Origin of the sequence: Enterobacter cloacae complex sp. 2015409 (assembly GCF_041365315.1) — a bacterium.
In the GTDB taxonomy this organism is placed as follows: Bacteria; Pseudomonadota; Gammaproteobacteria; order Enterobacterales; family Enterobacteriaceae; genus Enterobacter; species Enterobacter pseudoroggenkampii.
This window is the reverse complement of the sequence record NZ_JBFTVM010000004.1, coordinates 225,707-312,776: the sequence shown is the minus strand read 5'-3', so window position 1 is coordinate 312,776 and position 87,070 is coordinate 225,707. Positions and strand designations below refer to the sequence as shown.

Below are 87,070 nucleotides of genomic sequence, written 5' to 3'. Positions count from 1 at the left end.
CGTCAACGCGAATCAGATCAACGACGCATTCAGCTCCAGCCGGGCGAAAACCAGCCGTTCGTCCGTCACGTATCAGGGCAGTAACGTCACCGCGGGCGGCAACCTGCTGGTAAATGCCGGGCACAACCTTGACGTGACCGCCAGCGACCTGAAGGCGGGCGGCAGCGCGGGGCTGAGCGCGGGCAACGATCTCAATCTGAACGCGGAGCAAACCAGCGAAAGCAGCCGTAAAGGGAAAAGCGAGTCCCACAGCACCGGGCTCGACCGCACCACGATTTCCGCAGGCGATAACCTGGTGCTGAAGGCCGGGCAGGATATCAACGCTCAGGCCGCCGCGCTGGCGGCGGAGAAAAGCGTCGGGCTGCAGGCGGGTCGCGACGTGAATCTGGCGGCGGAAGAGACCACGCAGGGCGACAGCTATAAGTCAGGCAAGAAAACCGTCATCAACGAATCGGTTCGACAGTCGGGAACCGACATCACTGCGGGTGGGACTGTGACTGTTGTTGCCGGACGGGATGTGACGGCGCAGGCAGCAGATGTTTATGCCGCAGGCGATACAGCCGTGGCCGCCGGGCGGGATATCACCCTTTCCACTGCGACGGAAAGTGACTATGCATACCGGGAGGAGAAAAAGACGTCCGGTGGGTTCCTCAGCAAGAAAACCACTCACACCATCCACGAAGAAACGCATACGCGTGAGAAAGGTACGCAGCTTTCCGGCGACAACGTTGCTCTCCGGGCTGGTAACAACCTGACGGTGCAGGGCTCATCGGTTGCCGCTGAGCGCGATGTGGCACTGAAGGCTGGAAATGATCTGACCGTGGAGGCAGCAACCAACACCGACACGTTCTACGACATGAAGAAAACGAAGAAATCTGGCGTTTTCTCCAGCGGGTCGGGATTGGGTATCACCATCGGGTCGCAGTCTTCAAAAACCACACGACAGGGGGCAAACACGACGCAGAGCGATGCCCGCAGCACGGTGGGCACTACTGGTGGTAATGTCATTATCAGCGCCGGAAATGACGTCCAGTTGAGCGCGGCAGACGTGGTTGCCGGAAGAGCGAAGGATGATTCCTCCCGTAAAACCGGCCATATCGATATCACTGGCGACAGCATCGCCATCCTTCCTGGACGGGATACGACCACTGAGTCCATGAAGCAGGAGTCCAAATCGTCTGGCGTCACCGTCAGTGTGAAAGCGCCATTTGAAGACACTGTGCGTAACGTGCGCGATATCGTTCGTGGTAAGGGCAACAGTGGCAACAGCACCGTCGATAAAGTGAAGGGGCTGGGGGCGGAAGGCGGTGCGCTCGCGCTTGACGGACCAGGGCAGATGATGGCCATTGCCGCAGGACGCACCCGGGCTTCCTCTGAGTCGCACTACGAGGGCGAGTTTAACAGCGGCAGCCATCTTGCCGCCGCAGGCAATATCCAGATGACTGCCACCGGTAAACAGGGAGGCAGCAACAGCGGCAATATCCTGATTGCCGGGAGCCAGGCTAAGGCCGGTGAAACGGTGATCCTCGATGCGAAACGCGACGTTGATATCACTACGTCCACAGACAGCGAGAAATACGGCAGCAGCACGAAAAATAGCGGCTGGAATCTTTCGAGCGCCTTGAGCGCCGGAAGTGCTGTTCGCGCCATCGCGGGTGGGGGTTCCCACGGCAATCAGCTCCTGCCGGGCGGGATGAGCAAGGCAGAGAGCAACAGTAGTGGCAACCGGACTACACAAAACGCGTCGGTCATTCAGGGCTCAGATATTTACGTTAACAGTCGTGACGGCAGCGTGAATATCAGCGGCAGCCGGATGACCGCCACGGACGATCTTCTGCTGTCAGCCACAAATGGGGATATCTCCGTTTCTGCCGGACGCGACACATCACTCAGTGAGAGCAGCGGCAGCAGCAAATTGCTGGGAACGCTGGGCGGCGATGGTTACAGCGCCACGGCAGGCTACCGTCATGAAAAAAACAGCAGTCGGGAAGATAGCAGCCTCGAAAACGGATTGCGCAGCCAGCTAAGCAGTAAAAACGGTAACCTTGTCGCGCAGGCCGGCAACGATCTCTCCCTGTCAGGTACGGATATCCGTGCCGGTAAATCGGTGTCACTCAGTGGCGAAAATGTCCTCATGGGGGTGAGCCGGGATACCCGTGACGGTGAAAACCACAGCAGCAGCGCCCAGTATGGTGTGACTGCATCTGCTGGCGGCTGGGCTGTTGAGGCTGCAAAAGCCGCTGAGACGGCTGCCCGCAGCGCAGAAAACGGCGATGACCCGAGGCTGACCGCCATCAGAACAGGTCAGTCGGCGGCAACCGCGGCGCAGGGCGCTATGTCGGACTCGTCGCTCATCAAGGCTAAAGTGTCTTTAACGGCGGGGACGTCCTCTCAGGACAGTCGTTACAACATTACGGACACGCAGGGCACCACCATTACTGCCGGTGAGAATGTCTCTGTCCATGCCGGAAATGACATTGCCGGCACGGGGGTACAGATCGCGGGTAAACACGTGGCGCTGGATGCGGGACGGGATATTCTGCTGTCTGCCTCCCAGAACACAACCCGCTCTGAGAGTAAAAACAGCGGCAGCCAGTTCAGCGTCGGTGTCGGTGTGAGCCTGATTGGTGCGCAAAACGGCATCTCGGTGGAGCTGGGAGCGTCACAGCATAAGGGTAAGGAAAACAGCCAGTCACAGCGCAATACGAACAGCGTTGTCCATGCTGATGAACAGCTTACGGTGAACAGCGGACGCGACACCATCCTGAAAGGTGCGGAGCTGGAAGGTAACCGTGTGGTGGTGAATACCGGACGCGATCTCACCATCAGCAGCGTGCAGGATACAGCCAGTTATGACAGCAAGCAGTCTTCGTCAGGCGCGTCCCTCAGTCTGTGCATACCGCCACTGTGTTATGGTGCCTCTTCCGGTAGCGTCAGTGCATCGGGTGAGAATATCACCCAGAATGGTAAGAGCGTTGCTGAACAGAGTGGGATATTCGCAGGCCAGGGCGGTTTTGCTGTCACCACCGGAAATCATACCCAGCTTGACGGCGCGGTGATTGCATCCACGGCGTCTGCAGATAAAAATAGTCTCGACACCGGTACGCTGGGTTTCAGTAATCTCCACAACGAGAGCCAGACCAGCGGCAACGGCTACACGGTGGCGCTTTCCGGCAGCGCGGGCGGCAGCGGAAACGGTGAAAACCGCAACCTGGCACCGGCCATCGGTACAGGCCAGTCAGAAGAGAGCCATACCGGGACGACCTCATCAGCGGTGAGTGGCGGTAGCATTGTCATTCGCAACCCGGCGGGACAAAAACAGGATATTGCTGACCTGAGCCGTGATACGGCTGGCGCCCACCACGGCGTGGACGTGAACGGTGATGTGCAAAAGGTCAGGGATAACCTGGCTGTTCAGAGCGAAGGCGCGGCGCTGGCCACCTCTGCGCTGGATGCTTACGGCAAGTATGCGGAGCAGAAAGCGCGGGAATCCAATGCGGCGCTGGGCGCGAAACTGGCATCTGAAGGAAAACTGCAGGGCGATACGCCGCAGGAGCAGGAAGCGTTCCTGAAGACGCAGCCCGGATATCAGAATACCGAGTACGGTCCGGGGAGTGCCTTCTGGACTAAGGGCAGTGCCGCGGCGGGATTACTGGCAGGTGCGCTTGGCGGTAACCTGAAGGCAGGCGCGGCAGCAGGGGCGGCCCCTCTGCTGGCGACCCTGGTCAAGGAGCAGAAAGACCCGACAGCCCGTGCCGCGCTGCACGGTATTGTGGCGGCGGCGCTGACGCAGCTGAGTGGCGGGAGCAGTGCGGATGGCCTGAAGGCCGGAGCTATAGGGGCCATTACGGCCTCGGCGATGACCGACCATCTGGTCAGCGCGCTGTATGGAGATAAAAAATCCAGTGACCTGACGGCAGAGGAGAAACGGCTGGTCAGTAGCCTCGTGAGTATCGCGGGTGGTCTGGCGGGCGCTGCGGTGACGGATGGCAGCGTCTCCATGGCGGCGACGGCGTTGGAAACGGCGAAGGTGGAGGTTGAGAATAACTCGCTGGGTGTCGTTATACAGGGCGGTAAACTGGCTGCACAGGGATGTCTGAAAATTTCTGCTTGCCGTGATCGCCTGGTTGCCAGTGGTCTGGGTGCTTTACTGGGCATTGGTGCATCCACATCAGCAATGGATACATTGTCACAAGATGAGCAGTTGCATCTGATCTATGTGGCCTCGCTCAATGATCCTTCCCAGCTCAGTCAGTTAAATGATGCTCAGAAAGCGGCCTATGAGTCCCTGACAGGTAAGACGATCACCAGTACTGGTGGTACGCAGGTCATCAACCCGGGACCATCAAACACTGGTGGAGACCAGACTGTAACTGGAAATGTGCCTTCAAATACAGGGAATAATCAGTCCTCGGGTCAGGGGGCAACCAATACAGGTAACAATGATGGAAATCCGGATACTGGCGGCAATACTACGGTTACACCGATTCCAGAAGGGCCGAATAAGGATGATTTAGCTTATCTGGCCCTTAAGGGTAAAGAGGCTGAAGAAGCAGCTAAAAAATTAGGATTCGATACCAGAATCCCACCACAGAAAGCACCATTTAATTCTCATGGGCAGCCAGTTTATTCTGATGGTAAAAAATACATTACTCCCGATATTGATAGTCATAATGTTACAAATGGTTGGAAAATGTTTGATCGTAAAGGCAACAGAATTGGAACTTATGACAGTAACTTGAACAGGATTAAGGACTAACATATGTTTGGCATTTTCCCTGAGGATAAACCAGTGAATAATGAAGGTGAATGTTTCTTGCCATCATCGGTAATTATTGGTGATTTTTCAGAGGTAATAAGTATTCCACTATCTTACTGGAATATAGATAATTACAAAGTTAGCTGGCTAAACTCTCTTAAAGAGGGATTGATAAATAAAAAGCATGCTGCTTTGGTTGTTTCAATGTATGAGCCTGATAATGCGAACTTTATATTTACTTGGGTTTTATATTTCTCGGGTAATGATGTTTTTGTTCAAAATAAAATTTTATTTTTGGATGAGTGTCCGGGATTCAATCCTGAAATGATAAATAAATTTACTGATTCGCGCAAAACACATAATGAAGATGGAGTTAAAATTTCAGAGTGGAACACTGATTTAGATAGCGTTATTAATTTTTATAAAACTCTAAAAAAATGGCATGAATCAAATCGTTGATACATGAATTTGAGGTATAGCGATATTATTCGATAATATATGAATTTATTCTGGCAGAATATTAAATGATATCAGTAGGTTACACCGTGTTATGTTCGTTGGGAGCTCTTCTGCGTACTATTTATATGATAAATGCGTGGCAGACCTGAGCGTCACTGAGCGGCGGTAGCGTCTGTGGCTCAAAAATGCTTAACAGCGAAAAAGGCTTGGGCATAAAATACAATAGGGTCAATAAGCCACTAAAAGAAAAGGGATAAGACATTATCAGAGCAATGAGCGTCGGATCGAGTTGTTGTGGAGAATAACTCTCTGAGTGATGGGTTCGATTTGCCAAAAGGGATGATGTATAACTGCTAGTTGGTACAGTCCTATGCACAGTATGCAGAGGACAGCAATCTTTCGCCGGAGCAGGTTTAGTCTGGATTACAGGATATTGTGTGCGGTGATTTACCGGAGAGCGAAAACATTATAAAAGCGATCTGGGAAAACAGTCCGGGAACAGATAGTTTATTAATAAACTCAGAGTCAGTGAAGGTATGGAAGTTGTTTACGAGTATATTGAAAACCATTATCCTGATTTTGGCCCAATCGCCTATGAAGATCTTGTTGGACTGACGGAGCATGTTCAATTAGTTTTCAAAAATGCTGGATATGACGCATAAATTTTCTTTATATGCTCTGTAATAACATTTTGATATGGAGTCTTAACCCGTTATACGTACGGACGGTAAGAAGTGTCAGTTGGCTATTTTAGTCAGAATGCCTTAACAATAATGGCTAGCGCCATCTAACCTGGCATCTGCGCATTTCTTTATTTTGTAGACCCGGTAAGCGAATCGCTACCGGGCCATGGCAGATTAGTTATTGACTCATCACCCTTTCGGGAACACCCACACATGCTTCTCAGGCAGCGAAAGATGGCAGTGCTGCGGATCCCGAACCTCATGCCCATACGCGCGAATGACAAAATCATCCCCCACCGTGCGGAACAGGTACTCCCAGCGGTCGCCGAGGTACATGCTGGTGAGCAGCGGTAGCTCAAGCTGATTTTCCCCTGGCCCCTCGACCACCGCCACGCGCTCGACGCGGATCACCGCCGTGGCGTCATTACCGCTCTGTACCCCTTCACCGGCCTGGCCCCACAGCACCCAGCCTTTGCCTTCGATACGCGCTCTGCCGTCGCGCACTTCGGTGACCTTGCCGTGCAGGCGGTTGTTGCTGCCCATAAACTCGGCGGTAAACAGCGTTTTTGGCGAGCCGTACATCTCCTGCGGCGTACCCTGTTGCTCAATTTTGCCGTTGTTCAGCAGCAGGATACGGTCGGAAATGGACATCGCTTCGTTCTGGTCGTGGGTCACCATCAGCGCCGATAGCCCGAGCTTGATAATCAGCTCGCGCAGGAACACGCGGGCCTCTTCGCGCAGCTTGGCGTCGAGGTTGGAAAGCGGCTCGTCCAGCAAAATCACCGGCGGGTTGTAGACCAGCGCGCGGCCAATCGCCACGCGCTGCTGCTGCCCACCGGAGAGCTGATGCGGGTGACGTTTGCCAAGATGGCCCAGACCAAGCTGGTCCAGCACGTCCTGCACGCGCTGCTGGATCTCTTTGGCCGGAACTTTGCGCAGCTTGAGCGGATAGGCCACGTTCTCAAACACGGTTTTGTGTGGCCACAGGGCATAGGACTGGAATACCAGCCCCAGGTTACGCTCTTCCGCCGGGACCTCACTGCGCGGCGTGCCGTCGTAAACTTTATTATTGCCAATGATAATCGACCCCTGGGTCGGTTTTTCCAGACCCGCGACGGCGCGGAGCAGGGTGGTTTTGCCGCTGCCGGAGGGGCCTAACAGGGAGACCACTTCGCCGCGCTTCAGGTTCATGGAGACACCTTTTAAAACAGGATTGTCGCCGTAGGTTAAGTGCAGATCGTCAACCGCTAATTCAATCATGTATTTTCACTCCGAAACGAAGGGCAATGCCCAGACCTACCACGACAAGCAGGATGTTAATGAAAGAGAGCGCCGCCACGATATCGATGGCACCCGCGGCCCAGAGGGAAACCAGCATCGAGCCGATGGTCTCCGTGCCGGGTGAAAGCAGGTACACACCCGTTGAGTATTCGCGCTCAAAGATCAGGAACATCAGCAGCCACGAACCGATAAGACCGTAGCGGGAGAGCGGGATGGTGACGTGGCGGGTGATCTGCCCGCGCGTCGCCCCGGTGCTGCGCGCCGCTTCTTCAAGCTCAGGCCCCACCTGCAGCAGCGTGGAAGAGATAAGCCTCAGCCCGTAAGCCATCCACACCACGGTATAGGCCAGCCAGACGCTGAAAATAGTGCTTCGCAGCGAACGCAGCCAGACGATGACGTTTTCACGCATCCAGTCGGTCCAGGCGAATCCGGAAAGCCAGCCGGATTTCAGCGAGTTATCCAGCCACATCGGCAGGAACAGGAACACCCACAGGAAGGCCAGACCCGCCAGCAGGCCAGGCACGGCGCGCGGCACCAGCACGCTATAGTCCAGGAAACGCGTGGTGTTATCCGGCTTACGGTGCATGGCGATCCCGACAAACAGGTAGCACACCACGGCCAGCGCGCCGCCAATCACACCAATCGCCATGGAGTTGACGATGGCGCGCAGCAGGTTGGGCTGCGCCCAGATGGTGCGGAAGGTGTTCAGAGAAAGCTCGTCCCACAGCGAAACGCCCACGCCCCAGTTGGAGATAAACGCGCGCAGCACCACTCCGAGCAGCGGAACGCCAATGGTGACGGTGAGCCAGAAGGCAATCACCGCGCCAGCTACCCAGCGCCATTTACCCAGCGGTAGCGCGCGGGCCTGCGAGGCCTTGCCCTTCATGGTAACGAAGCGGTTGGCGGTGCGCATCAGGCGACGCTGGAGCATCACCAGCGGGATGGTGATGCAGATCAGCACCACGGCAACCGCCGCCATCAGGTTATAGGATGGGGTGCCCATCTTGTTCGTCAGCTTATAGAGATAGGTCGCCAGCACCATGTTGCCTTCCGGGTCGCCGAGGACCAGCATCAGGCCGAACACCTCCAGCCCCAGGAAGAACAGCAGCACGGTGGCGTACAGAATAGACGGGCGCACCATCGGCAGGCTGACGGAGGTCATCACCTGCCAGGGCGAGGCGCCCGCGGTGCGCGCGGCTTCTTCCACATCGGACCCCACGCTGCGCAGCGCTGACGAGATATACAGATAGGCGTGCGGGACGTGCGTCAGTCCAGCGATGACCACAATGCTCGACATGTCGTAGATGTTCCACGGCACAAAGCCAATCAGCGCCTCTGCCCACTGGGAGAGAAAGCCCACCGGACCGGCGGCCACAACGTAGCCGAAGCCCAGCACCATCGGTGAAACGAAAATCGGGACCAGGATCAGCGGCTCAATCAACCGGCGGCCGGGCAGGTCGGTACGCACCATCAGAAACGCCAGTACGCCGCCCAGCGGGATAGAAATAAAGACCAGCCCGAAAGCCAGAATAAAGCCGCTTTTCAGGGCCTTATAAAAATCAGGGTCGGTGAAAATAAAATCAAATGATTCAAAGCTCCACTCTTTTGACGGCGAAAAGAACGGCGCGGACAGGAAGCTCTGTATCACAATAAACGACAGCGGCGTGTAGATAACCAGGGCGGTTATCAGCACGACGATGCCTCGCGGCAGGCTTTGCCACTTTCTGCGTAATGTATTCATGGGGTATCCCTGGTATTGCAGCCCAGAAAAACGAACTCAGTCGATAAGGAAGCGCGGCGACCAGCGCCGCGCTCAGATGCTTATTTACCGGCGGCGGTACGCCACTCTTTGATGTACTCGAGGCGTTTTTTCGGCTGCAGGTATTCCAGCAGGGTTTCATCAACCGGGATCGGCTTCAGCGCGTTGCCGAGGATTTTGGTCAGGCCGTCGATATCGTTCTTGCCTTCGATATCGTTACGAATGGAGGGGATGTCCGCCTGATTGGCCAGAATGTTTTGCCCTTGTTCAGACAGCACGTAGTCCAGCCACAGTTTTGCGGCATTGCCGTTTTGCGCCTGCTGGCTGATGAACGACACGCGCGACAGCACCAGGGTGTAATCCTTCGGATAGGAGATGCCGAGCGACGGATCGTTCTTCGCACGCGCTTCCGCATAAGAACCGAGGATGTTGAAGCCGATCAGGTTTTCACCGGAGGAGACGCGCTCCATCATGGTGCCGGTAGACGACTGCACCGACAGGCCACCTTTGGCGACGTCGGCCAGGGTCTTAAAGTAGTTCGGATCGGCGTTGTGATCCTGCACCGAGAGCATAAAGCCCAGACCCGATTTTTCGATATCGTAGGTGGTGACTTTGTTCTTGAATTTGTCCGTCTGGCTGGCAATCAGCTTCGCCAGCGCGGCGTGAGAATCCGGCACGTCACCGGCCGGGATCAGACGCTTGTTGTAGATAAAGACCACCGGCTCATAGGTGGTGCCGTAGGCCTTATCTTTCCAGACCGCCCATTTCGGCAGCTGGCTTTGCTCCGGAGATTTGTACTCCATGGCGTAGTCGGTGGCGAGCTTCAGGCCGGTGTCCATCGAGGAGCTCCAGACCACGTCACCGCTCACGCCGCCGGAAGCCTGTTCGCTGATGAAACGGTTGTACAGCTCGGTGCTGTTCATGTCGTTGTATTCGACTTTAATGCCCGGGTAGGTTTTTTCGAAGCCCTGGATCAGCGGTCCGGCGGCTTTGATGTCGGTGGTGGAATAGATGACAACCTTGCCTTCTTTCGTGGCGGCATCAACAACTTTTTGATACTCAGCAGGATACCCCTGCGGCAGGGTAGAGAGTGCAGAAGCAGAGAACAGTACAGTAGCGGTAAGCAGAGAAATTCGGAACGTGTTCGACATTATAGTTAACCTTTTAGTTACATTTGAGGAACTAATTGTCAACATAGCGTATCGGGCTCCACCCACAATAGGGGGGAGCGGGGAATGATTCCGAAGTGTGATTGTCGCCGTCGTTTCAGCAATTAACACCATAAAATCCGCGAACGTTAGCTTACGAACGGTTCTGGATTACGGTTTATCAGGGGCTTTGCGGTATAACCGGCGTGGATGACCAATATTGCCATACAGCATTTCGACGCTGATAAACCCGCTCTCCACGCAGTATTCAAGATAGCGGCGCCCCGTGGTTTTGCTGATCCCCACGTTTTCCACCACCTCCTCAACCGACATCGCATTGTCGGGATGTTCGGCGAACAGGCGTTTAATGCGTTCCAGCGTCTGGGGCTCAATACCCTTCGTGGACGGCGTAGCTGAGGACTCCGCGGCAGGCAGATTAAACAGGCGATCCAGCGCATGCTGGTCGACCACCTTCACCTGCTGCACGGTGTGGATGAAGCGCATAAACCGCTCCAGCGAGGCGTGCAGGCGCTGGAAAAAGACGGGCTTGATGAGGTAGTCAAACGCGCCGCTGCGCATGGCGTGGCTGCAGGTTTGCATATCGCTGGCGGCGGTGATGAAGATCACCGAGCATTCGTAGCTTTTCAGCAGCGGGTTATCGATGAGCTCCACGCCTTTACCGTCCGGAAGATAGTTGTCCAGCAGGATAAGCCGCGGCTGATGCTGACGAATCAGGCGGCATGCCTGCTCAATCGACGCGGCGATGCCCACCACGCGCAAATGAAAATTCTGCTCGATATACTCGCGATGTAGCTCCGCCAGGTGCGGCTCATCTTCAACGATCACAACATCAAGTGCTCGGGTCATGCTTTTGCCCATTCGGAATAAACACAGAAAAAATAGTCCCTTGTGGCGTGTTGTCGGCAATCTCAATACTGCCGCCGGCCTTGTCGATATATCCTGCCACCAGAAACAGGCCAATACCGTGCTCGGTACCCACAATGTCGTTTTCGCTGTCCGGTTTGCTGCTGAATCCCTGGCGGAATATATGCGGCTTCATCGCATCCTCCACCCCGCAGCCCCGGTCAGCCACCTCGATCAGCAGCTCCTGGTTACGGTCAGAAATGTAGAGCTCCACCGGCGCGGGTACCGGTGCCTTAAGGGTCGCGTCCACCGCGTTATCCAGCAGATTACCAATAACCGACATCAGCTCCGTTTCGTTGAGCGTGGCAGGCATGCGGGTGAGCTGGCAGGCGGGGTCAAACAACAGCTCGATCCCTTTCTCGCGCGCGCTGACGTATTTTCCTAACAGCAGACCACACAGCGCGGGAGAGGAAAAGCGGGCGGAGACAAAATCCAGCACGCGCTGCGCGCCTTCGGACTGTACCTGGATGTAACGGATCGCCTCGTCATAGTGTTTCATCTGCAGTAATCCCACCAGTGTGGCGGTCCAGTTCAGCTGCTCGTGGCGCATAATGCGCAGGTTATCCGCATAGCGCTTGATCTGACTGAGCTGGCTGCTGAGCGTGTTAATGTCATTTTTGTCGCGAAAGCTGTACACCCAGCCGCTTTCAACGCCCGGTTCGACCTCAATCGCGACGCGGTTGACGATCACCTCCCGCTGGTTCAGCACGGCAATCTGGTCGTGGCTACCACTGCTCACCGAGGCGTAGCGCTGGGATAAAAAGCCCGGCGACGTCTGCAGAACGTCTTCCAGCGGTTTGCCGATAAGTTCTTTCTCACTTTGCCGAATATCCAGCATTTCTCGTGCGGCGCGGTTAATTAAAATCAGCTGCTTCTCTTCATTGACGGCAAATACCCCCTCATACATGGCTTCTAATAGCGCGCGCTGCTGCAAAACCAGCTGAGCGATATCTTTCGGCTCCAGTCGGAACATCTGTTTTTTGAGATTGCGAGTAAACAGCCAGGAGAACATAAACAGCAGCAGAAGAAGACCCGCGCCGTACAGCCCGGACTGCCAGAGAATGCGGGCATTAATATTGGCTATATAGGAGGTCAGATAGCCGACCGAGACAATACCGATCACCTGGTGCTGCGCGTTGAAGATGGGGGCTTTGCTGCGTAGCGACACGCCAATCCCACCCTGACGCACGGAAATAATGGTTTTACCCTTTAACACCTCCGCATTGTCCCCGCCGATCATCGGTAAATTAATACGCTCCGGGGATTCCGAATGATAGAGGTGCTGTTCCTCGGTATCGCCAATCACAATGTAGCTGGCATCGCTTTCGGCGCGCAGCGGCTGAATTAACCGGGCGATACCGGGGATATCTCTGGCCGCAACCATTGCCGCCAGACCCGGCATCAGCGCGATCTGGCTGGCCTGAACCCGGGCACGCTGACCGAGATCGTGATGGAGCTGCCGGTCAATAAAATGAAACAGGATCGTTCCCAGCAGAACTAACAGCAGGCAAGAGAAGCACACCAGCGCTAAAAACAGCTTTACCTGAAAAGAGAGTCTGCGTTTCATTCAACCTGCGGATGTTATGTAAAAGTGACATTTGCCGAGCCTGACATGGGCAAATAGCGGACGCAATCTGGCAAGAAAAGAGTTGTGACCTGGCTTTTCGTTTTCGGCGTTATAGCCATCAGGATCCCGTCAGGCTATTCTTCATTCAGCACGATAATAATTACAGAGGCAATGTCATGGATAAAGAGCTACTGGATGCGGGTTACCGGGCCTATACCGGCGAGAAAATTGACGTTTACTTCAACACCGGGATCTGCAAACACTCCGGTAACTGCGTGCGTGGCAGCGCAAAGCTGTTTAATCTGAAACGTAAGCCGTGGATTATTCCCGATGAAGTGGACGTTGAAACGGTTGTCCGCGTGATTGATACCTGCCCGAGCGGTGCGCTGAAGTATCGCCAAAAATAAGCGAGGAACCATGGAAATTCTGGAAGGCCATAACAAGTTTTACGTGAATGATGCGAACGGTAACCAGGTCGCGGAGATTGTCTTCGTGCCGACCGGCGAGCACCTGAGCATCATTGAGCATACCGATGTGGATGAGAGCCTGAAAGGGCAGGGGGTCGGTAAACAGCTGGTGGCGAAAGTGGTGGAGAAGATGCGCGGTGAGAACCGCAAAATTATTCCGCTGTGCCCGTTCGCGAAACATGAGTTTGATAAAACGCGGGAATATGACGATATTCGGGCGTAAATAACACCGGCGATGGCCGGTGTTTTTTTATCTCACCTGCTCAAAAAGCAATACCATCGCGATCAGCACCATGATCCCTCCTGATGCCATGCTTACCAGACGCGCCGCCTGTGGTCGGGTCGCCAGTACCGCTTTCGAACCATACCCCACCAGCAGATAGACCAGCGTACAGGTGATAAGGTGCATCATCCCAAGCGCGGACATCTGCATCGCTATCGACCAGCTTCCGGTCGGGTCCGTAAACTGAGGAAGCAGCGCCAGGAACAGTAAAAACACTTTTGGGTTTAGGCCGCTAATGCAGAGTCCTTTCACCGCCCACTGTTTCCAGCTTCCCGCGTGGTGGGTGGCCTTTTCCGGTGCGGCAGGGTGACGCAGCAACATTATGCCAAGCCACATGAGATACAGAGCGCCAGCCACGGTCAGCCCGGTCAACGCCAGCGGATGTTGAGCAATCACGACCCCCACGCCAGCCACCACAATCAGCGTGGCTAACAGATGCCCGGACATCAGCCCCATCACCGCCGGTACCACGCGTCGCCCGTTAATCCCGGCGCTAATGGCGTAGGCCCAGTCGGCGCCTGGCGTCATGATGAGCAGAAACGAAACCACCCAAAAGCCGGCCACAATACTCATTTCCATCGTTCTGAAAACTCCCGCAGTGCGTTAAACGTTGCGAAAAAGAATATCGTTAACCCTGCGAAATAGGCTTTCAATGTTATGCTGATAACACGGTGAAATTGAGAAAATCTTCCAAATGGACAGCATCGATCGAAAAATTCTTGCGGCGCTCCAGTCTGATGGACGCCTGTCGCTTACCGAGCTGGCTGAGCGGGTTAATCTGAGCCTCTCACCCTGCCATCGTCGCGTGCGGGCGCTGGAGCAAAGCGGGGCCATAACGGGATATCGTGCCAGCCTGGATCCGGCTAAAATGGGGTTTAACTTCCTGGCGATCGTCTTTGCGACGCTGAAAGAGGGGGACCGAAAGGCGGTTAGCGCGTTTGAAGCGGCGGTGGAGGAAATTCCGCAGATCGTGCTGGCGCAGCGTCTGTTTGGCGATCCCGATTATCTGATGCACGTCGTGACCCGCGACCTCTCCGCTTTCCAGAAGCTCTATGACGAGAAGCTTTCCGCCATGCCTGGCGTGCAGCATCTTCGCTCTACGCTGGTGATGAAAACGGTGGTGCAGGACAGACCTTTTCCGCTGGACGTCACGGGACGAGACTGAATGACATGCCCGGCAGAGCGCCGGGCATCAAAGGAGATTAGCCGACAAACATCACCGACACGCACAGCACCCCGACGATCAGCGTCAGCAGGTTGCCAATGGAACGGTACTGTTTCAGGGAGGGGATCAGATACGTCGACAGCGTCGGCATGATAAACAGGATCATGGCGATAAGCGGGCCGCTGATGGCGTAAATCATCGAAATGGCGTTCGGGTTAATGCAGCAGACGGCAAAGGTGATTAACGACACCCCCATAATGGATATCGCGCGGTTAAAGGCGCGGCTCTTTTTCACGCCCACCTGATTGAGCGACGACTTCACGATTTCCGTTGCCCCTTCAATCACCCCAAAATAGGTGCCGAGGAACGATTTCGACATCGCAATAATCGCCACGATAATCCCGGAAATCCCCAACCACGCCGGTGAAGAAGGCATCATCGACAGCGCGGACAGGATCGTCACCCCTTGCTCTTTGGCGGTCACAATGTACGACGGTGGAATAGAGAGCAGGCAGCTGAAGACAAAGAACAGCACGCTCAGGCAGATAATCAGGTACGCCACCTTCATGATTTTCTTGCATTTATCCATTGCGCCGTCGGCAAATTTCTCGCGACGATCAACGGCAAATGTGGAGATAATCGGGGTATGGCTGAACGCAAACACCATCACCGGAATCGAAATCCAGACCTGGTGCAGCGTATGGCGATCGACGGCCATCTGGCTGGTCAGCAGCGAAGGTTGCCAGCTGCCGATCAGATAGAGCGAGACAAAAAGGAAGTAGGCAATCAGCGGAAACACCAGGAAGCCCATCACTTTTATCGTGATATGCCGTCCCATCAGGAAGATCAGATTCAGGACCAGCACCACCCCCAGGCTGACCAGCACGCGAACGGCGGTATCCACCGTCAGGTGTTTCGCCAGCTGTTCCGTGAGTGAGTTGGTGATGGCCACCGCATAAATCTGCACCACCACAAAGAAGGCGATGAAATAGAGCGTGGTGATCAGATTGCCAATCTTCCTGCCGTAGTAGTGCGACACGGCGCCGGTGATCCCTTCGTTGCCTTTTGTTTTGGACGACAGGATAAATTGCGCCAGCGCCCGGTGCGGCCAGTAGGTTAAGGGGTAGGCCACGAGGGCAGTAATAAACAGGACGATAGCGCCTGCTGAGCCCAGTTGAATGGGCAAAAACAGCGTTCCTGCGCCCACGGCCGTGCCGTAGAGAGCGAAACTCCAGAGAGTCTCATCTTTTGACCAAATTTTCGACATTAGAGCAACGTATCAACTATCAAACCATCGGAATGGAGTGCAATTTACCATAGTTATGCACGGAGAGCGCAGTTGCTTCGAAGGAGTTTGGCCGGAACGGGCGTCCGGCCAGAGGTGGTTTAGCCTGCCAGGGCGCGCCGTTGCTGGCGACGCTTAAGAAATTTATCGCGAAGGCAATCGTATGCCCAGTTGTAGAACATGGTGTACGGCAGGAAGAACAGGAAGAAACCTATTTCCAGCGTGAATGCCTGAAGCAGGGTGACGCCCAGCACGGCGGCGACAATCGACACGCCAATCACAATAAACCCGCATTCAAACCCCAGCGCATGCAGCGCACGCACTTTTGCCGTACGTTTGACGCGCTGAACCGGCCAGAAACGGTCGAAGCCGAAGTTATAAATAATGTTCCACAGCATGGCGGTGGTGGCCAGAATAATGGTCAACCCACCCATCTCCACCACGGAACGCTGCATGAGCCACGCCGCCGTAGGGGCGAGGATCGCCGTCGCAATCCCTTCAAAACAGACAGCATGAAAGATCCGCTCCGGCAGTTTACGTTGGAGTGCATCCTGATGTTGCATAATCACAGACCTCATTAATTCGCCGGTATAGGCGTTGATGTGGCCTATTTTCATCGCAAAAGCTGATATATTAAAGATAGTATCCATCGTTAAAGTAGATAGGTTATGCGCTATTCACCCGAAGCCCTTAACGCATTTGTCGAGACCGTTGCGGAGGGCTCTTTTTCTGCGGCCGCCCGCCGGCTGCGTAAAAGCCAGTCGACGATCAGCACGTCCATTGCCAATCTTGAAGCCGATCTCGGTTTCGAGCTGTTTGACCGCTCGGCGCGCCAGCCGGTGTTAACGGCCCAGGGGGAACAGGTGCTGGGCTACGTGCAGGCCATCCTGGCCGCCAGCACGCGGCTGGACGAGCTGGCGGTGTCGTTAACGGCGCAAACGGAGGCGCGTCTGACGTTTGTCCTTTCCGATACCCTTAACCCGGACGTGCTGGAAGAGATGATGAAACAGTTTGACGCGCGCTTTCCCCATACGGAATTCGAATGTCTGATTGGCGAGGAGGAGGACGTGATCGATCTGCTGCAAAAGGAGCGCGCGCAGGTTGGCCTCACCGAAGCGCGAGACGGTTATCCTACGGATATCGGCGCTATACGGCTGCCGATGCAGACCCGCATGGCGATCTATGTCGCAACCACGCATCCGCTGGCCGGACAACATGACGTTCAGCGTGACGAGCTCCACGGCTGGCGAGAGCTGCGGCTGAGCACCTATCTGGAGCGCGAGGCTGAGATCGCGCGCGGGCCCGTCTGGTCAGCCCCGAATTACCTGTTACTCTTGAGTATGGCGGTTCAGGGATTTGGCTGGTGCGTCTTGCCGTGCGCGCTGGTAGATGAGTTTGCCGCCGCGAAATCCCTGGTACAGCTCAATGTTCCCGGCTGGCCGCGGGCGATCGGCATCGATCTGCTGTGGAATAAGCGATCCCCTCCCGGCGTTGCCGGAAGCTGGCTGCGGCAGTATCTGCAGGATGCACGCTGATCCTTGTGATTAAACTCACTATTTTTAAACAATTAAGATAATTGCCAGTAACAATCCTCTACTATCGTCATGTCATTTAACACAGAGGTCGTGATGAAAGATGTCGTAATAGTGGGTGCGTTGCGTACAGCTATCGGCTGTTTTCAGGGAGCGCTTGCGCGTCACTCGGCGGTTGACCTGGGGAGCGTGGTGGTGAAAGCGCTGGTGGAACGTAGCGGGATCGCAGCACATGAAGTTGATGAGGTGATCCTGGGACAGGTCCTCACGGCCGGTGCCGGGCAAAACCCTGCGCGTCAGGCGGCGCTGAAGGGCGGGCTGCCCAATACCGTCTCCGCCATCACCATTAACGACGTCTGTGGCTCAGGATTAAAAGCGCTGCATCTCGCGACGCAGGCCATTCAGTGTGGTGAAGCGGACGTGATCATTGCGGGCGGGCAGGAGAATATGAGCCGCGCGCCGCACGTGTTGACCGACAGCCGTACCGGCGCACAGCTGGGCAACAGTCAGCTGCTCGACAGCCTGGTGCATGACGGGCTGTGGGATGCGTTCAATGACTATCATATGGGCGTGACGGCGGAAAACCTGGCGCGCGAGTACGGCATCAGCCGTGAAGTGCAGGATGCCTACGCGCTGAGCTCGCAGCAAAAAGCGCGTGCGGCGATTGATTCCGGTCGTTTTCGCGACGAAATTGTCCCTGTCAGCACGCAGCGTCAGAGCGGTGAGTTTATTGTCGTGGATACCGATGAACAGCCGCGCACCGACGCCAGTGCTGAAGGGCTGGCGAGGCTGAATCCTGCGTTTGAAATGCAGGGCTCGGTGACGGCGGGAAATGCCTCTTCCATTAACGACGGCGCTGCCGCCGTGATGATGATGAGCGAAAGCAAAGCCCTTAAACTCGATCTCCCCGTGCTGGCCCGGATTAAGGCGTTCGCCAGCGTGGGGGTTGATCCTGCGTTAATGGGGATCGCACCGGTCTACGCGACCCGCCGCTGTCTGGAGCGTGCCGGGTGGCAGCTTTCGGATGTGGATCTGATCGAAGTGAACGAAGCCTACGCCGCGCAGGCGATCTCCGTCGGAAAAATGCTGGAGTGGGATCCGCTGCGGGTTAACGTGAACGGTGGGGCGATCGCGCTGGGGCACCCGATTGGGGCGTCAGGCTGCCGGATCCTGGTTTCGCTGGTCCACGAAATGAAAAAGCGCAATGCCCGCAAAGGGATTGCCACGCTCTGTATCGGCGGCGGGCAAGGGGTGGCGTTGGCCATCGAACGCTAACCTTTCCTCATTGAAAAGACCTCCTCCGGGAGGTTTTTTTGTGCCCTTTTTCTCCCGTCGGTTTAATTGTGATCCGAACATCATTTCCGTTATAAACAAAAATAAAAAATGAAACGTTGTTTTAAATGTAATTGAAAAGCTCACTTTATGCCGATAGTATGTGCTTATTATGAAAAACGGAACGCTGTTTCGTTTTACTTCCCGCCTTCGGGCATGACCACATCTGGAGGTTACCGTGGACGTCAGAGAAAGCATCCACAGCGCGCACGCCAAAACGCTGGATACTCAGGGGCTGCGCAAGGCATTTTTAGTCGAGCAGATATTCGAGGCCGACAGGTACACCATGGTTTACAGCCATATCGACCGCATTATTGTGGGCGGCATTATGCCCGTCACGAAAACCGTCTACGTGGGCGGCGAGGTCGGTAAACAGCTGGGCGTGAATTATTTCCTCGAGCGTCGCGAGCTGGGGGTGATTAACATTGGCGGACCGGGCACCATCACCGTAGACGGACAGTGCTATGAGATTGGCCATCGCGAGGCACTGTACGTAGGTAAAGGGGCGAAAGACGTGGTCTTTGCCAGCATCGACGCCAGCAAGCCTGCGAAGTTTTACTACAACTGCGCGCCGGCTCACACCACCTGTCCAACCAAAAAAGTGACCACGGCAGACGTCGCGCCCGTGACGCTGGGCGACAACCTCACCAGCAACCGCCGCACCATCAATAAATACTTCGTGCCGGACGTGCTGGAGACCTGTCAGCTCAGCATGGGGTTGACCGAGCTTGCGCCAGGGAATCTGTGGAACACCATGCCGTGCCATACCCACGAGCGCCGCATGGAAGTCTACTTCTACTTCAACATGGATGAGGACGCCTGTGTGTTCCACATGATGGGACAGCCGCAGGAAACGCGCCATATCGTGATGCACAACGAGCAGGCGGTGATTTCGCCGAGCTGGTCTATTCACTCCGGCGTTGGGACAAAAGCCTACACCTTTATCTGGGGAATGGTGGGCGAAAACCAGGTCTTTGATGATATGGACCATGTTGCGGTCAGCGATCTGCGCTAGTCGCGGGCAGTGAAGCATAAACCTGCCTGTGAGTGACAGGCTCTGAAAGAGTAAGGAATAAACATGATTCTGGATGCATTCTCTCTGCAGGGGAAAGTGGCGGTGGTTTCCGGATGTGATACCGGGCTGGGTCAGGGGATGGCGTTAGGCCTGGCGGAAGCGGGCTGCGATATCGTCGGGATTAATATCGTTGAACCGACGGAAACCATCGAACGCGTGACGGCGCTGGGTCGCCGTTTCCTGAGCCTGACCGCCGACCTGCGTAAAATCGATGCCATTCCTGAACTGCTGGATCGCGCGGTGGCGGAATTCGGTCATATCGACATTCTGGTCAACAATGCCGGGCTGATTCGCCGCGAAGATGCGATCAGCTTCAGCGAGCGCGACTGGGACGACGTGATGGATTTGAACATCAAGAGCGTATTTTTTATGTCCCAGGCGGCGGCAAAGCACTTTATCGCGCAGGGGAACGGCGGCAAGATCGTGAATATTGCCTCCATGCTCTCGTTCCAGGGCGGTATCCGCGTGCCGTCTTACACCGCGTCCAAAAGCGCCGTGATGGGCGTGACCCGCCTTCTGGCAAACGAGTGGGCGAAGCACAACATCAATGTGAATGCCATTGCGCCGGGCTACATGGCGACCAACAACACCCAGCAGCTGCGTGCAGACGAGCAGCGTAGCGCGGAAATTCTCGACCGCATTCCGGCGGGGCGCTGGGGGCTTCCGCGCGATCTGATGGGGCCGGTGGTCTTTCTGGCCTCGTCGGCATCGGATTACATCAACGGTTACACCGTGGCGGTCGATGGCGGCTGGCTGGCGCGTTAATTCCACCTGCATGACGAACCTCTGCCCTCGGGTGGAGGTTTTTTTTGGCTAAAAATTACCATTATCCATATGACATAAGATGAAAAATCCATACTGAGAATTCACGAATGACGCGTATCACATTTTTATTGCTTAAATATTAGGTAATTAATAAAAAACGTGGCTATTTCAGTATTAGTTGAAATTGTAATGTCCATCACAGATCGCGATGCCATAGCGAAATAATCCATATCTTCACGAATTCCCGCCTGACACTTTTCCTCGCTTTCTCGTAATTTCAGTTAACGAATTTTGCTGTTGAGGCAGGAAAAATATGACATCTATCAATGACTCTACCCTAATGCCCGCTGGGCTGCGTGATACCCGGCGCATGAACCAGTTTGTCTCCATTGCCGCCGCCGTGGCAGGCCTGTTATTTGGACTGGATATCGGCGTCATTGCCGGAGCGCTGCCGTTTATTACCGATCACTTTACCCTCAGTAACCGTCTGCAGGAGTGGGTGGTGAGCAGCATGATGCTCGGCGCAGCCATCGGGGCGCTGTTTAACGGCTGGCTATCGTTCCGCCTGGGGCGCAAATACAGCCTGATGGTCGGGGCGATTCTGTTCGTCGCGGGGTCGATCGGCTCCGCGTTTGCGACAAACGTAGAAGTGCTGCTGCTTTCCCGCGTGCTGCTGGGCGTGGCGGTGGGGATTGCCTCCTACACAGCGCCGCTTTATCTCTCCGAAATGGCGAGTGAAAACGTGCGCGGCAAGATGATCAGCATGTATCAACTGATGGTCACGCTGGGTATTGTGCTGGCGTTCCTGTCTGACACGTACTTCAGCTACAGCGGCAACTGGCGCGCAATGCTCGGCGTGCTGGCGCTGCCAGCGGTGGTGCTGATTGTCTTAGTGATTTTCCTGCCGAACAGTCCGCGCTGGCTGGCGCAAAAAGGGCGCCACGTGGAGGCAGAAGAGGTCCTGCGCATGCTGCGCGATACCTCGGAGAAAGCGCGCGAAGAGCTGAACGAGATCCGCGAAAGCCTGAAGCTGAAGCAGGGTGGCTGGGCGCTATTTAAGATCAACCGCAACGTGCGCCGGGCGGTCTTTCTCGGCATGTTGCTGCAGGCGATGCAGCAGTTCACCGGCATGAACATCATCATGTACTACGCGCCGCGCATTTTCAAAATGGCCGGGTTCACCACCACGGAACAGCAGATGATCGCCACCCTGGTGGTCGGGCTGACCTTCATGTTCGCCACCTTTATTGCCGTATTCACCGTGGACAAAGCCGGCCGTAAACCTGCGCTGAAGATTGGCTTTAGCGTGATGGCGCTCGGCACGCTGATCCTCGGTTACTGCCTGATGCAATTTGATAACGGCACGGCGTCAAGCGGACTTTCCTGGCTTTCTGTCGGGATGACCATGATGTGCATCGCAGGCTACGCGATGAGCGCCGCGCCCGTGGTGTGGATCCTGTGCTCCGAAATTCAGCCGCTCAAATGCCGTGACTTTGGCATCACCTGTTCCACGACAACCAACTGGGTATCTAACATGATCATCGGTGCGACGTTCCTGACGCTGCTGGACGCGATTGGCGCAGCGGGAACGTTCTGGCTCTATACGGTACTGAATGTGGCATTTATTGGCGTCACGTTCTGGCTGATCCCGGAAACCAAAGGCGTGACGCTGGAACACATCGAGCGCAAGCTGATGGCTGGAGAGAAACTGCGGAACATCGGCGGGTGATTTTTTGCCCGTCAGAAGGTTTTAATACGTGTCGTAACTGGAAAGGGAAAGGTGGCTTAATCACAATAAAAATGTGACTAAGATCACCACTAACTCTGGTAGGGAGTAGACACAGAGAGGGAACAGGCATTAGGATTTTTCTTATGTTGATGTATTATCGGACCACCGCCATCAATGTTAAGAGATGCGTTGCATCCGGAAAAAGAAGAATCACTATGTCAGAAATGGATTTCAAAAAAAGCACGGACCTCGACTTTCCCCGTTATGCCGGCCCGGCTGTAAGCGCAAAAGAGATCGATCTTCTGGGACTTTTTGAGGTCCTTCTGGCGGCGAAAAAACGTATCGTCGCCATCGTCTTTGCTTTCGCGCTGGTGGGGCTGGTCGTTTCATTTTTACTGCCGCAGAAATGGACCAGTAAAGCGGTGATCACCCCGGCAGAACAGTCGCAGTGGAATCCGCTGCGCCAGATGCTGGTTGCGCTGCAGGTGCTTGACGTGGACGTGAAAATTACCCGTCCAGAAATTTTTGATCTCTTTATTAAAAAGTTTCAGTCGCAGTCATTGCTCGAAGAGTACATGAAATCCTCTCCTTATGTGATATCGCAGCTTAAAGGTGTTGAGGTGGATCCGCTCGATCTGCATCGCGCGATAGTCAACATCTCAGACAGAATGAAAGCGGTGAATGACGATCAGGGAAAAGGCGCGGATAAAGTGCCTTTTGTCTCCTGGACATTGAGCTTCACTGCGCCAACAGCAGGCGATGCGCAAACCGTTTTGGAAGGGTATATCAATTATATCGTGGCTATCGTCGAAAAAGAGACGGTGCAGAATATCCGCAACCAGATCGCCCTGAAAACGAACGTTGTTGAGCAGCAGCTGGAACTGGATCGTGTTCGTCTGACCAATGTTCACAATACCAACCTGCAGCGACTGAATTATTCCCTGGAAGTGGCGAATGCCGCCGGTATCAAGAAGCCGGTCTACAGCAACGGGCAGGCCGTAAAGGATGACCCGGATTATTCCGTTGCGCTCGGTGCTGACGGTATCGCGCAAAAACTGAAGATTGAAAAAAATCTGAAGGACGTGACTGAACTGAATGCGGACTTTCAGAACCGGGAATACTACCTGGCACAGCTGAAAAATCTCTCCTTTGCCGATGTTAAACTTGAGCCATTCAGGTACCAGCTTTCACCCTCCATGCCGGTGAAAAAGGATGGCCCGGGCAAGGCTCTGATTGTCGTTCTGGCGGCGCTTCTTGGGGGCCTGTTTGCCTGCGGTAGCGTGTTACTGCGCGAGGCGATGCACACCCGTACTTCGCCGCCAGAGCCGGTGGCGAAATAAAATCTGCAGTTTAAAAAGGCGCTCAATAGAGCGCCTTTTTTTATGTGCATCGATTGTGTTAAAAAAGAGACCAAAGATAAGGAGGGATGATGAAAACGATCGGCCTGTTAGGTGGTATGAGCTGGGAATCGACAATCCCTTATTACCGCCTGATTAATGAAGGGGTAAAGCAGCGTCTGGGTGGTCTGCATTCCGCAAGTCTGCTGCTGCACAGCGTTGATTTCCATGAAATCGAAGCCTGCCAGTCGAGCGGTGAGTGGGATAAAGCCGGAGAGATCCTGGCTCAGGCGGCGCTGGGACTGGAGCGTGCCGGTGCCAGGGGGATAGTGCTGTGTACCAATACCATGCACAAAGTGGCATCGCATATTGAGGACCGCTGCTCGCTGCCGTTTCTGCATATCGCGGACGCGACCGGGCGTGCGATTGCGGCATCCAGAATGCGCCGCGTAGCGCTTTTGGGTACACGCTACACCATGGAGCAGGATTTTTATCGTGGACGTTTGCACAGTGAATTTGGGATAGAAAGCCTGATCCCGGATGAAGAAGATCGGGCGCGCATCAATCAGATTATCTTTGACGAGCTCTGCCTCGGTACCTTCAGCGAAGCTTCCCGCGCGTATTACGTCAGCGTTATCGATAAACTTAGGCAGCAGGGGGCCGAAGGGGTGATCTTCGGCTGCACTGAGATTGGTTTGCTGGTACCCGTCGAGCGAAGCCCTCTCCCGGTATTTGATACCACTGCAATTCATGCCGCCGATGCCGTGGCGTTTATGTTGTCCTGAGCACCCGGTTTAGGTTTACGTGTTGGCGGCGTCATAAGCGGATTGCGCCGCCACAATGGCATCAATATTATTTTCCACCCAGTGCGCAAGTACAGTCACCGTTTCGGTTAACGTCTGGCCAAGCGGCGTCAGGCTGTACTCGACGGTTACAGGTACCGTGGCGAATATCTTTCGCGACACCAGCCCATCACGTTCCAGTTTGCGTAAAGACTGGGTCAGCACCTTTTTGGTGATTCGCTGAATATCACGTTGAAGATGACTAAAGCGCATCGGCCCATTCTCAAGGCGCGCAAGAATTAACAGTGCCCACTTATCGGCGATACGCGCCAGCACGCCGCGGGTCGGGCAGCGTTCATCGAACACGTTGTAAGGAGGCATCTCCTTTTTCAGAACTGCTGTTTGGGTCATGGTGGTTCCCTCGAGGTAACCAGGTGAGATAAAGGTGCCTTCTTACGCCCGTGAATGTTTGCGTGTATAAAACGACGTAAGGTTTCTATTTGATACCAGGGAACCGAAAATGGCAACGGGCTCGCAGAGCAATTTTAAAGTCGTCTTAATCGTTTGACTCACAAGGCAATATTGCATCAGGAGATCTATCATGAGCGTTGTAGTTATCTATTATTCTGGCTACGGCCACACCAAACGCGTTGCTGAAACAGTCGCCGAGGGCGCGCAGGCTGAGCTGATCGCCATTGACAGCAATGGCGATATTCAGGAAAGCGACTGGCAAAAACTTAACGATGCCAGAGCGATTATTTTTGGCGCGCCAACCTACATGGGAAGCGTACCGTGGCAGTTTAAGAAATTCGCTGATGCGACCTCAAAAGCCTGGTTCGTGCGTAGCTGGCAGGACAAAGTTTTCGCGGGCTTCAGCAACAGCGCCAGCCTGAACGGTGATAAGCAGGTGTCGTTGCAATACCTGCAAACGCTGGCCTCTCAGCACGGTGGGATATGGGTGAGCCTGGGGCTGCCGCCGTCAAATACTCTCGCGGCAACCCGTCAGGACATTAATAATCTGGGCGGTTCAGTCGGTTTGCTGGTGCAGTCTCCATCAGATGCTGATGCTGGCGCCATTGCCAGTGGCGATCTGCAAACCGCTGTGAAATTCGGCGAGCGTGTTGCGGCCATCGCGAAACGTTTTAACTGAGTTTTCAGACGCCCGCTGTTCAGTGGGGCGTCTGATTCAACATCTTATTTAGCTGGTCAGCCAACAGACTTAACCCTCCTTGCAGATGCTCACTGAACGCCTCCACCAGCGCCGATGCCGGACGATGCAGTGGGCGGATTAGGCTAACGGTGAAAGGAACTGAGACACTAAACCGACGTACAACAATCCCACTTTCCGCATAATCCAGCGCCGTGAGCGGATTCACCACCGCGACGCCGACGCCTGCGCGTACCATCGCACAAATCGAGGCCGCGCTGTGCGTTTCTACCACCATTCGGCGTTTGACCTGATGCTCGGAAAACAGCGTATCCAGCAGCTGTCGATAACTGTCGGTCTGCGACAGGCTGATGTAGTTTTCCCCGTGGAAATCCTCCGGTGTAAGCACCGCCTTACCGGCAAGCCGATGCCCGGCGGGCAGAACGCACACTTCATCTAACGAGAGCAACTCCGTGCGCGCCGTTCCCGCAGGCGTGGAGAGGGTTTCGGTCAGGCCTAAATCATGGCGCTGAGCCGAAAGCCACTCTTCAAGCAGAGGTGATTCCTGAGGCACGATGGTGAGGCTGACCTCCGGGTATCGGGCCAGAAAGGGTTGCAGCAGCATCGGCAAAAAGGATTGCGAAAAGACGGGCAGGCAGACGATCGACAGCTCGCCCTGACGAAACTCGCGCAGGCTTTCCGCGGCACTCACTATTCTATCCAGCCCGTACCAGGAGCGCTGAACTTCCTCGAACAGGCGTAACCCTTGTACCGTCGGGTGAAGCCTGCCCCGGGTGCGTTCGAACAGCTTCAACCCCAGCACTTTCTCGAAGCGTGCCAGCTCGCGGCTCACCGTCGGCTGCGAGGTATGCAGCATCTGTGCGGCTTCGGTGAGATTACCGGTGGTCATCACGGCGTGAAAAATCTCGATATGGCGTAAATTGACGGCGGGCATAGGGCACCTGAAAGCAGAGAACTGACCATATCATTTTTGCATAGACTCGCGATAAAACGATATTTTTTATTCTCTTTGTGCTGTGGCGTAATCATGAAAACGCATTTACCCGGAGAAGACCATGCCACGCCCGCTGAACCAGACTGATACCGATTTGAACGCCGACAACCTGCTGCGCCTGCCCGCCGAATTTGGCTGCCCGGTGTGGGTCTACGACGCGCAGATCGTTCGCGAGAAGATCGCCGCCCTGCATCAGTTTGACGTGGTGCGTTTTGCCCAGAAGGCCTGCTCCAATATCCACATTCTGCGCCTGATGCGTGAGCAGGGCGTGAAGGTGGACTCCGTTTCACTCGGCGAAATCGAGCGCGCGCTGGCGGCCGGATACGATCCGAAAGCCGACGGTGACGCGATCGTCTTTACCGCCGATGTGATCGACGATGCGACGCTGGCGCGCGTCCACGAGCTGCAGATCCCGGTGAATGCCGGCTCTGTGGATATGCTGGAGCAGCTGGGCGAGGTTTCACCCGGCCATCGCGTCTGGCTGCGCGTGAACCCGGGCTTTGGTCATGGCCACAGCCAAAAAACCAATACCGGTGGCGAAAACAGCAAGCATGGGATCTGGTATGCCGATATGCCTGCCGCGCTGGCGGTATTACAGCGCTACGGCCTGAAGCTGGTGGGGATTCATATGCACATTGGCTCTGGCGTCGATTACGGCCACCTGGAGCAGGTGTGCGGCGCGATGGTGCGCCAGGTTGTCGACTTCGGTCAGGATCTGGAGGCGATCTCTGCCGGTGGCGGTCTCTCCATTCCTTATCGCGAAGGGGAAGAGGCGATTGATACCGATCACTATTACGGTCTGTGGAGCGCCGCGCGCGATCAAATCGCCGCGCATTTGGGCCACGCGGTAAAACTGGAAATTGAGCCGGGCCGTTTCCTGGTGGCGGAAGCCGGCGTGCTGGTTTCGCAGGTGCGCAGCGTGAAAGAGATGGGGTCTCGCCACTTTGTATTGATTGACGCAGGCTTTAACGATCTGATGCGTCCGTCCATGTACGGCAGCTATCACCACATTACCGCCCTGGCTGCCGACGGCCGCGATTTATCGCAGGCACCACGCGTTGAGACGGTCGTTGCGGGGCCGCTGTGCGAATCGGGTGACGTGTTTACCCAGCAGGAGGGCGGCAAAGTGGAGACCCGCGCGCTGCCAGAGGTCAAACCGGGTGATTATCTTGTGCTGCACGACACCGGTGCTTACGGGGCGTCTATGTCCTCTAACTACAATAGCCGCCCGCTGCTGCCGGAAGTGCTGTTTGATAACGGCAAGGCGCGGCTGATCCGCCGCCGCCAGACCATTCAGGAACTGCTGGCGTTAGAGCTCATCTGATGAAAGTACGGCCCCGTCGTGACCGAATCGCGTAAGACCAGCGTGCCGGTAAACGGCGGGATGGCATCGACCGGCTGGTTTTTTGCCAGCCGGATCGCCTGATCGATGGCCGTGACAATCATATTGTCGATGGGCAGATAAACCGATGAGAGCGCAGGCTCCAGCCATTTTGCGCTTGGGGCGTCGTCAAAGCCGAACAGTGAAATATCCTGCGGGATTTTACGCCCCGCCTGGTGTAACGCTTTGGACGCGCCCAGCGCCATATCGTCGTTACAGGCAAACAGGGCGCTAAACGATACACCGTCGGCAATCAATTCCTTGCACAGCTCGTATCCCCCGGTCATCCCCGCATCGCCGTACTTTATCCGACGCTCGTCCAGACGGATGCCGTGCTTTTCCAGCGCCTTGCGATAGCCCATCAGCCTCGCTTTTCCGGTTGGGGTATGGATCGGGACGGTGATACAGGCGATCTCCCGATGGCCCTGTTCAATCAGATAATCCACGGCTTTAAACGCGGCATCCTGCTGTTCGAAGAACACGCAGCGATCCGGCGCCTGGCTCACTTCACGGTTAATGACCACCAGCGGTGTTTTTACGGTGTTCATCAGTTTGATGATCGCTTTTTCGCTCATATAGCGCGTATAAAGCACGATGGCATCGCACTGGCGATCGGCCAGCATCTGCACCGCCTGTTCTTCCTGTTCCGGCGCGTCGTGACCGTCGGTGACGATCAGCTGTTTACCGTGGGTTTCAGTCTGCCGCGACGCCTGCTGGAGAAGGCGGCCAAAGTAAAAGCCGTCGAAGGTGGAGACGACCAGACCAATGCTGTTGCTGGTCTGGTTAGCCAGCGAGCGCGCGAGAAAGTTCGGCCGATAGCCCAGCTCTTCCATCGCCGCAAACACCTGCTGACGCGTACTCTCTTTAACCTGACCCGTGCCGTTCAGCACGCGCGATACCGTGGCCTTCGACACGCCCGCGCGCAGTGAGACATCCAGCATTGTTACCATTCTACATTCCTGCTTTCACGTAATGATCTGCAGTTTAACACAGAGCTTACGCCGTATAAGCGATGCGGGAAGCGCAAAAATTCCGCCACGATCACGCTTTTCGGTAACGATTTGTCTGGCCTGCCTGAAGTAAAACTAAATAGTCTGACTCTGGTAAAATAATCGCCAAAACGAGCTGGAGGCGTCAGGCCAGCCCATTAATGAGAATACGCAGGTGAAACGTGAAAAAGACTGTTATCCTCCCGCTTTACGATGCACCGCAGTATGCTGAGCAGGTTACTGACTGGATCTGGCAGGCCTTTGGCGAGGGGCTTCCCCGGGAATTTTTCCACAGCATCGTTGAGCGCAGCCAGACGCCGGGAAAATTACCGCTGACGTTTATTGCCGTTGAGGACGAAAAGCTTCTTGGTACGGTGGGGATCTGGCGCTGCGATTTGATCACCCGACAGGATCTCTGTCCGTGGCTGGCGGCGCTGTACGTTGACGACGCGGCGCGAGGCAAGGGGCTGGCGGGAGAACTTCAGCGGCATGTTATCGCTTACGCCGCGCAGTCCGGGTATGAGGAACTCCATCTCTGGTCTGCCTGCCGTGACTTCTACGAACGTTACGGCTGGCAGTATATCGGTGATGGGCTGGAATACCCCAACACGCGGGTCCACCTCTACCGTTATTCGCTCTGCGCTTCCGCAGGCGACGCAACGGAGTGACGACGAACCAGCGTCGGGCTAAACAGATGCGTAATATCCGGCGGCTGGCGCTGTTCCGCCAGCGCTAACGCCAGCTCGGCGGCCTGTGTGGCCATGGTGATAATCGGGTAGCGCACGGTGGTCAGGCGCGGGCGCACGTAGCGGGAGACCAGCACGTCGTCGAAGCCAATCAGCGAAATTTCTGCCGGTACCTCAATCCCGTTGTCGTTCAACACCCCCATTGCCCCTGCGGCCATGGAGTCGTTATAGCTGGCAACCGCCGTGAAATTCCGTCCGCGACCCAGCAGCTCGGTCATGGCCTGTTCACCGCCGCTCTCATCCGGTTCACCGTAGGCCACCAGGCGGTCATTGCACGGCAGTCCGTTTTCGCGCAGGGCATCGTAGTAGCCCTGCAGACGGTCTTCTGCATCAGAAATCGGGTGGTTTGAACAGAGATAGCCAATCCGGGTGTGGCCCTGCTGAATCAGATGACGGGTCGCAAGCCACGCGCCGTAGCGGTCGTCGAGCGCCACGCAGCGTTTCTCAAAGCCGGGAATAATGCGGTTGATGATGACCATCCCGGGGATCTGCTTCATCAGATGAATTAGTTCGGCATCCGGGATCATTTTTGCGTGTACTACCAGCGCCGCGCAGCGGTGGCGGATCAGCTGCTCGATGGCCTGGCGTTCTTTTTGTTCATTATGATAGCCATTGCCGATCAGCAAAAAATTGCCTGTCTGATAAGAAACCTGCTCAACGGCTTTCACCATCGCGCCGAAAAAGGGATCGGAGACATCTCCTACCACCAGACCAATGGTTTCTGTGGACTGCTGGGCGAGCGCGCGGGCATTGGCATTGGGATGATAGTTCAGGGATTCCATGGCGCTTTGTACCGCCTGGCGTGATGCGTCACTGGCTTTTGGGGAGTCGTTAATCACACGGGAGACGGTTGCCACCGACACACCTGCCAGACGGGCCACATCCTTTATTGTCGCCATTCATTACCTTCTTATTGGGGGTAAGCGTTTACACACCAAATAGTGTTGCGGAAAAGCGGCGCGCATTCAAGGGGAGCGGATTTCCGCTCTCCACAAACGTGACGCAGAACAACCCTGGCGGTGTAATCGTTACACGCGCAGTCATGTCTGAAGAATGTCAATCTGAACCTTTGGTTACACTTTGCCTCAGGCTGTTGCGATTGTCCGATGGCGAGGATGTTAATGAGATTGATACAGTTGAGATCCCAGAGGTATTGATTGGTGAGAATTCTTAGTACGGTTTCGTACTCATCTCTTGCACCAACCTGCGCGGATGCGCAGGTTTTTTTTCGCCTCCACTTTTGCTGTCGCTCCCGTATCACTTCTCGTGTAATCTGCCACCATTTACTATCAACCCTCCACACTGGCTGGCAAAGGGAGTTGAGATGCTATTTGGGTTCTTCCGTACACTGTTCCGTATTCTCTTTCGCATCCGCGTCACTGGTGATGCCCAGGCGCTTCGCGGCGAACGCGTTCTTATCACACCAAATCATGTTTCCTTTATAGACGGTATCCTGCTGGCGCTGTTTCTGCCCGTGCGCCCGGTATTTGCGGTCTATACCTCCATCAGCCAGCAGTGGTACATGCGCTGGCTCACGCCGCTGATTGATTTTGTGCCGCTCGACCCGACAAAGCCGATGATGATTAAGCATCTGGTGCGTCTGGTCGAGCAGGGTCGTCCGGTGGTCATTTTCCCGGAAGGGCGTATCTCCGTGACCGGTTCGCTGATGAAAATCTACGACGGTGCGGGGTTTGTCGCGGCGAAGTCAAAAGCGACCGTGGTGCCGCTGCGAATTGAAGGCGCAGAGCTGACCCATTTCAGCCGTCTGAAGGGACTGGTGAAGCAGCGTCTGTTCCCCAAAATCATGCTGCATATTCTGCCGCCAACGTCGTTACCGATGCCCGACGCGCCGCGTGCCCGCGATCGCCGTAAAATCGCCGGAGAAATGCTGCACCAGATTATGATGGAAGCGCGCATGGCCGTGCGTCCGCGCGAAACGCTGTACGAATCTCTGCTTTCCGCGCAGCACCGCTATGGCGCGAAGAAAAACTGCATCGAAGACATCAACTTTACCCCGGATACCTATCGCAAACTGCTGACCAAGACCCTGTTTGTGGGCCGCATTCTGGAGAAGTACAGCAAAAAGGGCGAAAAGATTGGCCTGATGCTGCCTAACGCGGGCATCAGCGCGGCGGTGATTTTCGGCGCGGTTTCCCGGGGCCGGATCCCGGCGATGATGAACTACACGGCGGGTGTGAAAGGGCTGACCAGCGCCATCACCGCTGCCCAGATTAATACCGTCTTTACCTCTCGTCAGTTCCTGGACAAAGGCAAGCTCTGGCATCTTCCCGAGCAGCTCACCCAGGTACGCTGGGTTTTCCTGGAGGATCTGAAAGCCGACGTGACCACCGGCGACAAGCTGTGGATTTTTGCTCACCTGCTGGTGCCGCGTCTGGCGCAGGTCAAACAGCAGCCGGAAGATGACGCCATTATCCTCTTCACGTCAGGCTCGGAGGGCAACCCGAAAGGCGTCGTCCACAGCCACAAGAGCATTCTGGCGAACGTTGAGCAGATTAAAAGCATCGCCGACTTTACCGCGAACGACCGCTTTATGTCGGCGCTGCCGCTGTTCCACTCCTTTGGCCTGACGGTGGGGCTGTTCACGCCGCTCCTGACCGGCGCAGAAGTGTTCCTCTACCCGAGCCCGCTGCATTACCGCATTGTGCCGGAGCTGGTGTATGACCGTAACTGTACCGTTCTGTTCGGGACCTCAACCTTCCTGGGGAACTATGCGCGCTTTGCCAATCCGTATGATTTTTATCGTGTGCGGTATGTGGTGGCTGGCGCGGAAAAACTGCAGGAGAGCACGCGCCAGATCTGGCAGGACAAGTTTGGCCTGCGCATTCTCGAAGGCTATGGCGTTACCGAGTGTGCGCCCGTGGTCTCGATTAACGTGCCGATGGCGGCGAAACCGGGCACGGTTGGCCGAATTCTGCCGGGGATGGACGCGCGTCTGCTGGCGGTGCCGGGCATTGAGGACGGTGGCCGCCTGCAGCTGAAAGGGCCAAACGTGATGAACGGGTATCTGCGCGTGGAAAATCCGGGCGTGCTGGAAGCGCCGACGGCGGAAAACGTCAACGGCGAGGTTGAAACCGGCTGGTACGACACCGGGGATATCGTCCGTTTCGATGAACAGGGCTTTGTACAGATTCAGGGACGCGCGAAACGCTTCGCCAAAATTGCCGGCGAAATGGTCTCTCTGGAAATGGTTGAGCAGCTGGCGACGGCCGTGTCCGCCGAGAAGATGCACGCCACGGTGGTGAAGAGCGATGCCAGCAAAGGCGAGGCGCTGGTGCTGTTTACGACCGACGGTGAGCTTAAGCGCGACAGGTTACTGAGCTATGCGCGTGAACACGGTATTCCTGAACTGGCCGTGCCGCGCGATATTCGCTACCTGAAACAGCTCCCGGTACTGGGCAGCGGGAAGCCAGATTTCGTGACCCTGAAAGGCATGGTTGAAGAGGCGGAACAGCAAAATGCGTGAGTCAGTACACACTAACACTTCACTCAGGTCGAAAGGCATGATGGCCGTCATTGCCGCGCAGTTTCTCTCTGCGTTCGGTGATAACGCGCTGCTGTTTGCCACGCTGGCGCTGCTGAAAGCCGAGTTTTACCCCGACTGGAGTCAGCCGATCCTGCAGATGGTGTTTGTGGGCGCTTACATTATCTTTGCTCCGTTCGTCGGGCAGGTGGCGGACAGCTTCCCGAAAGGTCGGGTGATGATGTTTGCCAATGGCCTCAAGCTGCTGGGTGCGGCCAGCATTTGTTTTGGCTTTAATCCGTTTATTGGCTATACGCTGGTGGGCATTGGCGCCGCCGCCTACTCCCCGGCGAAGTATGGCATTCTCGGCGAGCTGACCACCGGAGATAAGCTGGTGAAAGCCAATGGTCTGATGGAGTCGTCAACCATTGCCGCTATCCTGCTCGGATCCGTTGCGGGCGGCGTGCTGGCCGACTGGCATGTCCTGGCGGCACTGGGCGTATGCGCGGCGGTGTATGGTGGGGCGGTCGTGGCGAACCTGTTTATTCCTAAACTGCCGGTGGCTCGCCCGGGACAATCCTGGCGCTTTAAACCGATGACCGGCAGCTTCTTTACCGCCTGCCGCGTGCTGTGGCGTAACGGTGAAACGCGTTTTTCCCTCATGGGGACCAGTATGTTCTGGGGGGCGGGCGTCACGCTGCGCTTCCTGCTGGTCCTGTGGGTGCCGGTGGCGCTGGGGATTACTGACAACGCGACGCCGACCTATCTGAATGCGATGGTGGCCATCGGCATTGTGGTGGGGGCTGGCGCGGCGGCGAAGCTGGTAACGCTCGAGACGGTAGCACGCTGCATGCCCGCAGGGATCCTGATTGGCGTCGTGGTGCTGATCTTCTCGCTGCAGCATGCGTTATTGCCCGCGTATGTCCTCCTCATCCTGATTGGTATTCTGGGGGGCTTCTTCGTGGTGCCACTGAACGCGTTACTGCAGGAGCGGGGCAAGCAGACCGTCGGGGCAGGCAATGCCATCGCGGTACAAAACCTGGGGGAAAACCTGGCAATGCTGTTAATGCTGGGGCTCTACTCGCTGGCGGTAAAAGTGGGCGTGCCGGTGGTGGGGATTGGCGTCGGGTTTGGTGGGCTGTTTGCGCTGGCGATTGCGGGCTTGTGGATGTGGCAACGTCGCCGCTGATAAGTGCGGCCTGATGCCCTCACCCCGGCCCTCTCCCACAGGGAGAGGGAGCAAACCCTAAAAACGGCAACGTGCGTTGCCGTTTTGCTTTTATTACGGTGCAGGATAAGTATAAACCTGATGCACCGCTTCAATCTCCGCTAACACCTCTTCACTCAGGTTCAGATTGAAACTCGCAATATTGGTTTTCAACTGCTCCATCGTGGTCGCGCCCAGCAGGGTGCTGGCAACAAACGGCTGACGACGCACGAAGGCCAGCGCCATCTGCGCAGGGTCAAGACCGTGACGCTTCGCGATATCCACATAGGCGGCAACGGCTTTCTGCGTCTGCTCGCCGCTGTAACGGGTAAAGCGGCTAAAGAGGGTGTTACGCGCCCCGGCCGGTTTCGCGCCGTTCAGGTATTTCCCCGTCAGTGTGCCGAAGCCGAGACAGGAGTAGGCGAGCAGTTCCACTTCTTCATACTGTGTCACTTCGGCCAGACCCACTTCATAGCTGCGGTTAAGCAGGCTGTACGGGTTCTGAATAGTCACGATACGCGGCAGATCGTGTTTATCCGCCAGGTGCAGATAGCGCATGACCCCAAAGGCTGTTTCGTTAGAGACGCCAATATAGCGGATTTTTCCCGCGCGCTGGCATTCGGTCAGCGCTTCCAGCGTTTCCAGCAGCGTCACGGCGGGGGCGCTCTCATTCCAGCTGTAGCCGAGCTTACCAAAGCAGTTGGTTGGGCGCTGAGGCCAGTGCACCTGATACAGATCGAGATAGTCGGTTTGCAGGCGCTTCAGGCTGGCGTCCAGTGCGGCGCGGATATTCTTGCGATCGAGGATCTGATTCGGGCGGATCCCGGTATCGTTGTTGCGCGCGGGGCCGCTGACTTTTGAGGCAATCACCAGCTTTTCACGGTTGCCGTGTTTTGCCAGCCAGTTACCGACGTAGGTTTCGGTAAGTCCCTGCGTTTCCGGACGTGGTGGAACAGGGTACATCTCCGCGACATCAATCAGGTTAATCCCCTGGCTGACGGCGTAATCGAGTTGTGCATGGGCATCGGCTTCGCTGTTTTGTTCACCAAATGTCATCGTGCCCAACCCCAGTTGGCTTATTTCCAGAGCGCTGTGGGGGATACGGTGATAATGCATAGCCGGCTTCCTCAGTAGACTTATAGACCGCGTCAGGGCGTGCCCGACAAAGGAATATAAACATGGCAGAGGGGAAGCAAAAGGGGAAGAAAAAAATCAAAAAGGTCAGCAAGCGACTGACCTCTCTCTGTTTATCGCTCGATAATTTGCGATACTTCGTCGCGATTGATCTGCATTTTATTGCCTTCCTGATCGCGGTAGCTGACCAGACCGGTATCATCGTCAACTTCGGGTTTGCCGTCGGTCAGGATCATTCGACCATCTTTTGTCGCCATGACGTAATCGCTGCTACAGCCCGATACGGCAAACGCTAAACCGACTGCTGAAACTAACACTGCCCATTTTTTCATCGTTATCGTCCTCATCTGGCGCGTATCAAATCATCATCTAGTATTAACCCGATATGGCGACTTGAGGAAGCAGTAAAATCTTAAAAAGCAGTCGATTATGTTTGAGAGCTCGCAAAATAAGTAAAAAACTATGTTTTTAACAGGAAATGACGTGCCAGGAGCGCGCCGGTGAAATTCTTTTTAAGATAAAAACCGCGCGGCAGCGTCAGTATCGGCTCACCCTGTGCGCCGATGGCCTCGGTAAGCGCTTTACTGTTGGCCGCTTTCGGACGCAGCTGTAACACTTCTCCGTGTCGGGCGGTGATGCGCTCTACCTGCCCAAGAACGATCATGTCCATCAGCTCCTCCCAGTCCAGCCGAAGCTGATGCTCTTCATCCTCGTTCGGGCTCCAGAGCAGCGGCGCGCCAACGCGACGGTCGGCCAGGGGGATCTGTCGCTCGCCTTCAACCGGTACCCACAACACGCGCTTCAGCTTGTGGCGAACGTGGCTGGTTTCCCACGTCACGCCGGTGTTGCCGGTTAATGGCGCAACGCAGACAAAGGTGGTCTCAAGCGGCTTGCCCTGGCTATCTATTGGGATGGTTTTTAACTCCACGCCAAGTGCTGCAAAATCCTGCTCGGGTTTGCTCCCTGCGCTCGCACCCAGCCACAGCTCAAGCAGCATGCCGATCCAGCCTTTATCCCGCTTAAGATCCTTCGGGATCGGAAGCCCTGCCATTGCCGCCAGCTCGCCAAGCGAAAAGCCCGCAAGACGCTGTGCCTGCTGGAGCAACTGGCCCTCGCTGGACGGCGGTGAGAGCAAGGGTGTAAGCGGATGCATGACGGTAACCTTTTGATTAAAAAATAAACGAAGAAATTGTCCCCTGTGGATAGAGTTTAACTATTTCTGTACCAATATTCCATGTGTATGATTTATAGGTTTTTTTATGGGTTTGAAATCGTTTCACCCGAGTCAGAAAACCGGTTGTTCAAATCTGGTCACTGACAATGAACAGGATCTTACACCATGTTATCCACAGAAAAATGGGATAACTGGGCATAACCCTGACTACTGTTTCAATTTACAGCCTTGACGTGCGATGAAAATCGAATTTTCAAACAAATTGTGACTAACTTATTGGCACAATCTGTGGATAAAACCGACGCTGTTCGATCTTTCATCAGCACGACGATCCCTGATGTGACGATCGTCACGCTATTCTGTTTTGCGTTCATAGAAATACATTTAACTCTATGAAAATAATTGCATTATTGAATTCAGGTGAAAGAGGGGATATGGCAGCGTTTAAGGTTGTTCATCGGTAATCAGACACTTCTTCACAACTATATCCACAGAAAAGGTGAATAAAATTCCCTTCACTGCCACTCATCTGTTTATAACTCAGCACTTATTTGTGAGTTATTCAAATGTTATTAGGTTGCAGCCCTGTAAGAGAGTGGTTTACCGCCTCCCTGTAGTGTGAAACAATCATTCATATATAAGGTTTAGTTTGGGGTAGTCCGGTGATTGATGACGATGGCTACCGCCCGAACGTAGGAATAGTAATTTGTAATCGTCAGGGCCAGGTAATGTGGGCCCGGCGATATGGTCAGCACTCCTGGCAGTTCCCGCAAGGCGGGATCAATCCGGGAGAGTCCCCAGAACAAGCGATGTACCGGGAGCTTTTTGAAGAGGTCGGTTTAAGCCGAAAAGATGTTCGCATCCTGGCTTCGACCCGCAACTGGTTGCGTTACAAGTTACCGAAACGTTTGGTGCGTTGGGACACAAAGCCGGTTTGTATCGGCCAGAAACAGAAGTGGTTTCTGTTGCAGTTGGTGGGCAACGATTCAGACATCAATATGCAAACCAGCAGTACGCCGGAGTTCGATGGCTGGCGCTGGGTGAGCTATTGGTATCCTGTTCGTCAGGTCGTGTCATTTAAACGCGATGTTTACCGTAGGGTGATGAAAGAGTTTGCAAGTGTGGTAATGCAGCTTCAGGAGATCCCGCCTAAGCCGCAGAGCGCACCTGCCTGGCGACGTAAAAGAGGTTAAGCTACGCAAATCATGCTCACCCGCTTGCGAGAAATAGTCGAGAAGGTGGCCAGCGCGCCGCGTCTGAACGAGGCGCTGAATATTCTGGTCACCGACATCTGCCTTGCGATGGAGACCGAGGTCTGTTCGGTGTATCTGGCCGACCACGATCGGCGCTGCTATTACCTGATGGCAACCCGTGGTTTGAAAAAACCACGCGGACGCACCGTAACGCTCGCATTTGATGAAGGTATCGTGGGTCTGGTCGGGCGGCTGGCTGAACCCATCAACCTTGCTGACGCACAAAAACACCCCAGCTTTAAGTACATCCCTTCCGTAAAAGAAGAGCGCTTCCGCGCTTTCCTTGGCGTGCCGATTATCCAGCGTCGCCAACTGCTCGGCGTGCTGGTCGTCCAGCAGCGCGAGCTACGTCAGTACGATGAAAGCGAGGAGTCTTTCCTCGTCACGCTGGCCACGCAGATGGCGGCGATCCTCTCCCAGTCCCAGCTTGCCGCGCTTTTTGGTCAGTATCGCCATACGCGCATTCGAGCCCTTCCGGCATCGCCAGGCGTGGCGATAGCGGAAGGCTGGATGGACGCCACCCTGCCGCTGATGGAGCAGGTTTACGAAGCCTCAACGCTTGATGAAGCCCTTGAGCGCGAGCGTCTCACCGCCGCGCTGGAAGAGGCGGCGAATGAATTTCGTCGTTACAGCAAGCGCTTTGCCGCAGGCGCGCAAAAAGAGACGGCGGCGATCTTTGACCTCTATTCGCACCTGCTCTCCGATGCGCGTCTGCGTCGTGAGCTTTTTGCGGAAGTGGATAAAGGCTCGGTCGCGGAGTGGGCGGTTAAGAAGGTTATCGAAAAATTTGCCGACCAGTTTGCGGCACTGACCGACGGTTACCTGAAAGAGCGGGCAGGCGATCTGCGCGCGCTGGGGCAGCGCCTGCTTTTCCATCTTGATGACACCATTCAGGGCCCGAATGCCTGGCCAAAACGGTTTGTTCTGGTTGCCGACGAACTTTCGGCAACGACGCTGGCTGAACTGCCCCAGGACAGGCTGGCCGGTGTGGTGGTGCGTGATGGTGCCGCCAACTCACACGCCGCCATTATGGTGCGCGCGCTGGGTATCCCTACCGTTATGGGGGCGGACATTCAGCCGTCGGTACTGCACCGACGTACGCTGGTGGTCGACGGCTATCGCGGTGAGCTGCTGGTCGATCCTGAGCCGGTTCTGCTCCAGGAGTACCAGCGTCTTATCAGCGAAGAGAATGAATTAAGCAAGCTGGCGGAAGATGACGTTAACCTGCCCGCACAGCTGAAGAGCGGTGAGCGGATCAAAGTCATGCTCAACGCCGGTTTAAGCCCTGAACATGAAGAAAAGCTTGGCAGCCGCATCGACGGTATTGGCCTATACCGTACTGAAATCCCGTTCATGCTGCAGAGTGGTTTCCCCTCCGAAGAGGAGCAGGTGGCACAGTATCAGGGGATGCTGCAGATGTTTAACGACAAACCTGTCACCCTGCGTACCCTGGATGTCGGGGCGGATAAACAGCTGCCCTATATGCCGATCAGCGAAGAAAACCCGTGCCTGGGCTGGCGTGGGATCCGCATTACGCTCGATCAGCCGGAGATCTTCCTGATCCAGGTACGTGCGATGCTGCGCGCCAACGCGGCGACGGGCAATCTCAGCATCCTGCTGCCGATGGTCACCAGCATCGATGAGATCGACGAGTCCCGGCGGCTGATCGAACGTGCTGGCCGCGAAGTGGAAGAGATGATCGGCTATGCGATCCCGAAACCGCGGATTGGGGTGATGCTTGAAGTGCCGTCTATGGTCTTTATGCTGCCGCAGCTGGCAAACCGTGTTGATTTTATCTCTGTCGGCACGAACGACCTGACGCAATATATCCTGGCCGTCGACCGTAACAATACTCGCGTCGCCAGTATCTACGACAGCCTGCATCCGGCGATTATTCGCGCGTTAGCGATGATCGCCCGTGAAGCGGAGCAGTACGGTATTGATTTACGCCTGTGCGGTGAAATGGCCGGGGATTCAATGTGTGTTGCGATCCTGATTGGTCTGGGATTCCGCCATCTGTCGATGAACGGTCGCGCCGTCGCCCGCGTGAAATACCTGCTGCGGCATATCGACATCAATGATGCCCGCGAGCTGGCTGAACGCAGCCTTGAGGCGCAGCTGGCAACGGAAGTCCGCCACCAGGTCGCGGCGTTTATGGAACGACGCGGTATGGGCGGTCTGATCCGCGGCGGCCGCTAATCGTTTTTCGCCCTCTCCCTGTGGGTGAGGGCGCCAGCGCGCATAAAACCCTATACACATCTTTTACATCTCTGGCGCATCCTCCGCGCCCGCCTTGTGCTATGATTCGCAACTTTGGAGCCTCTGCTTACAGCAGAATCGCATTTCTACCGCTGTCCACTTTCAGCGGAATAACAACATCTTGTGGTGACAGATGAACAGTGGTTATCTGCATTTTCCGGAATTTGATCCGGTCATTTTCTCAGTAGGACCTGTTTCGCTTCACTGGTACGGTCTGATGTACCTGGTGGGCTTCATTTTTGCCATGTGGCTCGCTGGCCGTCGCGCCAGCCGTCCGGGCAGCGGCTGGACCAAAAACGAAGTTGAAAACCTGCTGTATGCGGGCTTCCTCGGCGTGTTCCTCGGTGGCCGTATCGGGTATGTGCTGTTCTATAACTTCCCAGTATTCCTGAACGATCCGCTCTATCTGTTCCGCGTCTGGGACGGAGGCATGTCCTTCCACGGCGGCCTGATTGGTGTGATTCTGGTGATGGTGATTTTTGCCAAACGCACCAAACGCAACTTCTTCCAGGTTTCAGATTTTATCGCACCGCTGATCCCGTTTGGTCTCGGCGCTGGTCGTCTGGGCAACTTTATCAACGGTGAACTGTGGGGCCGCGTCGACCCGAGCGTGCCGTACACGATGCTCTTCCCGGGCTCCCGCGCAGAAGACATCGCGCTGCTGCCATCGCATCCGGAGTGGCAGTCCATTTTCGATACCTACGGCGTTCTGCCGCGCCATATGTCTCAGCTGTATGAGCTGGCGCTGGAAGGCGTGGTGCTGTTTATCATCCTCAACCTGTTTATTCGCAAGCCGCGCCCGATGGGGGCTGTTTCCGGGCTGTTCCTGATTGGCTATGGTGCGTTCCGCATCATCGTCGAATTCTTCCGCCAGCCTGACGCACAGTTTACCGGCGAATGGGTACAGTACATCAGCATGGGGCAAATCCTCTCCATTCCGATGATTGTCGCGGGTGCCATTATGATGATTTGGGCGTATCGTCGTCGTCCACAGCAACAAATTTCCTGAGGAACCATGAAACAGTATCTTGAATTGATGAAAAAAGTGCTCGATGAGGGCACGCCGAAAAACGACCGCACCGGTACCGGTACGCTCTCCATTTTTGGCCACCAGATGCGCTTCAATCTGCAAGAAGGCTTCCCGCTGGTGACGACAAAGCGCTGCCACCTGCGCTCGATCATTCATGAACTGCTCTGGTTCCTGCAAGGTGATACCAACGTTGCGTATCTGCACGAAAATAACGTCTCAATCTGGGACGAGTGGGCAGATGAAAACGGCAACCTGGGCCCGGTTTACGGTAAGCAGTGGCGCGCATGGCCAACGCCTGATGGCCGCCATATTGACCAGATCACCACCGTGATGAACCAGCTGAAAAACGATCCGGACTCGCGCCGAATCATTGTTTCCGCCTGGAACGTCGGCGAGCTGGATAAAATGGCGCTGGCACCGTGCCACGCGTTCTTCCAGTTCTATGTGGCGGATGGAAAGCTTTCCTGCCAGCTCTACCAGCGCTCCTGTGACGTGTTCCTCGGCCTGCCGTTTAACATTGCCAGCTATGCGCTGTTAGTTCACATGATGGCGCAGCAGTGCGACCTGGAAGTGGGTGATTTTGTCTGGACCGGTGGGGATACCCATCTTTACAGCAACCATATGGAACAGACGCATCTCCAGCTGACCCGCGAACCGCGTGCGCTGCCGAAGCTGATTATCAAACGCAAACCGGCATCAATATTTGATTACCGCTTTGATGATTTCGAGATTGAGGGTTACGACCCGCATCCGGGCATCAAAGCGCCCGTCGCTATCTGATGTGATAAAGCGTGACACAACCGGTGCTATTTAGCGCCGGTTTTTTTTCGCCTTTATCCCGTTTCCCGAGGCGCTATCCAGAAAGCGTGCAACGCGCTGCAACTCTCCCAATTCTCCGGACAACACCTCGTAAAACGAGGATCCGTCGCTCGTCATCTTCACGGCGCTTCGCCACACTCCCGGTATGAAAAAAGAGAACGGTTTTACGCTTATCGAAACGCTTGTCGCCGTTTCGCTTGTCGTTATCCTCAGCGCCTCAGGTCTGTACGGCTGGGACTGCTGGCAACGACAGCAGCGGCTGTGGCAAACCGCCAGTCAGGTGCGAGATTACCTGCTATTTCTGCGCAACCATGCCAACCGGCACAACAGCGACCATCTTATTACCCTTCAGCGGGTGGGAGGCGGGGACTGTCTGGTGAGCTCTGCCGTGCAGGGCTGTAAGAAGGAGAGTCCCTTTGTGCTGATTCCGCCCTGGCCTGAGGTCGAGGTCAGTGAGGTCACGCCGTCGCTGGGGTTTTATGGATTAAGGGATACAGCGTGGGCAGGGCGGATACGCGTTCAAAGCCGTGCCGGAGCATGGCTGATTATTGTCTCAAATGGAGGACGCATCAGGATGTGTCAGGTCTCTGAGGGAGGTTCATGTTGATGAGGCAGCGCGGTTTCTCACTGACTGAAGTGCTGATTGCCACGGCGATGAGCAGCCTTTTGCTGATAAGCGCGTCGCGTTTTTTACCCGGCTTGCAGCGGGCAGTCTTACTGCAATCCGGCCAGAGAGAGCTGGAGGAAGAGGTCTGGCAACACCTGTTTGCCTTGGGCAAACAGCTTCAGCGTGCGGGGTACTGTGCGGGAAACTGTCAGGGACAGGCGCTGGTGACCGCGAGGCTTGGAGGCTGCGTCATTGTACGCTGGGATGCCAACAGTAACGGCAACTGGGATAGCAGCGCATCAGAAAATGACAGCACCGGTTTTCGTCTGGAATCCGGCGCGCTGGAAACCCAGCGTGGGGCGACGTCGTGTGAAGGAAAAGGATGGGAAAAGCTCACGGATCCGGACAGGCTGGTAATCACGCGCTTTGTGGTGAGCAAAGTTGAACATGCCGGTTTTGCGCCAGAGCTAAATATCGAACTGGCCGTGATGCGTAAAGGCGGGCAGGGGGGGCCCTGGCAGGCGTTGTATACGGTCACGGGGTACAACCTGTGAATCGTCAACGCGGAATGTCTTCACTGGCCCTGGTTCTGCTTTTACTGGTGCTCGGTACCCTGATCCTGTCGGGTCTCAATCAACAGCTGACAACATTTAGCGCGCTCGTTGGCGGCGAGAGCCGCTCGCTTCAGCAGCAGGCGAAGGTACAGTCCGCGCTTGAGTGGGGACGGGTTCAGAGCTGGTCATCAGAGCTGCAGGTTCAGTGCAAAAAGACATCGGCGTGGCGAGTCTGTTTGCGCCAGCTGAGTGAGGCGCGTGTACTGCTGATTGCCGGAGACAGTGACCTGCTGCTCTGGCGCGCAGGAGAGATTGTCGACGGGAAAATTCGCTTTTCGCCTCACGGCTGGAGTGATTTTTGTCCACTAAAGGAGAGCGCGTTATGTCAGCTGCCGTGAGCCGAGAAAAAGGGTTTAGCATGGTGGAGGTCCTGCTGGCGATGATGCTGCTGGTAATCGTCGTGACGGCTCTGTCGGGTTATCACCGGGCGCTGGCGGCGCGGTTTAGCGTGTTTAACCAGTATCGCCAGCTCTGGCACCATGCCTGGAATCAGTCTCAGCTCTCAACAAATGTTCTCCCCGCAGGCTGGCAGGCCAGTCGGGGGCAGACAACGCTCGCAGGATGTGTCAGCATCACGGTTACACTAATTTCTCCTCTGGGGCGGCGCGGTGAGATAACGCGTCTGCATTGCCCGGTTAGCCAGTAGTCGGGAGCGTCTATGTTAAGGGTCTACCACTCAAATCGTCTGGATGTGCTGGAAGCACTGATGGAGTTTATCGTTGAGCGCGAGCGGCTTGACGATCCTTTTGAGCCTGAAATGGTGCTGGTGCAGAGCACCGGTATGGCACAGTGGCTGCAAATGTCGCTTTCCCGCAAGTTTGGCATAGCCGCGAATATTGATTTCCCTCTGCCCGCGAGCTTTATCTGGGAGATGTTTGTCCGCGTGTTGCCGGATATCCCGGAGCAGAGCGCCTTCAACAAACAGGCCATGAGCTGGAAGCTGATGGCGCTGCTGCCGGACATGCTGCAGCGTGATGAATTCACCATGCTGCGCCACTACCTCAATGACGATACCGACAAGCGGAAGCTTTTCCAGCTGGCATCGCGCACCGCCGATCTTTATGACCAATACCTTGTTTACCGTTCTGACTGGTTAATTCGTTGGGAAGCGGGCGAGTTGGTTGAAGGCCTGCCGGAGGCGCAAATATGGCAGGCCCCGCTGTGGAAAGCGCTGGTAGAGCATACGGAGAAACTGGGCCAGCCTAAGTGGCACCGTGCCAATCTCTACGAGCGGTTTATCTCGATACTTGAAAATGCGTCGGAGCGCCCGGCCCGACTGCCGTCACGCGTTTTTATCTGCGGAATATCCGCATTACCCCCTGTCTATCTAAAGGCGTTGAATGCGCTGGGTAAGCATATTGATATCCATATTTTGTTTACCAACCCATGCCGACAATACTGGGGGGATATCCTCGACGAACGCTGGCTTGCCCGGCTGGTGAGCCGCCAAAGAAAGCGCCTTTTTGAAGAACGTGCCGTCCCGCTGTTTAAAGATGGCTCGACTGCCGGGCAGCTTTTCGATGAAGACGGTATCCAGAACCTGCCCAATCCGCTGCTTGCCTCATGGGGAAAGCTGGGGCGTGACTACATTCATATGCTTTCAGACATCACGTCCTCAGGGGAAGGTGACGTGGATGCCTTTGTTGAGATCGCCCCGGACAGCCTGCTGCATAATATTCAGTTAGATATTCTGGATCTGGAAAACCGTGCCGTCATGGGCGTGACGGCGAACGAGTTCGAACGCAGCGATAATAAGCGAAAACTGGATCCTGACGATCGCAGCGTCACGATCCACGTTTGCCACAGCCCGCAGCGTGAGGTCGAAGTGCTTCACGACCAGTTGCTGGCGATGCTGCAGGAGAACCCCGATCTGACGCCACGCGATATCGTGGTGATGGTGGCGGATATCGACAGCTACAGTCCCTTTATTCAGGCCGTCTTTGGCAGCGCGACGGGCGAGCGATACCTGCCTTACGCGATCTCTGACCGTCGTGCCCGTCAGTCGCATCCGGTATTGCAGGCGTTTATCACTCTTCTGTCACTGCCGGATAGCCGGTTTATCTCCGAAGATGTCCTGGCATTGCTGGATGTTCCCGTGCTGGCTGCACGCTTCAACATCAATGAAGAGGGCCTGCGCTACCTTCGTCAGTGGGTGAATGAGTCTGGCGTTCGCTGGGGGATCGATGACGATAACGTTCAGGAGTTCGAGCTTCCCCCAACCGGGCAGCACACCTGGCGATTTGGCCTGACGCGTATGCTGCTGGGCTACGCCATGGAGAGCAGCCAGGGCGAGTGGAATGAGGTGCTGCCTTACGATGAGTCCAGCGGGTTAATTGCTGAACTGGTGGGGCATTTAGCGTCGCTATTAATGCAGCTTAACCGCTGGCGATATGCGCTGTTGCAGCCGCGTCCACTTGAAGAATGGCTCCCGGTTTGCAGGGCGTTGCTTAATGATTTCTTCCTGCCGGACAATGACACCGAAGCGGCCATGGCGCTCATTGAAACCCAGTGGCAGGCAATCATCGACGAAGGCGTGAATTCCCACTATCAGGAGGCCATCCCGCTGTCGCTGTTGCGGGATGAGCTGACGCAGCGGCTTGACCAGGAGCGAATCAGCCAGCGTTTCCTGGCGGGGCCTGTCAATATCTGCACCCTGATGCCCATGCGTTCTATCCCGTTCAGGGTGGTCTGCCTGCTTGGCATGAACGACGGTGTGTATCCGCGCGCGCTGCCGCCGCTGGGGTTCGACCTGATGAGCGCAAACCCAAAACGGGGCGATCGTAGCCGCCGTGATGATGACCGCTACCTCTTCCTTGAAGCGCTCATTTCCGCTCAGAGTAAGCTCTATATCAGCTATATCGGTCGTTCCATTCAGGACAACAGCGAGCGTTTCCCTTCTGTACTGGTGCAGGAGCTGGTGGACTATATCGGCCAGAGCCACTACCTGCCGGGAGATGAAGCGCGCAACTGCGATGAAAGCGAGCAGAGGGTGAAAGCCCATATCACCTGTTTCCACAGCCGCATGCCGTTTGATCCGGTGAACTATATTGCCAGCGAGCGCCAGAGCTATGCACAGGAGTGGCTACCGGCGGCGAAAAAAGAGGGAAGTGCGCATACCGATTTCATTCAGGAACTTGATCCGCGCCCAATCGACACTCTGACCTTCGAACAGCTTCAGCGGTTTTGGGCGCATCCGGTGCGCGCCTTCTTCCAGCAACGACTGCAGGTCAACTTCCGCTCTGAAGAGAGCGAAATTCCTGAGGCAGAGCCGTTTACGCTGGAAGGTCTTGAGCGCTACCAGTTAAACCTGCAGCTGCTGAATGCGCTGGTTGAAGAGGAAGATGCGGACAAGCTTTACCGCCGCTACCGCGCTGCGGGTCAGCTGCCCTACGGCGCGTTCGGGGAAATTGTCTGGGAGGCGCAGTGCCAGGAGATGACCGCTCTGGCGGAGCGCGTGAGAGCGTGCCGACAGCCGGGGAAAAGTATTGAAATCGATCTCAACTGCAACGGGGTACAGCTCACGGGCTGGTTAACCCAGGTTCAGCCGGACGGGCTGCTGCGCTGGCGGCCCTCCATGCTGAGCGTTTCGCAGGGATTGCAACTCTGGCTGGAACATCTTGTCTACAGTGCGGGTGGGCATAAAGGCGAAAGCCGGATTTTCGTGCGCAAAGAGGGCGAATGGCGCTTCCCGCCGATGGAAGCCGAGCAGGCGTTAGGTTATCTCTCTTTGTACATTGAGGGCTACCGTCAGGGAATGAACAAACCGCTCCTGTTACTGCCGGAAAGTGGCGGGGCGTGGATAAAAGCCTGTTATGACGCGCAGAATGATGCGATGTTAACGGATGAGGCTTCGCTGCAGAAAGCACGCAGTAAATTTATGCAGGCCTATGAAGGTAACATGATGGTGCGTGGCGAAGGTGAAGATGTCTGGTATCAGCGCTTATGGCGAACCCTTGAGCCAGAGTACTTCGAGGCTATCACGGAAGAGGCGCAGCGCTACCTGCTGCCGTTGTTTAAATTTAATCAGTCCTGAGCGCTGTATAAAAATTGCGCAGCATGGGGTGTTCATTTATGATGCACTTCTTATCACGGACTGATGTACCCAATAAAGAGATGTTGGCGTGTCCAGCACGCAATGTGTTAATGATGTAGCCGTGATAAAGAGGTAGCACCTTGTTTAAAGCGTTTGTTTTGTTTTTCGCCCTCTGGGTACCCGTCACTCAGGCAGACTCCGGTTGGCAACCCGTTCAGGAAACTATTCGTAAAAGCGAAAAAGATACCCGTCAATATCAGGCTATTCGTCTTGATAACGGCATGACCGTACTGCTGGTTTCCGATCCGCAGGCGGTGAAATCCCTTTCGGCATTAGTGGTGCCGGTTGGATCGCTGGAAGATCCTGACGCTCATCCTGGTCTTGCGCACTATCTGGAACATATGACGCTGATGGGGTCAAAAAAATACCCGCAGCCAGATAGCCTGTCCGAATTTTTGAAAATGCATGGCGGCAGCCACAATGCCAGCACGGCACCGTACCGCACGGCCTTTTATCTTGAAGTCGAAAATGATGCGCTGGAAGGGGCGGTCGATCGCCTTGCTGATTCCATCGCCGCCCCGTTGCTGGATAAAAAATATGCCGATCGTGAACGCAATGCGGTGAATGCCGAGCTGACCATGGCCCGCACGCGAGACGGTATGCGCATGGCCCAGGTCAGTGCCGAAACCATCAACCCTGCACACCCGGGTTCGCGTTTCTCCGGCGGTAACCTTGAGACGTTAAGCGACAAACCGAACAGCCCGGTGCTGGATGCCCTGCACGCGTTTCGCGATAAATACTACTCCGCCAACCTGATGAAAGCGGTCATCTACAGCAATAAACCGTTGCCGGAGCTGGCAGACATGGCGGCTAAAACGTTTGGCCGGGTGCCGAATAAAAATATCGACCTGCCGCAAATAAACGTCCCGGTGGTTACGGACGCGCAAAAAGGCATCGTTATCCACTACGTGCCGGCGCTGCCGCGCAAAGTGCTGCGCGTGGAATTCCGCATCGATAACAACACCGCGCAGTTTCGCAGTAAAACCGATGAGCTGGTGACCTACCTGATAGGTAACCGTAGCCCGGGTACGCTTTCTGACTGGCTGCAAAAACAGGGGCTGGTGGAAGGTATTCGCGCCGACTCCGATCCGGTTGTGAACGGCAATAGCGGCGTGCTGGCGATCTCCGCCACCCTGACCGACAAAGGACAGGCCAACCGTGATGAAGTCGTGGCGGCTATCTTCAGCTACCTCGCTTTACTGCGCGAGAAAGGCGTCGATAAGCGCTATTTTGATGAACTTGCCCACGTGCTGGATCTCGATTTCCGTTACCCGTCCATCACCCGCGACATGGATTACGTTGAGTGGCTGGCGGATACCATGATCCGCGTGCCGGTGGAACATACCCTCGATGCGGTAAATATTGCCGACCGGTATGACGCCGGGGCGGTAAAATCCCGCCTGGCGATGATGACGCCGGAGAATGCCCGCATCTGGTTCATCAGCCCGAACGAACCGCATAACAAGACGGCGTACTTTGTCGATGCCCCTTATCAGGTAGATAAAATCAGCGCACAGACCTTCGCCGACTGGCAGAAAAAGGCCGGGGAGATTGCGTTGAAGCTGCCGGAGCTGAACCCCTATATTCCGGATGACTTCTCGCTGACCAAAACGACTAAAGATTACCCGCACCCGGCGCTGATCATTGATGAGCCAACGCTGCGCGTCGTGTATACCCCAAGCCGCTATTTCGCCAGCGAGCCAAAGGCCGATGTCAGCGTGGTGCTGCGTAATCCAAAAGCGATGAACAGCGCCAAAAATCAGGTGATGTTCGCGCTCAATGATTATCTCGCCGGGATTGCGCTCGATCAGCTCAGCAACCAGGCGGCCGTGGGCGGCATCAGCTTCTCCACCAACGCCAACAACGGTTTGATGCTCAATGCAAACGGCTATACCCAGCGTTTGCCTCAGCTGTTCCAGGCACTGCTGGAAGGGTATTTCAGCTACACGCCGACGGAAGAGCAGCTTGAGCAGGCCAAATCGTGGTACGCCCAGATGATGGATTCTGCGGAGAAGGGCAAAGCTTACGATCTGGCGCTTATGCCGGCGCAAATGCTGTCGCAGGTTCCTTATTTCCAGCGAGAAGACCGCCGCGCGCTGCTGCCTTCGATCTCCTTAAAAGACGTGCTGGCGTACCGTGACGCGCTGAAAACCAACACGCGCCCGGAGTTCCTGATCGTCGGCAACATGAGTGAGGATCAGGCCAAAACCCTGGCGGAGAATGTGCGCACTCAGCTCGGTTCGAAAGGCGACGAGTGGTGCCGCAACCAGGACGTGCTGGTTGAGAAAAAGCAGAATGTGATTTTTGAAAAGACGGGTAACAGCACGGATTCCGCGCTGGCCGCGGTCTTTGTGCCAACGGGGTATGATGAATTCGCCAGCTCAGCGCAGAGCGCCGTGCTGGGACAAATTATTCAGCCGTGGTTCTATAACCAGTTACGCACAGAAGAGCAGCTTGGCTACGCGGTATTTGCCTTCTCCATGAACGTCGGCCGACAGTGGGGGCTGGGCTTCCTGCTGCAAAGCAGCGACAAACAGCCGGCGTATCTCTGGCAGCGTTACCAGGCCTTCTTCCCGCAGGTGGAAGCAAAGCTGCGCGCGATGAAGCCGGAAGAGTTTGCTCAGATCCAGCAGGCCGTCATCGCGCAGGTAATGCAGCCGCCGCAGACGCTGGGTGAAGAAGCCTCGCAGCTGAGCAAAGATTTCGATCGCGGTAATCTGAATTTTGATTCGCGTGATAAAGTAGTGGCCGAGATAAAACAGCTGACGCCGCAGAAGGTTGCCGACTTCTTCCATCAGGCGGTCATTAAGCCGCAGGGTATCACCATCCTGTCCCAGGTTTCCGGTAGCCAGAACGGGAAAACGGAGTACGTGAACCCGAAAGGCTGGAAAGTCTGGAAAAGCGTCAGCGCGCTGCAGCAATCTATGCCCTGGAGTAAGAAAGAATGACCGATACCGCTGAGTCCCTTGATCCCTTACGTTTACCTCTGCAGGGTGAACGATTGATTGAAGCCTCAGCGGGAACGGGAAAAACCTTCACCATCGCCGCCCTCTATCTGCGTCTGCTGCTGGGGCTTGGCGGCAACGCCGCTTTTCCACGCCCTTTGAGCGTTGAAGAGCTGCTGGTGGTGACCTTCACCGAGGCTGCTACCGCTGAGCTGCGGGGCCGTATTCGTACCAATATCCACGAGCTGCGCATCGCCTGTCTGCGTCAGAGCACGAATAACCCTCTCTACGCGAGTCTTCTGGAAGAGATTGCCGATAAGCAACAAGCAGCACAGTGGCTGCTCCTCGCCGAACGGCAGATGGATGAAGCGTCCGTCTTCACCATTCACGGTTTTTGCCAGCGCATGCTGAGCCTGAATGCGTTTGAATCCGGTATGCTGTTCGAACAGCAGCTTATTGAAGATGAATCCGTGCTTCGCTATCAGGCCTGCGCGGATTTCTGGCGTCGCCACTGCTACCCGTTACCGCGCGATATCGCCGAAGCCGTACACGCGTTGTGGAAGGGCCCGGAGGCGCTGCTGCGCGCTATCGATCGTTATCTGCAGGGGGAAGCGCCGGTCATCAAATCCCCGCCGCCGGCAGATGAAACGCTGGCCTCACGGCATGAAAAGATCATCGCGCAGATTGCCGACATCAAGCAAAAATGGCTTGAGTCCGTTGGCGAGATTGACGCAATCATCGAAAATTCCGGGATTGACCGACGCAAGTTTAACCGTGGCAATCAGGGGAAATGGATCGACAAGATCAGCGCCTGGGCGCAGGAAGAGACGCGAGGCTACCAGCTCCCGGACGCGCTGGAGAAATTCTCCCAACGTTTCCTGGTTGAGCGGACCAAAGCCGACGGCATTGTCCCTGAGCATCCCCTGTTTGTGGCGATTGAATCCCTGCTGGCGGAGCCCTTAACGCTCAACGATCTGATGATTACCCGCGCCATGACGGAAATTCGCGAAGCCGTCGCGCGTGAGAAACGCCGCCGGGGTGAACTGGGTTTCGACGATATGCTGAGCCGCCTCGATGCGGCGCTGTGCAGTGAAAACGGTGAAGCGCTTGCCGCCGCGATCCGCACCCGTTTCCCGGTGGCGATGATCGACGAATTTCAGGATACCGACCCGCAGCAGTACCGCATTTTCCGCCGTATCTGGCGCCAGCAGCCCGACACCGCGCTGCTGCTAATCGGCGATCCGAAACAGGCTATCTACGCCTTCCGCGGTGCGGATATTTTCACCTACATGAAAGCCCGCAGTGAGGTTGACGCGCACTACACGCTCGATACCAACTGGCGCTCCTCTCCCGGCATGGTGGAAAGCGTCAACGGGCTCTTCAGCCGCATGGATACGGCGTTTATGTTCCGGGAGATCCCGTTTCAGCCGGTAAAGTTTGCCGAGAAAAATGCCTCGTTGCGCTTCGAGTTCAACGGCGAGACGCAGCCTGCCATGAACTTCTGGCTGCTGGATGGGGAAGGCTGCGGCGTTGCCGACTATCAAAATGCCATGGCCCAGCACTGTGCCGCGCAAATCCGTGACTGGCTCAGTGCGGGCGCGCGCGATGACGCGCTGCTGTGGAAGGGGGATAAACCCACTCCGGTAAAGGCATCGGATATTACGGTACTGGTGCGTAGCCGTCAGGAGGCCGCGCTCATCCGCGACGCCCTGACGTTACTGAATATCCCCTCCGTCTACCTCTCAAACCGCGACAGCGTCTTTGAAACGCTGGAAGCGCAGGAGATGCTATGGCTGCTGCAGGCCGTGCTGGCCCCGGAGCGGGAAAGCACGCTGCGCAGCGCACTGGCGAGCGCGATGCTCGGGCTGAATGCCCGGGATATTGATGCGCTCAACAATGACGAAGCCGCATGGGATGCCGTGGTCGAAGAGTTTGTTCGCTACCGCGAAAAATGGCAGAAGCGCGGGGTAATGGCAATGGTGCGCGAGCTCATGGCGCAGCGCCACATTGCGGAGAATATGCTGGCGACAGCAGGCGGCGAGCGCCGTTTGACCGATATTTTACATATCAGCGAACTGTTGCAGGAAGCGGGTACGCAGCTGGAGAGCGAGCACGCTCTGGTGCGCTGGCTGGCGCAGCAGATTGCCGATCCGAACAGCAATTCGTCCAGCCAGCAGATGCGCCTTGAGAGCGATAAACATCTGGTGCAGATCGTCACCATTCACAAGTCGAAAGGCCTGGAATATCCGCTGGTCTGGCTGCCGTTTATCGCCAATTACCGCGTGCAGGATCAGGCCTTTTATCACGATCGCGAGTCTTTTGAGGCGGTGCTCGATCTCAGCAACGCGGAGTCCAGCGTTGAGCTGGCAGAGGCTGAACGTCTGGCGGAAGATTTGCGCCTGCTCTACGTAGCGTTGACCCGTTCGGTCTGGCACTGCAGCCTGGGCGTTGCGCCTCTGTTCCGTCGCCGTGGCGAAAAAAGCGGGGAGAGCGATTTTCATCTGAGCGCGCTGGGGCGGCTTATTCAGCAGGGTGAACCCAAAGACGCGGCGGGCCTGCGCCAGTGCATCGAATCCCTTTGCACTGAGCATGTTGCCCTGCATATTCCTTCGCTGCCCGACAACAGCCGCTGGCAGATGCCGGAGCTGCGTGATTCAGCGCTCCATGCCCGCCAGGTTGTGCGTACGATAGCCGACGACTGGCGCGTCACCAGCTACTCCGGTTTACAACAGCACGGGCAGAGTATCGCTCAGGATCTGATGCCAAAACTGGACGTGGATGCCGCGGGGGCCGGTAGCGTACCCGCTGAGCCGGTGCTCACGCCGCACCAGTTCCCGCGCGGTGCTTCTCCAGGCACGTTTTTGCACAGCCTGTTTGAAGAGCTGGATTTTACCCAGCCGGTTTCCGAAGAGTGGGTGCTGAAGATGTTACAGAGCGGTGGTTACGACGCGCATTGGCAGCCGGTTCTCACCGACTGGATCCGCGCGGTTCTGCATGCTCCGCTCACCGCGCAGGGGATCTCGCTTAGCCAGTTGACTACCAAAGATAAGCAGGTGGAGATGGAGTTTTATCTCCCCATCGCCAGCCCGCTCAGGGCTGAGGCGCTTGATGCGGTGATCCGCGAGTACGATCCGTTATCCGCCGGGTGCCCGCCGCTGAACTTCCGCCAGGTGCAGGGGATGCTCAAAGGTTTTATCGACCTGGTTTTCCGCCACGAAGGACGCTACTACCTGCTGGATTACAAATCGAACTGGCTGGGTGAAAGCAGCGAAGCCTACACGCAAGACGCGATGGCCGCGGCCATGCAGATGCATCGCTACGATCTGCAGTACCAGCTTTATACCCTGGCGCTGCACCGTTACCTGCGCCATCGCATGGCTGATTACCGCTACGAAGCGCATTTTGGCGGCGTAATTTACCTGTTCCTGCGCGGCGTGGATGCTAACGACCCGCGTTCCGGCGTCTTTAGCACGCGTCCGGCTGCGGAACTGATTGAAAAAATGGATAACCTGTTTGCTGCAGGCACGGAGGAGGTGGCATGACGATGCAGGCGCTACTGCTGGACGCGGTAGAACAACGATTACTGCGCCACCTGGATGTGCAGTTCGCCATGATGGTGGCAGGTGAGGAGCCTGCCGTCATGCTTGCCGCCGCCATTCTGAGCAAAGACGCGGGGGAGGGGCACGTGTGTCTGCCGCTGTCGCGTCTGGCGGTGGATGAGAAGATGCCTCCGGTTTTACAGGCGTGCTTCGCGCTGCTGGGTGACGCAGTGGACTGGCAGGAGATACTACTCGGCTCGCCTGCCGTGAGCGGAGCCGATACCGGGACGCCGATGATCCTTGTCGGCGAGCGTTTGTATCTTAACCGGCTCTGGCGTAACGAACTGACGGTAGCGCGCTTTTTCAGCGAGACCAACGCCCCGCTTCCCTGCGATGAAACGCAGCTGCGGCAAACGCTGGATACGCTGTTCACCTCTGACGACGAGACAGACTGGCAGAAAGTGGCGGCTGCCGTGGCCTTAACGCGACGGATCTCGGTGATTTCTGGCGGCCCGGGTACCGGGAAAACGACCACCGTGGCAAAACTGCTTGCCGCGTTGATTCAGTTATCGGGTGAGCAAAAGTGCCGTATTCGCCTGGCGGCCCCCACCGGTAAAGCGGCGGCACGTCTGACGGAATCGTTAGGCGGCGCGCTGCAAAAGCTGCCGCTAACCGGTGAGCAGCTTGCGCTTTTCCCCAATGAGGCCAGCACGCTGCACCGTTTGCTTGGTGCACAGCCGGGTAGCCAGCGTCTGCGCTATCATGCCGGTAATCCGCTGCACCTTGACGTGCTGGTGGTGGATGAAGCCTCAATGATTGACCTGACGATGATGTCGCGTTTGATCGATGCGCTACCGCCGCACGCGCGCGTCATTTTCCTCGGCGATCGTGACCAGCTTGCCTCCGTTGAGGCGGGGGCGGTACTGGGTGATATCTGTACCTATGCCAGCCTGGGATATACCGCTGAACGCGCTCAGGAGTTAGCCCGTCTCACCGGATGCTCGCTCACCTCTGAAAATCATTCGCTAGCAGGGGCGCTGCGCGACAGCCTGTGTCTGCTGCAAAAAAGCTACCGTTTCGGCAGCGACTCCGGCATCGGCCAGCTTGCGGCAGCGGTGAACCGGGGCGACCGGCGCGCCACCACGGCGGTATTTGACGGAACCTTTACGGATATTGAGAAAAAATCGCTGCAAAGCGCGGAAGAGTATCAGGCGATGCTTGACGACGCCCTGCAGGGGTACCAGCGCTTTCTGACGGACGTACAACAGCAAAGTTCGCCGGAGCAGGTCATTGCCGCGTTTGGCGAATATCAGTTGCTCTGTGCGCTGAGGGAAGGCCCCTTTGGTGTCCGGGGTCTTAACGACAGGCTGGAACAGCTGCTGGCGCAAAAACGCAAAATTAACCGTACCCCGCACTCGCGCTGGTACGAAGGGCGACCGGTGATGATCTCCCGTAACGACAGCGCGCTGGGATTGTTTAACGGGGATATCGGGATTGCGCTCGACTGCGGTCAGGGACTGCGCGTCTGGTTCCAGATGCCGGACGGCAGCGTGAAGTCTTTCCAGCCCAGCCGTTTGCCCGAGCATGAAACCGCCTGGGCGATGACGGTGCATAAATCCCAGGGCTCCGAATTTAACCACGCGGCGCTGATCCTGCCCACGCAGCTTTCCCCCGTCATTACCCGAGAGCTGATCTATACCGCCATAACGCGCGCGCGTCAGCGCCTGTCGCTGTATACCGATGAACGCGTGCTGGTGCAGGCGATTGCCACCCGTACGGAACGTCGAAGCGGGCTGGGCGCGATATTTGAATCCCTCTGAACGAAAGCCCTCGCCGGACGGTGAGGGCGTCGCATTATCCCAGGTCAGCCATCAGCACTTTTGAGCGGCGCTGATAGTTGTACATCTCTTTCTTCGTTTCCGGCAGAGAATCGATATCCACCGGCGTGAACCCGCGCTCCTGGAACCAGTGAATGCTGCGCGTCGTCAGGACGAACAGCTTGCTCAGCCCCATCTGGCGCGCCTGTGCCGCCACGCGCTCAAGCAGCATTTCACCGCGTGAAGAGCTGCGGTAATCAGGATGCACCGCCACGCAGGCCATTTCACCGATCTTCTCTTCCGGGAACGGATAGAGCGCGGCGCAGGCGATGGTCAGGTTATCGCGCTGAATAATGGTGAATTTGTCGATCTCCATCTCCAGCTGTTCGCGTGAGCGACGCACCAGAATACCCTGCTGTTCCAGCGGGCGGATCAGTTCCAGAATGCCGCCGATATCGTTGATGGTGGCGCGGCGGATCTGCTCCGCACTCTCCATCACAATCTGTGTACCAATACCGTCGCGGGAGAACAGCTCCTGCAGCAGGGCGCCGTCTTCCTGATAGCTGATCAGGTGGCTGCGGCGCACGCCGCTGCGGCAGGCCTTCACGGCGCCACGCAGGAAGCGGACGGTGCCGGAGTGGTAATCGCCTTCGGCTTCCAGCGCCTCCACGCGGGCCTGGGCTTCGTTCGGGAAGAGTTCCGGCACGATTGTTCCTTCATCGTTCACCACGCCCTGGGAGGAGCAGAACCCAATCATTTTTTCCGCCTTCAGCTTGATCGCCAGCTGCGTGGCGATCTCTTCAGACGTCAGGTTAAAGCTTTCGCCCGTTACAGAGACAGCGACCGGGCCCATCAGCACGATGGCACCGCTGTCCAGCTGGCGATGAATGGCTTCTTCATCAATACGACGAATACGGCCGCTGTGGCAGTAATCCACGCCATCGTCCACGCCTAGCGGCTGGGCAATGATAAAGTTGCCGCTCACGACGTTGATATGCGCCCCCTGCAGCGGCGTGTTGTTCAGGCTCATGGACAGGCGAGCGGTAATATCCAGCTGCAGCAGACCCGCCGCCTGTTTCACCAGCTCAAGGGTTTTGGCATCGGTGACGCGGGTATGTTTGTGGTAAATCGGCTCGTGGTGGTGAGCGGCCAGGTTGGCGTCGATCTGCGGGCGCGCGCCATAGACCACCACCAGGCGGATCCCCAGGCTGTGCAGCAGGCCAATGTCATTGACGATGCTGGAAAAATTTTCATGCTCAATGGCTTCGCCGCCAAGCATGATGACAAACGTTTTTCCCCGATGGGCGTTGATATAGGGAACAGAATGGCGGAATCCCTGGACCAGTTCGGTTCTACGTTCCTTCACCATGGCACAACCCTTAATGAATGTTTATTCGTAATTTGTGTATTTTTATTCGATTGTGGTCGCGTGTGCAAGCGCAAATTTTCCGCGACCCACAGAAATTGGTAAGTAATCCGTGCGTTAGCGTATGATTGTTTACCCTTTTATAGATGACAGTTTATGCGTCATTCGTTAAAGTTTTCGGTCAATCTGGACATTTTGTATATCAGTCAGTGTTCTTGCTCGGGAGAAGCATGTCGGGATCCAATTCAGCAATAAGCCGCCGCCGTTTGTTAAAAGGGGCCGGGGCAATGTGGTTGCTTAGCGTCAGTCAGGTCGGTCTTGCCGCCACCAGCCAGGTCGTGGCGGTGCGCGTCTGGCCATCGTCGACCTATACGCGCGTGACGGTTGAATCCAATCGCGTGCTGAAATATAAGCAATTTGCCCTCAGCAACCCGGAGCGTGTGGTGGTGGATCTCGAAGGCGTTAACCTCAACTCCGTGCTGAAAGGAATGGCGGCGCAGATCCGCGGTGACGATCCGTTTATTAAATCGGCGCGCGTCGGGCAGTTCGATCCGCAAACCGTGCGCATGGTGTTTGAACTGAAGCAGAACGTTAAGCCGCAGCTATTTGCCCTGGCGCCTGTTGCGACCTTCAAAGAGCGCCTGGTGATGGATCTCTACCCGGCCAATGCGACGGATATTCAGGATCCGCTTCTTGCCCTGCTGGAGGATTACAACAAGGGCGATTTGCAGCGTCAGGTGCCCCCTGCGCAAAGCGGTCCGCAGCCGGGGAAAGCAGGGCGCGATCGTCCGATTGTGATCATGCTCGATCCAGGCCACGGTGGCGAAGACTCTGGCGCGGTGGGGAAATACCGCACGCGTGAAAAAGACGTGGTGCTGCAAATTGCGCGCCGCCTGAAAGCGTTGATTGATAAAGAAGGCAATATGCGCGCCTATATGACGCGTAATGAGGACGTCTTCATTCCGCTGAAGGTCCGGGTGGCGAAAGCGCAGAAGCAGCGTGCCGATTTGTTCGTGTCGATCCATGCGGATGCGTTTACCAGCCGTCAGCCAAGCGGCTCGTCGGTGTTTGCGCTCTCAACCAAAGGCGCGACCAGTACCGCCGCGAGATACCTTGCGGACACCCAGAACGCCTCTGACCTGATCGGTGGCGTGGGTAAAAGCGGCGATCGCTACGTCGACCACACTATGTTCGATATGGTGCAGTCGCTGACCATTAACGACAGCCTGAAGTTTGGTAAAGCGGTACTGGGCAAGCTGGGCAACATCAATAAGCTGCATAAAAACAGCGTTGAACAGGCCGGGTTTGCGGTACTCAAGGCGCCGGACATCCCGTCCATCCTCGTTGAAACCGCGTTTATCAGTAACGTGGAAGAGGAGCGTAAGCTCAAGACGGCAAAATTCCAGCAGGAGGTTGCGGAGTCGATTCTGGCAGGGATTCGTGCGTATTTCTCTGACGGGGCGACGCTGGCGCGGCGCGGGTAGATCTTTTGGCCGGGTTCACGCCCGGCAAATTCACAAACGACAGATACAAAAAAACACCCTTAAGGGTGTTTATTGTTTTAGAAGTGTTGGTTGCGGGGGCCGGATTTGAACCGACGACCTTCGGGTTATGAGCCCGACGAGCTACCAGGCTGCTCCACCCCGCGTCCGTCATTCTACTCTTGTAGAAGCTTACTTCTTTAAATTTGATTGGTTGCGGGGGCCGGATTTGAACCGACGACCTTCGGGTTATGAGCCCGACGAGCTACCAGGCTGCTCCACCCCGCGTCCGTCTTTCTACAGTCGTAGAAGATACTTCATCAAATTTTAATTGGTTGCGGGGGCCGGATTTGAACCGACGACCTTCGGGTTATGAGCCCGACGAGCTACCAGGCTGCTCCACCCCGCGTCCGTGGATGCGCACTATACTCGGATAGGTTTGTGATGCAACCCCTTTTTCACATTTATCATGATTTTGTATGCAAATTGAACGACATGGCGTTGTTTGGACTATTTTTTGCGCAAAATTTGCCAAAGGGCATGCGATCGCATTTCATTAGCCCTGGCGGTTTGTTATCTTCATCACGCGGAAATGGGCAACTTAAAGACGAGATATAATGAAAGGACGTTGGGCGAAGTATCTGATGGCGGGCGCAATGGTAGCGATTCTTGCGGCCTGTTCTTCCAAACCGACCGATCGCGGTCAACAGTATAAAGACGGGAAGTTATCCCAGCCTTTCTCTTTAGTTAATCAGCCTGATGCGGTCGGCGCACCGATTAATGCCGGTGATTTCTCCGAGCAGGTCTACCAGATCCGCAACGCGTCGCCGCGTCTGTATGGCACCCAGAGTAGCGTGTATAACGCGGTCCAGGACTGGCTGAAAGCAGGCGGCGATACGCGCAACATGCGCCAGTTTGGTATCGACGCCTGGCAGATGGAAGGGGCCGATAACTACGGCAACGTTCAGTTTACCGGCTATTACACCCCGGTTATTCAGGCACGACACTCGCGTCAGGGCGAGTTCCAGTATCCTATCTACCGTATGCCGCCAAAACGCGGTCGTCTGCCGTCTCGAGCTGAGATCTACTCCGGTGCGCTGAGCGAAAACTACGTTCTGGCCTACAGCAACTCCCTGATGGATAACTTCATCATGGACGTTCAGGGCAGCGGTTACATTGATTTTGGCGACGGTTCACCGCTTAACTTCTTTAGCTATTCCGGTAAAAACGGCCACGCCTATCGCAGTATTGGCAAGGTGCTGATCGACCGCGGCGAAGTGAAGAAAGAAGATATGTCGATGCAGGCGATCCGCGAGTGGGGCGAGAAACACAGCGAAGCCGAGGTGCGTGAGCTGCTGGAGCAGAACCCGTCGTTCGTCTTCTTCAAACCGCAAAACTTCGCCCCGGTGAAAGGGGCGAGTGCCGTTCCGCTGATTGGCCGCGCGTCGGTAGCATCGGATCGTTCGATTATTCCTGCAGGCACCACGCTGCTGGCTGAAGTTCCTCTGTTGGACAACAACGGCAAGTTCAACGGCCAGTATGAGCTGCGTCTGATGGTGGCGCTGGACGTCGGCGGGGCGATCAAAGGCCAGCACTTCGATATCTATCAGGGCATTGGCCCTGACGCTGGCCACCGCGCGGGCTGGTATAACCACTACGGACGCGTGTGGGTACTGAAGGCGGCGCCGGGCGCTGGAAACGTATTCAGCGGCTGATTGTGGTATTCTGAGCGCAATACGGATTACTGTTCAGGGTGAGGAAAACCTCACCCTTTTTACATCTGAGGTTTTATGTCTGTGGTAATCAGCGACGCCTGGCGCCAGCGTTTTGGCGGGACGGCACGTTTATATGGTGAAAAAGCCCTGCAGCTGTTTGCGGATGCGCATGTCTGCGTCGTGGGCATTGGTGGTGTGGGATCGTGGGCGGCAGAAGCGCTGGCGAGAACCGGTATTGGTGCAATCACGCTGATTGACATGGATGACGTGTGCGTCACCAATACCAACCGTCAAATCCACGCCCTGCGTGATAACGTCGGCCTGGCGAAGTCTGAGGTCATGGCGGAGCGTATCCGCTTGATCAACCCGGAGTGCCGCGTGACGGTGATCGACGACTTTGTGACGGCAGATAACGTCGCGGAGTATATGAGTAAAGGCTACAGCTATGTGATTGACGCCATCGACAGCGTACGGCCAAAAGCGGCGCTGATCGCATACTGCCGCCGCTACAAGGTGCCGCTGGTCACGACGGGCGGCGCGGGCGGGCAAATCGATCCGACGCAGATCCAGGTGGCCGATCTGGCGAAAACCATTCAGGATCCTCTTGCCGCCAAGCTGCGTGAACGCCTGAAAAGCGACTTTAACGTGGTGAAGAACAGCAAAGGCAAGCTGGGCGTCGACTGCGTGTTCTCGACCGAAGCGCTGGTCTACCCGCAGGCGGACGGTTCCGTGTGTGCGATGAAAAGCACGGCGGAAGGGCCAAAGAGAATGGATTGTGCCTCAGGCTTTGGCGCGGCCACCATGGTGACCGCCTCCTTCGGCTTTGTGGCGGTGTCTCACGCCCTTAAGAAAATGATGGCGAAGGCGGAACGTCAGGCCTGAGCCTGACGTGCGGCATCCAGTACCGCGTCGCTGAGCGCGATCAACCCCTGACCGCGCGAGGCGCTGAGCTGCGCGCGCAGCCCAAGCTCATCAAATAACGCCAGCGGCGAATGTGCCAGCAGTTCCGCCGCGCTTTTCCCTTCCACAGCGGTCAACAATACGGCCAGCAGGCCCCGGACAATGCGGCCTTCGCTGTCGCCGAAGAAGTGCAGCTTCTCGCCGGAGACGCTCACGCCCAGCCAGACGCGGTTTTCACAGCCTGCGATCTCTTTCGCCTGCGCTTTGAGATCGTCTGAAAGCGCAGGGAGCTGTTTACCCAGCAGGATCAGCTGACGATATTTATCTTCCCACTGCTGGAGCGGGGCGAAGGTCTGTTTTAAGGTCTCTTCTGTGATGACCGTGCCAAACGGATGTCCGGCTAAAGCAGCGCTAGTCATTAATCCACCAGTATTTCAAGGGCGCGGTCAACGGCGGCAACCAGCGCGTCGACATCGCTTTGGGTATTATACGGCGCAAACGAGGCGCGCAGCGTACCGTTAACGCCGAGCGCCGCCAGCAGCGGCTGGGCGCAGTGCTGTCCGGCACGCAGGGCAATGCCATACCCGGCCAGCAGCGTCACCATGTCGCTATGATGAACGCCCGCAAAATCAAAGGCGAGCAGGCTGGAGTCCTGAACGCGGAACGAGCGGAAACCCGGGCGCTTTTTGAGTTCTTCCTCTGCCAGCGTCGCCAGTCCCCGGCTCCAGCTTTCAGCCTGAACGATGTCGGTTTCTGCCAGCCACTCCAGCGCCGCGCTTAAGCCAATCACCCCCGCCACGTTCGGCGTACCGGCTTCCAGACGATAGGGAACGTCCTGAGTTTTGAAGCCATCGAACGACACTTCGGTAATCATTTTGCCGCCACCGAGCCACGGCGTCATTTTTGCCAGCAGATCTGGCTTGCCATATAACGCCCCTATACCGGTTGGTCCGTAGAGCTTATGTCCTGAGAAGGCATAGAAGTCGATATCCAGCGCCTGCACATCAGCGGGGAAGTGCACCACGCCCTGCGCGCCGTCGACCATTACCACCATCCCGCTGGCATGGGCGATGCGAATGGCCTGAGCCAGGTCCGGGCAGCCTCCCGTGACGTTCGACATCTGTCCGAGCGCCAGAATACGGCTGCGGGAGGTAATCAGCTCGGGGAGACGGGTCACATCGGGCAGAAGGTCTGCACCCAGTGGAAGCTTCACCACGCGTGCACCCGTTTGCTCGGCCACCATCAGCCACGGTACCAGGTTGGCGTGATGTTCCGCCTCGCTAACGACGATCTCATCGCCCGGCTGAAGCAGCGGGCGCGCGTAGCACTGGGCCACCATGTTGATGGCCTCGGTCGTACCGCGCGTCCAGACGATGTTTTTCCCGCTTTCGGCATTGATCAGGTGCGCGACCTGATCGCGTGCCGCTTCATAGCGCGCGGTTAAACGCTGCGCTTCGGCAAACTGGCTGCGATGCACGTTCCCGGCGCTCAGGCTGTAGAACTGCTGCGTGGCCTCAATCACCGCCTGGGGCTTAAGGGCGGTGGCGGCGCTGTCCAGATAAATACCGGCATCGGCCAGGGCCGGAAACTGTGCGCGGAACTGCGCAGGGCTGAAAGCGTTCATGGGATTCCTCATTTCAATATAGCGATCGTCGCGCAATTTCAGCGGCAGGGCAAGGAGGTTGATATCTATCAGAATTGTCTGCTTATCCTGATGACCCTAAAAAAGCAGGTTATGCTAAATAGTGTTAGGCGGATGTTTTAGCCTGTTATAAATCGAGGTTTGAATAGCATTAATTGCTAAAGGAGAATAATCATGAATAAGACAGCTGCAATCATTTCTGCCTGTGCGTTTACTTTTGCCCTGAGCGCGTGTTCCGGTAACAACTACGTGATGCACACCAACGATGGTCGTTCTATCGTTTCGGAAGGGAAACCGACTACCGATAATGATACCGGGATGATTTCGTACAAAGATGCTAACGGGAACAAGCAGCAGATCAACCGCACGGACGTGAAAGAGATGAAAGAGATCGAGCACTAATAGATCGCAGGCGAAAAAAAAGCACCGCAAATTGGCGGTGCTACATTAATCACTATGGACAGACAGGGTAAATGTACAGGAAGTGAAAAATTGGTAGCGTTGCTACCGTGGTCTGAATCGCAGACCAATTGCAAACACAACAACACAACATCACAACCGTAAGCCAAAAGCCCTTCAGAACACGCATTCCGAAAAAAGCTCTTCGTTCCGGCTCAGGAAGTGCCGCCACTATAGGTATTTGCTGGTAGTTCCTCAACGGACAAATTATAATGGCTCAGATAAAAAAAACTAATAGGTTAAACGTTGTTTCCTGTTTGTTAAAATCCGTTAACATCTAAGCCAGATAACCATGTCAAAGCGATTGCCACCCCTCAATGCATTACGTGTTTTTGATGCAGCAGCACGTCACCTGAGCTTCACCCGCGCAGCCGATGAGCTTTTTGTGACACAGGCCGCAGTAAGTCATCAAATCAAGTCTCTGGAGGATTTTCTGGGCCTTAAGCTGTTTCGTCGACGCAACCGTTCGTTGCTGTTGACCGAAGAGGGGCAGAGCTATTTTCAGGATATTAAAGAGATTTTTTCCCAGCTTACGGAAGCCACGCGTAAGCTGCAGGCTCGCAGTGCAAAAGGTGCCCTGACCGTCAGTTTATTGCCCAGTTTTGCCATTCAATGGCTGGTGCCAAGACTTTCAAGCTTTAACTCAGCTTATCCGGGGATCGACGTTCGAATCCAGGCCGTAGATCGTCAGGAAGATAAGCTGGCAGATGACGTGGACGTCGCCATTTTTTATGGTCGCGGTAACTGGCCGGGCTTGCGTGTTGAGAAATTATACGCAGAATATCTCCTGCCGGTCTGCTCTCCTCTGCTGTTAACAGGTGAAAAGGCGCTGAAGTCACCCGCTGACCTGGCTCAGCATACGCTTTTGCATGATGCCTCTCGACGTGACTGGCAAACTTATACCCGTCAATTAGGTCTTACTCATATAAACGTGCAGCAGGGACCCATCTTTAGCCACAGTGCGATGGTGTTACAGGCTGCCATTCACGGGCAGGGCGTGGCGTTGGCGAACAACGTCATGGCGCAGTCCGAAATTGAGGCAGGCCGCCTGGTTTGCCCTTTTAATGATGTACTGGTCAGCAAGAATGCGTTTTATCTGGTTTGTCATGACAGTCAGGCAGAACTGGGTAAAATAGCCGCCTTCCGGCAGTGGATACTGGCGAAAGCGGCAACCGAGCAAGAAAAATTCCGCTTCAGGTATGAACAATAACGTTTGTGTGCCGGGCACGCATCAATTCAGGACTTAAACATGACCAGCCGATTCATGCTGATTTTTGCCGCGGTGAGTGGCTTTATTTTTGTTGCACTGGGCGCCTTTGGCGCACATGTCTTAAGCAAATCTTTAGGCGCAGTAGAGATGGGCTGGATCCAGACCGGCCTTGAATATCAGGCGTTCCATACGCTGGCTATTTTTGGGCTGGCAGTGGCGATGCAGCGCCGTATCAGTATCTGGTTTTACTGGAGCAGCGTGTTCATGGCGCTGGGTACCGTGTTGTTCAGCGGTAGCCTGTACTGCCTTGCGCTCTCACATCTGCGTCTGTGGGCGTTCGTTACACCTGTCGGCGGCTTCAGCTTCCTGGCGGGTTGGGTATTAATGTTTATCGGAGCTATCCGTCTGAAACGCAAGGGCGTTGTTCATGAATAAGGTTGTTTTATATTGTCGCCCGGGGTTTGAGAAAGAGTGCGCCGCGGAAATTACCGATAAAGCGGCGAAGCGCGAAGTCTTCGGCTTTGCCCGCGTAAAAGAGAACGCGGGCTATGTGGTATTCGAGTGCTATCAGCCTGAAGACGCAGACAAGCTGGCACGCGAGCTGCCGTTCAGCTCGCTGATCTTTGCTCGCCAGATGTTTGTTGCGGGTGAGCTGCTGAAGGATCTTCCGCCGGAAGACCGCATCACGCCAATTGTCGGCATGCTGCAGGGCGTGGTGGAGAAGGGCGGCGATCTGCGCGTTGAAGTGGCGGATACCAACGAAAGTAAAGAGCTGATGAAGTTCTGTCGTAAATTCACCGTGCCGCTGCGTGCGGCGCTGCGTGATGCGGGCGTGCTGACGAACTACGAAACGCCGAAGCGTCCGGTGGTGCATATCTTCTTTATCGCACCAGGCTGCTGCTATACAGGCTATTCATACACTACCAACAACTCTCCCTTCTTTATGGGCATCCCGCGTTTGCGCTTCCCGTCCGATGCGCCAAGCCGTTCCACGCTCAAGCTGGAAGAGGCGTTCCACGTCTTTATCCCGGCGGATGAGTGGGATGAGCGTCTGGCAAACGGCATGTACGCCGTCGACCTTGGCGCGTGCCCGGGCGGCTGGACCTATCAACTGGTGAAACGCAATATGTGGGTATCGTCCGTTGATAACGGTCCAATGGCGCAAAGCCTGATGGACACCGGGCAGGTCACGTGGCTGCGTGAAGATGGTTTCCGCTATCGCCCGAACCGTAACAACATCTCGTGGATGGTGTGCGATATGGTTGAGAAGCCGGCAAAAGTCGCCGCGCTGATGGCCTCCTGGCTGGTGAACGGCTGGTGCCGTGAGACCATTTTCAACCTCAAGCTGCCGATGAAAAAGCGCTATGAGGAAGTGTCGCAGAACCTTGCGTACATTCAGGAGCAGATGGACGAACACGGTATTAACGTGGAGATCCAGGCGCGTCAGCTGTATCACGACCGCGAAGAGGTGACGGTGCATATTCGTCGCTGGTGGGCCGCGGTCGGCGGACGTCGCGACGAGCGATAGTGCGTGCTTTGTTTTGCCCGGTGGCGCTGCGCTTACCGGGCCTACAAACCCGTGTCGTCGTTTTAACGTTCTAAACGCAGCTGCTGTAAATTCCCGTCCAGCTGTAAATCCGTCTGTAGTGTTGCGATTTCCCGGCAGATAAACGCCATCTCTTTATGCGCCTCCAGCTTCTTGCGCCACTTTTCTGGCACCTCATCCAGACGGGCGTAAATTCCTTCCAGACTCTGAAAATCGGTCAGCAGCTGTGCGGCGCTCTTCGGCCCAATACCGGCGACACCCGGAACCTTAGAACTGCTGATGCCTGCCAGCCCCCAGTAGTCCGGCAGTTGCTCAGGCGATACGCCGAACTCGCTGGCAATGAACGGCGCGTCCAGCCAGCGTTTTTGAAAATAGTCGCGAATGCGGATAGTGGGGGAGAGCAGCTGGCAGTAGCCTTTGTCCGTTGAAACGATCGTGGCCTGATGCCCGGCACTCGCCACCTTTACGGCCAGGGTGGCCGCGAGATCGTCGGCTTCATTTCCCTGTGCCCCCCAGCAGGGGACGCCCCGCTGTTCAAATGCGGCGCGCAGCATGGGCAATTCAGCGTGAAGATCGTCCGGCATCGGTGCGCGTCCGGCTTTGTAGTCCGGCAGACGCTGGTGCCGCCAGCCCGTATTGCGGGCTTCGTCATCAAATACCGCGACCGCATGGGTGGGTTCACTGTGGCGGATAAGCTGTTCCAGCGCGTGCAGACAGGTGTCTTTACAAGGCGTCCCCTGTACCGCATGGATACGGCGAATCAGGTTAAGTGCATCGACGATAAGTAAATGAACGGCCACAGATAATCTCCCTTCTATCTAATGCAGGAAGGGTAACACTGTCAGCAGCATGAAACTATGAATGGTGGGGAAAACAGGAAGAAGCCTCGCAAAACGAGGCTTCCTGAGTGGCTTAATCGCAGGTTACGATCTTCATCGCCAGTCCGCCGCGAGAGGTTTCGCGGTATTTGGCGTTCATATCTTTACCCGTTTCGTACATGGTTTCGATAACCTTATCGAGACAGACGCGCGGCTCGCTGGTGCGGCGCAGCGCCATACGTGCCGCGTTCACCGCCTTCACGGAGGCAATCGCGTTACGTTCGATGCACGGCACCTGTACCTGCCCGGCAACCGGGTCACAGGTCAGTCCCAGGTTATGTTCCATGCCGATTTCTGCAGCAATGCACACCTGTGTCGGGCTTGCACCCAACAGTTCGGCCAGACCCGCCGCCGCCATGGAGCACGCCACGCCGACTTCACCCTGACAGCCCACTTCCGCACCGGAAATGGACGCGTTCATCTTATACAGCGAACCAATCGCACTGGCGACCAGCAGGTAGCGTGCCAGTGAGTTGGCGTTTACTTCACGGATAAACTTGTCGTAGTACGCCAGCACCGCCGGAACGATACCGCAGGCACCGTTAGTCGGCGCGGTGACCACACGGCCCCCTGCGGCGTTCTCTTCGTTTACCGCCAGGGCGAACATGTTGATCCAGTCAACGACGGCCATTGGGTCCGTTGTCGTTTTGTCGGTGCTCACCAGCATACGGCGCAGCGCTGCGGCACGACGCGGCACGCGAAGCTTGCCCGGCAGAACGCCTTCGGTGGTGATCCCGCGCTCAATACCGCCGCGCATCACGTCCCAGACGTTGGTGAAGTGCTGTTCGAGTTCTTCTTTGCTGTGAAGTGCCAGCTCGTTTTTCATCATCAGGCCGGAGAGGGAAAGGCCCGTCTCCTGGCAGTGACGCTGAAGATCCGCCGCCGTTTTGTACGGATACGGCACCTCGACAGAAGCGTTATCGGTTTGACCAAAGTGGTCTTCGTCGACGATAAAACCGCCGCCGATAGAGTAATACGTCTGGCTGTATACCGCTTTGTCGCCGGCCAGTGCGGTAATGCGCATGCCGTTTTCGTGCAGCGACAGGTTGTCCGCATGGAAATTCATGCAGTGGTCAACCGGGAATTCAACCTCATGCTCACCGTTCGCCAGCAGCAGGCGACCGTGGGTATTCACATCCTGGATGAAGCCAGGGATCGCATCAATATCAACGGTATCTGGCAGATTTCCCGCCAGGCCCATGATAATGGCGATATCGGTATGGTGGCCTTTCCCGGTCAGGGAAAGCGAGCCGTATACATCGACAACCACGCGGGTAACGTCATGCAAGATGCCGCGTGCAATCAAGTCATCCGTGAACTGCTTACCGGCTTTCATTGGTCCGACGGTGTGAGAGCTGGAAGGACCAATACCGATTTTGAAAATATCGAATACGCTAATCATGATGCGTCCATTGCTTTCAGTCAGAGAGGGAGGAGTGCGCCGTCCGAAGACGGCGCGGGTGATAATCAGAACATGGTGTACAGGGAGTAGAAGATCGCAGAGATTGCGATAAGACCCATGATAACCACAAAGACGTTGCTCACATGACCGCTGTACTTGCGCATAGCAGGGACTTTCTGAATCGCGTACATCGGCATCAGGAACAGAATCATCGCGATGACCGGGCCGCCCAGGGTTTCAATCATGCCCAGGATGCTTGGGTTCAGCGTTGCTACCGCCCAGGTGGTGAGCAGCATGAACAGTGCAGTGATTTTGTTCAGCTTGTTGATTTCAATGCTCTTGCCTTTACCGCGCAGAGATTTAATCACCATACCGTTGAAGCCTTCACGTGCGCCGAGGTAGTGGCCCAGGAAGGATTTGGTGATGGCGATAATCGCGATGATAGGTGCCATCCACGCAATGACAGGTGCGTTAAAGTGGTTTGCCAGGTAAGACAGAATAGAGATGTTCTGCTCTTTCGCTGCCGCCAGGTCCGCCGGGGAGAGGCTCAGTACGCAGCTGAAGACGAAGAACATAACGGTCAGTACCATCATGATGTGAGCGCGTGCCAGGATGCTGGAGCACTTCTTCTCTGCACCATTACCGTACTCTTCACGTTTCGCAACAGCGAAAGAGGAGATGATTGGGGAGTGGTTGAAAGAGAACACCATTACCGGAATCGCCAGCCAGAGTGTCATCAGCAGGCCGTTACCGGTTGCCGACGCGCTGCTCAGGGACAGGGTTTCCAGCGCTGCACCGTTCCACTGTGGGATCAGGTAGCAAGCCAGTACCATCAGAGCAATAACGAACGGGAAGACCAGTACGCTCATTGCTTTCACAATCATCTGCTCACCGAAGCGCACGATGGTCATCATGCCCACAATCAGGATCAGAGACAGAATCGCACGCGGCGGCGGCGTCATGTGCAGCTGGTGCATCATGAAGCTTTCAACGGTGTTAGTGATCGCCACGCTGTAGACCAGCAGAATAGGGTAAATCGCGAAGAAGTAGAGCAGGGTAATCAATTTACCTGCGCCCACGCCGAAATGCTCTTCAACCACTTCAGTGATGTCTTCGCCCGGGTTTTTACCGGACAGCACGAAGCGGGTCAGACCGCGGTGTGCAAAGAAGGTCATCGGGAAAGCAATGATAGCCATAATGATCAGCGGGATCAGACCGCCGACGCCTGCGTTGATAGGAAGGAACAGTACACCAGCGCCGATTGCCGTGCCGTAAAGGCCAAGCATCCACATGGTATCCGTTTTGCGCCAACCACTTCGGGATTCAATCGAAGCAACGGTGCTGGTTTGAGTGGTTTCCATCTGTATCTCCTGGAGGAAGCGAATTGTCAGGTTTTTTAGTCAAATCCGATGAAAAAGTGCCTGACGGTAATATGAAATTCGTTCAGTGACGGTTTTTTAATAATTTTCACCCGTAACTATTGGCGGGCGGAAAGATACATTCTAGTTATGAATCTATCAGTGATCGTGATCCCAAATGCAATAATCCACTTATGATGTGGGCATCTTTAGACCATTTATCTGTTAAAAAAACATCAAAGAGAATTTACGGGCGCGAAGGCTACCACCAACGACATGTGCGCTGAAAGACCACCCCGTGATATAGGTGTCTTTCGCTGTAAAGAAATGGGTTTTTAGGATTTTCTGGCAGGTAATTTGGATTAAGGCTGATAATTTACGGTTGCAAAATGCAGGTAATCGTTTGCGTATGTGACAACTTTGTAAAAGATATAAGTGATGCCTATGAATTACATCAGGAATAAAAAAAGCCGGGACGCGCAACAGGGCGACCCGGCTTTGATGAGATATCGCTAAGCGTCAGGTGCAGATTTCGTAGCAAGGAATATAGGCAGAGCCCGGCAGCTTCATGCGGTGCTGGGCGACAAAGCCCTGCAGCATGTCATCCATGCGGCGCATCATCTCCGGATCGCCGTGGATCTTGTACGGACCGTACTGTTCAATGGCGCGGATGCCCACCTCTTTGACGTTGCCCGCCACAATCCCGGAGAAGGCACGACGCAGATCGGCGGCCAGGACTTCTACCGGCTGGTCCGGGTAGAGTTTCAGGTTCGCCATGTTCTCGTGTGAAGGCTCGAACGGGATCTGCAGGTCCGGCGCAATTCGGATTGACCAGTTAAAGCTGTACGCATCACCGGTATCGCGACGGTTTTCTTTCACCAATGGCATCGCTTTCTTCATCTGGCGGGCCACTTCTGCGGCATCGTCGATGATGATGCGATAGTGACGACGCGCGGCTTCACCCAGCGTGTGCACGATAAACTCGTCCAGCACGCGGAAGTAGTCGGCGCTCTCTTTTGGCCCGGTCAGGATCAGCGGCAGAACCTGATCTTTGTTGGCCGGGTTCATCAGAATACCCAGCAGGTAGAGCAGCTCCTCCGCTGTCCCCACGCCGCCCGGGAAGATGATAATGCCGTGGGCGATACGGACAAACGCCTCAAGACGTTTCTCGATATCCGGCATGATAATCAGCTCGTTAACCAGCGGGTTAGGTGGCTCAGCCGCGATGATGGACGGCTCGGTCATGCCGATGAAACGCCCCTCTTTATAACGCTGCTGCGCGTGTCCAACCGCCGCACCTTTCATTGGCGCTTCCATCGCACCCGGACCACAGCCGGTACAGATATTCAGCTCGCGCAGGCCAAGCTGGGTGCCCACCCGGCGCGCATAAAGGTATTCGGTTTCGTTAATGGAGTGACCGCCCCAGCAGACGACCATGTTCGGCGCTTCACCCACGTGCAGGGCACGGGCGTTACGCAAAATGGAGAACACCAGGTTGGTGATATGGACCGAGCTTTCCAGGTCGAGATGCTGGAAACGGCCTGCGTTGTGGATCTGCCCGTTAACAAACAGAATGTCACGCAGCACGGCAAACAGGTTAGCCTGAAGTGAACGAATGATGCGCCCGTCGACAAAGGCCTCTTCCGGCGGGTTGATGACTTCGAGCTTCACGCCACGCTCGCGGCGCAGCACGTTGATATCAAAGCTTTCGAAGCGGGACAGCAGTTCTTTACTGTTATCTGTCAGGCTTCCGGAGTTCAGTACGGCAAGTGAACAGTTACGAAACAGTTGATAAAGATCGCTGCTGGCCGTGCGTTTAAGCATGTCCACTTCCAGCTGCGACAACATATCCATTGAGCCAAGCGGGCTAATATGTGTAATCAAGTGAGCTCCTTACGGGACGATTATCGTCTTTCCCTGTTGATTACAATAGCCCTGGCGCGTGACGTTTCACAACCTAAAGCGCGGAAGATACCGCGCATATTGTGAAAATATTTATATTACTGACGCACCAGCCGTCCCGTCGCCGGCACAAAATCGGTGTTGGTGCGCCACGGGTTAATGTCCAGACCGCCGCGGCGGGTGTAGCGCGCGTAAACGCTCAGCTTCTCCGGCTGACAAAAACGCTGAATATCGCTAAAGATGCGCTCCACGCACTGCTCGTGGAATTCGTTGTGATGGCGGAACGACACCAGGTAGCGCAGCAATTTTTCCCGGTCGATTTTTGGGCCGCGGTACTGGATCTGCACCGAGCCCCAGTCCGGCTGGTGGGTGATCAGGCAGTTGGATTTCAGCAGATGGCTGACCAGCGTCTCTTCGACCACTTTTCCGCTCGCCGCGTTTTCGAGGTAACCGGCGCTGAATTCATAATTCTCCACCTCGATATCCTGATCGTCGATGCAGGTCCCGTTGAAGTGGGCGACAGGCTGCCCTTCCAGCTCGTGCAGGCGATACAGTGAAACGCTTACCTTACCCTGCGCGCAGGCGCTTAAGTCACGTTCCAGGGTGTGCTGAACGTCGTCCCAACTGTTGAATTTTGTCTGGTTAAAACTGTTGAGATACAGCTTAAAGCTTTTGGACTCGACGAGATTAACGCTGGCGTAATCCAGCTCGACGTGGCCCACCGCCACCTGCGGCAGACCGCGTGCGTTGAGCCAGGAGAGTTCGTACAGCGTCCAGATATCACCGCCGACAAACGGCAATGCGTCCGCATGCAGACCCAAAGGATCGCGATTCAGGCTGCGCGGTACGCCCTGCAGCAGGCTTGCATCGTAGGTATCGCGGTAATCGGTCGATTTACCCAGCGTTAAGCCGGTTAACGCCTGATGATTTTCGTAAGACATGTTTCATAGCCACTTTACAGGTACACTTATGGGCTGAGTTTATCCTGTCTGACAAGAAGAGAGAAATCGGTGGACGTCGAAACTGCAAATGCCCTCACTACCTTCACGACCCGCTATTGCGACGCATGGCATGAAAAGCAGGGCTCGTGGCCGCAAAGTGCTGATTTATATGGTGTACCCTCGCCGTGCATTATCTCTTCGCTTGAGGATTACGTTATCTGGCAGCCGAAGCCCAATACCGGCGAGCAAAATGTAAATGCGGTTGAACGGGCAATGGACATTGTGGTACAACCAGCGGTTCATGCGTTTTATACCACGCAGTTCGCAGGGGATATGCCCGCGCGCTTTGCTGATATCACGCTGACGCTGTTGCAGACCTGGAGCGAAGACGATCTGCAGCGTGTTCAGGAAAACCTGATTGGTCATCTGGTCACGCAAAAGCGCCTTAAGCTTTCTCCGACGCTCTTTATTGCCACGCTGGACAGTGAACTGGATGTGTTATCCGTCTGTAACCTGTCAGGTGAAGTGGTTAAAGAGACTATCGGTACCCGCAATCGCGAGACTCTCGCCCCCTCTCTTGCGGATTTCCTCACCCGACTTGAGCCACTTCTGTAATCCATGATGCTATAGCGCGTGTGAGAGATCTCTTACAAGGTTTGTGAGAGATCGCTGGAACATTCAGTATTACCTCATTTAGTTCAGATTAATATTACTCTGTTTTTCAATGGATTACGGGTTTATTGCACCTTTTTTAGGGATTTCTTACAGCTTACACACCCGAAAGGGTGGGTTGTAAGACGAAGCGGAATAGCGGATTCTATCTCCGTCGACAGGATGCCGACACGAGAAACGAACATCAGGATGATGGCGTATCTCACTCAGGACTCGTCAGGATGGCGCTGCAGGAAGGCTTCAGGATGAAGCGAAGTGGATTACGCAGGATGCGTAAGGGACACCTCCAGGAAGGAGAACGAGAGCCGGTCAGGATGGTCGGTGGGTCTGGAAGGCCAGGACGTTTCAGGATGAAACAAACACGTCAGGAAGATGTGTGCAGGATGCATCGGTTTACGGATGACCAGGCCTTCGGGCTTCAGGAAAAGTTGTCACGGATGAGCAGGGAGCACGAATTGTAGCTGGAATGCTGCGGAACGAACCGGGAGCACTGTTTTTACAGTGCTCCCTTTTTTTATTTCTGTCTTCCGCAATGCTATGCTGCGCGCCGTTCACTTTTTCAGTTGAGGTTACTATGACGCAACACGATAGCGTTCGTGCTCAGTTGCACGCCATCGAAGCCCTTTTGCGCCAACATCAGCTGTGGCAGGAGATCGCGCCGCAGCCAGAAGCGTTCGCGAGCACCCAGCCCTTCTGCCTGGATACGCTGGCCCCGTTTGAGTGGCTGCAGTGGGTGTTAATTCCGCGCATGCACGCCCTGCTTGAGGGTGGTCACCCGCTGCCGCAGGCGTTTGCTGTCTCTCCCTACTATGAAATGGCGCTCGAGGCGACGCACCCTGCGCGTGACGTGATGCTGGTCGAACTGGAAAAACTGGATGCCCTGTTTGCCGGTGAAGATGCATGACGCTTGAGATCCTCTATCAGGACGAGTGGCTGGTGGCGGTGAATAAACCGTCAGGCTGGCTGGTGCACCGCAGCTGGCTGGATCGCGACGAGAAAGTGGTGGTGATGCAGACCGTTCGCGACCAGATTGGTCAGCATGTTTTTACCGCCCATCGTCTCGACAGGCCGACCTCCGGCGTGCTGCTGATGGGGCTGTCCAGCGAAGCTGGCCGTCTGCTGGCGCAGCAGTTTGAACAGCACCAGATCCAGAAGCGCTACCACGCGATCGTGCGTGGCTGGCTGACCGAGTCCGCCACCCTGGACTACCCGCTGGTGGAGGAACTGGACAAAATTGCCGATAAATTTGCCCGCGATGACAAAGGTCCGCAGCCTGCGGTGACGGATTATCGCGGCATGGCGACGACGGAAATGCCGGTGGCCACCAGCAAATTTCCGACCACGCGCTACAGCCTGGTTGAGCTTCTGCCCAAAACCGGGCGTAAGCACCAGCTGCGACGCCATCTTGCACATCTGCGCCACCCGATTATTGGCGACAGCAAGCACGGTGATTTGCGCCAGAACCGCAGTGCGGCCGAACACTTTGGCTGCCATCGCCTGATGCTGCACGCGAGCGAACTCAGCATGACGCACCCGTTTACCGGCGAGCCGCTGACTATCCGCGCGGGGCTGGACGACGTCTGGATGCAGGCGCTGTCACAGTTTGGCTGGTTGGGACAACTCCCCGAAAATGAAAGGGTTGAGTTTGTATCGGGCAACGTTCAGGATGAACAGTAAACGCATTCATTATGGGAAAATATCATGGCTGAAGTAGGCATTTTTGTCGGCACAATGTACGGCAATTCGCTGCTGGTCGCGGAAGAGGCTGAGGCGATTCTGGCAAGTCATGGCCATAAAGCCACGGTCTATGAAGACCCGGAGCTGGCAGACTGGGAAAAGTATAAAGACAAATACATTCTGGTGGTGACCTCCACCACCGGGCAGGGCGATCTGCCGGATAGCATCGTGCCGCTGTTCCAGGGCATTAAAGACCAGCTTGGCTATCAGCCAGATGTACACTACGGCATCATCGCCCTCGGCGACAGCTCTTACGCCAACTTCTGCGGCGGCGGCAAGCAGTTCGATGCGCTCCTGCAGGAGCAGAGCGCCCAGCGCGTCGGCGAGATGCTGCTGATTGATGCGGGTGAGCACCCGGAGCCAGAAAGCGAATCAAACCCATGGGTCGAGCACTGGGCAACGCTGCTTAAATAACCCTGCGCTATATCGATGGTAGGCCGGGTCAGGCGTAGCCGCCACCCGGCATTACACTCCGCACCAAACGCCATTTCCGTGAACCACCTTCCACTCCTCTGGGCTTATGCCCTAAACAACCTCCCTCACACCCTTTAATACTGTGTTTTTGCACGGTGAGAGAAGGTGTCACTCCTTCATATACTTTCCTGGTCACGATAAAACGGCTTCAGGCCGTACCAAAACGACAAAACAAATCTCATTCTGATTACCCTACCGGTGCTGTACAGAATGAACCTGGCGAAAGCTATGTTTCAGGAGTGCAACAATGAGTACATTAAGCCACGCGGCGAGCAGCGCTGAAAAGCGCACCAACGCCCGCTACTGGATAGTGGTGATGCTGTTTATCGTCACGTCCTTTAACTATGGTGACCGCGCCACGCTGTCGATTGCCGGTTCGGAAATGGCAAAAGATATCGGCCTTGATCCCGTGGGCATGGGTTACGTTTTCTCCGCATTCTCATGGGCCTACGTCATCGGGCAAATTCCTGGCGGCTGGCTGCTGGACCGTTTTGGATCTAAACGCGTCTATTTCTGGTCCATCTTTATCTGGTCCGCCTTTACCCTGCTGCAGGGCTTCGTCGATATCTTCAGCGGCTTCGGCATTATCGTGGCACTCTTCACGCTGCGCTTCCTGGTTGGCTTAGCGGAAGCGCCATCCTTCCCCGGCAACAGCCGCATTGTCGCTGCCTGGTTCCCGGCGCAGGAGAGGGGAACCGCGGTGGCGATTTTCAACTCCGCACAGTACTTCGCAACGGTGATCTTCGCGCCAATCATGGGCTGGCTGACGCATGAGGTGGGCTGGTCGCACGTCTTCTTCTTTATGGGCGGACTCGGGATCGTCATCAGCTTTATCTGGCTGAAAGTGATCCACGAACCCAACCAGCACCCTGGCGTGAACAAAAAGGAGCTGGAGTACATCGCGGAAGGCGGCGCGCTGATCAACATGGATCAGAAATCCTCGACGGCGAAAGTCCCGTTCAGCCAGAAATGGGCGCAGATCAAGCAGCTCGTCGGCTCGCGCATGATGATCGGGATCTATCTGGGCCAGTACTGTATTAACGCCTTAACCTACTTTTTCATCACCTGGTTCCCGGTTTACCTGGTGCAGGCCCGCGGCATGTCGATTCTGAAAGCGGGATTCGTCGCCTCGGTCCCGGCAATCTGCGGTTTCGTGGGGGGCGTCCTCGGCGGGGTGATTTCCGACTGGCTGATGCGCCGCACGGGGTCACTGAACATCGCGCGTAAAACGCCTATCGTGCTCGGCATGCTGCTCTCCATGACCATGGTGTTCTGTAACTACGTCAATGCCGAGTGGATGATCATCGGCTTTATGGCGATGGCCTTCTTCGGCAAAGGCATTGGCGCGCTGGGCTGGGCGGTGATGGCGGATACGGCCCCGAAAGAGATCAGCGGCCTGAGCGGCGGTCTGTTCAACATGTTCGGCAACATCTCCGGGATTGTTACCCCCATCGCGATCGGTTACATCGTCGGCACCACCGGATCGTTCAACGGTGCGCTGATCTACGTGGGTGTGCATGCGCTGGTGGCGGTATTGAGTTACCTGGTGCTGGTGGGGGATATCAAACGCGTCGAACTTAAACCTGTTGCGGAGCGTGGCTGATGACAACGCAATCGAGTCCAATCGTCACGGAGATGAAGGTCATCCCGGTGGCCGGGCAGGACAGCATGCTGCTCAATATTGGCGGTGCGCATAACGCCTGGTTTACCCGCAATATCGTCGTACTGAAAGACAGCGCAGGAAATACCGGCGTGGGCGAGGCCCCTGGCGGAGAGGTGATTTACCAGACGCTGGTCGATGCCATTCCGCAGGTCGTGGGCCAGGAAGTGGCCCGTCTGAACAAGGTGGTCCAGCGGGTGCATAAGGGCAATCAGTCGGCAGACTTTGAGACGTTCGGTAAAGGTGCCTGGACGTTTGAACTGCGCGTCAACGCGGTCGCCGCCCTGGAGGCCGCCCTGCTCGATTTACTGGGTAAGGCGCTCAATGTCCCGGTCTGCGAGCTACTGGGGCCCGGTAAACAGCGCGATGCGGTCACCGTGCTGGGCTATCTGTTCTACGTTGGCGATCGCAATAAAACCGATCTCCCCTATCTGACCCGAACCGCGGGCGACCACGACTGGTATCAGTTGCGCCATCAGGAAGCGCTCTCCAGCGACGCGGTGGTGCGGCTGGCCGAGGCGGCGCAGGATCGCTACGGCTTTAAGGATTTCAAGCTGAAGGGCGGCGTGCTGCCCGGCGAGCAGGAGATTGACACGGCCCGGGCGCTGAAAAAGCGCTTTTCGGATGCACGGATCACCGTCGATCCCAACGGCGCATGGCTGCTGGATGAAGCGATTAGCCTGTGCAAAGGGCTGGGGGATGTCCTGACCTATGCGGAAGATCCCTGCGGCGCGGAGCAGGGTTTTTCGGGCCGTGAAGTCATGGCTGAGTTCCGTCGCGCCACCGGGCTGCCTGTCGCGACCAATATGATTGCTACCAACTGGCGCGAAATGGGTCACGCGGTGATGCTAAACGCCGTCGACATACCGCTGGCGGACCCGCACTTCTGGACGCTTTCAGGCGCAGTGCGCGTGGCGCAGCTGTGCGACGACTGGGGGCTGACCTGGGGCTGTCACTCGAACAATCACTTTGATATTTCGCTGGCGATGTTTACCCACGTTGGCGCGGCGGCGCCGGGTAACCCGACCGCCATCGACACCCACTGGATTTGGCAGGAAGGGGAAGCCCGCCTGACGAAAAATCCGCTGGAAATCATCAATGGCAAGATTACCGTACCGGATGCGCCGGGCCTGGGCGTGGAGATTGACTGGGATCAGATCCATAAAGCCCATGAGGCGTATAAAAAAATGCCGGGTGGCGCGCGTAACGACGCGGGCCCGATGCAGTACCTTATTCCCGGCTGGACATTTGACCGTAAGCGCCCTGTTTTCGGACGTCACTGATAAAAGGATTGAACGATGAGTACTTTTTCTACCCCTGTAGTTACCGCCATGCAGATCGTTCCGGTTGCGGGCCATGACAGCATGTTGATGAACCTGAGCGGCGCGCATGCGCCATTCTTTACCCGCAACATTGTCATTATCAAAGACAATTCCGGCCATACGGGCGTGGGCGAAATTCCGGGCGGGGAGAAGATCCGCCAGACGCTGGAAGATGCCATTCCGCTGGTGGTGGGCAAAACGCTGGGTGAGTACAAAAATGTCCTCAACACCGTGCGCAACACCTTTGCCGATCGCGATGCCGGTGGGCGTGGCCTGCAGACCTTCGATCTGCGCACCACCATTCACGTGGTGACCGGGATTGAATCCGCAATGCTGGATCTGCTGGGTCAGCATCTGGGCGTCAACGTTGCGTCGCTGCTGGGCGAGGGTCAGCAGCGCAGCGAAGTGGAAATGCTGGGCTATCTGTTCTTTGTTGGCGACCGCAAGCTGACGCCTTTGCCGTACCAGGGCCAGCCGGACGAACAATGCGACTGGTACCGGCTCCGCCACGACGAGGCGATGACTCCGGATGCGGTGGTGCGCCTGGCGGAAGCCGCTTATGAAAAATATGGCTTCAATGATTTCAAACTGAAGGGCGGCGTGCTGGCCGGTGAGGAAGAGGCGGAAGCCGTGACCGCGCTGGCAAAACGCTTCCCGCAGGCGCGCGTGACGCTGGATCCGAACGGCGCATGGTCGCTTAATGAGGCCATTGCGATCGGTAAACAGCTGAAAGGCGTGCTGGCGTATGCGGAAGATCCGTGTGGGGCAGAGCAAGGCTTCTCAGGACGTGAAGTGATGGCGGAATTCCGTCGCGCTACGGGGCTGCCGACCGCGACCAATATGATTGCGACCGACTGGCGTCAGATGGGACACACCCTGTCATTGCAGTCTGTTGATATTCCGCTGGCGGACCCGCACTTCTGGACGATGCAGGGATCGGTGCGCGTGGCGCAGATGTGCCATGAGTTTGGCCTGACCTGGGGCTCGCACTCTAACAACCACTTCGATATCTCTCTGGCGATGTTCACGCACGTCGCCGCCGCCGCGCCGGGCACGATCACCGCTATCGACACCCACTGGATCTGGCAGGAAGGTAACCAGCGTCTGACTAAGCAGCCGTTTGAGATCAAAGGTGGCATGGTGCAGGTGCCTTCCACCCCGGGGCTGGGGGTTGAGCTGGATATGGATCAGGTCATGAAGGCCCACGAGCTGTATCAAAAACACGGTCTGGGCGCGCGCGACGACGCGATGGCGATGCAGTATCTGATCCCGGACTGGACATTCGACAATAAACGCCCGTGCATGGTACGATAAACGCATTGGGACCGCTCCCATGAGCGGTCTTTTACGTGGTGTATGCTTAACGTAACGACTATGCGTAAGGATGGCTTATGAAAATTGTTATCGCACCGGACTCGTATAAGGAAAGTTTGAGTGCGCTTGAGGTTGCGACAGCGATAGAACGTGGTTTTCGCGAGATCTTTCCCGAGGCGGTTTACGTCAAACTGCCGGTCGCGGACGGTGGCGAAGGGACGGTTGAGGCGATGATCGCGGCAACGCAGGGACGCATTGTACATGTTCCGGTAACCGGCCCGCTGGGTGAGCGCGTGGAAGGGTTTTATGGCTTATCCGGTGACGAGCAGAGTGCCTTTATTGAAATGGCGGCGGCAAGCGGCCTGGAGCTGGTTGCGCCTTCGCAGCGTAATCCGCTGAAAACCACCTCCTGGGGCACGGGCGAACTGATTCGTCACGCGCTGGATGCGGGCGTTAAGCATATCATCATTGGCATTGGCGGCAGCGCCACCAATGACGGCGGCGCAGGGATGGTGCAGGCGCTGGGCGCTAGATTGCTCGACGCCAGCGAACAGCCTCTTGGGCAGGGCGGGGGCGAGCTGGGAAAACTCGCGCGTATCGACCTGAGCGGGCTGGACAGACGTCTGGCGGAGTGCCGGATAGAAGTCGCCTGTGATGTGACGAATCCGCTTACCGGAAAGGATGGCGCGTCAGCCGTATTTGGCCCGCAAAAGGGGGCCACTCCCGAGATGATCGTTACCCTGGACAACGCGCTGGCGCACTATGCGAGCGTGATTGCCCGGGATCTGGATATCGACGTGCTTAACCTTGCTGGCGGCGGCGCGGCGGGTGGCATGGGAGCCGCGCTGTACGCCTTTTGCGGCGCGCAGCTGCGCCAGGGCATTGAGATCGTGACCGATGCGCTACACCTGGCCGACCAGGTGGCCGATGCGGATCTGGTGATCACGGGAGAAGGTCGCATCGACAGCCAGACGATCCACGGCAAAGTCCCGGTGGGCGTGGCGAAAGTGGCAAAACGCTTTAACAAACCCGTCATCGGCATTGCAGGCAGCCTGACGGCGGACGTTGGCGTGGTTCACGATCACGGCATTGATGCCGTGTTTAGCGTGATCTACACCATCTGCTCGCTGGAAGACGCGCTGGAAAATGCCGGTGAGAACGTCAGGATGGCCGCAAGGAATATCGCGGCGGTGCTGAAAGTGGGGCAGGGGATGTAGTTCTCCCTCTCCCCGTGGGAGAGGGGCGGGGTGAGGGCATCAGGCCGCACCCGCACCCGCAATCGTAGGTCCGGTAAGGCGAAGCCGCCACCGGGCTTCTACCTCAGCTCCCCAACACCTTCATCGCTTCCCGCGTCACGTTATCCATTTCATCCAGCAGCTCCAGGAACTCCGGTTCAAGCTCCGATTCCGGCGTACCGGCACGCAGCTGCTGCTCCAGCAGCTGGCAGAGGTTTTTCAGCCGCGGTACGCCGCTGTACCCGCAGCTACCGTGCAGCTTGTGGATTGCTTCCAGCAGATCTTCCGGGTTTTCACCCACCAGCTGCTCTTCCACCTTATTGCGAATTTCCGGCAGGAACGCGACCAGCATTTGCAGCATCTCGCGGGCCAAATCGGGTTTACCTGCCGCCTGGCGCAGAGCAAGCTGCCAGTCAAGGGTCGCGTTCTGGTTGACGGTTATTTCAACCGGCTCGCTGGATACCGTGTACGTCCCGCCAATATGACCCGGCTTATAGCGTAACAGCAGGTTATGAAGTTTCTCTTCATCGATTGGCTTCGCCAGATAATCATTCATTCCGGCGCTCAGCAGCTTCTCTTTTTGACCGGCCATCGCGTGTGCGGTGACTGCAATCACCGGCGTTTGTTGCTGATGCGGCAGCTGGTGGATCAGCTCGCAGGCCCGAATGCCATCCATGCCCGGCATCTGAATATCCATCAGGATTAAATCAAACTGCATCTGCTTGGCCTGCTCGACTGCCTGCGCTCCGCTGGTGCACAGCTCAACGTGCTGAACCTGGTCTTCAAGCAATGCGCCAATGAGCTTCAGGTTGGCCGGATTATCATCCACCGCCATGACGCTCATCGGCAATTTTTGCTCATCGTCAATCATCGGGAGGGCATGCTGGCTGAGACGGCAATATTCCGTGAGCGCAGGCAGCAGTCGGGTCGCGGTGAGCGGTTTAAGCAAGCAGGCGGCTGCCCCGTCATTTTTCAACTCTTCTGCATTGAGCTGCGCGTGACAAGGCAGCGCCAGCAGCAGGTAGTCGGTCATCGACGCGGCTTTCGCCAGTCGCTCCTGCTGCATGGTCAGCTCGCCGGTGAAGGTGACCGGGATCCCCATCAGCAGGATGTCGTAATGCTCAACGGCCAGAGCGGAGAAGGTTGGGCTGTAGACCACCTCCAGCGGCGTGGTGCTTAAGATGTCGAGCGCGCACTGTGCCGCCGCCGCGTTAGGTTCGACGTAGGCCAGACGTTTGCCTTTCAGGCAGTCCGTCACCGGGCCATCGGTCAATACGTTTGGATTGAGGTCCAGATTAATGTGGAACCAGAAGGTTGAACCGCGGTTCGGCTGGCTGTGGAAAGAGATATCGCCGCCCATCTCGTTCACCAGGCGTTGCGTGATCACCAGCCCCAGACCGGTGCCGCCATGACGGCGGGAGATACTGGCATCCGCCTGACGGAACGCCTGGAACAGACGCGACTGGTCGCGCTCCGGAATCCCGATGCCGGTATCGCGGATCTGGACTTCAATCTGCACTTTATTGCTGCTGATCGAGCGTTTTTCTACCAGAATGTCGATGTTACCGCTTTCGGTGAATTTAATGGCATTCCCGACAAGGTTGGTAATGACCTGCTGCAGGCGCAGCGGATCGCCAATAACGTTATCCGGCACGTCGTTTTTAATGTTGAGCGTCAGCTCAAGGCCTTTGTCGTGCGACGAGTGTGCGAGCAGCGTCACCACCTCATCGAGCGTACTGCGAAGCGGGAAGGGAATGCTTTCCAGGATCAGCTTGCCCGCCTCCAGCTTGGAGAAGTCCAGCACGTCGTTGATGATCGCCAGCAGGTTGTTGGCCGAGCGCTCAATGGTGTGCAGGTGATCGCGCTGAGTCGGGTTGAGCTCGCTTTTCAGGGTCAGGCGGGTGAAGCCGATCACGCCGTTGAGCGGCGTACGCAGCTCGTGCGACATATTGGCCAGGAATTCCGACTTAATACGCGCCGCTTCCTGAGCGCGCTTTTTCGCCAGATCCAGCTCAACGTTCTGGATCTCCATCTGCTCCAGCGTTTCGCGCAGGTCGGACGTCGCCTGGTCAACGTTGTGCTGCATCTCTTCGTGGTACGCCGCCAGCGACATGGCCATCGAGTTGATGCCGTTCTTCAGCATATCCAGCTCGCCCAGCATAAACCCTTCCACCCGGCTGTCGAGCTGTCCCCGGCGGATGCGGTCAACCGTGTTAACCATGTTACGGATGGGGCCCGTCACGTCGCGCATCAAGCGCCAGCCGAAGATCAGCGCAATGCCGATGCAGAACAGCATCATCACGCCAGAGATAAAGATCTCTTTATACTGCTGTAGCCGGACCGACTTGAGATCCAGCTCCAGCGCCACATATCCCAGCATATTATTGCTGGATTTGGCGTCAGATTGCGCAGACTCATCGGGTGAATAGCTTTCCGACACGATCGGCGTGCGCAGGATCATGATATCGCCGCGCCGCAATACGGTGAGGTGGCGCGGGAACGGCGTACCGTCCGGGATCTTCAGGGCCGCCGGATCGAGATGAAAATTCGAGGTGACAAACAGGCGGTTATGTTCGTCGTAAACGGAAATGGCGCGTACGATGTCCGAGTGGCGCCGGTGGAGTACGCTGATTAACTGCCCAATGGATTCGCGGTTTTGCAGGTTCATGCCGTACTCGCTGGAAACGGCAAGCGGTTCGATAATGCTGGCGCCTGCATCCTCCAGCTGTCGCTGCAAATCGTTATAGCGGTGCACCACAAAGAAGATACTCAGCAGCAAACCGATGAGAACGGTGGGGGCGAGGATCAAAATCATCATGCGCGCGCGCAGGCTGTAGTTGGTCATGGCGTTCCGTTATGGGACAATTAAGATAATTATGTTTATGTGAGAAAAATCTCGGCGATGGCGCAATTCTACTCTGCAAAGCGACGCGTGACGACGCGTCAAATCATCACTGTTGAAGCCACGGACCTCGATCCGTTTGGTCAGGGAGTGGCACGTCACAATGGTAAGGCTCTGTTTATAACAGGTTTACTGCCAGCAGAACGAGCAGAAATTACGCTGACGGAAGATAAACGCCAGTTCGCGCGCGGGCAGGTTAAGCGTCGCCTCAACGATAGCCCGGAGCGCGTGAATCCCCGCTGCCCACATTTTGGCGTTTGTGGGGGCTGCCAGCAACAGCACGCGAGCACAGAATTACAGCAAAAAAGCAAAAGCCGCGCGCTGGCGCGTCTGCTTAAACATGACGTTAATGAAATTCTCGCCGATGAGCCCTGGGGCTATCGTCGGCGCGCACGCCTGAGCCTCAGCTATCAGCCAAAAACGGATCGGCTGGAGATGGGGTTTCGCAAGGCCGGCTCCAGCGACATCGTTGATGTGAAGCAGTGCCCCATTTTGGTGCCCCATCTTGAGGCATTGCTTCCGGATGTGCGCACCTGCCTCTCCGGGCTGGACGGCATTCGCCATCTCGGGCATGTCGAACTGGTCATGGCCAACAATGGACCGCTGATGGTCCTGCGCCATACCGCGCCGTTGTCGAAAAAAGATCGCGAAAAACTGGAACGCTTTTCGCATTCACACGACCTGGCGCTTTTCCTTGCACCACAAAGCGAGATACTTGAGCAGGTTACCGGTGAGGTGCCCTGGTATGCGTCAAACGGACTACGCTTAACGTTCAGCCCGCGGGATTTCATTCAGGTGAATGACGGTGTTAACCAGCAGATGGTTGAGAAAGCGCTGGCGTGGCTGGATGTTCAGAAAAGCGATCGGGTGCTCGATCTGTTCTGCGGAATGGGCAACTTCACGCTGCCGCTGGCGCGAAAAGCGGCCAGCGTCGTCGGCGTGGAAGGCGTTGAGGCGCTGGTGGCGAAAGGGCAGGAGAACGCACAGCAGAACGGCTTGCAAAATGTGACATTCTTTCATCAAAATCTTGAGGAAGATGTTACCCAACAGCCGTGGGCAAAACAGGGCTTTGATAAAATCCTGCTTGACCCGGCGCGTGCCGGTGCCCCAGGTGTGATGGCACATATTATTAAACTCGCGCCAAAGCGTGTGGTCTATGTTTCCTGTAACCCGGCAACGCTTGCCCGGGACAGTGAGGCATTACTCAGCGCGGGTTACCAGATTCAGCGTCTGGCAATGCTGGACATGTTCCCGCACACTGGGCATCTGGAATCGATGGTGTTGTTCGAGCACATCTAATTTGTTTGGCTTGTCGACTTCGACAGGCCCTGGTCCCTAAAGGAGAGGACAATGGTTGCGGTAAGAAGTGCACATCTCAATAAAGCTGGGGAGTTTGACCCACAAAAATGGATCGCAAGTCTGGGAATTTCCAGCCAGCAGTCGTGTGAACGCTTAACCGAAACCTGGGCCTATTGTCTGCGCACCACGCAGGGGCATCCCGACGCCGATCTTCTCCTGTGGCGCGGCGTGGAGATGGTTGAAATCCTGTCCATGCTGAATATGGACATCGAAACGCTGCAGGCCGCGCTGCTGTTCCCCCTCGCGGATGCGGACGTGGTCAGCGAAGACGTGCTGCGCGACAGCGTCGGGAAATCCGTCGTCGCGCTGATCCACGGCGTGCGCGATATGGCGGCCATCCGCCAGCTCAAAGCCGCGCACACCGATTCCGTCTCCTCAGAACAGGTTGATAACGTTCGCCGGATGCTGCTGGCCATGGTGGATGATTTCCGCTGCGTGGTCATCAAGCTGGCCGAGCGTATTGCCCACCTGCGAGAGGTGAAGGATGCGCCGGAAGACGAGCGCGTGCTCGCCGCCAAAGAGTGTACAAACATCTATGCGCCGCTGGCGAACCGCTTAGGGATTGGTCAGCTGAAATGGGAGCTGGAAGATTACTGCTTCCGCTATCTGCACCCGGCGGAATATAAACGTATTGCCAAACTCCTGCACGAGCGCCGCATCGACCGCGAGCACTATATCGAGGAATTTGTAGGTGGCTTGCGCCAGTCGATGAAAGAAGAGAACGTGCGCGCCGAAGTCTACGGGCGGCCTAAGCATATCTACAGCATCTGGCGCAAAATGCAGAAGAAACACCTCGCCTTTGACGAGCTGTTTGACGTGCGCGCCGTGCGTATCGTGGCGGAGCGTCTGCAGGACTGCTACGCCGCGCTGGGGATAGTGCACACTCACTTCCGTCATCTGCCCGATGAGTTCGATGACTATGTCGCCAACCCCAAACCGAACGGCTATCAGTCTATCCATACCGTGGTGCTTGGCCCAGGCGGCAAAACGGTCGAGATTCAGATCCGCACCAAACAGATGCACGAGGACGCCGAGCTGGGCGTCGCCGCGCACTGGAAATACAAAGAAGGCACGTCCGGCGGGGCGCGTTCAGGCCACGAAGACCGCATTGCCTGGCTGCGCAAGCTGATTGCGTGGCAGGAAGAGATGGCCGACTCCGGCGAGATGCTCGACGAAGTGCGCAGCCAGGTCTTTGATGACCGGGTCTATGTCTTTACCCCGAAAGGGGACGTTGTCGACCTGCCTGCGGGCTCTACGCCGCTCGATTTTGCCTACCACATCCACAGCGATGTGGGGCACCGCTGCATCGGGGCGAAAATCGGCGGACGAATCGTACCGTTCACCTATCAGCTGCAGATGGGTGACCAGATTGAAATCATTACCCAGAAGCAGCCCAACCCGAGCCGGGACTGGCTTAACCCGAACCTGGGATATGTCACCACCAGCCGCGGACGCTCGAAAATTCACGCCTGGTTCCGTAAACAGGATCGTGACAAGAACATCCTTGCTGGTCGTCAGATCCTCGACGACGAGCTGGAGCATATCGGGATAAGCCTGAAAGAGGCGGAGAAATTCCTGCTGCCGCGCTACAACTTCAACGAGCTTGACGAGCTGTTAGCGGCGATCGGCGGCGGTGATATCCGTCTGAATCAGATGGTGAACTTCCTGCAGGCGCAGTTCAATAAGCCAAGCGCGGCAGAGCAGGACGCGGCGGCGCTGAAGCAGCTGCAGCAGAAAACCTACGCACCGCAGCAGCGCAGCAAAGACAATGGCCGCGTGGTGGTCGAGGGCGTGGGCAATCTGATGCACCACATTGCCCGCTGCTGCCAGCCTATTCCGGGCGACGATATCGTCGGCTTTATCACCCAGGGGAGAGGGATTTCGATTCACCGTTCCGACTGCGACCAGCTTGCCGAGCTTCAGTCGCATGCGCCGGAGCGCATCGTGGAAGCAGTCTGGGGTGAGAGCTATTCCGCCGGCTATTCGCTGGTGGTGCGCGTTACCGCCAACGAC

The 87,070-nt window shown here is 56.2% G+C and carries 70 protein-coding genes and 3 tRNA genes (1 of these 73 only partly in view); 46 read left to right on the top strand and 27 right to left on the bottom strand.

Annotated features, from left to right (window positions below; genetic code table 11):
• A partial coding sequence (locus ACDO57_RS19385) for a hemagglutinin repeat-containing protein (protein WP_370884456.1) occupies positions 1 to 4,759 on the top strand: 4,759 nt, incomplete at its 5' end.
• A 3-nt stretch (positions 4,760 to 4,762) separates the two neighbouring features.
• Positions 4,763 to 5,218 carry a hypothetical protein gene (locus ACDO57_RS19380; protein ID WP_370884455.1) on the top strand — a complete coding sequence of 152 codons (456 nt, stop codon included), beginning with the start codon at positions 4,763 to 4,765 and terminating at the stop codon, positions 5,216 to 5,218.
• An 872-nt stretch (positions 5,219 to 6,090) separates the two neighbouring features.
• On the opposite strand, the gene ACDO57_RS19375 is transcribed toward ACDO57_RS19380, so the two are convergent.
• The 5 genes from ACDO57_RS19375 to ACDO57_RS19355 all read right to left on the bottom strand — a co-directional run bounded on the left by ACDO57_RS19375 (position 6,091) and on the right by ACDO57_RS19355 (position 12,580).
• Positions 6,091 to 7,161: an ABC transporter ATP-binding protein gene (locus tag ACDO57_RS19375; RefSeq protein ID WP_370884454.1), complete on the bottom strand. Its 1,071-nt coding sequence runs from the start codon at positions 7,159 to 7,161 to the stop codon at positions 6,091 to 6,093.
• Positions 7,154 to 8,923, bottom strand: a complete 1,770-nt coding sequence (locus ACDO57_RS19370) for an iron ABC transporter permease (protein WP_023294491.1) — start codon at positions 8,921 to 8,923, stop codon at positions 7,154 to 7,156. Before ACDO57_RS19370 ends, ACDO57_RS19375 begins: the two co-directional genes overlap by 8 nt.
• A gap of 80 nt (positions 8,924 to 9,003) precedes the next feature.
• A complete protein-coding gene (locus ACDO57_RS19365) occupies positions 9,004 to 10,092 on the bottom strand; it encodes an ABC transporter substrate-binding protein (RefSeq protein WP_370884453.1) in 1,089 nt (362 codons plus the stop codon).
• A gap of 168 nt (positions 10,093 to 10,260) precedes the next feature.
• Positions 10,261 to 10,956 (bottom strand): response regulator, encoded by a 696-nt coding sequence (locus ACDO57_RS19360; RefSeq protein ID WP_370884452.1) that lies wholly within the window; start codon positions 10,954 to 10,956, stop codon positions 10,261 to 10,263.
• A complete protein-coding gene (locus tag ACDO57_RS19355) occupies positions 10,940 to 12,580 on the bottom strand; it encodes an ATP-binding protein (protein WP_370884451.1) in 1,641 nt (546 codons plus the stop codon). The genes ACDO57_RS19360 and ACDO57_RS19355 overlap by 17 nt, the downstream gene beginning before the upstream one ends.
• A 176-nt stretch (positions 12,581 to 12,756) precedes the next feature.
• Between ACDO57_RS19355 and yjdI the strand changes: the two genes are divergently transcribed.
• Positions 12,757 to 12,987: a 4Fe-4S mono-cluster protein YjdI gene (yjdI, locus tag ACDO57_RS19350; RefSeq protein WP_008499689.1), complete on the top strand. Its 231-nt coding sequence runs from the start codon at positions 12,757 to 12,759 to the stop codon at positions 12,985 to 12,987.
• A 10-nt stretch (positions 12,988 to 12,997) separates the two neighbouring features.
• Positions 12,998 to 13,270, top strand: coding sequence for a GNAT family N-acetyltransferase (locus ACDO57_RS19345; protein WP_032664303.1), 273 nt, complete (start codon positions 12,998 to 13,000; stop codon positions 13,268 to 13,270).
• A gap of 27 nt (positions 13,271 to 13,297) precedes the next feature.
• On the opposite strand, the gene ACDO57_RS19340 is transcribed toward ACDO57_RS19345, so the two are convergent.
• Complete coding sequence (locus ACDO57_RS19340) at positions 13,298 to 13,909, bottom strand: LysE family translocator (RefSeq protein ID WP_370884450.1); 612 nt, start codon at positions 13,907 to 13,909, stop codon at positions 13,298 to 13,300.
• 115 nt (positions 13,910 to 14,024) lie between these two features.
• Here ACDO57_RS19340 and ACDO57_RS19335 point away from each other — a divergent pair, with 115 nt between their 5' ends.
• On the top strand, positions 14,025 to 14,495 hold the full coding sequence (locus tag ACDO57_RS19335) for an Lrp/AsnC family transcriptional regulator (RefSeq protein WP_090418540.1): 471 nt from the start codon (positions 14,025 to 14,027) through the stop codon (positions 14,493 to 14,495).
• 37 nt (positions 14,496 to 14,532) lie between these two features.
• Here ACDO57_RS19335 and ACDO57_RS19330 read toward each other — a convergent pair whose 3' ends face one another.
• Complete coding sequence (locus ACDO57_RS19330; RefSeq protein WP_024909319.1) at positions 14,533 to 15,762, bottom strand: amino acid permease; 1,230 nt, start codon at positions 15,760 to 15,762, stop codon at positions 14,533 to 14,535.
• A 119-nt stretch (positions 15,763 to 15,881) separates the two neighbouring features.
• Complete coding sequence (locus ACDO57_RS19325) at positions 15,882 to 16,343, bottom strand: multidrug/biocide efflux PACE transporter (RefSeq protein WP_024909318.1); 462 nt, start codon at positions 16,341 to 16,343, stop codon at positions 15,882 to 15,884.
• A 105-nt stretch (positions 16,344 to 16,448) separates the two neighbouring features.
• On the opposite strand from ACDO57_RS19325, the gene ACDO57_RS19320 reads away from it, so the two are divergent.
• From ACDO57_RS19320 to ACDO57_RS19290, 7 genes are all read left to right on the top strand, one after another.
• Positions 16,449 to 17,315: a LysR family transcriptional regulator gene (locus ACDO57_RS19320; RefSeq protein WP_370884449.1), complete on the top strand. Its 867-nt coding sequence runs from the start codon at positions 16,449 to 16,451 to the stop codon at positions 17,313 to 17,315.
• A 93-nt stretch (positions 17,316 to 17,408) separates the two neighbouring features.
• Complete coding sequence (locus ACDO57_RS19315) at positions 17,409 to 18,587, top strand: acetyl-CoA C-acetyltransferase (RefSeq protein WP_370884448.1); 1,179 nt, start codon at positions 17,409 to 17,411, stop codon at positions 18,585 to 18,587.
• 235 nt (positions 18,588 to 18,822) lie between these two features.
• Entirely contained in the window at positions 18,823 to 19,659 is an 837-nt protein-coding gene (gene kduI, locus ACDO57_RS19310) for a 5-dehydro-4-deoxy-D-glucuronate isomerase (RefSeq protein ID WP_370884447.1), read from the top strand.
• 63 nt (positions 19,660 to 19,722) lie between these two features.
• Complete coding sequence (gene kduD / locus ACDO57_RS19305) at positions 19,723 to 20,484, top strand: 2-dehydro-3-deoxy-D-gluconate 5-dehydrogenase KduD (RefSeq protein WP_370884446.1); 762 nt, start codon at positions 19,723 to 19,725, stop codon at positions 20,482 to 20,484.
• Positions 20,485 to 20,797: 313 nt separating this feature from the next.
• Positions 20,798 to 22,213, top strand: coding sequence for a sugar porter family MFS transporter (locus tag ACDO57_RS19300; RefSeq protein ID WP_048990714.1), 1,416 nt, complete (start codon positions 20,798 to 20,800; stop codon positions 22,211 to 22,213).
• Positions 22,214 to 22,428: 215 nt separating this feature from the next.
• The gene (wzz(fepE), locus tag ACDO57_RS19295) at positions 22,429 to 23,553 is read left to right on the top strand and encodes an LPS O-antigen length regulator Wzz(fepE) (RefSeq protein WP_370884445.1); all 1,125 of its coding nucleotides are present in this window, start codon (positions 22,429 to 22,431) and stop codon (positions 23,551 to 23,553) included.
• 89 nt (positions 23,554 to 23,642) lie between these two features.
• Positions 23,643 to 24,335, top strand: a complete 693-nt coding sequence (locus ACDO57_RS19290) for an aspartate/glutamate racemase (protein WP_370884460.1) — start codon at positions 23,643 to 23,645, stop codon at positions 24,333 to 24,335.
• Between the two features lie 15 nt (positions 24,336 to 24,350).
• Here ACDO57_RS19290 and ACDO57_RS19285 read toward each other — a convergent pair whose 3' ends face one another.
• Complete coding sequence (locus ACDO57_RS19285) at positions 24,351 to 24,743, bottom strand: helix-turn-helix domain-containing protein (protein ID WP_073961475.1); 393 nt, start codon at positions 24,741 to 24,743, stop codon at positions 24,351 to 24,353.
• Positions 24,744 to 24,933: 190 nt separating this feature from the next.
• Here ACDO57_RS19285 and ACDO57_RS19280 point away from each other — a divergent pair, with 190 nt between their 5' ends.
• Positions 24,934 to 25,482, top strand: a complete 549-nt coding sequence (locus ACDO57_RS19280; protein WP_032645441.1) for a flavodoxin family protein — start codon at positions 24,934 to 24,936, stop codon at positions 25,480 to 25,482.
• A gap of 19 nt (positions 25,483 to 25,501) precedes the next feature.
• Here ACDO57_RS19280 and ACDO57_RS19275 read toward each other — a convergent pair whose 3' ends face one another.
• Positions 25,502 to 26,434 carry a LysR family transcriptional regulator gene (locus ACDO57_RS19275; RefSeq protein WP_267215571.1) on the bottom strand — a complete coding sequence of 311 codons (933 nt, stop codon included), beginning with the start codon at positions 26,432 to 26,434 and terminating at the stop codon, positions 25,502 to 25,504.
• A gap of 121 nt (positions 26,435 to 26,555) precedes the next feature.
• Between ACDO57_RS19275 and lysA the strand changes: the two genes are divergently transcribed.
• On the top strand, positions 26,556 to 27,818 hold the full coding sequence (lysA, locus tag ACDO57_RS19270) for a diaminopimelate decarboxylase (RefSeq protein ID WP_024909307.1): 1,263 nt from the start codon (positions 26,556 to 26,558) through the stop codon (positions 27,816 to 27,818).
• Here lysA and ACDO57_RS19265 read toward each other — a convergent pair.
• Positions 27,788 to 28,825: a LacI family DNA-binding transcriptional regulator gene (locus tag ACDO57_RS19265; RefSeq protein ID WP_032648146.1), complete on the bottom strand. Its 1,038-nt coding sequence runs from the start codon at positions 28,823 to 28,825 to the stop codon at positions 27,788 to 27,790. The genes lysA and ACDO57_RS19265 overlap by 31 nt on opposite strands.
• 221 nt (positions 28,826 to 29,046) lie before the next feature.
• Between ACDO57_RS19265 and ACDO57_RS19260 the strand changes: the two genes are divergently transcribed.
• Positions 29,047 to 29,532 (top strand): GNAT family N-acetyltransferase, encoded by a 486-nt coding sequence (locus tag ACDO57_RS19260; RefSeq protein ID WP_370884444.1) that lies wholly within the window; start codon positions 29,047 to 29,049, stop codon positions 29,530 to 29,532.
• On the opposite strand, the gene galR is transcribed toward ACDO57_RS19260, so the two are convergent.
• Entirely contained in the window at positions 29,493 to 30,509 is a 1,017-nt protein-coding gene (gene galR / locus ACDO57_RS19255) for an HTH-type transcriptional regulator GalR (RefSeq protein ID WP_048990698.1), read from the bottom strand. The two genes, ACDO57_RS19260 and galR, sit on opposite strands and share 40 nt — an antisense overlap.
• A gap of 425 nt (positions 30,510 to 30,934) precedes the next feature.
• Here galR and aas point away from each other — a divergent pair, with 425 nt between their 5' ends.
• Together aas and lplT are read left to right on the top strand one after the other, a co-directional pair.
• Entirely contained in the window at positions 30,935 to 33,094 is a 2,160-nt protein-coding gene (gene aas / locus ACDO57_RS19250) for a bifunctional acyl-ACP--phospholipid O-acyltransferase/long-chain-fatty-acid--ACP ligase (RefSeq protein ID WP_370884443.1), read from the top strand.
• Positions 33,087 to 34,280, top strand: coding sequence for a lysophospholipid transporter LplT (lplT, locus tag ACDO57_RS19245; protein ID WP_032648138.1), 1,194 nt, complete (start codon positions 33,087 to 33,089; stop codon positions 34,278 to 34,280). Before aas ends, lplT begins: the two co-directional genes overlap by 8 nt.
• A 93-nt stretch (positions 34,281 to 34,373) precedes the next feature.
• Here lplT and ACDO57_RS19240 read toward each other — a convergent pair whose 3' ends face one another.
• The 3 genes from ACDO57_RS19240 to mutH all read right to left on the bottom strand — a co-directional run bounded on the left by ACDO57_RS19240 (position 34,374) and on the right by mutH (position 36,585).
• On the bottom strand, positions 34,374 to 35,414 hold the full coding sequence (locus ACDO57_RS19240) for an NADP(H)-dependent aldo-keto reductase (protein ID WP_024909298.1): 1,041 nt from the start codon (positions 35,412 to 35,414) through the stop codon (positions 34,374 to 34,376).
• Positions 35,415 to 35,545: 131 nt separating this feature from the next.
• Positions 35,546 to 35,764, bottom strand: a complete 219-nt coding sequence (locus ACDO57_RS19235) for a YgdI/YgdR family lipoprotein (protein WP_008499668.1) — start codon at positions 35,762 to 35,764, stop codon at positions 35,546 to 35,548.
• A 128-nt stretch (positions 35,765 to 35,892) separates the two neighbouring features.
• Complete coding sequence (gene mutH, locus ACDO57_RS19230) at positions 35,893 to 36,585, bottom strand: DNA mismatch repair endonuclease MutH (protein ID WP_032648136.1); 693 nt, start codon at positions 36,583 to 36,585, stop codon at positions 35,893 to 35,895.
• 683 nt (positions 36,586 to 37,268) lie between these two features.
• Here mutH and rppH point away from each other — a divergent pair.
• The 12 genes from rppH (at position 37,269) to recD (ending at position 55,585) form a co-directional block, all read left to right on the top strand.
• Positions 37,269 to 37,799, top strand: a complete 531-nt coding sequence (rppH, locus tag ACDO57_RS19225; protein WP_013098553.1) for an RNA pyrophosphohydrolase — start codon at positions 37,269 to 37,271, stop codon at positions 37,797 to 37,799.
• 12 nt (positions 37,800 to 37,811) lie between these two features.
• Positions 37,812 to 40,058 (top strand): phosphoenolpyruvate--protein phosphotransferase, encoded by a 2,247-nt coding sequence (gene ptsP / locus ACDO57_RS19220; RefSeq protein ID WP_024909296.1) that lies wholly within the window; start codon positions 37,812 to 37,814, stop codon positions 40,056 to 40,058.
• A 193-nt stretch (positions 40,059 to 40,251) separates the two neighbouring features.
• Entirely contained in the window at positions 40,252 to 41,127 is an 876-nt protein-coding gene (lgt, locus tag ACDO57_RS19215) for a prolipoprotein diacylglyceryl transferase (protein ID WP_023309046.1), read from the top strand.
• Positions 41,128 to 41,133: 6 nt separating this feature from the next.
• Positions 41,134 to 41,928, top strand: a complete 795-nt coding sequence (gene thyA, locus ACDO57_RS19210; RefSeq protein ID WP_014885081.1) for a thymidylate synthase — start codon at positions 41,134 to 41,136, stop codon at positions 41,926 to 41,928.
• 184 nt (positions 41,929 to 42,112) lie between these two features.
• A complete protein-coding gene (locus ACDO57_RS19205; protein ID WP_370884442.1) occupies positions 42,113 to 42,574 on the top strand; it encodes a prepilin peptidase-dependent protein in 462 nt (153 codons plus the stop codon).
• Positions 42,568 to 43,128, top strand: a complete 561-nt coding sequence (locus tag ACDO57_RS19200) for a prepilin peptidase-dependent protein (RefSeq protein ID WP_370884441.1) — start codon at positions 42,568 to 42,570, stop codon at positions 43,126 to 43,128. Before ACDO57_RS19205 ends, ACDO57_RS19200 begins: the two co-directional genes overlap by 7 nt.
• The gene (locus tag ACDO57_RS19195; protein WP_032648128.1) at positions 43,125 to 43,526 is read left to right on the top strand and encodes a DUF2509 family protein; all 402 of its coding nucleotides are present in this window, start codon (positions 43,125 to 43,127) and stop codon (positions 43,524 to 43,526) included. Before ACDO57_RS19200 ends, ACDO57_RS19195 begins: the two co-directional genes overlap by 4 nt.
• The gene (locus tag ACDO57_RS19190; RefSeq protein WP_024909292.1) at positions 43,511 to 43,834 is read left to right on the top strand and encodes a prepilin-type N-terminal cleavage/methylation domain-containing protein; all 324 of its coding nucleotides are present in this window, start codon (positions 43,511 to 43,513) and stop codon (positions 43,832 to 43,834) included. The genes ACDO57_RS19195 and ACDO57_RS19190 overlap by 16 nt, the downstream gene beginning before the upstream one ends.
• A 12-nt stretch (positions 43,835 to 43,846) precedes the next feature.
• Positions 43,847 to 47,221, top strand: coding sequence for an exodeoxyribonuclease V subunit gamma (recC, locus tag ACDO57_RS19185; protein WP_267215566.1), 3,375 nt, complete (start codon positions 43,847 to 43,849; stop codon positions 47,219 to 47,221).
• Positions 47,222 to 47,361: 140 nt separating this feature from the next.
• Entirely contained in the window at positions 47,362 to 50,229 is a 2,868-nt protein-coding gene (ptrA, locus tag ACDO57_RS19180; RefSeq protein WP_248272360.1) for a pitrilysin, read from the top strand.
• On the top strand, positions 50,226 to 53,768 hold the full coding sequence (gene recB, locus ACDO57_RS19175) for an exodeoxyribonuclease V subunit beta (RefSeq protein ID WP_370884440.1): 3,543 nt from the start codon (positions 50,226 to 50,228) through the stop codon (positions 53,766 to 53,768). Before ptrA ends, recB begins: the two co-directional genes overlap by 4 nt.
• Positions 53,765 to 55,585: an exodeoxyribonuclease V subunit alpha gene (gene recD / locus ACDO57_RS19170; protein ID WP_370884439.1), complete on the top strand. Its 1,821-nt coding sequence runs from the start codon at positions 53,765 to 53,767 to the stop codon at positions 55,583 to 55,585. The genes recB and recD overlap by 4 nt, the downstream gene beginning before the upstream one ends.
• A gap of 34 nt (positions 55,586 to 55,619) precedes the next feature.
• Here the strand turns inward: recD and argA are convergent, their stop codons facing one another.
• Positions 55,620 to 56,951 (bottom strand): amino-acid N-acetyltransferase, encoded by a 1,332-nt coding sequence (gene argA, locus ACDO57_RS19165; RefSeq protein WP_008499655.1) that lies wholly within the window; start codon positions 56,949 to 56,951, stop codon positions 55,620 to 55,622.
• A gap of 227 nt (positions 56,952 to 57,178) precedes the next feature.
• Between argA and amiC the strand changes: the two genes are divergently transcribed.
• On the top strand, positions 57,179 to 58,432 hold the full coding sequence (gene amiC, locus ACDO57_RS19160; protein ID WP_370884438.1) for an N-acetylmuramoyl-L-alanine amidase AmiC: 1,254 nt from the start codon (positions 57,179 to 57,181) through the stop codon (positions 58,430 to 58,432).
• Positions 58,433 to 58,519: 87 nt separating this feature from the next.
• Here the strand turns inward: amiC and ACDO57_RS19155 are convergent.
• The 3 genes from ACDO57_RS19155 to ACDO57_RS19145 all read right to left on the bottom strand — a co-directional run bounded on the left by ACDO57_RS19155 (position 58,520) and on the right by ACDO57_RS19145 (position 58,838).
• Positions 58,520 to 58,596 (bottom strand) — tRNA-Met (locus ACDO57_RS19155).
• A 44-nt stretch (positions 58,597 to 58,640) separates the two neighbouring features.
• Positions 58,641 to 58,717, bottom strand: a tRNA-Met gene (locus ACDO57_RS19150).
• Between the two features lie 44 nt (positions 58,718 to 58,761).
• Positions 58,762 to 58,838 (bottom strand) — tRNA-Met (locus ACDO57_RS19145).
• Between the two features lie 208 nt (positions 58,839 to 59,046).
• Here ACDO57_RS19145 and mltA point away from each other — a divergent pair.
• Together mltA and tcdA are read left to right on the top strand one after the other, a co-directional pair.
• Positions 59,047 to 60,144, top strand: coding sequence for a murein transglycosylase A (gene mltA / locus ACDO57_RS19140; protein WP_370884437.1), 1,098 nt, complete (start codon positions 59,047 to 59,049; stop codon positions 60,142 to 60,144).
• 75 nt (positions 60,145 to 60,219) lie between these two features.
• Complete coding sequence (gene tcdA / locus ACDO57_RS19135; RefSeq protein WP_006811804.1) at positions 60,220 to 61,026, top strand: tRNA cyclic N6-threonylcarbamoyladenosine(37) synthase TcdA; 807 nt, start codon at positions 60,220 to 60,222, stop codon at positions 61,024 to 61,026.
• On the opposite strand, the gene csdE is transcribed toward tcdA, so the two are convergent.
• Together csdE and csdA are read right to left on the bottom strand one after the other, a co-directional pair.
• Positions 61,017 to 61,463, bottom strand: a complete 447-nt coding sequence (gene csdE, locus ACDO57_RS19130; protein ID WP_023333259.1) for a cysteine desulfurase sulfur acceptor subunit CsdE — start codon at positions 61,461 to 61,463, stop codon at positions 61,017 to 61,019. The two genes, tcdA and csdE, sit on opposite strands and share 10 nt — an antisense overlap.
• Positions 61,463 to 62,668, bottom strand: coding sequence for a cysteine desulfurase CsdA (csdA, locus tag ACDO57_RS19125; RefSeq protein ID WP_208763239.1), 1,206 nt, complete (start codon positions 62,666 to 62,668; stop codon positions 61,463 to 61,465). The genes csdE and csdA overlap by 1 nt, the downstream gene beginning before the upstream one ends.
• Before the next feature lie 192 nt (positions 62,669 to 62,860).
• Between csdA and ACDO57_RS19120 the strand changes: the two genes are divergently transcribed.
• The 4 genes from ACDO57_RS19120 (at position 62,861) to rlmM (ending at position 65,883) form a co-directional block, all read left to right on the top strand.
• Entirely contained in the window at positions 62,861 to 63,088 is a 228-nt protein-coding gene (locus tag ACDO57_RS19120) for a YgdI/YgdR family lipoprotein (RefSeq protein ID WP_008499648.1), read from the top strand.
• A 349-nt stretch (positions 63,089 to 63,437) separates the two neighbouring features.
• Positions 63,438 to 64,355, top strand: coding sequence for a glycine cleavage system transcriptional regulator GcvA (gene gcvA / locus ACDO57_RS19115; RefSeq protein WP_024909282.1), 918 nt, complete (start codon positions 63,438 to 63,440; stop codon positions 64,353 to 64,355).
• Positions 64,356 to 64,394: 39 nt separating this feature from the next.
• On the top strand, positions 64,395 to 64,790 hold the full coding sequence (locus tag ACDO57_RS19110) for a DUF423 domain-containing protein (protein WP_023309031.1): 396 nt from the start codon (positions 64,395 to 64,397) through the stop codon (positions 64,788 to 64,790).
• Positions 64,783 to 65,883 (top strand): 23S rRNA (cytidine(2498)-2'-O)-methyltransferase RlmM, encoded by a 1,101-nt coding sequence (rlmM, locus tag ACDO57_RS19105; RefSeq protein WP_023309030.1) that lies wholly within the window; start codon positions 64,783 to 64,785, stop codon positions 65,881 to 65,883. Before ACDO57_RS19110 ends, rlmM begins: the two co-directional genes overlap by 8 nt.
• 62 nt (positions 65,884 to 65,945) lie before the next feature.
• Here rlmM and xni read toward each other — a convergent pair whose 3' ends face one another.
• From xni to queF, 5 genes are all read right to left on the bottom strand, one after another.
• Complete coding sequence (gene xni / locus ACDO57_RS19100) at positions 65,946 to 66,701, bottom strand: flap endonuclease Xni (protein ID WP_021241892.1); 756 nt, start codon at positions 66,699 to 66,701, stop codon at positions 65,946 to 65,948.
• A gap of 112 nt (positions 66,702 to 66,813) precedes the next feature.
• Positions 66,814 to 68,181, bottom strand: coding sequence for an L-serine ammonia-lyase II (gene sdaB, locus ACDO57_RS19095; protein ID WP_032648113.1), 1,368 nt, complete (start codon positions 68,179 to 68,181; stop codon positions 66,814 to 66,816).
• A gap of 65 nt (positions 68,182 to 68,246) precedes the next feature.
• Complete coding sequence (locus ACDO57_RS19090) at positions 68,247 to 69,542, bottom strand: HAAAP family serine/threonine permease (protein WP_024909280.1); 1,296 nt, start codon at positions 69,540 to 69,542, stop codon at positions 68,247 to 68,249.
• Positions 69,543 to 70,058: 516 nt separating this feature from the next.
• Complete coding sequence (gene ppnN, locus ACDO57_RS19085; RefSeq protein WP_008499641.1) at positions 70,059 to 71,423, bottom strand: nucleotide 5'-monophosphate nucleosidase PpnN; 1,365 nt, start codon at positions 71,421 to 71,423, stop codon at positions 70,059 to 70,061.
• Between the two features lie 116 nt (positions 71,424 to 71,539).
• Positions 71,540 to 72,382: an NADPH-dependent 7-cyano-7-deazaguanine reductase QueF gene (queF, locus tag ACDO57_RS19080; RefSeq protein WP_024909279.1), complete on the bottom strand. Its 843-nt coding sequence runs from the start codon at positions 72,380 to 72,382 to the stop codon at positions 71,540 to 71,542.
• Between the two features lie 69 nt (positions 72,383 to 72,451).
• Here queF and syd point away from each other — a divergent pair, with 69 nt between their 5' ends.
• The 8 genes from syd to ACDO57_RS19040 all read left to right on the top strand — a co-directional run bounded on the left by syd (position 72,452) and on the right by ACDO57_RS19040 (position 80,778).
• Complete coding sequence (gene syd, locus ACDO57_RS19075) at positions 72,452 to 72,997, top strand: SecY-interacting protein (protein WP_048990131.1); 546 nt, start codon at positions 72,452 to 72,454, stop codon at positions 72,995 to 72,997.
• Between the two features lie 631 nt (positions 72,998 to 73,628).
• Positions 73,629 to 73,958 (top strand): YqcC family protein, encoded by a 330-nt coding sequence (locus ACDO57_RS19070; protein WP_048990134.1) that lies wholly within the window; start codon positions 73,629 to 73,631, stop codon positions 73,956 to 73,958.
• A complete protein-coding gene (gene truC, locus ACDO57_RS19065; RefSeq protein WP_024909276.1) occupies positions 73,955 to 74,731 on the top strand; it encodes a tRNA pseudouridine(65) synthase TruC in 777 nt (258 codons plus the stop codon). The genes ACDO57_RS19070 and truC overlap by 4 nt, the downstream gene beginning before the upstream one ends.
• 24 nt (positions 74,732 to 74,755) lie before the next feature.
• Positions 74,756 to 75,205, top strand: a complete 450-nt coding sequence (locus tag ACDO57_RS19060) for a flavodoxin (RefSeq protein WP_048990136.1) — start codon at positions 74,756 to 74,758, stop codon at positions 75,203 to 75,205.
• Between the two features lie 307 nt (positions 75,206 to 75,512).
• Positions 75,513 to 76,868 carry a galactarate/glucarate/glycerate transporter GudP gene (gene gudP / locus ACDO57_RS19055; RefSeq protein WP_024909274.1) on the top strand — a complete coding sequence of 452 codons (1,356 nt, stop codon included), beginning with the start codon at positions 75,513 to 75,515 and terminating at the stop codon, positions 76,866 to 76,868.
• Positions 76,868 to 78,208 (top strand): enolase C-terminal domain-like protein, encoded by a 1,341-nt coding sequence (locus tag ACDO57_RS19050; RefSeq protein WP_370884436.1) that lies wholly within the window; start codon positions 76,868 to 76,870, stop codon positions 78,206 to 78,208. The genes gudP and ACDO57_RS19050 overlap by 1 nt, the downstream gene beginning before the upstream one ends.
• 15 nt (positions 78,209 to 78,223) lie before the next feature.
• Positions 78,224 to 79,561, top strand: a complete 1,338-nt coding sequence (gene gudD, locus ACDO57_RS19045) for a glucarate dehydratase (protein ID WP_024909272.1) — start codon at positions 78,224 to 78,226, stop codon at positions 79,559 to 79,561.
• 77 nt (positions 79,562 to 79,638) lie between these two features.
• Positions 79,639 to 80,778 (top strand): glycerate kinase, encoded by a 1,140-nt coding sequence (locus ACDO57_RS19040; protein ID WP_370884435.1) that lies wholly within the window; start codon positions 79,639 to 79,641, stop codon positions 80,776 to 80,778.
• A gap of 103 nt (positions 80,779 to 80,881) precedes the next feature.
• Here ACDO57_RS19040 and barA read toward each other — a convergent pair whose 3' ends face one another.
• Positions 80,882 to 83,641, bottom strand: coding sequence for a two-component sensor histidine kinase BarA (gene barA / locus ACDO57_RS19035; RefSeq protein ID WP_024909270.1), 2,760 nt, complete (start codon positions 83,639 to 83,641; stop codon positions 80,882 to 80,884).
• Between the two features lie 57 nt (positions 83,642 to 83,698).
• Between barA and rlmD the strand changes: the two genes are divergently transcribed.
• Both rlmD and relA read left to right on the top strand, forming a co-directional pair.
• A complete protein-coding gene (gene rlmD / locus ACDO57_RS19030) occupies positions 83,699 to 84,997 on the top strand; it encodes a 23S rRNA (uracil(1939)-C(5))-methyltransferase RlmD (protein ID WP_370884434.1) in 1,299 nt (432 codons plus the stop codon).
• A gap of 51 nt (positions 84,998 to 85,048) precedes the next feature.
• Positions 85,049 to 87,070 carry the 5' portion of a GTP diphosphokinase gene (relA, locus tag ACDO57_RS19025; RefSeq protein WP_024909268.1) on the top strand. 210 nt of this gene lie beyond the right edge of the window, so only the first 2,022 of its 2,232 coding nucleotides appear in the window; it begins with the start codon at positions 85,049 to 85,051; its stop codon lies beyond the right edge, outside the window.

What these genes read in the sequence shown, in the direction of transcription:
- gudD (WP_024909272.1), top strand. Translation starts at nt 78,224, where the DNA reads ATGAGTACTTTTTCTACCCCTGTAGTTACCGCCATGCAGATCGTTCCG.
- sdaB (WP_032648113.1), bottom strand. Translation starts at nt 68,181, where the DNA reads ATGATTAGCGTATTCGATATTTTCAAAATCGGTATTGGTCCTTCCAGC.
- ACDO57_RS19265 (WP_032648146.1), bottom strand. Translation starts at nt 28,825, where the DNA reads ATGGTAACAATGCTGGATGTCTCACTGCGCGCGGGCGTGTCGAAGGCC.
- galR (WP_048990698.1), bottom strand. Translation starts at nt 30,509, where the DNA reads ATGGCGACAATAAAGGATGTGGCCCGTCTGGCAGGTGTGTCGGTGGCA.
- ACDO57_RS19380 (WP_370884455.1), top strand. Translation starts at nt 4,763, where the DNA reads ATGTTTGGCATTTTCCCTGAGGATAAACCAGTGAATAATGAAGGTGAA.
- ACDO57_RS19050 (WP_370884436.1), top strand. Translation starts at nt 76,868, where the DNA reads ATGACAACGCAATCGAGTCCAATCGTCACGGAGATGAAGGTCATCCCG.
- thyA (WP_014885081.1), top strand. Translation starts at nt 41,134, where the DNA reads ATGAAACAGTATCTTGAATTGATGAAAAAAGTGCTCGATGAGGGCACG.
- ACDO57_RS19330 (WP_024909319.1), bottom strand. Translation starts at nt 15,762, where the DNA reads ATGTCGAAAATTTGGTCAAAAGATGAGACTCTCTGGAGTTTCGCTCTC.
- rlmD (WP_370884434.1), top strand. Translation starts at nt 83,699, where the DNA reads ATGGCGCAATTCTACTCTGCAAAGCGACGCGTGACGACGCGTCAAATC.
- recD (WP_370884439.1), top strand. Translation starts at nt 53,765, where the DNA reads ATGACGATGCAGGCGCTACTGCTGGACGCGGTAGAACAACGATTACTG.
- ACDO57_RS19285 (WP_073961475.1), bottom strand. Translation starts at nt 24,743, where the DNA reads ATGACCCAAACAGCAGTTCTGAAAAAGGAGATGCCTCCTTACAACGTG.
- ACDO57_RS19235 (WP_008499668.1), bottom strand. Translation starts at nt 35,764, where the DNA reads ATGAAAAAATGGGCAGTGTTAGTTTCAGCAGTCGGTTTAGCGTTTGCC.
- lplT (WP_032648138.1), top strand. Translation starts at nt 33,087, where the DNA reads ATGCGTGAGTCAGTACACACTAACACTTCACTCAGGTCGAAAGGCATG.
- ACDO57_RS19070 (WP_048990134.1), top strand. Translation starts at nt 73,629, where the DNA reads ATGACGCAACACGATAGCGTTCGTGCTCAGTTGCACGCCATCGAAGCC.
- ACDO57_RS19325 (WP_024909318.1), bottom strand. Translation starts at nt 16,343, where the DNA reads ATGCAACATCAGGATGCACTCCAACGTAAACTGCCGGAGCGGATCTTT.
- ACDO57_RS19365 (WP_370884453.1), bottom strand. Translation starts at nt 10,092, where the DNA reads ATGTCGAACACGTTCCGAATTTCTCTGCTTACCGCTACTGTACTGTTC.
- truC (WP_024909276.1), top strand. Translation starts at nt 73,955, where the DNA reads ATGACGCTTGAGATCCTCTATCAGGACGAGTGGCTGGTGGCGGTGAAT.
- gudP (WP_024909274.1), top strand. Translation starts at nt 75,513, where the DNA reads ATGAGTACATTAAGCCACGCGGCGAGCAGCGCTGAAAAGCGCACCAAC.
- ACDO57_RS19040 (WP_370884435.1), top strand. Translation starts at nt 79,639, where the DNA reads ATGAAAATTGTTATCGCACCGGACTCGTATAAGGAAAGTTTGAGTGCG.
- csdE (WP_023333259.1), bottom strand. Translation starts at nt 61,463, where the DNA reads ATGACTAGCGCTGCTTTAGCCGGACATCCGTTTGGCACGGTCATCACA.
- ACDO57_RS19090 (WP_024909280.1), bottom strand. Translation starts at nt 69,542, where the DNA reads ATGGAAACCACTCAAACCAGCACCGTTGCTTCGATTGAATCCCGAAGT.
- ACDO57_RS19120 (WP_008499648.1), top strand. Translation starts at nt 62,861, where the DNA reads ATGAATAAGACAGCTGCAATCATTTCTGCCTGTGCGTTTACTTTTGCC.
- ACDO57_RS19340 (WP_370884450.1), bottom strand. Translation starts at nt 13,909, where the DNA reads ATGGAAATGAGTATTGTGGCCGGCTTTTGGGTGGTTTCGTTTCTGCTC.
- mutH (WP_032648136.1), bottom strand. Translation starts at nt 36,585, where the DNA reads ATGCATCCGCTTACACCCTTGCTCTCACCGCCGTCCAGCGAGGGCCAG.
- ACDO57_RS19300 (WP_048990714.1), top strand. Translation starts at nt 20,798, where the DNA reads ATGACATCTATCAATGACTCTACCCTAATGCCCGCTGGGCTGCGTGAT.
- ACDO57_RS19345 (WP_032664303.1), top strand. Translation starts at nt 12,998, where the DNA reads ATGGAAATTCTGGAAGGCCATAACAAGTTTTACGTGAATGATGCGAAC.
- barA (WP_024909270.1), bottom strand. Translation starts at nt 83,641, where the DNA reads ATGACCAACTACAGCCTGCGCGCGCGCATGATGATTTTGATCCTCGCC.
- ACDO57_RS19370 (WP_023294491.1), bottom strand. Translation starts at nt 8,923, where the DNA reads ATGAATACATTACGCAGAAAGTGGCAAAGCCTGCCGCGAGGCATCGTC.
- ACDO57_RS19240 (WP_024909298.1), bottom strand. Translation starts at nt 35,414, where the DNA reads ATGCATTATCACCGTATCCCCCACAGCGCTCTGGAAATAAGCCAACTG.
- rlmM (WP_023309030.1), top strand. Translation starts at nt 64,783, where the DNA reads ATGAATAAGGTTGTTTTATATTGTCGCCCGGGGTTTGAGAAAGAGTGC.
- yjdI (WP_008499689.1), top strand. Translation starts at nt 12,757, where the DNA reads ATGGATAAAGAGCTACTGGATGCGGGTTACCGGGCCTATACCGGCGAG.
- ACDO57_RS19280 (WP_032645441.1), top strand. Translation starts at nt 24,934, where the DNA reads ATGAGCGTTGTAGTTATCTATTATTCTGGCTACGGCCACACCAAACGC.
- ptsP (WP_024909296.1), top strand. Translation starts at nt 37,812, where the DNA reads ATGCTCACCCGCTTGCGAGAAATAGTCGAGAAGGTGGCCAGCGCGCCG.
- ACDO57_RS19190 (WP_024909292.1), top strand. Translation starts at nt 43,511, where the DNA reads ATGTCAGCTGCCGTGAGCCGAGAAAAAGGGTTTAGCATGGTGGAGGTC.
- ACDO57_RS19060 (WP_048990136.1), top strand. Translation starts at nt 74,756, where the DNA reads ATGGCTGAAGTAGGCATTTTTGTCGGCACAATGTACGGCAATTCGCTG.
- ACDO57_RS19205 (WP_370884442.1), top strand. Translation starts at nt 42,113, where the DNA reads ATGAAAAAAGAGAACGGTTTTACGCTTATCGAAACGCTTGTCGCCGTT.
- csdA (WP_208763239.1), bottom strand. Translation starts at nt 62,668, where the DNA reads ATGAACGCTTTCAGCCCTGCGCAGTTCCGCGCACAGTTTCCGGCCCTG.
- ACDO57_RS19360 (WP_370884452.1), bottom strand. Translation starts at nt 10,956, where the DNA reads ATGACCCGAGCACTTGATGTTGTGATCGTTGAAGATGAGCCGCACCTG.
- argA (WP_008499655.1), bottom strand. Translation starts at nt 56,951, where the DNA reads ATGGTGAAGGAACGTAGAACCGAACTGGTCCAGGGATTCCGCCATTCT.
- gcvA (WP_024909282.1), top strand. Translation starts at nt 63,438, where the DNA reads ATGTCAAAGCGATTGCCACCCCTCAATGCATTACGTGTTTTTGATGCA.
- amiC (WP_370884438.1), top strand. Translation starts at nt 57,179, where the DNA reads ATGTCGGGATCCAATTCAGCAATAAGCCGCCGCCGTTTGTTAAAAGGG.
- mltA (WP_370884437.1), top strand. Translation starts at nt 59,047, where the DNA reads ATGAAAGGACGTTGGGCGAAGTATCTGATGGCGGGCGCAATGGTAGCG.
- lgt (WP_023309046.1), top strand. Translation starts at nt 40,252, where the DNA reads ATGAACAGTGGTTATCTGCATTTTCCGGAATTTGATCCGGTCATTTTC.
- ACDO57_RS19200 (WP_370884441.1), top strand. Translation starts at nt 42,568, where the DNA reads ATGTTGATGAGGCAGCGCGGTTTCTCACTGACTGAAGTGCTGATTGCC.
- ACDO57_RS19110 (WP_023309031.1), top strand. Translation starts at nt 64,395, where the DNA reads ATGACCAGCCGATTCATGCTGATTTTTGCCGCGGTGAGTGGCTTTATT.
- ACDO57_RS19290 (WP_370884460.1), top strand. Translation starts at nt 23,643, where the DNA reads ATGAAAACGATCGGCCTGTTAGGTGGTATGAGCTGGGAATCGACAATC.
- aas (WP_370884443.1), top strand. Translation starts at nt 30,935, where the DNA reads ATGCTATTTGGGTTCTTCCGTACACTGTTCCGTATTCTCTTTCGCATC.
- queF (WP_024909279.1), bottom strand. Translation starts at nt 72,382, where the DNA reads ATGTCTTACGAAAATCATCAGGCGTTAACCGGCTTAACGCTGGGTAAA.
- ACDO57_RS19275 (WP_267215571.1), bottom strand. Translation starts at nt 26,434, where the DNA reads ATGCCCGCCGTCAATTTACGCCATATCGAGATTTTTCACGCCGTGATG.
- lysA (WP_024909307.1), top strand. Translation starts at nt 26,556, where the DNA reads ATGCCACGCCCGCTGAACCAGACTGATACCGATTTGAACGCCGACAAC.
- ACDO57_RS19315 (WP_370884448.1), top strand. Translation starts at nt 17,409, where the DNA reads ATGAAAGATGTCGTAATAGTGGGTGCGTTGCGTACAGCTATCGGCTGT.
- ACDO57_RS19375 (WP_370884454.1), bottom strand. Translation starts at nt 7,161, where the DNA reads ATGATTGAATTAGCGGTTGACGATCTGCACTTAACCTACGGCGACAAT.
- tcdA (WP_006811804.1), top strand. Translation starts at nt 60,220, where the DNA reads ATGTCTGTGGTAATCAGCGACGCCTGGCGCCAGCGTTTTGGCGGGACG.
- kduD (WP_370884446.1), top strand. Translation starts at nt 19,723, where the DNA reads ATGATTCTGGATGCATTCTCTCTGCAGGGGAAAGTGGCGGTGGTTTCC.
- ACDO57_RS19335 (WP_090418540.1), top strand. Translation starts at nt 14,025, where the DNA reads ATGGACAGCATCGATCGAAAAATTCTTGCGGCGCTCCAGTCTGATGGA.
- recC (WP_267215566.1), top strand. Translation starts at nt 43,847, where the DNA reads ATGTTAAGGGTCTACCACTCAAATCGTCTGGATGTGCTGGAAGCACTG.
- ACDO57_RS19355 (WP_370884451.1), bottom strand. Translation starts at nt 12,580, where the DNA reads ATGAAACGCAGACTCTCTTTTCAGGTAAAGCTGTTTTTAGCGCTGGTG.
- ACDO57_RS19320 (WP_370884449.1), top strand. Translation starts at nt 16,449, where the DNA reads ATGCGCTATTCACCCGAAGCCCTTAACGCATTTGTCGAGACCGTTGCG.
- recB (WP_370884440.1), top strand. Translation starts at nt 50,226, where the DNA reads ATGACCGATACCGCTGAGTCCCTTGATCCCTTACGTTTACCTCTGCAG.